Below are 114,623 nucleotides of genomic sequence, written 5' to 3' on the forward strand. Positions count from 1 at the left end.
TGGCGTCCGCTCGAAGGCTTCGTCTATGCGGTGTCGCCGTTCAACTTCACGGCCATCGGCGGCAATCTGACGACCGCGCCCGCGATCATGGGCAATACCGTGCTGTGGAAGCCGTCGGAGAAATCGGCACTGGCCAACTACATCTTTTTCGAAGCGCTGGAAGAGGCGGGTCTGCCGCCGGGCGTCATCAATTTCGTGCCGGGCGATGCCGAGTTGACCACGCGTGTCGCGCTGTCGTCGCCGGATCTGGCGGGCATTCACTTCACGGGTTCGTCGGCGGTGTTTCAGTCGCTGTGGAAAGGCGTCGCGTCGAAGGTCGATGCGTTCCGTACGATTCCGCGCCTGGTCGGCGAGACGGGCGGCAAGGACTTCGTGCTTGCGCATGCGTCGGCGAATGCGTCGGAAGTGGCGATCGCGCTGATTCGCGGCGCGTTCGAATACTGCGGGCAGAAGTGCAGCGCGGCGTCGCGGGCGTATATCCCGAAGAGCTTGTGGGGCGCGGTCAGTAAGGAAATCCGTGAGCGTCTGTCGCAACTGAAAGTCGGCGATGTGGCGAACCACGACACGTTCATGGGCGCGGTGATCTCGCAGGCTTCTCACCAGAAGCTTTCGCGCGTGCTGGCGGCGGCCAAGGACGACGCGGCGGTCAAGTTCGTCTCCGGCGGCAAGACCTGGTCCGATCCGGGCTATTTCGTCGAGCCGACCGTGCTCGAAGTCAGCGACCCGCATCACGCGCTGATGAAGGAAGAACTGTTCGGCCCCGTGCTCTCCGTGTTCGTCTACGAGGACGACGCGTGGAACGAAACGCTCGACCTCATCGACGCGACGAGCCCCTACGCGCTCACCGGCTCGATCTTCTGCACGGACCGCTTCGCGCTGCATCACGCGGAAAGCGTGCTCGTGAATGCGGCCGGCAATCTGTATCTGAACGACAAGCCCACGGGCGCGATGATCGGCCAGCAGCCCTTCGGCGGCGGCCGCGCGAGCGGCACGAACGACAAGGCGGGCTCGTATCTGAACCTGCTGCGCTGGGCGTCGCCGCGCGTGGTGAAGGAAACGTATCTGCCGCAGCGCGACTGGACCTTCGGCGCTTGAGTTCGACCCCGGCTTCTCCTGAGGACACATCATGTCAACCATTGTTTCTTTCAAGAACGTACAGAAGACCTACGACGGCGAAACTCTCGTCGTCAAGAATCTCAATCTCGACATCGAGGAAGGCGAGTTTCTGACGATGCTCGGGCCGTCCGGATCTGGAAAGACGACATGTCTGATGATGCTCGCGGGCTTCGAAACCGCCACGCATGGCGAGATTCTGCTTCAGGGGAAGCCGATCAACCGTATTCCGCCCGAGCGCCGCAACATCGGCATGGTCTTTCAAAGCTATGCGCTCTTTCCGCACAAGTCGGTTGCGGAGAACCTCGCGTTCCCGCTCAAGGTTCGCAAGATAGCGAAGGACGAGATCGCCCGTAAGGTCAAGCGCGCGCTCAACATGGTGAATATGGAAAAGTTCGCCAACCGCATGCCCGGCCAGCTTTCCGGCGGGCAGCAGCAGCGCATCGCGGTTGCGCGCGCGCTGGTGTTCGAACCGGCGCTCGTGCTCATGGACGAACCGCTTGGCGCGCTCGACAAGCAGCTTCGAGAGCAGATGCAGTACGAGATCAAGCAGATTCACGAGCAAAGCGGCCTGACCGTGGTCTATGTCACGCACGACCAGAGCGAGGCCATGACTATGTCGGACCGTATCGCCGTGTTCAACAACGGCATCATCCAGCAACTCGCGCCGCCGCCCGCGTTGTATGAACGCCCCGAGAACGCCTTCGTCGCGCGATTCATCGGCGAAAGCAACGAGCTCACGGGAACGGTCTCCGTGATGGACAAGGAGCGCTGCACCGTGAAGCTGGCGAGCGGACAGAGCATCAAGGCAAGCATCGGGCCGACCATTCGGGAAACCGGGTCCGCCAGCATTTCCCTGCGGCCCGAGCGCGTTGCCGTCGGCGATCTGGCCAAAAATTGCGACAACGTCTTTCAGGGCGGCGTGAAGGATCTCATTTATTACGGCGACCATCTTCGTGTCGTGATGCAGGTGTGCGGACAGAACGACTTCATCGTGAAGCTGCCGAACGACGGCGCCGCGCGTCAGTTGCGTGTCGGCGATTCGGTGCATATCGGCTGGATGGCGGAAGCGTGCCGCGCGTTGCAATGAGCGAGCGCGCCCTGCCGTAACCCGATCAGAACACGCAAGCGCGACAAGGTTGCTGCGCACATAGTTAGGCATACATAGCAATAGAATCGATCAGGAGGACGCGGCCCACGCCGCACGACCATGATGATGCTTCCCCACGATATTGCCGTTCCCGCGGATCAGCCAGCGGCACCGTTGACCCTCAAAGACTCGAAGAGTCTGAAAGCCAGGCTCCGCAACGCGGAACGCGCTGAACGAGTGAAGGCATTGCTGCTCGTCGCGCCCTTGCTGATCTTCCTCGTCGTCACCTTCCTCGTGCCCATTGGAAGTCTGTTGATGAAGAGCTTTCGCGACGCCACGCTGTCTCAGGAGCTTCCCCACGCCGCGGCATTGCTGAGGGAATGGGACCCTGCCCAAGGCAAGCTGCCGGGCGAAGCGGTATTCGACGCCTTCGCGCGCGACCTCATCGCCGCAAAGGGTGGCGAGGGCGTCAGTCGAGTCGCGTCCCGGCTCAACTATGACGAGGCGGGCATGCGCAGCCTCGTCATGAAAACGGCGCGCCGCCTGAGCGACGACGGCGCCGGCACATGGCACACGCGTCTTGCCGCCATCGATGAACGCTGGAACGACATCGGCGCATGGTCGACGCTGAAATACGCATCGTCGCCGTGGACGCTGGGCTATTACCTGAAGGCCTTCGATTTCAAACGAGACGACCACGGCGCGATCGTGCGCGAAGGACCGGGCGAGCGCCTGTATGTCGATGTATTCGTGCGCACCGCGTGGGTCAGTATCGCCGTGAGCGCGCTGTGCCTGCTGTTCGGTTATCCGGTCGCGTACTTTCTCGCGACCATTCCGGCTCGCTTCAGCAACCTGCTCATGATCATGGTGCTGCTGCCGTTCTGGACATCGATTCTCGTGCGCACGACGTCCTGGGTCGTCGTGTTGCAGCAGCATGGCGTATTGAACGATCTGCTCAAGACGCTCGGGCTCACGGAGCACGGCTTTCAGCTCATCTACAACCGCTTCGGCGTGCTGGTCGCGATGACGCATATCCTGCTGCCCTACGCGATCTTGTCGCTGTATTCCGTGATGAAGGGCGTTCCCAACATCTACATGAAGGCGGCGCGTTCTCTCGGCGCCGGACCAATCCGCTCGTTCTTTCAGGCGTATTTCCCGCAGACGCTGCCGGGCGTGGGCGCCGCGGGCATGCTCACGTTCATTCTCGCGGTCGGCTACTACATCACGCCGGCCATCGTGGGCGGCCCCGACGATCAGCTCGCCAGTTACTACATCGCCAATCACGTCAACAACACGCTGAACTGGGGATTGGCTTGTGCGCTCGCTTCGATCCTGCTGGCCGGCGTGCTGGCGATCTACGCGATCTTCGTTCGTATGACCGGCGGCGCCGGTGTCAAGCTGGGGTGAATCGAATGTTCAACTTTCCTGCCTATGTCACGGTCTGGGGACGGCTCGGACGCTGGTCGCACGTCGTTCTGTCGATGGCGGTTCTCGTATTCCTGATCTCGCCGATTCTCGTCGTGATGCCGCTGTCGTTCAATTCGCAGCCTTACTTCACGTATCCGCTGCCCGGCGTGAGCCTGCGCTGGTATCGGGACTTCATCGATAGCCCGGAATGGATGCTCGCGCTGAAGAACACGCTGATCGTAGGCTCCGCCTCGACGATTCTCGCGACGACGCTCGGCATCATGGCGTCGCTCGGGCTTACGCATCCGCGCTTGAAGGGCCGCGCGCTGATCACCGGCATTCTGGTCTCGCCGATGATCGTGCCTTTGATCATCACGGCGGTCGGCGTGTATTTCGCCTTCAGCCCGTTCGGCCTCGTGAATAGCCTCACCGGTCTGATTCTGGCGCATGCCGCGCTTGGCGTGCCGTTTGTCGTGGTGACGGTCACGGCCACGCTGGCGGGCTTCAACGAAACGCTCTCGAGAGCCGGCCGCAGCCTGGGCGCGTCGCCGTTGCGCGTGTTCCTGCAGGTGAAGCTGCCGATCATCGCGCCGGGCGTGATCTCCGGCGCGCTCTTTGCCTTCGCCACGTCCTTCGATGAAATCGTCGTCGCGCTGTTCCTGACCGGCACCGATCAGCGCACGGTGCCAAGGCAGATGTGGGCGGGCATTCGCGAGCAGCTCAGCCCCACGATTCTGGCCGTTGCGAGCGTGCTTGTCGTGATCTCGACCTTGCTGCTCGTCACGCTGGAACTTCTGCGTCGCAGGACCGAACGCTTGCGCGGTACGGCGAGCTTCTGATCATCCATTCAGGCCCAAGAGTCCATCAGGTATCCTCATCATGCTGTCGCCAATCCAATCGACGAATACCGCCGCAACCCATCTCGAGACGCTGCGCCAACGCATCCGCGACGCATCGTCCTTACCCGAAGACGTCGTCGTTCAAGCGCTGATGAAAGAGGCGCAGTTCGATGCCGCAACGTTGAAAAAGACGCAGGATCTCGCGGCGCGGCTCGCGCAGGGCGTGCGGGACGCGCGCATCGACGCGGGCGGCGTGGACCTGCTCACACAGGAATTTTCGCTCGACAGCCGTGAGGGCATCGCGCTGATGTGTCTCGCCGAAGCCATGCTGCGCATTCCCGACACCGAGACGCGCAATCAGCTGATTCGCGACAAGATCGTCGATGCGGACTGGCGCGCGCATCTCGGCAAGTCGCCGTCGCTGTTCGTCAATGCCACGGCGTGGGGCTTGCTCGTGACGGGCAAGCTCCTGAAGCAGCCCGACGAAAACGCGCTGGCCGAAGCGCTGACGCGCGTCGTGCGCAAAGGCGGGGAAGCGGTCGTGCGCGGCGGCGTGGCCTACGCCATGCGCATGCTCGGCAAGCAGTTCGTCACCGGCCAGACGATCGAAGAGGCGATCGGCGTGGCGAAGGGCCGCGAGTCGAACGGCTATCGCTACTCATACGACATGCTCGGCGAGGCCGCGCTGACCGACGAGGACGCGCAGGCTTATTTCGAGTCGTATCGGCACGCCATCGAAGCCATCGGCAAGGATGCGAAGGGTCAGGGGCCGATCGACGGGCCGGGCGTTTCGGTCAAGATCTCGGGCCTGCATCCGCGCTACGAGCTTGCTCAGCGCGAGCGGGTGCTGGCCGAAATGTATCCGCGCCTGCTGCAACTGGCGCAGATCGCGAAGCAGTATGGCATCGGCTTTCACCTCGATCAGGAAGAGTCGGCGCGTTTCGACCTGACGCTCGAAATGCTCGAACGGCTGTGCTCGGAGCCGACGCTCAGCGGCTGGAACGGTATCGGCATCTCGCTTCAGGCCTATCAGAAGCGCGGGCGCGCCGTGGCCGAGTGGATCATCGCGCTGGCGCGCGCGAATGGCCGCCGCATCAACATCCGTCTCGTGAAGGGCGCGTACTGGGACACGGAAATCAAGCTGGCGCAGGATGCCGGTGCGGCGGGTTATCCGGTTTTCACGCGCAAGGTGCATTCGGACGTGAGTTATATCGCCTGCGCGAAGGCCTTGCTCGACGCGCCGGACGCCATCTTCCCGCAGTTCGCCACGCACAATGCGTTCACGCTGGCCGCGGCGCATACGCTGGCCGGCGACAAGCCGTACGAGTTCCAGTGTCTGCACGGCATGGGCGAAACGGTGTACGACCAGGTCGTGAGCGCGTCGAAGCTCGGCAGGCCTTGCCGGATCTACGCGCCCGTGGGGCCGCACGCGACCTTGCTCGCGTATCTCGTTCGCCGCCTGCTGGAGAACGGGGCGAATTCGTCGTTCGTCAATCAGATCGTCGATCCGGCGGTGAGCATCGCCGATATCGTGCAGGACCCGGTGGCGAAAGCGGCGCGCACGGGCGGCAAGCCGCATGCGGGCATCGTGTCGCCGCGCGGATTGCTGCCGGGCCGGCTGAATGCCGCATCGATGGACTTCGCGGATTCGCAGGCGTTTGCGCAGGCCGTCGCGGCGATCCGGGCGAACCGGATCAACGCGAGGCCCATCGTCGCGACGGCGGCGGATGCGTCCGGCGATGCCACCGCGCTCGTGCACAGCGCCGGCAACCTCGCCGAAACGATCGGCAGCGTGACGACGAGCACGGTGAGCGCCGCGGCGGGCGCGGTGGCATCCGCAGCGCAGGCGTTGGCGGCGTGGGCGGGCACGCCGGTCCGCGAGCGTGCGGACGTGCTCGAACGCGCGGCTGCATCGCTGGAAAGCAAAGGCGCGCACTTCGGCGCCGTGCTGGCGCTCGAGAGTGGCGCAACGCTGTCCGAGGCGGCCGAAGAAGTCCGGCGGGCCGTCAACCTGTGCCGCCTCTACGCGCATCAGCTCGTGAGCGATCCGCGCCTCGGCGATGCGAAGCCGCTCGGCGTGGTGGCGAGCATCAGTCCGTCGGCGTCGCCGCTGTCGTGCTTCGTCGGCCAGGCGGCCGCGGCGCTCGCCTCGGGCAATGCGGTCGTGGCGAAGCCGTCATCGAATGCGTCGTTGACGGCGTTCGAAGCCACGCGCGTATTCATCGACGCTGGCTTGCCTGCCGGCGTCATGCAACTGATGCCGGGCCACGGCACGACGATCGGCCGCGCCCTGGTTTCCGACTCGCGCGTCGCCGCCGTCCTGTTCGGCGGATCGCGCGACGTGGCCGCATCGATTTCGGCACGGCTTGCGGAACGCGCGCAGCCCGCGCGGCTCATCGCGTCTCATGGCAGCGTGAACGCGATGATCGTGGATAGCTCGGCGCTGCCCGAGCAGGTTATCTCGGACGCGATCCAGTCCGCGTTCCACGGTGCGGGGCAATCGCTCGCATCGTTGCGCGTGCTCTGCCTTCAGGATTCGACGGCGGACAGAGTCTTGCGCATGCTCAACGGCATGCTCAGCGAGCGCAACACGGGTGATCCGCTCAGCGCCGCCACCGATATCGGGCCGCTCACGAACCGGGCGGCGAAGGACCGCGCGGAGACCTACCTCGCGCAGATGCGGCGGCAGGGATTCGCGGTCACGCGCGGCACGCTGTCGGCCGAGTGTGCGGACGGCAATTTCGTCGCGCCGGCCATCGTCGATCTGAAGGATGTGGCGTCGCTCGGCGTCATCGATCCGGGCGTCGTGGGGCCCATTCTTCATGTCGTCCGCTTCAGGACGGGCGCGATGGACGATCTGATCCGCCGCCTCGATGCGCTCGATTGCGCCGTGCTCGGTCTTCACACGCGCATCAACGAAGCGAGCGGCAAGCTGCTGTCGTTCTCGAAGGCGAACAGCGTGTGCATCAACCGGTCCATTCATCAGGCGTTCCCGGGCATGCAGCCGGCTGGCGGCTCTGGTGCGGCCGGCACCGGTCCGATGAGCGGCGGGCCGCTGACGCTCTTCAGCCTCACGCGCGGGGAACCGTCCTCGTATGAAGCGCCGCAAGGGCCGTTCGGCGGATCGAAGGCGGCCGTCAGCGAAAAGTTCTTCGAGTTTCCGGTCGAGAGCGCCGATGGGCGTCTGACCGCGCGCAACACCGCTCAGGCGCAGGCGCGCGCCGAGCGCCAGCAGATGCTGGATGCGCTGCTGCACGCGCCGGCATTGCGGCGCATGAACGCGTCGCAACGGACGTCGGCGGAAGCGTTCCGCTCGCGCCTCGGCCAGTTGATCGACGCGTCGAAGCCGTTCAGCCTGCCGGCGCTGACGGGCGAGGAAAACACGCTCGAACTGCTGCCTCGCGGACAGGTGCTCTGCACGGGAGAATCGGCCTTCGCGCTGGCCATGCAGGCGATGGCGGCGGTGGCCTTCGGCAATGACGCCGTGCTGACGAAGTCCGCTTTCGCGGATGAGATCGCCGCCGTGCTGGGCCGCGCATGCCGGGTGATCGATTCGTCGCAAGTGCAGCAGGCGCTGTCCGGTGAATTGCGCGCTGTGCGCGTGGAAGCCGTGCTGGCCGAGGCCGATCTCCCGGATCTCGGCAAGCTGCGCCGCGCGGCGGCCGCGCGCCTGACCAGTGTGATCGTCGCGGACGCTTCGGGTCGATACGACTGGACGCAACTCGTGCGCGAGCGCGTGACCACCGTGAACGCGAGCGCGGCGGGCGGGAACACGCAACTCATGGTCATGAGCGAGGATGCAATGTAAAGCAACGGCGACGCCTAGCGCGCGTGAGGCGTCGCCATGTTCATTTTCCAGATCCGATGAGTCGCATCGTCGATCATGCCGTGGAATATGCCGATCGCTTCATCGATGCTGATGGTCGCCGCGACCCGGTGTTCGATCCAAAGCCCGTGAACCAGCGCCATCGCCTGAATGGCGTGAATGCGGGACATCACCGGATCGCATCCGGCGCGGCGGAAGTCGAAAACGAAGTTGGAGCGCAGCCGCCTCGAAAACGCCGTGCAGAGCCGCCGCACGTCCTGTTCGTGCGCGGACGAGCTCCACATGTGCGGCCAGACGTTGGCCGCGCCCTGACTCATGACTTCGTCGTTGAAACACATGTCGGCGGTGAATTTCATCCGCACGATGGGATCGGCGATGTCCCGCCGCCCGTCGGTGAGCTGTTCCCGCACTCGCCGGATCAGATGTTCGAACGTCTTGTAGACGAGGCTTTGCTTGTTCTCGAAATGATGATGGACGAGACCCACCGATACCCCGGCGTGTTCGCTGACGCGCCTGATCGTCAGATTTTCAAGGCCGACTTCACCGACCACGGCCAGCGTGGCGTCGATGAGCTTGAGCCGCATCCCTTCATAGGGACCGGCTTCGTCCTTGCGGCCGGGTCCTGCAACGACGGCTGCCTTCACGATGATTTCCACTTGTGTGCTCTAGCGTGCCGGCCTCGGGGCGATCGTCTGGCCGGTCGGGTCTCGCTAGTTTATCCGAATGCCTGGGCGCGTCGACCGCTGAACAGATGTTCACGGAAATTACCTCTGGCATAGGGATAAACCGGATGCTACGGCGCTAAAAATCCCTTTTTCGGTCCGAAATTCACGTATATAGTGGCGGAAAGGATTGAAATGCTGAACGCATGTTCAGCGATGTGGATTCAGGCAAAAGGTAGCACTGAACGACAGTTCAACGTCTGAACTATCTAATTTCAAACGAGAGCGCGTAAGTCATATAAGTAGGAACCCTAACAATAACAAACCGAAGCACCGTGTTTTTTAACCGAGACGATTGGCATCGCGTTGCCCCACGTCGCTATGAAGGAACCCACAGCATGAAACTGAAGACCCGATACTCAGCCACGATTGCGATGCTGATTGCCACCTCCGTGGCGAGCGTCTCCGCCAGCGCAGCCGACATTGTCTTTGCCAGTTGGGGCGGCTCCTATCAGGACGCCCAGAACGCCACCGCGGTCAAGCCGTTCGCCGCGCAGACCGGAACGAACGTCAAGTCCGATGTGTACAACGGCGGCATTGCCCAGATCCGCAGCCAGGTCCAGACCAACAACGTGACATGGGACGTCGTCGACATACAGTACGCGGACGCCATCCGCGCCTGCGACGAAGGGCTGCTGGAAAAGATCAATCCGGCTGCGCTGCCGGCCGGAAAGTCGGGCGAGCCCGCGAAGTCGGATTTCATGTCGGGCGGCCTGTCCGAATGCATGGTCGGCAACGTCGCGTGGTCGACCGTGATCACCTACAACAAGGACGCGTTCAAGAGCGGCGAGCCGTCGAAAGTGGCCGACTTCTTCGATCTGAAGAAGTACCCCGGCAAGCGCGGACTGAGAAAGTCTCCCGAAGGCGCGCTCGAATGGGCGTTGCTGGCGGACGGCGTCAAGCCGGCCGATGTCTACAAGGTGCTCGGCACCAAGGAAGGCGTCGCGCGTGCGTTCAAGAAGCTGGACACGATCAAGTCGTCCATCGTGTGGTGGGAAGCGGGCGCTCAGCCGCCTCAGCTTCTGGCCGACCGCGAAGTCACGATGACGAGCGCCTACTGCAACCGCATCTGGACGGCGATCGCCCAGGACAAGAAGCCGTTCGGCTTCGTCTGGGACGGCGAAGTGAAGAACATCGAAGGACTGGCGATCGTCAAGGGCACGAAGAACCTGAAGGCCGCACAGGAGTTCCTGAAGTTCTCGACCGCGACGGAGCAGCTTGCGAAGCTGAGCTCTTCCACCGCGCTCGGCCCGATGCGCACGTCTTCGCTTTCGCTCGTCGATCCGGCGGTGAAGCCCTATCTGCCGACGCATCCGGATAACCAGAAGACCGCGGTCGATGTCGACGTTGCATTCTGGGCGGATCATTCCGACGACCTGAACCAGAAGTTCGCCGTCTGGCTCGGGGCGAAGTAAGGCAGAACCAGACCATACGAAGCCGACGCGCGAAGCGTATCTTAGAACCTGAATCGCGCGCGCAATCATGCAGCGACACCGCGCGCGATGCCGATGTCAACCAAGAGAACACCATGACTTTCAAGCGTACCTTTCATGCGGTCGAGACGCACTCGGGCGAGCCGATGCGGGTGATCACGGGAGGCGTGCCGCATATTCCGGGCAATACGGTCTATGAGCAGATGAAGTGGCTGGAAGAGCACGACGATCAGATCCGCATGCTCATGCTGCGCGAGCCGCGCGGTTATCCGCCGCTGTGCTGCAATCTGATCGTGCCGGCCAAGCATCCCGATGCGGCGGCGGGTTACATCATCATGGAGCAGGTGGAGTATCCGGTGATGAGCGGCGGCAACACGATCTCGGTCGCGACCGTGCTGCTGGAAACCGGCATGCTGCCGATGCAGGAGCCCGTCACGGAGTTCCAGCTCGAAGCGCCCGCGGGTCTCATCGGCATCCGCGCCGAGTGCAAGAACGGGAAAGTGACCTCGGTCACGTTCAAGAACGTGCCGGCGTTCGCGCCGTATCTCGAGAAGGTCATCGACGTGCCGCATCTCGGCAAGGTCACGGTAGATGTCGGCTGGGGCGGCATGTTCTATGTGATCGCCGATGTGCGCCAGTTCAAGGGGCTGGAACTGAAGCCTGAGCATGGCAAGGAAATCACGCGCGTGTCGGCGCTCATCCTCAAGGCGGCGCAGGAACAGTTGCCGGTCGCTCATCCTCACTATCCGGGGTATGGCATCACGATCGCGCAGTTGTCCGGGCCGACGGAGAATCCGAACGCGGACTGGAAAAACGCGGTCACGGTCGCGAGCGGCGCCATCGATTTCGATAATCCGGCGACATGGACCGGCGCGATCGATCGTTGTCCGTGCGGCACCGGCACGTCGGCCAAGATGGCCACGCTGCACGCCAAGGGCGAACTGGACCTGAACCAGCCGTTCCGGCACGAGGGCGTATTGGGTACGGTCTTTACGGGCAAACTCGTGGAGCAGGTCAGGATCGGCGATATTCCGGCGGTCGTGCCGACCATTTCCGGCCGCTCGTGGATTTACGGCTTCAACACCTACGTGCTCGATCCGGACGATCCCTTCACCCACGGTTACACGCTGGGAGACATCTGGGCATGATGCATCGAGGACGGTGACGAAACCATGCGATACGAGCGTGAAGAAGCAAAGCAGATCGCGTACGGCGCGATCAGGGCAGCCGGCGCGAACGACGCCGTCGCCCATTCCCTGACCGAAGCGGTCCTGTCCGCCGAACTCGCCGGCAGCAAGGCGGTGGGTTTCGCTCACTTGTCCGACTATCTCGATGGCTTCCTGAAGGGGCGAATAGCCGTCGATGCGGACCCGGCGATCGCTTTTCCCGCGCCTGCCGTCATCACGGTCGATGCGCGAAAGGGCATCGCGCAGCTCGGGTTCGATCAGGCCTTCGATGAGTTGACGACGCGGGCGGCGACCTACGGGATCGTCGCTTTGTCGATATCGAACAGCTTCACCGTCGGCGAACTCGGTTATTACACGAGACGCCTCGCGGAGCGTGGGCTCGTTTCGATCGCCACATGCAACGCGACGGCGCAGATGACCACGCTCGAAAGCGGCCGCGCGGTGTACGGAACCAATCCGGTTTCGTTCGCCGCGCCCGTGGCTGACGGACGGCCGCTCGTCATCGATCAGGCATCGAGCGCGACGGCTTTCGTCAACGTGCGCAACGCCGCCGAGCGCAACGAACCCATTCCTGAAGGCTGGGCCGTCGATCAGAACGGCAAGCCGACCACGGATGCCAGGGAAGCCGTGAAAGGCCTGCTCGTCGCATTCGGCGGCGCACGCGGCGCCAACATCGCGATGATGATGGAAGTTCTCGCGGCGGGCGTCACCGGAGCCAACTGGTCGATGGATGCGCCTTCGTTTGCGGAAGGCAGTGAAAGCCCGGGGGTCGGGCTCTTTCTCGTCGCGCTCAAACCCGAGATCTTCTCGCCCGGCTTCCCCGAGCGGCTTGCGGCGGAACTCGCCCGGCTGGCTGGCGCGGGCGTGCGTATTCCGGGCAGTCACATCCAGGTTCGGGAAATCGACGTGCCCGCGGAAACCATCGACCGGGTGCGTGGCTACGCGCAGCGTTCGCGGTCTTGAGCGCGGAGCAATCGAGCGGCGTCAGTCATCGAACCGGCTGACGCCTTGTCGTTGTCAGATGCCTTGTGCTTTCAGGCGCGCGTCGTACCAGCGGCAGAACTGGTCGAGCGGCGCTTCGGTGTAGGGCGAGTAAGGCCCCGGCACGTAAGCGGGATCCTGCGTTCCGCTATGCGTGTTCGCCACCAGATCGGCGTCTTGCTGATTGGTTGCGAGCCAGACTTCCGTCAGTGTCTTGAGATCGTAATCGACGCCCTCGACGGCGTCTTCGTGAACGAGCCACTTGGTCCGCACGAGCGTCTTGTCCGGTGCGATCGGAAGAATGAAGGCGACGATGGAATGATCGCTCATGACATGAGTCCACGAATTATGGCCCCACATATGCACGTCTCCGAGGTCGCGGCGTTGCAGATCGCCAAGCAGCTTCGTGCTCGCGACCTTCGTGCTCAGCGTCTGCGACTCGTTGCTGCCGGCGATGACCAGACGCTGCGTGCGGAAATTCGTGTGCACGCTTTCGTCGAGCGATTCGAACAGCGCGCAGATATACCCTTCGCTTTCCCAGTCCTCGCGGTTCTTCGCATTGCGGGCCAGGTAGGCGTCGTAGTTCTTCATCGCCTCTTCGCCGAGCCCGTCGGGACAGAAGCCGAAGTCTTCGGGCAAGAACGAGTTGGTCAGTTCCGGATGCGTGGCTTCGCAGTGATAGCACTCGCGATTGTTTTCCATCACGAGTTTCCAGTTGCCGTTCTCGATGAGTTCCGACTCGAAGGCGATCTTGGTGCGCTGCATGTGATGCGGCGCGAAGCGCGGCGTCATCACCTGTTCGAGCTTCGCGATGTCTTCCGGCGGATCGTCCGAGAGGCAGACGAAAATGTGCGCGCCGATCACTTTCGTGTGAACCGGAATCAGGCTTCGGCATGTCTTGTCGAAATCCTGTCCCATGTGCGTGGCGTGCTTCAGGCTGCCGTCGAGCTCATAGGTCCATTGATGATACGGGCAGACCAGCATGCCGACGCTGGCCTTGCCGGGCTGTTTCATGATTCTCGAACCGCGATGGCGGCAGACGTTGCGATACGTGCGGATGTTCTCGTCGTCGTCGCGCACGATCATGATCGACGCTTTCCCGACCTCGACGGTGGAGACGTCGCCCGGTTCCGGCACGTCGGCCGTCACGCCGGCGAGAATCCAGAGCTTGTTGAAGAAGACATCGACATCATTGTCGAAAACATCCGGACGACTGAATATTTCGCCGGGAAAACCGCAGCCGGGCGCGCGGCTGTCGATCAGTTCGCGATGCGTTTTGGGGGGCGTGGCAGACACGTTTTCGCTCCAGAAATAAGTGTTCTTGGCAGGCACGGTTCGAATCCGTACGCGCAGTATTGGAGTTCGGATTTTCAGCGTCAACGTCCTTTATTGTTCTGTCCGCATTACCCCAGGTTATGCGATACGGGCCCCACGAATTCATGACAGGAGATCTTTCCCGATGAAGGTGACGAGAGGCCCCAAGGGCTACAGGCGGATCATTCCGTCGATGACCGCGCTGGTCGAGTTCGAGGCGGTCGCCCGGCTCGGCAGTTTCACCAACGCCGCGAGCGAGCTGGGCGTCAGTCAGGCCGCCGTCAGCCGGCAGGTCAAATGTCTCGAAGAGACGCTGGGCGTGAAGCTGTTTCACCGCCTGCACCGGTCGATCTCGCTCACCGGCGAAGGCGAGTCGCTCTATCTGGTCGTGGCCGAATCGATGCAGAAAATCGCGGGCGTGTTCGACCGTCTGTCGTCGGGGTTCGAGCAGCAGGAACTCGTTCTGGCGTCCACTGCCGCGTTTTCGCAGCTTCGCCTCGTGCCGCGCCTCGCGAATCTGAAACGCTTGCAGCCGAAGCTCCGTCTGCGCCTGACCGATCCGATGTTCACGGCGGATTTGCGTCATAACGAAGTGGACGTCGCGGTGCGCTTCGGCGACGGATCGTGGGGCGACGGAACCTCGACCCTGCTGTTCGACGAAGAGGTGTTCCCCGTGTGTTCGCCGCGCTGGCTCCGCGAGAATGAAGCGCCCGATACGCTCGAAACGCTTGCGCGCATGCCCTTGATCGACTCCGACTCGACCTCGCAAGGATGGATGGCGTGGGATACGTGGTTCGCCTCCGTCGGGCATCGGCCCGCGCGACTGAATTACGCGCTCCGCTGCAGCATCTACACGGATGCGGTGCTGGCGGCGCGCTGCGGGCAGGGCGTGGCGCTGGGCTGGGGGCGTCTCGTCACGGACCTCCTGGCATCGGGTGAACTGGTGCGGCTGCATACGGCTTCATGCAAGCCGGTGGATGCTTACTACATCGTCGTGCCGCACGGGCGATCGATCACGTCGTCGATAACCGGGCTCGTCGAATGGCTGCATGGCGATCCCGCTCCGCTTTGAGCGGACAGGAATACAAGCGGACACAAAGCTCGACATCAGCTTCGTTGATCCAAGCGTCGTCACGACGTGGCGCCTGCAAAATGGAACGCAACAGTACAACCCTCTTGAGCCGTGTCGATATCATGAATAGCGCGAAACGCCCTGAGTCTGCGACGGACGCAGCGGGAAAATTTCCGACCTATCAGCAGGACTCGGGCTGGAACGCCATGCTGCCGCGGCGCGACGCGAGACCGGCCACGAACATTTCACGCTTCGGGACGATCGTCATCGGCGGCGGCTACACCGGTCTCGCAGCGGCGCGGCGGATCGCCGAGTTGCGGCCCGAAGAACAGGTGCTCGTGCTGGAAGCATCGGTGATCGGCGAAGGTTCGTCGGGGCGCAACTCCGGCTTCGTCATCAACCTGCCGCACAACACGAAGATGGGCGGCCATACGAGCCCGGTCGAAGTCGCGCGCAAGCAGATCCGCATGTACGACGCCGGTCTCAAGTGGCTGGCCGAACTGGTTCGCGCGCATGGCATCGACTGCAAGTGGAATCCGGTCGGCAAGTTTCACGCGGCGGCGAGCGAGGCGGGCGTTCAGAATCTGCGTGCGTCGCTGGCCCAGTATCGGGAATGGGGCGTGGACTACGAGGAATGTGATCGCGACGCCTTGCAGCACAAGCTCGGCACGCGCTACTACCAATACGGCTTCCATTCGTCCAATAACGTCTTCGTGCAACCCGCCGCGTTGATTCGCGGCCTGGCCGATTCGCTCCCGCCGAATGTCGTGGTGGTCGAGAACGAGGCTGTCCTGTCGCTCAGCGAATCGAGACCATTTCAGGTGACGACCAGCCGTGGCGCCTACACCTCGGATCGCGTCATTCTGGCGAACAACGGTTTTGCGAAAGCGTTGGGAATCCTGAATGATAGGCTGATTACGATTTTCACCTATGCCGCGCTTACGCCTCGCCTGCCGGAATCCGAGCTCGCAAAAATGGGCGACGCGCCGGAATGGGGCGTCATTCCAGCGAATCGTCTCGGCACGACGCTGCGGCGCGTGCAAGGCGGGCGCTTCATGGTTCGAAGCGCTTACTCGTATGAGCAGGAACAGTCGCCGGCCGACACGCTGGCGCAATTGACCGAGAGCTTCCGGCGGCGCTTTCCGGACCTGAAATCGCATCGCTTCGAGTATGTCTGGGGCGGCACGACGGCGTTGACGCGCAACGGAGCGACTTACTTCGGCGAGTTGCGGCCCGGACTCTTTGCATCCTTGGGCTGCAACGGCGCGGGCGTGCTCAAAGGATCGACGTATGGAAAGCTGCTAGGCGAGATGGCAATGGGCGCGCAGTCGGCCTGCCTCTCGGACGCCCTCTCGCTGGAAGGCCCTAGCTGGCTGCCGCCGGAGCCGTTCAGGCGCATCGGCGTGGTGTCGTCGATCAGATATCAGGCCGCGCGCGCAGGCCTTGAGCGTTGAGCTTTCTTCAATCAAACGTGGAGGATTCGAGGTGGCGGAAATCAAGCGGAGTCACGTGGGCAAGCGGCTGTCCGAAGTCGCTGTGCATCAGGGCACGATCTATCTCGCGGGACAGGTTCCCGGCGACATCACGCAAGACATGGCGGGGCAGACAAGGCAGGTGCTGGCGTCGATCGACGCGTTGCTGGCCGAGCACGGTTCCGACAAGTCGCGCATTCTGTCGTGTCAAATCTTTCTCTCGGACATGAAGCAGGCCGCCGCAATGAACGAGGTCTGGGACGCATGGGTCGCGCCCGGCCATACGCCGCCGCGCGCCACGGTCGGCGCGACGCTGGCGCAACCCGAGAAGCTGATCGAAGTCGTGATCGTGGCCGCCGCCTGAGAAACGCCACGACCGGGCGATCTTCTTTTCGTCGAAAGTCCCGAAAAGCCGGTGGTTTCCGAGTCTGATCGCCGGATCGCCGCTCACGCTCCTCCCTTACGCTGATGACATGGATGCCTGGCTTTTCGAAGCCGCATCCGGTATGTCACGCGCCGCTTGCCGCGGCGCTCCGTTCCTCATCAGCAAGGTTATCGTGAAGCCCATTTTTCTGACCGCCGCGGCGGGCGCGGCGTTTTCCGTATTTCTCTCCGCGTGCGGCGGATCGACGCCCTCCACGTCGGGCGGCGTGTATATGGGACCGGTTGCGAACGCATCGGTGGCCGCGCATGAAATCGCCGCGGACGGCACCGTGTCCGACAAACCTTCCGCCATCGCCACCACGGCCAGCGACGGCACGTTCAGGCTGCGCGGCGCGCTGCGCTATCCGCTGCTCGTGCGCGTGACGGGCGGCAGCTTCGAGGAGGAAGCGGACGGCGCGGCCGCGAATCTGTCGGGCGAACTGGACGCGGTCTATCTCAGCGCGCCTGCGCAGATGGTCGTCTCCGCGTATTCGAGCGCGATCGTCGCCGATGCGCGCGCCGCGGGCGGGCTCGTCGCGGGCAATATCGCGGCGGCGATGTCGCGCGTGAACGCCTTCGCCGGCGATATCGACGTGCAGCAGACCACGCCGGCCTTCGCCGCCGCGGGCACGGCATCGACGGTCACGGACGGCGCGAAGATGGCGCTCGCGCTCGGCGCGGAATCGGAGAGCCGCACGGCGGATGGCGGCAGCATCGGCGAGAGCACGCAGGATATCGTCGCGCAGGCGGCCAACGGCGACACGCTGACGTCATGTCACGCGGGCGCGGGCAATATCGCGGCGGACGGCACGCTCGGCGCGCCCACCGGGGGCAACTGTTCGATCACGGCGGGCGCTTCGGCTTACATGTCGAATCCGCGCAACCGCTCGGGCATCACGGCCGCCGCGCAAATCGAGCCGGCGATGCCCGGCGCGATCCAGACGGCGAAGGGCAGCGCGCTCGCGTGCGGCGACCGCATCGCGTTGCTGAACGACAATCTCGCGCTCTTCGACGGCCGCCGGAACGACGTGCAGGCCAAGCTCACCGGCAACATGACAAAGGCCAACTGGGCGACCTTCGTCACGACGAGCAGCTGGGGCCCGCTCGCCGGCCAGTACGGCGCGATCCAGCCGCCCGCCGGCTGCGCGGATATCGACACGTTCCGGCGCGAGCTCGTGATGGCCGTCGAAAACTACTGGGTCGATCAGAACATCAACTATTGCCATCACCATATTCCGGGCTGGCTGCCGATGGACGATTCGTCCTCGGCCGATCCGAAATACCGCAACTCGTCCAAGGGCAGCACGTCGGGCGAAAAGGGCAATTCCACGCAGCAGTACGGCATGACCTGCACCGCGCAGCGCAATGGCATCGACGGCTCGCAGATCGTCCAGCATCAGGGCGAGGCGAGCGCGCAGGCCTTGCCGTCCGCGCAGATTCAATGGCACGGCGTGGACTGCTCCGACTTCACCGCGTGGGTCTACAACTTCGCGGGGCTCACCACGGACAATCGCGAAGTCGAAACCGGCATCACCACGCAGGCGTGCATGACGCCCGCGGGCGCGGCGAGCACGCCGAAATGGGCAGGCCCGCAACAGGCGGGCGTGCTGCTCGACATCAATCACGGCAACTTCGACGATACCTCGAAGCACCTGCTGCCGGGCGACCTGCTCTATATCACCGTGGCGCCGCCGAAAGTCGGCAATGTGACGGCGCCGGAGACGGCCACCTCGACCATCGCGCTGTCGCATGTCGTGACGTGGACGGGCAAGAAGTGGTCCGAATTGCGTAACGGCCCGGACGGCTGGCGTTACGATCCGGCGCACATCGGCGAGCCGGGCTCGCGTCTGGGCGGCGATCTCGCCTACATCCTCAACGATAACGACGTGCTTCGCGCGCTGACGGCGCTCGATCCCTACATGATCGTGGACAGCCATTACGCGGGACCGGCCTACCGTCCGTTCTACGGCTGGTATCGCGGCAGCGTGTCGAACGCGCGGCGCATCATCGGCGCGGACGCCGCGCGCGCGAATCCGGAGCTTGCGGCGCTGATCATCGAGCAACAGCCGTCGATGGCCCGCCAGGCCGCGAAGGGCACGCTCGGGCAGATCGTGCTGGCGTCGAAGCACGGTCTCGCGAATGGCGGCTACCGGCTCGCCTACACGCAGGGCAGCAACGGCGCGCTCGCGAGCTGCGAACGCGTCGGCATCGCGAAGTAAGCCGATCGGCGCGGCAAAGCCACGAATAGTCGCCTCTTTGGCGTTCTGCTCGGGCTTTTGACCGCGCCGCGCATCGCTACACTCTCCGACGTATTCGAAGCGGCTCAAACAAAACAACAAGGAACGGCGATGGCCGACGCAGTGAACCATTACTTCGTGGGCTTGACGCAGCAGGCCTCGGCGGGCGGCCTCGCGCGCCTGCGCGGCCACGGCGCGCTCACGATTCCGGCTTCGCTCGTCTATCCGGTCGGCGCGCGGTTCAGGGACTTCGTGCAGCCGCTCGTCACGCTGCTGAACGGCGACGATCGCGTGCACGAAATCGTTTTGCGTCCCGTGCTCGGGCGTTATGGCGCGAGCCAGGAACTTTCCGTCGGCCTCGAAGTGAAAGCTGCAAGCGGCTTCGACGCCGCCGCGCTCGCCGCGCGCGTGTTCTCGCTCGCCCGCGCCGCCGCTCAGACCGACGCCTTCGTGGGCCGCGTGCTGCCGCCCGGCGAATGGACCGACAACGCGCGGCCCGGCCTGACGGTCATGTTCAAGGAGCCGACGCGCATGGCGGATACCGTGGATCTCGTGCGCCGCATCGTCGAATTTCCCGGCGAAGGCTGGGCCATCGACGGCTTCACGATGATTCCGTCGGCGCAAAGCCGCATCGGCATCGTGCAGGGGTTGCGCTATATCTTTCTGCCCGAGATCAGCATTCGCTGGGATCTCGACCTGCGCGAACGCCTCGGCGCGAACGACGACGAAATCGACGTGATCCTGCTCGATCAGGCTACGCGCATCGGCCGTCTGTGCAAGGAGCTTCAGCAGGACCCGACGATCGACGCCGCGTGGCTGAGCTGGTTCGACATCATGGTCGCGGGCATCGAGGATTATCGCGAGGTCATCGGCATTCTGGCGGCCGAACAGGGCGCGCGCGCCGCCGACCCCAGATCGATGACGCGCATGGCCTTCTCCGAAATTCTCCGGCTGACGAGTTCGGGCGTGCTGCAAAAACGCCTCGAACATCTCGGCGCGGCTGCCTCTTCATCGAGCGAAACAGCGTATGTCTGATCTGACGGCGGCCTTGTTCGCCCGCTACAACCGCGTCATGCGGATCGCGTTCGTCGGCGTGCTCGTCGTGGCGTGCGCGCTCGTGTTTCTGCAGTACCGGATGACGTTGCAGGCGCAAACATCGAGCGTCAGTCAGCGCATGCAGGAACAGGCCATCGCGCTCGACGCGCTCGTGCGCAGCAGCACCGACGCCGTCAACTCGATGCGCATTCAGGGCGAGACGTGGTTCCGTCTGCATCCGGAAGGCACGGCTCCTTCGCCGCTCTTCGCCGCGCTGCGCCCCGGCAAAGATCCCGGCAGCGTCCAGCTCGACGTGCTGCCGCCACCGTGGACCGCCGCCGACGCAGGCAATCTCACCGGCCTGATCGGCCCGCGCACGCCCGCGCTCGACCGCGAACTCGAAATGGCCTTGAACCTCAACGGCACGTTCAAGACGATCATGGCGAACCTGCCGGGCGCGACGTGGGTGTATTACACGTCGGCGCGGCGCTTCATCGATATTTATCCGTGGGTCGCCTCGCAAGACTTCTTCTACGCGGATTCGCTCAAGGAAAAGGACTTCTTCACGGGCGTGCAGAGCAAGGCCGATCCCGGCCGCAATGTGTTCTGGACGCCCGTTTATGTCGACGAAGCCGGCAAGGGCGTGATGGTCACGGCATCGGCGGGCGTGTTCGACGATGGCCAGTTTCGCGGCTCGGTATCGCTCGATCTGACGCTCGGCTGGCTCAACCAGTTCGTGCGGACGTGGCCGCCGGGACTGGGCCGCATGTTCATCGTCAACGATCGCGGTCAGTTGCTCGCCGATCCGCACCTCGTGCGCGAGGGCGCGCAACACGTGTTGTCCGCGGTCGATGCCTTTCCGCCGGAACTGCGCGGCGATGTGCAGGGCGTGCTCGAAGACGCCGCCGGCCGCCTCACGATACGCGGCGACTATTACGTCGAAGCGGTCGGCATCGAGCATGCGCCGTTTCGTCTCGTGCTGCTGCTGCCGCGCTGGAACCTGCAGCGCGTCGCGCTCGAAACGGGCGTGCCGAGCGTGCTGGTGCTCGTGCTGAGCCTCACGCTGATGCTCATGATCGCGAGCCGCATGACGTACAACGACGCCATCGTGCCCGCGCAAAAACTCGTGCGCTATATCCAGGACGAAGACCGCGGCTCGGTCAAATCGATTCCCGATATTCCGCAGGCATGGCGGCCGTGGTTCCTCACGATTCAGAACGTCTTCAACGCGCATACGAAGCTCGTGTCGATCCAGCAGGAACTCGACGTTGCGCGGCGCATGCAGCAATCCATCGTGCCGACGCGCTTTCCGTCGCGTTCCGACCTGCAGATGTTCGCGCGCATGATTCCGGCGCGCGAAGTCGGCGGCGACTTCTACGATTACTTCTGGCTGTCGGATCAGAAGATCGGCATGGTGATCGCCGATGTGTCGGGCAAGGGCGTGCCGGCCGCGCTGTTCATGGCGGTGGCCCGCACGCTGCTGCGCGCGATCGCGCCGAGCGCCGCGAGTCCCGGCGCGTGTCTCGCGCTCGCGAACGATCTGCTCGCGCAGGACAATGAAGCCACGATGTTCGTCACGCTGTTCTACGGCATTCTCGATACATCGACGGGCGAACTCGATTACGCTAACGGCGGGCATAATCCGCCGTATCTGATCGGTCCGGACGGCGAGGTATCGCAATTGCCGGGCACGGGCGGCATGGCGCTCGGCGTGCTGGAAGGCACGCCGTTCGCCGAAGGGCGCGCGCGGCTCGAAGCGGGTTCGACGCTCCTGCTTTATACCGATGGCGTCACCGAAGCGTTCAATCCCGCCGACGAGGAATACGGCGAAGCGCGTCTCGCGCGGCATCTCGCGAACGCGAAGGGCGCGGATGTCGAGACGCTGCTGAAGGGCATTTTCGACAGCGTCAATCAGTTCGCCGATGGCGCGCCGCAATCCGACGACATCACGTGCCTTGCGGTTCACTACGGCGCTTCCGGATCGACGAACGCATGAACGCCACCGACACTTTCGACATGCAACTGGACGCGCAGGCGCCGGATATCGGCGAACTGGTGAATCGCTTGCAAGTGTGTTTCGATGCGCGCGGCTTGCCGTCGAAGCTGTTTCAAAGCTTCGCGATGGCCTTCGACGAAGTGATCTCGAACATCGCCGCTTACGGTTCTGCGCACGATCCGATCCGCATTCGCGTGACGTTCGGCGCGGACGACGTGCGGGCCGAAGTGATCGACGACGGCGTCGCGTTCGATCCGCTCCAGTTGCCGGACCCCGATGTGACGAGCAGCGTCGATGAACGCGCGATCGGCGGTCTCGGCGTGTATCTCGTGCGCAAGATGATGGACGAGGTCGCCTATGAACGCCGCGAGCGCTTCAACTGTTTGATGTTTCGCAAGCGCATCGTCGCTGCGCCGGATCTACCGAGGACTTAAATGAATATCACCGAAAGCCGTGAAGGCGAAGTACTGGTCGTTGCTGTGAGCGGACGCATCGACAGCACGACATCGAAACAGCTCGAGGATCTATTGCCGGAACGCGTGCAGGTTACGCCGCGCGTGCTGCTCGACATGAGCGATGTGCAGTATGTGAGTTCAGCGGGATTGAGGGTGCTGTTGAAGGCGGCGAAGACAGCGCGCAGCACGGGGCATGGTTTTGTCCTGACGGGTTTGCTGCCGCAGGTGCATGAGGTGTTTCAGGTGATCGGGTTCGATGCGCTGTTTCGGATCGTCGCGGATCGGGGCGAGGCGATGGGCGCGTTGGCGGGGTAAGTTTGCTGACGTCGTTTCGAAAAGCGAATCGTTTCGGCTATACGGCCAGCGTCTTACGTCTTGACCGAGAACTTACAGATTTACGGCGCATCGTTACAATCGTCCTACCATAAGAACGTTAAGCTTCCGTCACTTTCAAACATCACAAAGAATGGTGCGACGATGGTGAGGAAATACTGGAAGATCCTGACGTTGGCTATGCCTGTCCTTCTCGCTGCATGCGGCGGTGGCGGGGGCGATAGTAGTCCGAGTACACCGAACGGCACGCTGCATGTGTCGATGACCGACGCACCGTCGTGCGGCTTCGAACACGTCTACGTCACCGTATCGCAGGTGCGTGTCAACGCCAATTCGCAGGCGGGCGACAGTGATGCCGGCTGGACCAGCATCGTCTTGCCCTCCCCGCAGAAAATCGATCTCCTTTCGTTGACGAACGGCGTGCTTGCCGACCTCGGTCAAACCGCGCTGCCAGCCGGTCAGTACCAGCAGGTGCGTCTGTTGCTCGCCTCGAACTCGGGCAACACGCTCGCCAATTCCGTGGTGCCCAACGGCGGCAAGGAAGTGCCCCTCGATACGCCCAGCGCCACGCAAAGCGGCTACAAGATCATTCAGCCCTTCACGGTGCAACCGAACACGCTCGTTGACCTCGTGCTCGATTTCAATGCCTGCAAGTCGGTCGTGACACGGGGCAACGGCTCTTATGCGCTGAAACCCGTCGTGACCGCCACACCCACGACGGTGAGCGGGCAAATCTCGGGGTATGTTGCGCGCGGGCAAGCTGGCGCGACGGTCTTTGCCGAACAGAACGGGAAGGTCGTCAAGGGTACGCTTGCCGACAGCACTGGCAAGTTCGTCCTTTCGCCGCTCATTCAAAGCACCACGCAAGGCAACTACGATGTCGTCATCGTTCAGAACAACGTCGCCTCGGGCGTCGTGCGTTCTGTTCCCGTCGTGGTCAACACGAACACCGCAGTGTCGACATCCGACGCACCCATTGCACTGCCCGCGTCGTCCATGAGCACGACGAGCGGCACCGTAACGGCGAACGCGGATGCTTCCGTGCGCGCGTTACAGACGATCGGTGCAAGCCCGTATGAAATCGCGTCCGTCAACGCGAATCTCGACACCGGCGCCTATCAGATGGCCTTACCTGCGGCCGCGCCGTTGGTCAGCACTTACACGGGCGCGCTGCCGCTTGGTTTCGCGGCGGTGCCTGCTGTAGCCGGCCAATACACACTGGAAGCGGACGCCGCATCGGGCGCGACGCGTTCGACGCCGGTCAATGCCGCGACGAGCCAGAGCAACGTCGACTTCGGCTTCTGAGAAGCGCAATCCTTTCCCTACTTATCGAGAACATCATGAAGAAGGCTGTGCTCCTCGTCATTCCGCTCCTCGTCGCCGCCATGACCAGTGGCTGCGCGGTCTACGTTCCCGATGCGCCGCCGGTTGTGGGTAAGCCGCAAGGCGGCCCGGGCAATGGGTTTTGTCCGCCGGGCCAGGGAAAGAAGGGTAATTGCTAGCCGGGGCTGCTGCCGGGGAGGAAACAGCCGCAATTTGCGGCTGATTTCCTCATGACGGCGTAAGCACAGGCTACGCCGCTTTCGCCAGCCACGCGCGCCATCCGCCCAACGCGGAGATGTCCTCTCCGGACTGCACGCCGTAGGGTTCGCACAGAAAGCCGGTGATCCACGAGCCGTCCCCGAGTTCGATCTTCCCCAACGCGAGCGGAGACGGCACGGTGGCGATGAACGAGCCGAATTCCGAGCTGGGCATCTCCCAGACCTCGATCGCGATCTCGGCGCCACCGGAATCGACACGCCACAGGCCGGGACGCCGCGTGCCGTCCGCCGATGCCGGCAAGGCGCACAGCCGATAGGACGGCGCGGTGCGCGTCGCCCGCACGAGACGCGCGTTCCGGCTGAGCAAATCGCGATTCAACGGCAAGCGTTCCATATGCGCGCCGCATACCGCCAGCTGCATGCGATCGTTGCTCGCGACGCCTCGCGCGCCCGCATCGATTGCGTTATCGCCGACGCATGCGATGCCGCTCGCGCGCTGAAGCACATCGGCGATGCCGAGCAGATATTGATCGGTGAAGGCGCGCCCGAAGACGGTCACGCCGCACGGCAGGCCGTTTTTCATGAAGCCGGTGGGCGCGGCGACCGCCGCATAGTCCAGCAGGTTCATGAAGTTGGTGTAGTAGCCGAGCAGCGAGTTCGGCCCGATCGGATCGCGTTCCAGTTCGGCGAGCGTCACGGGACGCGGGTAGGTCGGTGTCAGCACGAAGTCAAGCGTATCGAGCGCCGCATCGCAGACGGCCTTCAGCGCCTGGAGACGGTATTGCGCGCGAAACAGCTCGACCGCGGTGGCGCCCGGCGCTTTCGCGAGCACATCGCGGATTACGGGCAGCACGGCGTCGGGCTGCGTGGTGATGAGTTCCTCGGTCACGCTGTAGCGCTCCGCCACCCACGGTCCCTGATAGAGCAGGCGCGCCGCTTCGACGAAAGGCGCGAAATCGATCTCGACAGCCTCGCCGCCGGCGGCTTCCAGCATCGCGCGAGCCTTGGCGAAGAGCGTGGGGCTTTCGGTGCATCCGTCGAATTCGAGTTGCGCGGGCACGCCGAAGCGAAACGCGGCAGGCGCGCCGAATGCGCGCGCGCCGTTCCATTGCGGATTGCCGCGGCTGTACGGGTCGCGCGGATCGGCTTGCGCGGTGAGCGCGAGAAGCTCGCTCGCTTCCGTGGCCGTCGCCGTGAAGAACGTCACGCAATCGAGCGTGCGGCAGGCCGGCACGACGCCAGCGGTCGAGAGCACGCCCTTCGTCGGCTTCAATCCGACGAGATTGTTCAGCGCGGCAGGCACGCGGCCCGAACCGGCCGTGTCGGTGCCGAGCGCGAAGCTGGCGACGCCCAGCGCGACCGCAAGCGACGAACCGGCGCTCGATCCGCCCGACGGATAGTCGGGATGCACACTGTTGCGGCACTTGCCGTAAGGCGAGCGCGTGCCGTTGAGGCCGGTCGCGAACTGATCGAGATTGGTCTTGCCGAGCGGTATCGCGCCGAGCGCGATCAACCGTGCGACGAGCGTCGCCGATTCCGTCGGCGTGTACGCGAACGCGGGGCAGGCGGCGGTCGTCTCGATGCCCGCAAGGTCGATGTTGTCCTTGATCGCGAACGGAATGCCGTAGAGCGGCAGGCTCGCGACATCGTGTTCGTCGAGCCGGTTCAGGAAGGGCGCGACTTCCTCTTCCGTCAGAAGATGGACGAACAGATGAAACTCGGGATCGAGCGCGGCGGCTTTTTCACGCAAGCCGGCGATCAGTTCGCGCGGCGTGAGCGTTCCATCGAGATAGGCGCGGCGCAGCGTCGGAAGACGCAGATCGAATGACGACATAGCTTTTTATCCGATAGTTTATTGACGTTCGATGACCGCAACGCGCTGTCCCGCGCGCACCGACGACCCCGGCGCGACGTGGATGGCGCCGACGGTCCCGGCGCACGGCGCGCAAACGGAGATCTCCATCTTCATCGATTCGATGACGAGCAGCACGTCGCCCGCCGCGACCCTGTCGCCGGGGGCGGCTTTCACTTGCCACAGGCTGCCCGCAATCTCGCTATCGACCGCGATTTCGCCGTCTTTCAGCGACGCCAGTTCGATCTCCTCGGCGACGGTCACATCGATCGATTCCTCGGACGCGCCCGCTTCGCGCCAGCGCTCGCGTTCGGCCTGAAACGCCGACTGCTGACGCGCGCGGAACGCATCGATGCTCGACGATTCACGCGCCAGAAACGCCTGATAGTCCGGCAGCGACAACTCGGCATCGTCGATACGCAGCGGATAGCGCCCGAGCGGAAAGTCCGCGCGGATGCGCATGAGCTCATCGGCGGAGACTTCGAAGAAGCGGATCTGATCGAAGAAGCGCAGAAGGTAGGGCTGGCCGCCGAAATCCGCCACTTCGCGATAGCGATTCCACATCTGCAAGGTCCGGCCGATGAACTGGTATCCGCCCGGCCCTTCCATGCCGTACACGCACAGATACGCGCCGCCGATGCCCACCGAGTTCTCCGCGGTCCAGGTGCGCGCCGGGTTGTACTTCGTCGTTACGAGACGATGACGCGGATCGAGCGGCGTCGCGACCGGCGCGCCGAGATAGACATCGCCCAGACCCATCACGAGATAGCTCGCATCGAAAACGACGTTCCTGACGGCGTCGATGGAATCGAGATCGTTGATGCGGCGAATGAATTCCAGATTGCTCGGGCACCACGGCGCATCGCGGCGCACGGTGGTCATGTATTTCTCGATCGCGAGCCGGCAGGCCGGGTCGTCCCACGAAAGCGGCAGATGCACCACGCGCGACGGCACGCGCAGATCGTTTTGCAGCAGCACGTCCTGCCATGTTTCCGCGACGATCTCGAGCAGGCGCGCGAGCGGCAGATCGTCGGGCCGATAGTGCACCTGCAGCGAACGAATGCCGGGTGTCAGATCGATCACGCCAGCGAGCGCCCTGGCTTCGAGCGACTGCATCAGCGCATGACCACGAAACCGCGACACGAGATCGAGTTCCGCCGGACCGATTTCGAGCAGCAGATGCGTATCGCCCGACACGCGCGCGACGAGTCTTTCGTGATCCGCGCCGGTGTCGAGCACGATGGGCGAGGTGAGCGCCGCGCGGCGTTCGGCGATCGCGTGCGGCTCGATCTCGAGCGTGTCGATTTCACGATGACGCCTGCGCGCGGCTTCCCGCGCTTCATCGATCCGTACCGGCACGAAGCGGACCTTGTCGCCCGCCTTCAACTGGCCGATATGCCACAGGTCCGCCTCGATGATCGTCACCGGACACACGAAGCCGCCGAGGCTCGGTCCGTCGGGCCCGAGTATCACCGGCATGTCGCCCGTGAAGTCGATCGCGCCGACGGCGTACGGATTGTCGTGAATGTTCGACGGATGCAGGCCCGCTTCTCCGCCGTCCTCGCGCGCCCATTCCGGCTTCGGACCGATGAGCCGCACGCCGGTACGGCTCGAGTTGAAGTGAATCTCCCATTCCGTATCGAGAAAGCGCTCGATATACCGGTTGCTGAAATACTCGGGTGCGCCATGCGGACCGTAGACGACGCGAATCGTACGGACGTGTTCGAGCGTCGGCACGTTGTCGAGCGCCGCGCCGGCGCGTGCGTCGTCGAGCGGATACAGATGCAGGACATCGCCCGCGCGGATGGCGCGCCCGCCATGCCCGCCGAACTGGCCGAGCGTGAACGTGCTGCGGCTGCCGAGATAGCACGCGACATCGAGGCCGCCGCGCACGCAGAGATAGGCGCGCGCGCCCGCGCCGCGTATCGTGCCGAGCGCGAGCGTCGAACCGGCCGCAACGTGAAGGCTCGTGTGCATGGGCTGCGCGATGTCGTTGAGCAGGATCGGAATATCGGCGCCGGTGACGGCGATGACCGCATCGGTGTTGAAGCGCAGCGTGGGTCCGCTCATCGTCACTTCGAGCGCGGCGGCGTCGGCGGCGTTGCCGAGCAGGCGATTGCCGAGGCGCATCGCGCGATCGTCCATCGGTCCCGATGGCGGAATGCCGACGGCCCAGTACCCGAGTCGTCCCGGATAGTCCTGCACGGTCGTCTGCGTGCCGCCGCTCACGACCTCGACCGTGCTCGCGCGGTACTTCAGCCCTTCGAGACAGCGCGTCCACGGCTCGCCGGATGCGAACGGCGCGTCGGCGAGAATCTGTTTCAGATAATCGCGATTCGTCTCCACGCCATACAGGCGCGTGTTCGCGAGCGCGGCGTCGAGCGCATGGCGCGCTTCGTCGCGCGTCGGCGACCAGGCGATGATCTTCGCGAGCATCGGATCGAAGTAAGGCGGCACTTCGCAGCCGGCCTCGATCCACGTGTCGATGCGCAGCGCGTGGCCGTCCGCCTGCGGAAACGCGACGTCGGTCAGCAGGCCGGGGCTGGGCTTGAAGTCGCGGCCCGGATCTTCCGCATAGAGGCGCGCCTGGATCGCGTGGCCGCGCGGCGTGAGCCCGGCCGCGAGCGCCGGCAGCGGCGGCAGCGTTCCAGCGGCGAGTTCGATCATCCAGCGAACCAGATCGACGTTCCAGACCTGTTCCGTGACGCCGTGCTCGACCTGCAGGCGCGTGTTCACTTCGAGAAAATAGAAGCGTTGCGCCGCGCTGTCGTACACGAATTCGACGGTGCCCGCCGAGCGGTAATCGACGGCTTTCGCGAGCCGGATCGCCGCATCGCAGAGCGCCTGCGGGATACCTTCCGGCAGCGCGGGCGCAGGCGTTTCCTCCAGCACTTTCTGATTGCGCCGCTGCACCGAGCAGTCGCGCACGCCGAGCGCGATCGCGTCGCCTTGTCCGTCGCCGAATACCTGAACTTCCAGATGTCGCGCCCGTTCGATGTACTTCTCCAGAAAAACGCCCGCATCGCTGAAGTTGTTTTCGCCGAGCCGCCTGACGGCGTCGAAATGCGTGGCGAGTTCATCGGCGTTCCAGCACACGCGCATGCCGATGCCCCCGCCGCCCGCCGTGCTCTTGAGCATCACCGGATAGGTGATCGACTGCGCGGCGTCGAGCGCGGCCTGCACGCCGTCGAGCAGGCCGGTGCCTTCGAGCATCGGCACACCCTGTTGCGCTGCGATCTCGCGCGCGGTGTGCTTCAGGCCGAACGCACGCAATTGCGCGGGCGTCGGTCCGATGAACGCGATCCCCGCCGCTTCGCACGCTTCGCCGAACGCGGCGTTTTCCGACAGGAAGCCGTATCCCGGATGAATCGCCTGCACGCCTTCGCGGCGCGCGATATCGAGAATCTTCGCCGTGTCGAGATAGGTCGTCGATGCGGGGCCGTCGCCGAGCGCATGCGCGATCGATGCTTCGCTGACGTGACGGCTCGCGCGGTCGGCTTCGGCGTACACGGCGACGCCGGTGACGTCGAGCACGCGCAAGGTTCTGAGTATGCGGCACGCGATCGCGCCGCGATTGGCAATCAGGATCTTCTCGAACATGGCAGGATGGGTGATTCGGAGGCGGGCCGTCCCGCCGTGGGCATGGCGAGCCGCGGTCGTCCGCGGCTGCATTCGGATCAGCGATAGCTCTCGTTCAGGCGATCGCGCGTGAGCGTGCAGCAGCGTCCCGAGCGCACGAGCATCACGCGGTATATCCAGCGGCGCACGCGCGTCAGTTCCATATGATCAGCTCCGCCGGAGTCGGGTTGTACGCGTTGCACGGATTGTTCAGCTGCGGGCAGTTCGAAATCAGCACGATGACGTCCATCTCCGCGCGCAGCTCGACATACTTGCCCGGCGCGGAAATGCCGTCCTCGAACGTGAGACCGCCTGTGGCCGTCACCGGCACGTTCATGAAGAAGTTGACGTTCGCGCCGATGTCGCGCTTCGACAGCCGCCCGTCGTGCGCGCACGCGCGCAGGAAGTTGTCGCGGCAGCTATGCATATAGCGCTTCTCGAGCGCATAGCGCACGGTGTTGCTTTCCTGCGCACATGCGCCACCGAGCGTGTCGTGACGGCCGCACGTATCGGCGACGATGGTCAGCATCGGATTGCCGAGGTTCGAGTACAGCACCGAACCCGTCGTCAGATACAGGCTTTGCTGCCGGCGCAACGTGCGCTGCGGGTCGAAGCGTTCGCGCGGATCGTCGAGGCGGTAGAACAGCGTATCGACGGCCTGATTGCCTTCGAGATCGACGATGCGCAACGTTTGTCCGGCCTTCACTTCATGCAGCCACGGTTCGCCCGCGGCGAGCGTTTCGCGATGAATCGCGTTGTCGGGATGTTTCTCGCTGACGGTAAGCATGTTCGTCATGTCGGGTTTCGCTCAAAGAAAGAATCGTTCCGTGTTGATGAAACCGCGCACGTTTTCCTCGCATGCGGTGCGGCACATCTCGGCCACTTCGGAACCCGACTCGCGCAATTCGAGCTGGACGGGTTTCGGTGCGTATTCGGGGTTCGGGTCGAGCGGATGCTGGATCGCCGTGAGCACGACGAGCGTGTTCATCGGCGCATACAGCTCGACCGTGTCGCCGGCTTTCGAATTGCCGGGCACGAAGGCGAGCGCGCCTTCATCGGTCACATCGACACGGCTGAAGAGATTGAGCGTCATCATCAGATCGGAAACCGTGAGTCCCCACTTGCTCATTTCGACGAGCAGGTTGTCCGTGCCGTTGCGATAAAACGCGTTGCGCAGTTCCTGATAGCGGCCCGCGCCGTATCGTTCGAACACTTCCTGCGCGTTCGACACGCCACCGATGCTGTCATGCCAGCCGCAGGTATCCGCGACGATCGCGGCCAGCACGCGGCCCATGTCGGAATAGAGGCAATGGCCGGCGGTGAGCTTCGCGGTGTGCTGGCACTTCAGCGAATCCGGCAGGTTCAGACGTTCGCTTTTCTCGGCGGCGTTGACCATCATCACGCTGACATTCGCGCCGCCGCGCAAGTCGGTAATGCGCAGCGACTGCCCGCGTTTGACGATGAGCGACGTATGACCGCCGCCGGGAACGGCTTCTTCGAGTAGCAATGTCATGGGATTGAGCTTCCTTTCAGTCGGAGACCAGTTCGATGCTGGATGCGCCCTGCACGGCGGCCTGTGCCATATGCACCGCCGACGCGGACGCGCGCGACCGGTCGAGCGGAATGTCGTAGGTGATGCGTGCGCCGTATGCGCCCGGCGCCTGCGGATCGACGCGCACCTTGTCGAAGACGAGCACGCGGCTGCCCAGCGTGAAGCCTTCCTTGAGGTCGTGCGTGACCATGAAGATGGTGAGTTTCGATTCGCGCCACAGGTCCGACAGCAGCAGGTGCATGTCCTTGCGGATGCCGGGATCGAGCGCGCCGAACGGTTCGTCGAGCAGCAGCACGCGCGGCTTCATCATGAGTGCCTGCGCGATGGCGAGCCGTTGCTGCATGCCGCCCGAGAGTTGCTGCGGATACTTGTTCAACGAGGCGCCGAGGCCGACGCGTTCGAGCATCGCGGCGGCTTCGTCGCGTGCCGCGCGGCGTCGCGCGCCGAACAGGCGTCCGGTGAATTTCGCACGCGGCAATTCGAGACCGAGCATCACGTTGCGCAGCACGCTCAGATGATCGAACACGGAGTAGCGCTGAAACACGACGCCGCGATGCGCGTCCGGTTCGGCGGGAAGCGCCGCGCCGTCGAGCAGGATCTCGCCGCGCGTCGCGCGTTCCTGACCGAGCAGAAGACGCAGAAACGTCGACTTGCCGCAGCCGGAGGCGCCGACCATCGAACAGAATTCGCCTTCTTTCACCGAGAGATTCAGGCGTTCGAGCACGACCTGATCGCCGTACTGCTTCCACAGATTGCGCACTTCGATCATCGCGCGCCTCCGCCGTACCACGGAAAGCACCACTGCGTGATACGTCGCAGCAGTTCGTCGGTGAGCCACGCGAGCAGCGTGATCCATGCGACGTACGGAAGGATCAGATCCATCGACAGATAACGCCGCACGAGGAAGATGCGATAGCCGAGCCCGTCGGTCGATGCGATCGCTTCCGCCGCGATGAGAAAGAGCCAGGCCGCGCCGAGCGACAGACGCAGCGCGACGAGCAGGCGCGGCAGCAGTTGCGGCAGCACGAGACGCAGGATCAGCGTCCAGCTCGTCGCGCCGAGCGTTTGCGCTTTCACCCACAATTCGGCGGGAATCTCGCCGGCGCGGGCGTGCAGGTCGCGGATGATCATCGGCGTGATGCCGACCACGATAAGCACGACCTTCGACAGCTCGTCCAGGCCGAAGACGATGAACAGAATCGGCAGTACGGCGAGCGGCGGCACCATCGACATGACGGTGATGAAGGGCGACAGCGTCGCGCTCACGAGCGGCAACGATCCCGTGGCGATGGCGGCGACGAGCGCGATCGCCGCGCTCACGGCGAGCCCGATGCCGAGCCGCCGCAAGCTCGACACGGTATCGGCCCACAACAGATAGTCGCCGGTGCGCCGGTCTTCGGTGAACGCGGCCGAGCGCATCGCGTCGCTCATTTGCGCGGCGCTCGGCAGCAGCTTGTCGTCGGGGTTGAGCGCGAGCCGCATCGACGAGCCGGTGAAATAGACCGCGAGCAACACCACGAACGGCAGCAGAAGCAGCATCAGGCCGCCGGTCCTGCTCGGATGTCGATTGATGAGTCGCATGATGACCGCCTCGTATCTAGCGCGTGTGTTCTCGGATTCAGAGCTTGCCGGACGCCGCCATGTCGACGTAGGTCGGATCGAAGCGCAATTTCACGTTGCCCTTGTTGCCGATCACGACGCCCTTGTCGAACGCCATGCCGACGGCATCCGCGCTTTTCGCGTCCTGTCCGAGCAGGCCGTGATCGAACGAGAACTTCGCGACGCGCGTCATGATCTTCGGCATGTCCGGGCTGGTGACGAAATCGAGCGCGGCCTTCGGCGTGTAGAAGAGGGCGGTCGTCGAGAGCTGGCCCTTGAAGTTGGCGAGATCGGTGCCGGACGCCTTCGCCATCGACGTCAGTGCGCCCGTGGTTTGCGTCGAATCGCCGTGCATCAGCGCGACCATCTCGAACCACGCGCCGGTGAGGGCCTTGCCGAGCGCCGGGTTCTCCTTCAGCGTCTTCGTGTTGACGACCATCATGTCCATGATCTCGCCGGGAATCTTGCTGGAGTCGAAAACTTCGGTGACGTTCGGGCGCACCTTGAGATCGGCGAGCATCGGGTTCCATGTGACGGTGTTGTGCACCGCGGGCGTGGCGAATGCGCCGGAGATATCGGCATCGGACGTATTGACGACCTTGAGATCGCGCTCGCTCATGTGCGCGCTTTCGAGGGCGCGAACGAGCAGGTAATGCGAGACGGAGAACTGGACGAGATTGATTTGCTGGCCTTTCAGATCGGCGATCTGCTTGCCTTTGCCCTTCATCAGCACGCCGTCGTTGCCGTTCGAATAGTCGCTGACGATGAGCGCCGTCGAGTCCACGCCGCCCGATGCCGGAATGGTGAGCGCGTCCATGTTGGTCATGGCGCAGCCGTCGAACTTGCCTGCCGTGTATTGATTGATCGACTCGACGTAGTCGTTCAACTGCACGACATCGATATTGATGCCGTACTTCTTCGCCCACTTGGAAACGATGCCTTGCGTCTTCGCTTCGCCCCACGGCATCCAGCCTGCGTAAATGGTCCAGCAGACCTTGAAGTCGTTGCGAGGCGCGGCGGACGCGGCGCCGGAAGCGAAGGCGAGGAAGACGGCGGCGATGCCAAGACAGCGAGCGAGCTTGCGCATGAGGTTGACCTCGAAGGAGACGGTTGACGACGGCAGGGAGCAGCGCAAACATCGCGTTCTCTCCCGGGCTTTTATCCCGCCGTGTAACCTCGCCTGAGGTCGACAGCTCTCGGACCAGCATCTGCGGGAAGCAGATCGGAACCCTAGCCGTCCATTGCCAGATTGTTTGATGAACCGGATGATGCGCCGGCTCCGTGCAGACGTATCAAAGCGGGAAGCGTGCCAGCGATGGAATCAGCGTGTCCGCGCGCAATGTGGGGCGTTGCGTGCCCTGTGGCGGTGAACGCGTGCACTCCAAGCTTGCCGCGCTGCACCGCGTTCGAGCGTTTGCGCGCCGGTAGAATCCTGAGCTTTGGCGATGTCCACCCGTTGCGGCGGACGCGAGGTCATTCGAAGACTGTATGGAAACCGGCATGACATCATCGATCCCGGCCAGAAGCAGCACTGCACTTCAAGTTCTTGGGGTCTTTCTCAGGCTGGGATTGACGTGTTTCGGCGGCCCCATTGCCCACATCGGCTACTTTCGCCGGGAGTTCGTCGAGCGCCGCCGATGGCTCGACGACGAGACGTTCACGGACCTGGTCGGGCTGTGTCAGTTTCTTCCCGGACCCGCCAGCAGCCAGGTTGGATTCTCCATCGGCCTGCTCAGGGCCGGGTGGCTCGGCGGACTTGCCGCCTGGTGCGGGTTCACGCTGCCCTCTGTCTTGCTGTTGCTCGCTTTCGCGGCCATCGCACCGCGCCTTGGCGGACCCGCCGGCGCGGGCTTGATTCATGGCCTCAAACTCGTGGCCGTCGCGGTCGTGGCCCAAGCCGTGTGGGACATGGCGCGGCGCCTCTGCCCCGATCGCCGCCGCGCCTTCATCGCCCTTGCCGCGCTCGCTGTCCTCAGTCTCCTGACGACCGTGTACGCGCAACTCATCGTGATCGCCTTCGGCGCAGTGCTCGGCTTCGTTCTTTGCCGGACCACGGCATCGGCAGGCACGGCCGGCGTAAGTCGACACGCTCATGAATTTCGCGTTTCGCGCATAGCTGGAGCCATGGCGCTTCTGCTGTTCTGCGTACTGCTCGTCGGGCTTCCGGTGCTGGCGAACTCGGGCGCTCAGCATGCCGTCAGCGTTTTCGCGGGCTTCTATCGGGCCGGCGCACTGGTCTTCGGCGGCGGCCATGTCGTTCTGCCGCTCCTGCAACAGCAGACGGTCGCAACAGGCTGGGTCTCGTCGAATGACTTTCTCGCGGGTTACGGCGCCGCGCAGGCCGTTCCCGGCCCGCTGTTCACATTCGCCGCCTTTCTCGGCTGGATGATGGCGGACACGCCGCATCACTGGGCGGGGGCGCTTCTTGCCACCGTGGGCATCTTTCTGCCGGGGCTGCTGCTCGTTCTTGCGGCGCTACCGTACTGGCAAGCGCTGCGAGCACGGCCGTCGATGGTCGCCGTCCTTTCCGGCGTGAACGCAGCGGTTGTCGGACTGCTGGCGGCAGCGCTCTACTCGCCCGTGTGGACCAGCGCCGTCCGCACGGAGATCGACTTCGCCATCGCGACGATCGGTCTATTGTTGTTGACGCGCTGGAAGATGCCGCCACTCGTGGTCGTCATGATCTGCGCATTGGCGGGTGTCACGCAGGCCATCGTCACGAAAGCAGGCTAGCGATGGCCAGCACGAAGTACGTTCACCCCTACCACCGGTGCCTCAAACCAGCGACGGCGGAGACTTGCGTCTTCGTCGTCGATGGCGACAGCGTATAGATCTGCGCATACGGCGCGTCTTTCGCCGCATGCTGATAGATGCCGACGAGAAAGAGGTCCGTCCGCTTGCTGAGGAAGTAGTTCAGGCCCGCATTCACCTGATGCCACGCGGGCGACACGTCCTGCGGATGGTACTGGCCGGTCGTGTAGATATACGCCGCGCCCAGCAGCAGGTCGGGCAAGACATAGTCCGTCAGCGAGACTTCGAAGTTCTGCAGCGTCAGCCGCGATTCGTCGAGATAGTCGAAGCGCGCATTCGTGTACAGGAACGAGGCGCTCGCGCTGCCGAACGCATACGCGCCGCCTGCGCCGTACATCATCTGGCGGCGCACGCCCGAGCCCGTCGCCGGATTGGTGATGAAGGGCGACGTGAAGCCGTAGTCGCCGACTACCGCGCCGTTCTGATTGTTCGCGTCGTTCGGTTCGTTGACGAGCAGGAACGCCGCGCCGAGCGTCAGCGGGCCTCGTCGATACTGCGCCCCCGCGCTATAGGCATTGTTGTCGGAGAAGCCGCCCGCCTTGTTCGAGAAGCCGTACAGCGCTTCCGCCTGGAAGCCGTTGTAGTCGATCGTCTTGTACTGGACCGCATTGTTGATGCGGAAGGTGTCGAACACGTTGTCGCTGTCGCCGATATGCGCGCCGTACGCCGCGAACTGGCACGCCGATTCGAACACGCACAGCGTGACCGCCTCGTCGTACTGACGCCCGAACGTGATTGTGCCGAGCGTATTCGACGACAGCCCGACGAACGCCTGCCGACCGAACTCGCGTCCGCCCTGCGACAGCGTGCCGTTGCCGATGTTGTAGCCGCTTTCCAGCGTGAAGATGGCCTTCACGCCGCCGCCCAGATCCTCCGTGCCCTTCATGCCCCAGCGCGGCGTCTGCATCGGCCCGCTCGCGAATTGCCAGGTCGAATGGCCCTGTTTGTCCGCGCCGCGCTGGTTGTTCGCATAGACGATGCCCGTTGAAACCAGCCCATAGAGCGTCACGCTGCTCTGGGCGAACGCGCTCTGAACGCACAGCGCGCTTGCGGCGATGACCAACAAACGTCGTTTCATGGCTTTCCTGTTGTATGTGCTGGAAGGGAGAAGTCTGGATCGATAGGACGACGAATCAAGCGGCGTGGACGCCCACGCTCGCTGTCGATCGCATTCCGCCTGATGCCCGCATGCATCGGCGAAACAGCGATTCGCCCCGGATGCGACAGATTCTTGCGGAACAAAAAACGCGCCGGATAGCACCGAATTTGGCCACCAGCGAGCGAATTATTAGCGCGCATGCCAGCCGTGGCTGCACGCATTGCGTACGCTTTTCACCGCCGTCCGCGTCGCGGGTTTACCCACCCCGATCTAATTTCGGCATCACTCAGCGCAAAAAATGATGCTATGCGGGGACACTTTTGGCTGCTGACAATGGCCTCACTCGGCATCACCCGGCCGTCGAAAGACGGTTGAAAAGGGGAGCCCATGCAGGACACACCGGAGACGAAGATGGCAATGATCGAAGACGCAGGACGACGGCGCGCGCTGCGCACGCTGACTGCAGGCGCGCTCGCGGCGGGCGGCGGCCTGCTGTCGGTGCGCGCGTTCGCCGGCGGCCTCGCGACCGTGAACATGCAGCTCGGCTGGGTGCCGGGCGGCAATCAGGTCGGTGAAGTGGTGGCGAAGCGCCTCGGCTATTACGAAAAGGAAGGCATCGACTTTCACATCCAGCCGGGCGGCCCGAACATCGACGGCGTTGCGATCGTCGCGTCGGGGCGATTCCAGACCGGCGAGATTTCGTCGAGTCCGTCGATCATGCTGGCGGTGTCGGAAGGGCTGCCCATCAAGTGCATCGCGGTCGGGCTGCAACAGCATCCGTATACGTTCTTCTCGCTGAAGAAGGCGCCGATCCGCTCGCCGCAGGACATGATCGGCAAGCGCATCGGCATTCAGTCGACGGGCATGGTCCTGCTGCGCGCGCTGCTCGCGAAGCACAAGATTCCCGAGAATCAGGTGAAGATCGTGCCGATCGGCGCGGACATGATGCCACTCGTCGCCGGACAGGTCGATGCCGTCACCGGCTGGCAGACCAACACCACGGCGCTCAAGCCGCTCGGCGCGGACCGCGTCGATCTGCGCCTGTGGGACACCGGCGTGCGTCTCTACGCGCTGCCGTATTACGCGACCACGTCCATGCTGAAAGAGCATCCGGAAACGGTTCAGGGCTTCCTGCGCGCCACCGCGCGCGGCTGGATGTATGCCAACCAGAACCGCGATCAGGCCATCGACATGCTCGTGAAGGACTATCCGAACCTGAACCGCGCGGACGAGCGCGTCGCCATCGACTCGCTGATGCATTACGCATTCGACCAGACCACGCAGACGCAAGGCTGGGGCGCGATGGACGCGGCCGTCTGGGAAGAGCAGATCGCGATGTATGGCCAGCTCGGCCAGTTCCGCGCGGCGCAACCGAAAGTCGATGACGTCATGACGCTCGACGTGCTCAAGGCCACCCATTCCTCTCGCCTGAAGGTGTAACCCATGCATGCTGCCACTTTGAATCCGCCGCGCGCGGAGCGGGGAAGCTCGCACTTCGCGTTGCCGCAAGGCATCGATTGCGCGGTCAGTTGCCGCGATATCAACGTGCGCTTTTTCACGGACCGCCGCAGCGTCACCGCGATCGAAGGACTGAGCCTCGATATCGCGTCGGGCGAGTTCCTCACGCTGCTCGGGCCGTCGGGCTGCGGCAAGTCCACATTCCTGCGCGTGGTCGCCGATCTCGTCAAGCCGAGCCGCGGCAGCATCAACGTGCTCGGTTCCGCGCCGCAGGCCGCGCGCGAACGGCGCGATATCGGCTTCGTGTTTCAGGACGCGGCGCTGCTGCCGTGGCGCACCGCGATCGAGAACGTCGCGTTGCCGCTCGAAGTCGCGAACGGCAGGGCGCGCGCCGGACGCGCCACGCCGCGCGAACTGCTGGAGCTTGTCGGTCTGAAGGGCCGCGAGGACGCGTTTCCGCACGAGATGTCGGGCGGCATGCGCCAGCGCGTCGCGATTGCGCGCGCGCTCGTCTGCGATCCGAAAGTGCTGCTGATGGACGAGCCCTTCGGCGCGCTCGATGAAATCACGCGCGACCGGCTCAACGAAGAACTGCGCCGCGTCTGGAAGGAACTTGGCCTGACGACGCTCTTCGTCACCCACAGCATCTATGAAGCCGCGTTCCTCGGCCAGCGCGTGCTGATGCTCGCCGCCAATCCGGGGCGCGTGAAGGAGATCATCCCCGTGGACCTCCCGGAAGACCGCACGCTCGATATCCGCGAGACGCGCGAATTCGTCGAACTCACCGCGCGCCTGCGTCGCGTACTGGAGACCTGCTGATGGCTACCTCCGAAATGAACCTGAATGTGCCGGCCAGCATGCCGGACGAGGAATCGCTCGCGTGGCGCGCGCGCCGCCGCCAGCAGATGTGGCGTGCGCGCATGCTGCCCGCGCTGGGTGTCGCGAGCCTGATCTTCGCGTGGTGGGCGATCGTCGCGGGCTTTCATGTGAAGCCGTTCATCGCGCCATCGCCGGCGCTCGTGTTCGAGACGCTCTTCGCCAAGAGCGACGTGCTGCTGCAGAACCTCGTGCCGACCGCCATCGAAGCCTCGCTCGGCTTTCTGCTCGGCAATCTCGCGGCCATCGTGCTCGCGACGATCTTCGTGCACAACAAGACGCTGCAGGACATCTTCTACCCGGTCGCGGTGATGATCAACTCGATCCCGGTGGTCGCGAAAGCGCCGATTCTCGTGCTCATCATGGGCAACGGACTGGAGCCGAAGATCACCATCGCGGCGATTGTCTGCTTCTTCCCGACGCTCGTGAACATGGTGCGCGGCCTTGAAGCCGTCAACCCGCAGGCGATGGAACTGATGCACGTGCTCTCCGCGAGCAAGCGCGAAATCTTCTTCAAGCTGCGCCTCTATGCATCGCTGCCGTATCTGTTCTCCGCGCTGCGCATCGCGGCGTCGATGTCGGTGATCGGCGCGGTGGTGGGCGAGTGGATCGGTGCGACCGAAGGCATCGGCGCGATGATCATCCAGGCGACCTACGCCTTCGACTCGGCGCTGCTCTACACGGCGATCATCATGAGCGCCGTCCTCTCGGGCTTCTTTTTCCTCGTGATCGCGGCACTCGAGCGCTGGCTCGTCAAGTGGCAGCCGGAAGGCGTCCGCTGAATCCCGCGCGACACGAAACATCAACACTGGAGACGAAATGAACATGATCAGCGACTGGATTCAGGAACCCGCACGCGACGTGCGCGTGGCGGCGCAGGCGAACGTCGTCGTGGTGGGCGGCGGCCCGGCGGGATTGTCGGCGGCGCTCGCGGCGGCGCGCAACGGGGCGGAAGTGATTCTGCTCGAACGCTACAACCATCTGGGCGGTCTTGCATCGGGCGGCATGGTGCTCGTGCTCGACGACATGTGGGACAACCATCTGCAAGAGATTTCGGTGCGCGGCACTTGCATGACCTTCATCGAGCGCATGGCGGCGCGCAAGCTCGCCACCTTCCCGCGCTCGCACGAGTGGGGCGAAGACCCGGCGGCGTACCGGCAGTGGGGACGCTGGGGCACGTTCGATTTCCATAGCCAGAAGAACCCGCATCCGGTGTGCTTCGCGGCGGCCTTCGATCCCGATGCGATGAAGCGCGTCGCGCTCGAAATGGTCGAGTCGCTCGGCGTCAAGCTGCGGCTGCATTCGTGGTTCTCGCGCACGCTCGTGGAGGACGGCCGTGTCAAGGGCGTCATCTGCGAGACGAAGAACGGGCGCGAGGCGATTCTGGCCGATGTCGTTATCGATGCGACCGGCGATCTCGATGTCGCCGCATCGGCAGGCGTGCCGCATGTGGGCGGCAGCTACATCACGACGACGGTGTTCCGTCTCGGCGGCGTCGACACGGATGCGGCCGAACGCTTCGAAGAGCAGGAGCCGGAAGCGTTCGCGGCGCTCGATCGCCAGATCAAGCGGATTCTCGGCGGCTCGTGGGGCTACTGGTGGCTGAAGACGCCGCTGCCGGGCGTCGTGTGGTGCAACTGCCCGCACATGGCGGGTCTCGACGGTCTCAATCCCGAGGACCTCACGCGCGCCGAAATGCAGGGCCGCAAGCACATTCATGCGGTCGTCGAGTTCGCGCGCGAGAAATTGCCGGGCTTCGAGCAGTGCTATGTGATCGATGTCGCGCCGCAGACCGGCGTGCGCCAGACGCGCCTGCTGCAAGGCGAATACGTGATGACGAAGGAAGACCTCGCGCAACGCACGCGCTTCACCGACAGCATCGCGCGCGGCCGCGACTACTACATGCCGTATCGCGTACTGCTGCCGAAGGAGATCGACAACCTGCTCGTCGCGGGCCGTCACTACTCGGCGACCTCGCAGGCGCAGAAGATGTCGCGCGAGATTCCGCCCTGCATGGCGATGGGCGAAGCCGCGGGCGTCGCGGCGGCGCTCGCGCTGAACGCGGGCGTCACGGTACGCGACGTCGATGTGCCCGCGCTGCAGAAAACGCTGCGCGCGCAGGGCGCGGACCCCGGCGACCAGAGCGGACGCAATGCGGACATTCCGCCGCTTGCCGTGCATGTCGATGCGAGGGAAGCAGCATGAGCCATGTGGAGAACAACATGAAGAAGCAGCACGATCTTCCCCTCACGGGCGTGCGCGTGATCGACCTCACGCAGGTGATGATGGGCCCCGTCTGCACGCAGATGCTCGCCGACTACGGCGCCGATGTCGTCAAGGTCGAGCGCCACGGCGCGGGCGATCTGAGCCGCTCGACCTTCGAGCCGGTCGCGGGCGCGGACAACCCTATCTTCTGCAGCCTGAACCGCAACAAGCGCAGCGTCGCGCTGGATCTGCGCGATGCATCGCAGCTGGACGCGCTGAAGGCATTGATCGCGGACGCCGATGTCGTCGTGAACAATTTCCGCGCGGGTGTGATGGATCGTCTCGGCCTCGGCTATGAAGACTGCCGCGCGCTGAATCCGCGCATCATCTATGCGGTCGGCACGGGCTTCGGCGAGACGGGCCCCTATGCGCACAAGGGTGGCCAGGACGTGCTCGCGCAGGCGATGAGCGGCGTGATGGCGCGCCGCGCCGACGACTCGCTGCCCGTCTCCGTCTATCCGACGGCGCTCGCGGACTACTCGGCGGGCATGCACATGGTGCAGGGCATTTTGCTCGCGCTCCTGCACCGGGAGCGCACGGGCGAGGGGCAGAAGGTCAACGTGTCGCTCTACAACTCGATGCTCGCGATGCAGATGCAGGAAGCCGCGATGATCATGATGGCCGACTCCGAAGTCAACTGGGCCGCGATGCCGCTGTCCGGCGTGTTCGAGACGACGACGGGCCCGCTCGTGCTGGTCGGCGCGTTCAAGCCGAACCCGCTGCGTGACATCTGCGCGGCGCTGCAGATCGAAGACATGTCGATCGATCCGCGCTTTTGCAACCTGAACCAGCAGTTCGCGCACAAGGCCGAGTTGCAGCGCACATTCGTCGAGCGTTTCGCGAGCAACAGCCGCGAGTACTGGCTCGCGCGACTCGAAGAACAGGATTTGCTGTGCGCGCCGGTGCGCGATCTGCGCGAGGCGCTCGTCGATCCGCAGACGCTGCACAACCGGCTCGTCATCGAAGGCGACGGGGAAGGGCAGCCGGTGCGCCTGATCGGCAGCCCCATCGAGCTCTCGAACGCGCCGGTCACGCTGCGCCGCGCGCCGCCGCGGCTCGGTCAGCACACCGCGGAGATTCTCGGCGTCACGACGACGGAGGCCGTATGAGCGTGCGCCTCGTCATCGATCGACACGTCGCGACCGTGACGCTCGCGCGTCCCGAAGCGCTCAACGCCGTCGATCTGCAAACCGAAGCCGAGCTGCAACGCATCTGGACCGAGCTCGAACATAACCGCGACGTGCGCGTCGTCGTGCTGACGGGCGAAGGCGAGCGCGCGTTCTGCGTCGGCGCGGATCTCAAGAACCCCTCAATGAGCGGCCTCGAATACTGGGCCGCGCCGCGTCCCGGCGGCTTCGGCGGCATTGCGTTGCGCGAGACGCTGAACGTGCCGGTCATCGCCCGCGTGAACGGCTACGCGCTCGGCGGCGGCTTCGAAATGGTGCTCGGCTGCGATCTCGTGATCGCGTGCGAGGAAGCGAGCTTTGGCTTGCCCGAGGCGCTCGTCGGCCGCATGCCGCTCGACGGCGGCATGACGCTGCTGCAACGGCAGATTCCGTATCGCCAGGCGATGGCGATGCTGATGACGGGACGGCGCATCTCTGCGCGCGATGCGCTTTCGATGGGCCTCGTCAACGAAGTCGTGCCGCGCGCCGAACTGGACGCCGCCGTCGACCGATGGGTCGAAGCCGTGCTGGCCTGTGCGCCGCTCTCGGTGCAGGCGGTCAAGCAGGTCGTGCGCCGCACCTCGACGCTCTCCGCGAGCGAGGCGCAGGCGCTGAGGCTGCCCGCGCTCGTCAGCGCGCTGCAATCCGAGGATGCGCAAGAGGGCGTGCGCGCGTTCCAGGAAAAGCGCAAGCCGCAATGGAGGGGACGCTGATGGCTTACGTGATCGGGTCGCCGTGCATCGACGTGAAGGACGGCGCGTGCGTGCAGTGCTGTCCGGTCGACTGCATCTACGAAGGGGGGCGCACGCTCTACATCCATCCGGAGGAGTGCATCAACTGCGGCGTGTGCGTTTCCGTGTGTCCGACCGAGGCGATCTATCACGAGGAGGAGTTGCCACGGGCGGAAGCGGCGTTCGCGGCGGTGAACCGCGTGTTCTTCGACGCGAGCGTGAGCGCGCTCGGTTCGCCGGGTGGCGCTTCGGACGTCGGCAAGGTAGCCTTCGATCATCCCGTGGTCGCGTCGTGGCCGGTGCGGGTCATGGACTGAGGGCTGGCGATGCACGCGAACGTTCTGAGGTATTTCGTCGAGGTCGCGCGGTGCGGATCGATCCGCAAGGCCGCGCAGAATCTCTATGTGGCATCGAGCGCGGTGAACCGGCAAATACTCAAGCTCGAATCGGAGATGGGCACCGAGCTGTTCGACCGGCTGCCCAACGGCATTCGCCTCAACGCCGCCGGCGAGCGCGTGCTGCAGCACATTCGCGGCACGCTGAACGATTTCCACCTCATGCGCAGCGAGCTCGACGAACTGAAGGGCGAGCGCAAGGGTCACGTATCGGTGGTGGCGATGGATTCGCTATTCGTCGATTTCCTGCCGGCGACGGTCGAAGAGTTTTCGGACGCGTATCCGGCCGTCACGTATTCGATCGCCGCCGTGCCGCCGCACGATGTGCCGCCGCGCGTGCTGAGCGGCGAGTACGACGTCGGCATCACGTACATCACGAAGCTGCCCGCCGGACTCGATGTCGTGACCGAAGTGCCGTTGCCGCCGGGCGTCGTCATGGCGTCGTCGCATCCGCTCGCCAGGCGCGAGCGCGTCACGTTTGAAGAGTGCCGGCATCATGCATTCCTGCGTCTCGAAGGCCGCTCGCCCATTCAGGGTGTCATGAGCAACGACTTCCCCGCCTTCTGGGAATCGCTGCAGCCGAGCGTCACCTGCAACTCGACGACGCTGCTCAAGCGCCTGATCGCATCGGGGCGCGGCATATCGTTCTTCTCGAAGCTCGCGTTCCTCGACGAGCTTTCACGCGGCGATGTGGTGTGGCGCCCCATCGACGACGAGAACATCAACGAACTGACCGTCGGCATCATCGTGCCGAATCAGCGTGTGCTGCCGCATGTGACGGGCGAGTTCGTCGAGCGCATCGTGCGCAGACTGAAGCATGTCGAGCTGACGCTGCGGGAGTTTTGAGTGCCTGACCCGGCGTGAGCGGCGCACTTGCGTTGCCTCGAACGCGGGTCAGGCGCGTTCGCCGATGCCAACGAACCGCGACGCCGCGCTCGCGGTCGCCTGTTCAGCTCGATGTTCCACCCATATAGAAGTCGTCGCGGTTATTGCCGGTGGTGCGCACGCATATCGGCGAGCGGTACAACGGCTCCGCGTACTTCGTGCCGGGTAGCTGGTCACGAATCTTCATGAACAGCGGCGACAGACCGTTGTCGAGCCACGCGCCCCAGATGGCGTCGTGGTGGTCGGGCAAGTAGAGTTTCGGCTTGAACAGTTGCAGGTGCTGGAAGGTATAGCCCAACTGCGTCTCGGCGATCGGATGCGGCGTCCATGGAAAGATGCCGACATCCACGCCCGGCGCGACGATCTGCGCGAGTTGACTCTCTTCCGGACTCGGGTTGCTCACGCTGTCGAACCAGACGATGCGAAAGCCGTTGGGAAACGTGAACGTGAAGCCCATCGTGCCCTGCGTGATGATGTTCGGATCGTTCGAGCCGCGAGCGGCGACCGCGTCGTGCTGCTGCTGTTCGGCCGCCGTGAGGGGCGGTGCATCCAGTGCGTAGAGCGCGGCGAGCTGTGTCGTGAGTCCGGCCTCGATCGTGCTGTGGATGATATGCGTCGGACTGATCGTGATATCGCCATAGGTGAATTTCTCGGTATTGTCGCCTTTGACCGTCACCGTCTGCGATGCGGGTACGCCCAGCACCTGTGCCTCCTGCGTGGTGATCGCCGAGCCGATCACCTGTGCCTTCGTCTGAGCGGCCACCGCGGCCACGTCGCTGATGTGATCCGAGTGCGCGTGTCCGATCAGGATCACATTGGCGCGCGTCACCTGCGACACGGTGAAGCCCACGGACGGCGTGCGCGCCGGGCGATCGTAATAGGTGTCCATAATAATGACGACACCGTGATAAGCGAGCTCGTAGTTTGCCGTGCCGAGCCAGCGAAGAACGGCTGTATCTCCTTGCGGCAACGGTCCGCCCTGCGAAGCGGGCGTGAGGCTCTGACAGGCCGGGTCGTTGGCGAGCGGTGCGTCGGCGGCGTTCGCCGGCGTCATACCGGAGTCATCGCTGCTATGACACGCGGTGACGGTCAAGAGAACGCCGAAGGCAAGGGAGGTCGCGGCGAGCGTCCGTAAAAAACCCACTGTCTGCATGGTGTGACTCCGGTAAGGATTACTGACGAAAAAATCGAAGTGACGATGCAAGACAGCTTTGGGCGGATGTTAGGCGCGAGTTAATGAAGTGTCTATGTGCTTCGCACCATTGCCGCGGAAGATGACGGCCGTGTTGGCGACACGCCACCTGACTGTCATGTGCCGGTCGTGGAAGAATCGCGAATACGTCACAATCCCAATGTGCTTTCTACCGGACATGCCATGGAGCGTCGCGCACACCTTCCCCCGCTGAATCCGACCCGCGCGTTCGAGGCGACCGGGCGCCTTTTGAGCATCTCCAAGGCCGCCGACGAACTGGCCGTGACGCCCGCCGCCGTCAGCCGGCAGGTCCGCACGCTCGAAGCGTATCTGGGCGTCGATCTGTTCGAGCGCGTGAAAGGGCGGCTGGAACTGACATCGGCGGGCGCCCGGTATCTGGCGGAATTGATGCCGCTGTTCGCAGCGCTGCGCGAAGCGACCGACAGCCTGCGTTCGCCCGAACGCCGTGCGCGCGTGCTCAAGATCCGCTCGCCTGCGACGTTCGCGGTGCGCTGGCTGATTCCGCGTCTCGCGAGCTTTCATCGGCTGCACGAAAACATCGACGTGCAACTGACCACCTCCCCGGCACCGCTCAATTTCGCGCGCGAGGACATCGACGGCGGTATCCAGCTGGGCGACGGCAAGTGGCCCGGCCTGCGCGTCCAGCGTCTGATCGCCAACGAACTGGTGCCGGTCGCGGCCCCGTCCAGACAGGTCAAGGCCCGCTCGCAGTTGCAGGGTGAAACGCTCTTGCACACGCTCGCGCGCCCGGAAGACTGGACGTTGTGGCTCAAGGCAGCGGGCCTTCCGTTGAGCGGGCGGCGCCGCGAGATGCGCTACGAGACGTCGCTGCTCGCGTATCAGGCGGCCATCGAAGGGCACGGTGTGGCGATCGCGCAAAAGGCGCTGGTGCGCGGCGAACTGGAAAGCGGCGCCCTCGTCGCACCGTTTTCTTTCGAGCTCGATCGCGGACATCACACTTACTACTTCGCGTGGCCCACGGCGCGTCCGCAATCGGATGCGCTGAAAATTTTCCGCCGCTGGCTGCTCACGCTGCTCAACGAATAGCGTGCGCGAGCCGCCGACCTTTTAACAAAAAGTCAACGGTTCGTTTCTAAATAGTCGATTGTCCGGACGGCCTTCGAGTACGTAATCTCGTCGGCATGATTCGCTGCGGTGGCGAGTCAGGAGACAGGACAATCACAAATGCCAAGAGACAGCCTCAACGGCGTGCGGGTGATCGATTTCTCGCATGTCCTCGCCGGACCCGTCTGCTCGATGACGCTCGCCGATCTCGGCGCGCACGTCGTCAAAATAGAGCCGCCGGATGGTGAAATCGGCCGGCGTATCGGACCGCCGTGGATCAGCGGCGAAAGCCCGGCCTTCATCGGCGTCAACCGGAACAAATACAGCGTCGCGATCGATCTGAAAACCGACGCCGGGCGCGAGGCCGTTCGCCGCATGGTGCGCGAGGCGGACGTGCTCGTCGAGAACTTCCGTCCGGGCGTGATGGCGTCGATGGAACTCGACTTCGACGCATTGCGCGAACTGAATCCACGGCTCGTCTACTGCTCGATCTCCGCGTTCGGGCAGACCGGCGCGAATCGCAAGCGGCCTGGCGTCGATGGCGTGATACAGGCCGTGAGCGGCTTGATGAGCACGCTCGGCACGGCGAACGACGAGCCGCTGAAAGTGCCGACGCCTGTCGCCGACATGATGGGCGGCTATCTCGCGTCGATCGCGATTCTTGCCGCGCTGCATCAGGTCCGCGCGGGCGGGGCCGGGCAGCATCTCGACGTGAGCCTCTTCAACGCCACGCTGATGCTTCAGCAAATCGGCTTCGCCGCGTTCTTCGCGTCCGGACGCGAGCCGGACAAGACCGGCAGCGCCGCGCCCTATGCGTGTCCGAACGAAGCGTTCCCCACGGAAGACGGCTGGATGATGGTCGTTGCCTACCATCCCGAGCGGTGGCGCGCGCTATGTGAAGTGCTGGCAATGCCCGCGCTCGAAGCCGATCCGAGGTTCGCCACCAACGACGATCGCGTGCGCCATCGCGCGGCGCTGCATCATGTGCTCGCCGCGCGCTTCGTCGAACGGACGACCGCGGAATGGATGGAACGGCTCGCGGCGCGGGACATTCTGTGCGCGCCCGTCGCAAGTTATGGCGATGTCGTCGAATCGGCGGAGTACGCCGAGTGCGGACTGGCGCGGACGATCGATCATCCCGTCGCGGGCACGATGCGCACGCACGGCTTCGCGCTCGGGCCGTCCGACCGGCCGGCCGCGCCGGACCTGCCCGCACCGCTGACGGGCCAGCACACGCTGGCGATGCTGGAGCGATACGGCTTCACCGAAAGCGAGATCGCGGGCTTGCTGAATGCGGGCGTGATCCGCGTGGGCCGCGCGCCGCGCGAGACCCGCGACGACGACCGCAAGGTGATCGCATGAGCGCCGCGCTGATCCGAAGCGAGCGGCGCGGGCAGGTCGCGCTCGTTCGACTGGCATCGGATAACCCGCTCAATCCGCTGACCGACGCGTTGATGGACGCGCTGATCGATGAACTGCTGCGCAATGAAACCGACCCGCAGGTTCACGCGACGGTTGTGACGGGATCCGACAAGGCCTTCGCCGCCGGCGCGGACATTGTCGCGATGTCGAAGCTCGATTACGCGCGCGCCTTTTCCGATGACTACATCGGCCGTAGCTGGGACCGTATCCGCACGATTCGCAAGCCGCTGATCGCGGCCGTGGGCGGCTATGCGCTCGGCGGCGGCTGCGAGCTCGCGATGATGTGCGACATCGTCATCGCCGCCGACGACGCGCGCTTCGGCCAGCCCGAGATCAGGCTCGGCATCGTCCCGGGCGCGGGTGGCACGCAACGTCTGCCGCGCGCGGCCGGCAAATCGACCGCGATGCTCGCGTGTCTCACCGGCGAGCCGATGGGCGCAAGCGATGCATTGGCCTGCGGACTCGTGTCGATGGTCGTCGCCCGCGAGCGGTTGATCGACGAAGCGATGCGCGTCGGAGAACAGATCGCCCGTCATTCGCTGCCGGTGATCGTCGCGATCAAGGAAGCCGTCGATCGCGCGTTCGAGTCGTCGCTCACCGAAGGGCTTCTATTCGAACGAAGGCTATTTCACGCGGGCTTTTCACTCGCCGATCAGAAAGAAGGCATGGCCGCGTTTCTGGAACGCCGTCAGGCCGCGTTCCTCAACCGGTAGTGCCCGAGAACAACCAGGAGACTTTTTCGTGTCAGCTTATTCAAACGAGGCCAGTTCACGGGTCGAATCATCCGTCGATGACGGCGTGCTTACGCTCACGCTCAACAGCCCAAGCGATGGAAACGCGCTCGACGTCGCAATGACGGAGGCGTTGTCGGACGCACTGGAGCAGGTCAACGATCAGCGCGATGTGCTTTGCGTGCTGCTGCGTTCATCGTCGCGGCACTTCTGCACGGGCGGCAACGTGAAGGACATGCAAAGCGGCAGCGATCTCATGCGCGGCAGCGTCGAGGACGTGCGCGAGCGCCTGCTTCGCAGCCTGCACCGGATCACGCGCGCACTGAGCGGGCTCGATGTGCCGTCGGTGTGCGCGGTCAATGGTGCCGCGGTCGGCGCGGGCTGCGATCTCGCGCTGATGTGCGATATCCGTCTGGCCAGCACGAGCGCCGTGTTCGCGGAAAGCTTCCTGCGGCTCGGGCTGGTGTCGGGCATCGGCGGATCGTGGTTCCTCACGCGGATCGTGGGTTACGCGAAGGCGCTCGAACTGACGTTGACCAGCGAGTTCATCGATGCCGAAGCGGCGCTCGGTCTGGGCATCGTGGCGAAGGTGCTGCCGGATGCCACGCTCGACAGCGAGGCCCGCGCGCTCGCGAAGCGCATCGCGCAGAATCCGCCGACAGCGCTGCGCATGGCGAAGCGGCTCGTACGCGAAGCAGCCGATGTCTCGCTTTCGACGACGCTCGAGATGGCGGCAGGCATGCAGGCCATGCTCTTGTGCGGTCAGGAACACAAGGCGGCCGTCGGCCGGTTTCTCGATCGACAAGCGGCGAAAAAGCGCACAAGCGCGTGATGCGCCGATACGGCCACGGCGTCATCGCGCGTGGCTTTACAGCCTAAAACAGACTGAAACAGATGGAGACGACCATGTCCATGACGTCCGGAGACAGCCATCCGAAGCCCGGTATGCTGCGGATCATCGCTACATCGAGCCTCGGCACGATGCTCGAGTACTACGATTTCTTCGTCTATGTCGCGCTGACATCGACCTTGACGCACTTGTTTCTTCCATCGACCGACCGGACCGTCGCCGCCATGGCGGGCGTGGCCACGTTCGGCATCGCGTATGTCGCGCGGCCCCTGGGCACGATCATCTTCAGCCCGATGGCCGACCGGATCGGGCGCAAGAAGACCTTCGTCGTCACGCTCGTGATCATGGGTATCGCGACGGTGGGAATCGGCTGTCTGCCGACCTACGCGGCCGCGGGCGTGCTTGCGCCGGTCGGCCTCATTACGCTGCGCGTGTTGCAGGGCGTCGCGCTCGGCGGCGAATACGGCTCGGCGGTGGTCTACGTGATGGAGCATGCGCCCGCGGGCCGCAAAGGCATGGCGACCAGCGTGCTGCAAAGCACCGCGAGCGTCGGCCTGCTGCTTGCGCTGGCGATCGTGTCGGCGCTCAAGTTCGCGCTCGATGCATCCGCATTCGAAGCCTGGGGCTGGCGCGTCCCGTTCCTGATCTCGGCGCCGATCGTCGCGGTGGCGACGTGGATCCGGCTCGGCATGACGGAAACGCCCGTGTTCGCGGAGATGAAGCAGGCCGGCCGTCTGTCGAAATCGCCGTTGCAGGACACCTTGTCGAGCGCGACGTCGTGGAAGGCGATTCTTGTCGCGATGTTCGGCGCGCAGGGCGGAACCTCGGTGTCGCTCTATACGTCGATCGTCTACATGCTGTATTTCCTGCAGAACGTCTTGAAGGTCGATCCTTCGCGCGCGAATCTATGCCTCGGTGTCGCGATCGTCGTCGCCGCGCCGCTCTACCCGGTGTTCGGCCGCCTGTCCGATGCGATCGGCCGCGCACGCGTCATGCTCATCGGCATCGTGCTCTGGATTCTTGCAGCCTATCCGGCGTTCGCGGGTATCAGGACGCAAGCGCTCGCGGGCGGCTGGATCGCCGTCACGCTGCTCATCGCGTTGCTGGCCGTGTTGACCGCGATGATCATGGCGCCGCTGCCGGCATTTATCGCCGAATGTTTTCCGCCGCAAAGCCGGACGACAGGTTTCGGATTGTCGCAACAACTCGGCAATGTGCTGTTCGGCGGCTTCCTTCCGTTGATCAGTCTTTCGCTCGTCAACCTGACGGGCAATCCGCTGGCGGGCGTCGGCTATTCGATCGTGTCGCTGTTGCCGTGTCTCGCCGTCACGTACTTCTGGGGACTGCGGCAGGATCGGCTCACGCGGCAGAGCAATCACGACATTCGGCGCGCAAGCCCTGCCGACGCGGCGCAGTTGCCGGTGCGTTGATCCAGCGATGACACGAGACGCGGCATCTCGATGCCGCGTCTCGCGCCGTTCAGGCGAGACCGCCCATCAACGTGTACTTCACGTGCACATATTCCTCGATCCCATGATGACTGCCTTCGCGTCCGTATCCGGACTGCTTCACGCCGCCGAACGGCACCGAAGCCGTGCCGACCGAGCCGGAGTTCAGAATCACCATGCCGGCTTCGAGATCGCGCGAAAGGCGAAACGCGCGGCCCAGATCGCGCGTGAACGCATAGGCGACGAGGCCATATTCGGTGGCGTTGCTGCGCGAGATGACTTCGGCTTCCGTGGAGAAGCGATAGACCGGGAAGACGGGACCGAAGATTTCGGTGGAGGCGATCGGCATATCGTCCGCGACATCGACGAGAATCGTGGGCGCGTAGAAGAGCCCGCCTTTCGCGTGCGGATGTCCGCCGAGCATGACCGCGGCGCCGCGCTGGCGGGAATCGTCGACGAGTTCACCGACCTTGTCGATGGCCGCGCGGTTGATCAGCGGACCGACCACGAAGCGTTCCTGCAGCCCTTGATCGACCGGAATGGCCTCGACGAGCGCCTTGACGCGCTGAACGAATGCGTCGTGCACGCTCGCCTGCACATACACGCGGTTCGGCGAAATGCAGACTTGCCCGCTGTTGCGCAACTTCGCGGACACGAGCGCGCTGGCGGCTGCATCGAGATCGGCGTCTTCGAAGACGATGAACGGCGCGTTGCCGCCCAGTTCCATCGTCATCTTCTTGAGCGTGCCGGCGCACTGTGCGGCGAGCAGCTTGCCCACGGCGGTGGAACCGGTGAACGAGATCTTGCGGATGCGCGGGTCGCCGGTGATCAGCTTGCCGATCTGCACGGGGTCGCCCGTCACCATCTCGAACACGCCTTCCGGAATGCCGGCGCGACGCGCGTATTCGAGCAGCTTGTAGGCGGTCAGCGGGGTTTCCTCGGCCGGCTTCAGGAGGATCGTGCAACCCGCCGCGAGGGCGGTCGCCACCTTGCGCGTGATCATCATGAACGGGAAATTCCACGGCGTGATCGACGCGACCGGCCCGACCGCTTCTTTCGTGACGATCACCGCCGCGTCTTTCGCGTGCGTGGGGATGGTATCGCCATACACGCGCTTGGCTTCCTCCGCATACCATTCGATGAAGCCGAGTCCATAGTCAATTTCGCCGAGGGCTTCCGACAAGCACTTGCCGTTCTCGCGGCACATCAGCTCGGCGAATGCGGTCTTGTCGGCACTGACCAGATCGAACCACTTGCGCAACACTTCGCTGCGTTCGCGCGCCAGCGTGCGCGACCAGGCCGGAAAGGCCGCGCACGTGCGATCGATGGCCGCGCGCACCTGTGCTTCCGAATGCTGTTCGACCTGCCCGACGATGGTTCCGTCGGCGGGATTGAGTACATCGATCATGCTGTTCTCCAATGAGTGAATGAGACTGCTCAGCGCATCGACGCGTCGTGATGCACGCATGCGGATGCATGATCGAATGCTAAGACTGACGCGATCGTGCGAGAACGTCAGATCGTCTGCGAAGCTTGCCCGATCCTATGAACGTCATGAAAACCCACCACTTGCCCGAACTGCCGACACTGGAAACCGAAGCCATAGCACTGGCTCGCGTGCACGCTTCGATGGTGAGCCGCCTGCTGCAACTGGCGCCGAACGAAGGCTACAACGCGACGCCGATGCCGGACATTCGCCTGTTGCGCTCGAATCGCCCGCTCACGCGCACGCCGGTGCTGTATGAGCCGGGTATCGTCGTTATCGCGCAAGGTCGCAAGCGCGGCTACCTCGGCAGCAAGGTGTACATCTACGATGCGCAGCACTATCTGGCCGTCGCCTTGCCGCTGCCGTTCTCCATGGAGACCGACGCGAGCGCCGCTGAGCCGCTGCTCGCGGTGTACGTGCGCCTCGATGCGGCGCTTGCCGCCGACGTGCTGCTGCAGATCGACGAGCGCAACGGCGTGGTGCCGGGCGAGCCGGGCGGCATGGCGACGACGCGGCTCGATCTGGCGCTCGGCGAAACCGTGTTGCGCTTTCTCGCTGCGATGCGCGATCCGCTCGAAGCCGCGCTATTGGGGCCATCGCTCGTGCGGGAAATGTACTTTCGCGTTTTCATCGGAGAGCAGGGGGCTTCGATGCGCGCGGCGCTTTGCCTGAATGGAAGCTTCGGGCGCATTTCGAGAGTGTTGCGCATGATTCATTCGTGCTATGCCGAAGCGTTGACGATCGAAGCGCTCGCCAAGGAAGCGATGATGAGCGTGCCGTCGTTTCACACGCATTTCAAGGCGGCCACGAAGACGTCGCCGCTGCAGTACATCAAGTCGACACGGCTGCATCAGGCGCGGCTTCTGATGGCCAGACAAGGCATGACGGCCGCTGCGGCAAGCGCGCAGGTGGGTTATGAGAGCGCATCGCAATTCAGCCGCGAATTCAAGCGGCTCTTTGGCGGCACGCCTTCGGAAGAGTTGCGAAGAATGAAGCGAAATTTCGCGGTGCCGGAGGCGGGGCCGTCGATTTACGTTTCGTCGCATTGAGCGGAGCAGGGTTTACCGCTACTGAATCCGGCTTGACGCTCCCCTGCATGCCAGACGATACTTTGTCCGTACAAAGCAACGTTTGAGACAGGAGACGTGACAGATGCGTTCGGAAAAAGTGGGTGAGCAGCGATACCGGGCCAGCTACGGCCGTTATCTGGAAGATTTCACGGTAGGCGATATCTATGAACATCGTCCGGGCCGCACCATCACGGACGCGGACAACATCCAGTTCTCGCTGCTGACGATGAACTTTCACCCGATGCATTGCGACGCGCATCACGCATCGAAGAGCGAGTTCGGCAAGCTTCTCGTGAGCAGCGGCCTGACCGTTGCGATCGTGCTCGGCATGTCGGTGAACGACGTGAGCGGCAAGGCGATCGCCAACCTCGGCTGGAAGGAAATCCGCCTGACGGGCCCCGTTTTCGCGGGCGACACGCTCTATGCGGAGTCGGAAGTGCTCGAAGTGCGCGAATCGAAATCGCGTCCCACGCAGGGCATCGTGACGGTGCACACGCGTGCGTTCAATCAGGATGGCAAGCCCGTCATGGACTTCATCCGCACGGCGCTGATCGCCAAGCGCGGTCACGGCACCGCCGAAGACTGAAGGCTTCAATCCGCATACCGAAGATCAAGCCCATACCGCCGGCGCCATTCCCGCCGGCGTCCAGTTTCCGTTTCGCGCACAAGACCGTTTCGGCACATCGACACGCGGCAGCGCGACGGTTCATCGTCACAGTACTGGAGACAACTGTGAGTCATTACGTAAGCTCGGGCGCCCGGCTGGACCGGCTGCCGATGTCGCGTTTTCACTGGAAGATTCTAGGTCTCATCAGCGCGGGCGCGTGCCTCGACGCATTCGATGTCTATCTCGCGGGCGGCGTGTCCGCCGCGATGCTCAAGACGGGTTTCTCGACGCTGCAGCTCAACGCGCTGTTCGTATCGTCGGGCTTTCTCGGCATGGTGATCGGCGCGGGTTTGTCGGGTTATCTCGGCGACCGCTTCGGACGCCGCTCGTCGTATCAGTTCAATCTCGCGCTCTTCGGGCTGATGTCGTTCGTCGCCGCCTTCGCGCCGAACATTCAATGGCTGATCGGCGCGCGCTTCATCATGGGCATCGGGCTCGGCGCGGAATTGGTCGTGGCGGCGGGCACCTTGTGCGAATTCATTCCTCCCGCGTATCGCGGACGCTGGATCTCGCTGCTCGGCCTCATCGTCAATTCGGGTCTCGTGATCGCGACGAGCGTGGGCTATGTCGTCATTCCGCATCTCGGCTGGCGCTGGATGTTCGGCATCGCGGGCATTGGCGCGGTGATCGTGTGGGCGCTGCGTCATCGCATGCCGGAGTCGCCGCGCTGGCTCGAATCGGTCGGACGCACGCGGGAGGCGGAGGAAACCGTCAGCGCGATCGAAGCCGAAGTCGCCGCGCTCAAAGGACCGCTTTCCGACGTCCCGCGCACGCAGAATCTGGAAGTGCCGCGCGTGCCGTTGTCGTCGCTGTTTCGCCGCGGCATGATCGGGCGCACGCTCACGGCGGCATTGACGGCGATCGCGGTGAATGTCGCGGTGTACGGCTTCGTTGCGTGGCTGCCGACCTTCTTCGTGCATGAAGGGCGCGATGTCGTGACCTCGCTCGGCTTCACGACGCTGATGTCCTTCGGTGCGCCCTTCGGCGCGGTGCTCGGCTACCTGACCGCCGACCGTCTGGGCCGCGCGAAAGGACTCGTGTTCTATAGCGTCATCGCCATCGTGCTGGGCTTCGTCTATCCGCAGATGACGGCCAATGTGTCGATCGCCATCGTGGGCTTCACGCTCGTCAGCTGCATCTACGGCATCGTCACGCTGGGACTGTTCGGCTATGTGCCCGAGTTGTTCCCGACCGCGCTGCGCTTGCGCGGCACGGGCGTGGCGGGCGTATGCGGACGCGTCGCGTCGATGCTCACTTCGTATGCCGCCGTGATTCTGTTCGCGCAACTCGGTGTGTTCGGCGTGCTCGGCATGGTCGCGGGCATTCTCATTCTGCTCGTGATCGCGGTGCTGGCTCTGGGCGTCGATTCGAACCAGTTTTCACTGGAAGACGTCTCGCCCGACGAGGAAGTCACCGCCAACGATCTGCCGCTTCAACATCAGGGAGTCACGCGATGAACGCACGCAACGACATTCAGCAGCAGGCACAGACCGTTTCGCAACGGCTGGCTTCCTTCACGACGCATCTGCAACTGAGCGATGTGCCGCAAAGCGTGCGCGATCGCGCGAAGCATCTGATTCTCGACAGCATCGGCCTCGCTTATGCGACGCTGAATCTGCCTTACGCGACCTCGACGCTCGCCGCGATGCAGGAACTCGGCAACGGCGAGGCGACCGTGTTCGGGCACAAGCAGAAGCTCGCCCTGCGCGATGCGATGCTGCTCAACGGTCTGCTGATCCACAGCCTCGATTTCGACGATACGCATGCACGCGGCGTGATTCATTCGACCGCGAGCGCGTTGCCCGTCGCGTTCAATCTCGCGGAGCGCGAGCAGGCGAGCGGCGCGGATCTGCTCACCGCCTATCTCTGCGCGATGGAAGTATCGACGCGCGTGGGCTCCGCGGCTAAGAGCGGCTTTCACCACGCGGGCTTTCATCCGACGGGACTCGTCGGCGCATTCGGCTGCTCGCTGGGCGCGGCGCGGCTGCTTGGCCTTTCCGTCGAGCAGGCGCAACACGCGCAAGGCATTGTCCTGTCGATGGCGTCGGGCAATCTCGAGTTCCTGCAGGATGGCGCATGGACCAAGCGTCTGCATCCCGGCTGGGCGGCGGTTGCGGGCACGACATCGGCCACGCTCGCGAAGCACGGCTATATCGGTCCGGGCGCGGCGTATGAAGGCCGCTTCGGCCTCTATGCGCTCTACATGAATCAGTCGCTCGAAGCGGGCGATATCGACATCGCCACGGCGGGTCTGGGCGAAACCTGGGAGATCGACGGCGTCGCGCTCAAGCCGATTCCCGCCTGTCACTTCACGCATGCATCGTCGGATGCGGCTATCGCGCTGCATCGCGCGCATGGTTTGAAGGCAAGCGATATCGAACGCGTGATCGTGCGCGTGCCGGGTCCGACGATCCCGATCGTCTGCGAGCCGGTCGCGCCGAAGCAGAAGCCGTCGAACAGCTACGACGCGCAGTTCAGCATTCCGTACATCGTGGCGACCGGGCTGCTGCGCGGCCGCTTCGCGCTCGACGATCTCGAAGCCGATGCGCTCGCCGACGAAAGCGTGCGCGCCGTGGCGGCCCGCGTGACGCACGAGGCGGACCCGGACTCGACGTTCCCGCTTCACTACTCGGGCGAAGTGATCGTGCATACGCGCGATGGCCGCACGCTTTCGCATCGCGAGGCGATCAACCGCGGCTCGTCGGACAAGCCGCTCACGAACGGCGACATCGTCGCGAAGTTCTTCGACAACGCACAGCGCAACGTTTCGCGCGATGCCGCCGAGCGCATCTGCGAAGCCGTGCTCTCGCTCGACACGCAGCCCGCGCGCTCGCTCGCGCAAGCGCTCGCATAAGACGTACACACGCATACAGGAGAAGCAATGGCCACCATCGATGCCGATCAACAGCAGGACATGCGCGACATGAGCGACGATCAAGAGAACGAGACGCTCATTCTCGACATGCTCGACCGCTTCCTCAAGACCGAAGTGAAGCCCTACGTGCACGAGCTCGACGCGAAGGACGAATATCCGCATGCGATCGTCGAGAAGATGAAGGAGATGGGGCTCTTCGGCTGCCTGATCTCGACGGAGTACGGCGGTCTGGGTCTCTCGACCGCGACCTACGCGAAGATCGTCGATCGCATTTCGGCGGTGTGGATGTCGGTGAGCGGCATCATCAACTCGCACCTCATCATGGCGATGACGATCCAGCGCAACGGCACGGAAGCGCAAAAGCGCGAGTTTCTGCCGCGCATGGCGACCGGCGAGCTGCGTGGCGGCATTGCGCTGACCGAGCCGGATTGCGGCACGGACCTGCAGGCGATTCGCACCGTCGCGCGCCGCGAAGGCGACGAGTATGTCGTCAACGGCAGCAAGACGTGGATCACCAACAGCAAGTACGGCAACATCCTCGCGCTGCTCGTCAAGACCGATCCGGAAGCGCAGCCGCGTCACAAGGGCATGAGCCTCCTGATCGTCGAGAAGGGGCCGGGCTTCGAAGTGAGCCGTCAATTGCAGAAGCTCGGCTACAAGGGCATCGATACCTGCGAGCTCACGTTCAGCGATTTCCGCGTGCCGGTAGCGCGCGTGATCGGCGCGCAGGAAGGCCTGGGGCTCAAGCAGATTCTGAGCGGGCTGGAGCTGGGGCGCATCAACGTGGCGGCGCGCGGCGTCGGCGTCGCGCAGGCCGCGCTCGATGAGGCGGTCGCGTATTCGCAGCAGCGCAAGACCTTCGGCAAGCCGATCTGCGAGCATCAGGCGATCGCGCTCAAGCTCGGTGAAATGGCGACGCGCGTGCAGGCCGCGCGCCTGCTGACCGACTCCGCCGCGCGCGCCTACGACCGTGGCCAGCGTTGCGACATGGAAGCGGGCATGGCGAAGTACTTCGCGACCGAGGCCGCCGTCGAGAACAGCATGGAAGCGATGCGCATTCATGGCGCGTATGGCTATTCGAAGGAATACAACGTCGAGCGGCTGTATCGCGATGCGCCGCTTCTGACCATTGGCGAAGGCACGAACGAGATGCAGCGCCTGATCATCGCCAAGATGCTGATTGCGAGGAACCCCGCATGAGCCTGCCTCTTTCCGGCGTACGTATCGTCGCCATCGAACAATACGGCGCGGGTCCGTTCGCGACGCAACATCTCGCCGATCTCGGCGCCGAAGTCATCAAGATCGAGAACTTCCGCGAGGGCGGCGACGTGGGCCGCAACGTGGGACCGTATTTCTTCGGCGAGGGCGACAGCCATTTCTTCGAGGCGTTCAATCGCAACAAATGCAGCCTGACGCTCGATCTGAAGAAGCCCGAAGCACGCGAAGTGCTGCTCGATCTCGTCAAGTCGAGCGATGCGGTCTTCAACAATCTGCGCGGCGATCTGCCCGGCAAGCTGGGCCTCACCTACGACCAGTTGAAGGAGGCGAATCCGGCGATCGTCTGCGCGCATCTGTCGGCGTACGGACGTACGGGCAGCCGCGCGTCGTGGCCCGGCTACGACTATCTGATGCAGGCAGAAGCGGGCTATCTCTCGGTGACCGGCGAGCCTGACAGCCCGCCTGCGCGCTTCGGCCTCTCGATCATCGATCTGATGACAGGCACCACGGCCGCGATGGCGTTGCTCGCGGGTCTCGTGGAGGCGCGCGCGACGGGCATCGGCCGCGATATCGACACGAGCCTCTTCGATGTCGCGCTGCATAACCTCGCGTATGTCGGCACGTGGTATCTGAACGGCGGCACGGTGACCGGGCGCGACCGGCGCTCGGCGCATCCTTCGCTCACGCCGAGCCAGTTGTACAAGACGCAGGACGGCTGGATCTTCCTGATGTGCAACAAGGAGAAGTTCTGGGGCGTGCTGGCCGAGATCCTCGACAAGCCGTCGTGGATCACCGATGAGCGCTTCTGTAACTTCAAGGCGCGGCTCGCGAATCGCGCGCTCGTCGAGCAGGAACTGGATGCGGCGCTCTCGCGCGCGACGACCGCGCAATGGCTCGAACGCCTGGGCGGCCGCGTGCCCGCCGCGCCGGTCTACGACATCAAGCAGGCGCTCGACAATCCGTTCGTCGCGGAGCGTCAGGGCGTGACCGAAGCGGAGCATCCGCGCTTTGGCCGCGTGCGCAACGTGGCCGCGCCGGTTCGCGTGAACGAGACCCTGCCCGCGCGTTCGGCGCCCGAGCTCGGTCAGGACAATGCGAGGCTTCTGTCGGAACTCGGTTACGATGCTGATCGGATTGCCGAATTGCGCGAAAGCGGTGCGGTGCAATGATGACGCTTGCACCGGACGATGTCGCGCGAAAGGCGGTCCCGTCCGTCAATCCTTCATCGTGCGTGCAAAAGATGGTCAACGTGCTCGGTCAGCAGCCGCGCTATCTGCAACTGGCGCAGACGCTCATCAACGAAATCCAGAGCGGGCGTTTTCCGGTGGGGTCCACCATCCCCACCGAGTTCGAGCTTTGCGAACAGTTCGGCGCAAGCCGTTCGACCGTGCGCGAGGCGGTCAAGCAACTGGTGCAGCTCGGCATGGTGGTGCGGCAGGCCGGTATCGGCACGACCGTCAAGGCCTTGAATTCGGAAGGCAGCTATCGCCAGGTCATGCAGCAACTGAGCGACCTGCATCGCTATTCCGCCGATACCGCGCTTCAGGTCCTGAAGAAAGAGACCGTCGAAGTCAGCGATGCCGCGCTCTGTGCAATGTTGCAGGCCAAACCCGGCGAAACGTGGCTGCGTCTGGAGGGTATCCGGCGCTCGCCCGAAAGCGTCGATCCGATCTGTCATACCGAGGTCTATATCCAGCCCGCGTTCCGTTCGCTGACGGGCATCGAGGACGAACCGCACACGCCCATCTTCACGATGATCGAGCGCCAGTTCGGCGAGCAGATCGCGCAGGTGCAGCAGGAGATTCGCGCGGTGGCCTTACCCGTCAACATCGCGCGTCTGGTCAACGCCAAGGCGCGCTCGCCCGCGCTGTGGCTGTCGCGCCGCTATTTCAACAAGCGGGGCGAGATCGTCGAGGCGGCGGTCAGCATTCATCCCGCCGACCGCTTCAGCTATTCGGAGACGTTCCAGCGCGGCTGGAGCGGCGCCTGAGGCATTCGAGGAATTCCGCATGATTGAACGCAGTTTTCTGTTCGTTCCCGGCGATCGTCCGGAACGATTCGGCAAGGCATTGGCGACCGAGGCGCACCGCGTGGTCATCGATCTGGAAGATGCCGTCGCCATCGACGTGAAAGCGCAGGCACGCGCGCAAATCGCGGAGTGGTTGCGAGCGCAGGGCGATGTGCGCGAGCGCATCGTGATACGCGTGAACGGGTATGGCACGCCGTGGCATGAGGAAGACGTGGTGATGGTGCGCGCCGCGAACGTGCGCGCCGTGATGGCGCCAAAGGCCGAAGACGCGGCACAACTCGCCGATATCGCCGCGCGTTGCGCCGAGGGCGTCGAATTGATCGCGCTGGTGGAAAGCGTCGCGGGTGTGGTGCGCATGCGTGAGATCGCGCAGTGCGGGCGCGTGGCGCGGCTCGCGTTCGGTTCGTTCGATTTCGGCGTGGACGCGGGCATCGACGGCACCGGGCGCGAACTGGACTCTGTGCGTTCGCAGTTCGTCCTGGAGTCGCGTTTTGCGGGCTTGCCGCCGCCGATCGACGGCGTGACGCTCGCCACGAATGATATCGACGCGATCGACGCCGATGTGCTCGATGCGCGCCGTTTCGGTTTCGGCGGCAAGCTGTGCATCCATCCGAAGCAGGTGGATGCGGTGAACAGGGGCTTCGCGCCGAGCGCGGCCGAACGCGAATGGGCCGCTCGGGTCTTGGCCGCGCTGGAAGCTAACCCGCGCGGTGCGATTTCGGTGGATGGAAAGCTGGTCGACAAGCCGATCGTCGATCGTGCGCGAAGAATTCAGGCCGCTTGAAGCGGATATGGGGAGAGGACAAGGATGAAGGTTCTGGTGCCGGTGAAGCGCGTGGTCGACTACAACGTGAAGGTCCGGGTGAAGTCGGATAACACGGGCGTCGATATCGCCAACGTGAAGATGTCGATGAACCCGTTCGACGAGATCGCCGTGGAAGAGGCGGTGCGTCTGAGGGAAGCGGGTGTTGCTACGGAAGTGATCGCCGTGTCGTGCGGCGTGACGCAGTGTCAGGAGACGTTGCGCACGGCGCTGGCGATTGGTGCGGATCGCGCTGTGTTGATCGAAAGCGATGCAGAGTTGCAGCCTTTGGCGGTGGCGAAATTGTTGAAGGCGCTGGTCGATCAGGAAAAGCCCGAGCTCGTGATCCTGGGCAAGCAGGCGATCGACGACGATTCGAATCAGACGGGCCAGATGCTTGCTGCATTGGCAGGTTTGCCGCAAGCGACGTTCGCATCGAAAGTCGTGATCGCCGATGGCAAAGCCACGGTGTCGCGTGAAGTCGATGGCGGCGCGGAAACGCTGTCGCTGAAGCTGCCCGCTGTTGTCACGACCGATTTGCGCCTGAACGAGCCGCGTTATGTGACGCTGCCGAACATCATGAAGGCGAAGAAGAAGCCGTTGACGACGGTGAAGCCTGCTGATCTGGGCGTCGATGTCGCGCCGCGTCTCAAGACGCTGAAGGTCACAGAGCCGCCCAAGCGCAGCGCCGGCATCACGGTGCCGGACGTGAAGACGCTGGTCGAAAAACTGAAAACCGAAGCGAAGGTGATCTGAGCATGACGATTCTCGTAGTTGCGGAACACGACCATGCGTCGATCAAGGCAGCGACGCTGAACACGGTTGCGGCTGCCGCGAAGATCGGCGGCGATATTCATGTGCTGGTTGCGGGCTCGAACGCGCAAGGCGCGGCGGACGCTGCGGCGAAAATCGCGGGCGTGGCGAAAGTGCTGCTGGCCGACGCGCCTCAACTCGCCGATGGCCTCGCCGAAAACGTCGAAGGCACGGTGCTGAACATCGCGAAGAATTATTCGCACATTCTGGTTCCGGCCACGGCGTACGGTAAGAACATCGCGCCGCGTATCGCCGCGCATCTGGATGTCGCGCAGATCAGCGACATCACCGCCGTCGATAGCCCCGACACCTTCGAGCGCCCGATTTACGCAGGCAATGCGATCGCGATCGTACAGTCGATCGATCCGATCAAGGTCATTACGGTGCGTGCGACGGGCTTCGATCCCGTGGCGGCGGAAGGCGGCAGCGCGGCGGTCGAGAAGATCGAAGCCGCGGCGGATGCCGGCATCTCGCAGTTCGTCAGCCGTGAAGTCACGAAGCTCGATCGTCCGGAATTGACGAGCGCGCACATCATCGTGTCGGGCGGCCGTGGCTTGGGCAGTGGCGAGAACTACACGAAGACGCTGGAGCCGCTGGCGGACAAACTCGGTGCGGCGCTGGGCGCATCGCGCGCAGCGGTCGATGCGGGCTATGTGCCGAACGACTTCCAGGTCGGTCAAACGGGCAAGATCGTCGCGCCGCAACTGTATGTGGCAGTCGGCATCTCGGGCGCGATTCAACACTTGGCCGGCATGAAAGACAGCAAGGTCATCGTCGCGATCAACAAAGACCCTGAAGCGCCGATCTTCAGCGTCGCCGATTACGGTCTCGTCGGCGATCTGTTCGCGGTCGTGCCGGAACTCGTGGGCACGTTGTGACGACGGAACGCGTTCCGCTGCATACGCGGCATATCACGCTGCAAGGCTTCAGGCGCGCCGACAACCTCTACGACATCGAAGGCCGCTTGCGCGACACGAAGTCGTACGATCGCGCGTCGCACGGCGTGGTCGTCAAGGCGGGCGATCCGGTGCACGAGATGATGCTGCGCATCACCATCGGCATCGACTTCGTGATACGCGACGCGCATGCCGAATCGATCACCGTGCCATACGTCGGCCATTGTGAAACGATCACACCCGAGTATCGCAAGCTGAAGGGCATGAAGCTCGCGCCGGGTTTCATGCGCGACATCAGAAGCCTGTTCGGCGGCACTCAGGGCTGCACGCATCTGACCGAACTGATCGGCGCGGTGGCGACGGCCGCATTCCAGACCATGAGCGAGGAAATCAACGCGAGCGGCGCCACGCGGCCGTTCCAGCTCGACGGTTGCCATGCGCTGCGAACCGATGGTCCGCTCGTCGCGGCGTTTCATCCCCGATGGTACAAGGCGCCGCCGCGCGCCTGATCATGGCAGGCGAATCTTCGCTGTCCTCGCTCATCGCGCTTCAGATAAAAATCAACAACGCAGCGCCATACACGATCGCACCGACGGCGAACGTCATGACCGTGAAGCCGAGCACGCGCTGCACGCCCACGCCCGCCATCGCGACCACGGGCGCGGCCCAGAACGGCTGCAGCATGTTCGAGACCTGCTCGCCCATCGCGACGGCCATCGTCGTCGCGGGCACGGAAGCGTGCAGCGCGACCGCGGCGGGCACGACGAACGGCCCTTGCACGGCCCAGTGTCCGCCGCCGCTCGGAATGAAGAAGGTGACGATGAGCGAGCACACGTAGCTCCAGAACGGCAGCGTATGCGCGTTGGAAATCGCGATGAAAAAGTGCGAGATGACATCGGGCAGGCCGGTCGCATCCATCATGCCCATGATGCCGCCGTAGAGCGGGTACTGAAGCATCATCGATCCGGTCTGCTTCGCCGCGTTCTTGATCGCGTCCGCATACGCGAGCGGATAGCCGTGCAGGATCACGCCGGCGATGAACATCACGAAGATCACCGCATTCACGCCCGAGAACGCGACATGCTGAAACTGCGTGAGTACGATCAACGCAATGCCGACCGCGCCGATGAACGCGCTGCCGATCCACGAATGCTCGATCCACCGCGCGAAGCTCAAAGGGCCTTCGGGCTTTCTGCGAAGCGGCGCGTCCGGATGCTTTTCGGTGTCGAGCACGACGGCGTCTTCATCGCGCGGCTTGAGCCAGGCGAGCACGAAGGGCATGGCGAAGAGCATCACGAGCGTCGGCACGAGATTGAAGCGCGTGAACACGGTTTCGCCGAAGGGCAGCACGGCGCCGGTGAGTTTCTGCACGACGTTCATCGAGCTTCCCGGCGTCGATTGCGCAAGTGCGATGGAACTCGAAATGCCGCTCGCCCATACGACCCAGCCCGAGAAGCCCGCCGCGACGATCCACGCGAAATCCACGCGGATGCGTTTCGCCACTTCGCGCGCAAGCAGTGCGGCCACGACGAGCCCCATGCCCCAGTTGAAGAACGATGTCACCGCGACGAGCACGAACGTGAGCGTGGCCGCCTGCGCGGGCGTGCGCGCGATCGAGACGAGCGCCTTGAACATCCGCTGCACGGGCGGCGCGTGCGCGAACGCGTGTCCGGTGACGAGCACGAGCGTGATCTGGAACGCGAACGTGAAGATGTCGAAGAAGCCCTTGTACCAGCCGCCGATCATCTTCGGCACGGAAGCATGCGGTGCGAAGATCAGCGACAGCGCCGCGACGATGGCGGTGATCAGGATCGCGAGCACGAAGGGGTCGGGAATGGTGCGCTCGAAGAGCCGGATGGTCGTTTCGGTGAAGCGTGTCTTGCGAACGGGTGTTGGCGCGGCGGCGGATTTCATGCGGTGTCTCCGTTAGTCTTTGTTCTTTTAGATGGCGAAGCCGTAGAGCACGGCGGGATTCGTGACGAGGATCTGTTCGCGCGTCGCATCGTCCTCGGTCCATTCGGCGAGCAGGTCGAGCAGGAACGCGTCGTCGGGCTTGTGCGTCTCCGTCGCATGCGGCCAGTCGCTGCCCCACACGAGGCGCTCGGGCACGGCTTGCACCCATGCGCGGGCCATCGGCGTGATATCGGCGTAGCGGTTCTCGAGTCCGGCTGTCGAGTCGAGATAAGGACCGGAGAGCTTGATCCACGCGCGGCCCGCATCGGCGAGACCGCGCACGATGCCGAACGCCGCGTGATGCGCGCCGTCCTTCAACGGCAAGCGCGCACGATGATCGAAGACGATCTTCGCGGGCAGGCGATGCAGCAGCGCTTCGTGCTCGACGATCTGCTCCGCCGTCCAGTGCAGTTGCACATGCCAGCCGAGCTCCGCGATACGCGCGGCGAGGGGCTCGACCATGTCGAAGCCGACCGCCGCGTTCTTCGCCGTGTAGAGCGTGAAGCGTATGCCACGTATGCCGCCATCGTTCAGCGCGGCGAGTTCGTCGTCGGTGACGCCGGGATTGAGCACCGCGACGCCGCGCGCATTGTCGATGCCGAGCTGTCGAATGGCATCGACCGTGACGGCGTTGTCCGTGCCGTACACGCGCGGCGTGACGATCACCACGCGCTGCGTGCCGATTGTCGCCTGCACCCTGCGATAGGCGGCGACATCGGCGTTCTCGACGAAGACCTGGGACTCGCCAGCCTTCACGAACGCGCGGTCATAGATATGGATGTGGGAATCGCATTTCATCGGAAAGGGTCTCCGTTCAAAGGACCGCACGCCTGGCACGCAGCGCTTCGATGGCTTCGTCGCTCAAGCCGGCTTCGTGCAGCAGCGCATCGCTGTGCTGGCCGAAGGCGGGCGCGGCGAACGGTTCAGGCAGGGGCGTCGCGGTAAAGCGCACGGGATGCTTGAATCCGCGATACGCGCCCACGCCCGGATAGTCGAAACGCGCGACCATGTCCTCGGCGAGCACTTGCGGATCGTCGAACATGTCTTCGACGCTGCGCGCGGCCGCGCATGGAACGTCATCGCCGAAAAGCGCTTCCCATTCGAGGGCCGTGCGCCGTGCGAGCGCGGCGTGCAGCTTCGGCACGATCTCATCGCGATGCACCGCGCGCTTGCGCACGGTGTCGTAACGTTCGTCGGCGGCGAGCGCGTCGAGTCCGGTCAGCGCGCATAGCGACGTCCAGAAATGCGGCGTGTTCGCGGAGAGATAGAGATACCCTTCGCGCGTCGGATGAATCCCGGTGATGCCGCCCGAGCGCATGTCGCGGCCGACGTCTTTCGGTTCGCTGTCGGCCCAGATCATGCGCGCCGATTGCATCGTGAGCGCGCTGCGCAAGAGCGACACGCCAACATACTGCCCTTCGCCGGTTTTCTCGCGCGCGAACAGCGCCGACGACACGCCCGAGGCGACGAGCGCCGCCGCGTAGTAATCGACGACGGACCCGTAAAGCACTTCGGGCGGACCGCCCGCCGGGCCTTGCAGCGTGCACATGCCGGTCATCGTCTGCAGCACCTGGTCGTAGCCTGCCTTGTCCTTGTTCGGGCCGGTTTCGCCATAGCCCGTCACCGCGCAATAGATCAGACGCGGATTGATCTCGCGCAACTGCTCGTACGCAATGCCGAGCCGCGCCGGCACGTTCGGGCGAAAGTTATGCACGAGCACGTCGGCCTCTTTCACGAGCGCGATCAGCACGTCGAGCGCTTCCGCCTGCTTCAGGTCGAGCACGAGCCCGCGCTTGCCGCGATTCACGCCGAGAAACGCGCGGCTTTCCGCTTCGAGCGTCGACGGATATTTGCGCAGGTTATCGCCCGAGGGCGGTTCGATCTTGATGACTTCCGCGCCCTGATCCGCGAGCAGCGTGCAGCCGTAAGGACCGGCGATATAGGCGCTCAGATCGAGCACGCGCACGCCCGAAAGCGGCCCGCCGCGTCCGACATTCTGTTCCATGAATCTTTCTCCTCTCACATTCCGGCGAGGGCGCGCTGCTCGTCCGAGAGCAGGCCCAGCCGCGCCGCGTCCGTGACGAGCACGCGTGCGCGCCCGACGAACGGCGGATCGATCATCTTTCCATCGACGACATAGGCGCCGATGCCTTTCGCATCCGCATCGCGCGCCGCCACGACGACGCGCACCGCATGCGCGATGTCCTCGTCGGACGGACGGAACACGTCGTTCGCAATCGCGATCTGGCTCGGATGAATGCAGCTCTTGCCGATGAAACCGAACGCGCGCGCCATCTGCGCCTCGGCGCGAAAGCCGTCGGCGTCCCTGACGTTGGCGAACGCGGTGTCGTAGGCGAAGACGTTGGCCTCGCCCGCCGCGATGCGCAGCGCGAACATCGCCTGCTGGATTGCAGCCGTTTCGCGACGCGCGATGGAGAGCGGCTCGAACAGGTCGCCGAGGCCGAGCTGCAAGCCCGCGACGCGCGGATGCGCGAGCGCCAGTTCGGCGGCGCAGCGCAGCGCGCGCGGCGACTCGACGTTGAGCAGCAGGCCGATCGGCGCGGTGACGCCGTTCGCGCGCTCGGCGGCCTCCAGCGCGGCGGCGGCCGCGCGCACGTCGTCGGGATGCTCGGGCTTCGGCAGATTGATCAGGGACACGCCGTTGCGCGCGACGGCGTCGAGATCGGCGGCGAAATGAGGCGTGGATAACCCGTTGACGCGCACGATGAGCGTCTTGTCGCTCGCGAGGGCGTCGCCGGTGGCGAGCAGCGCGCGCAGTTCGGCGCGCGCCTGCGGTTTGCGCTCCGGCGAAACGGCATCCTCCAGGTCGAAGGAAAGGGCGTCGGCGGCGCTCGCGAGCGCCTTGCCGAAGAGTTCCGGACGCGAAGCCGGCACGAAGAGCTTGCTTCTCATGTGTCTCCCTGGCTCTTGAATATGCCGACCAGTCTACGGATGCCCACGCTTTAGATAAACTATCCGCGTCTATCTTCAAACACGAGAAAATCTATCCGATGGATACGGCATTTCTCTCCAATCTGCTGCTCGTCGTGGATACGGGTTCGATGGCGGAGGCCGCGCGCCGCGTCGGCGTGACGCCCGCGGCGATCGCGCAGCAGATGTCGGCGCTGGAGCGCGAGCTGGGCATCACGCTCTTCGTGCGCGCCGGCCGCACGGTGATTCCGACCGAGGCGGGGCATCGCGTGATCGAGCGGGCGCGCGGTCTGGTCGCCGATTTCGCCGATCTGAAGGCGCACGCGCTCGAAGGCGAAGCGGCCGGCGAACTGCGCATCGGCACGATCACGACGGCGCTGTTGAGCCTGCTGCCCGATGTGCTGGCCAATTTCGCCCGCGAGTTTCCGCGCGCGAAGCTGCTGATTCGCGCGGGCACGTCGATGGAGCTTTACGACACGCTGCAACGCGGCGATCTCGATGTCGCCATATGCCTGCATCCCGCGTTCGCGCTGCCGAAGGCCTACGACTGGCATCTGCTTCGCGAGGAGCCGCTCGTCGTGCTCGCGCCCGCGCGGCTTGCGAACGACGACCCGCACGAACTGCTGCGGCGCGAGCCGTTCATCCGCTATGACCGCACGCTCGGCGGCGGCAAGCAGGCGGATCAGTACTTGCGTGCCGCGCGCATCGTGCCGCATGAGCTTTTCGAGCTTAACGCGCTGATGGCGATCGCGATGATGGTCGATCGTGGCCTCGGTGTGTCGCTCGTGCCGGATATCGTCTCGCCGATGACCTCGGCGCTTTCCGTCGCGCGGCTCGCGCTGCCGATTCAGACGGAACCGCGCCGTTTCGGCATGGTGTGGCAGCGTGCCTCGCCGCGGGCGCGCCTGATTCAGGGCTTGCGGCAGTGCGCGGATGAGGCGGTGGCGGCGAACCTGGCGCGGGGAGAGTAGCCGGGCTGCATGCACAACCCGCGCAGGCGCCTGTTCGTGCCGTCAGTGATGGTGTTCGATCTTCAAGCGCAGATCGATCTCGAAGCACCCGCGCAAGATGTGCTCGCGCATCAGATGCTCCGCGCGGCTGCTGTCGCGTGAGGCCACCGCTTCGAAGATGCGCACGTGCTCCTCGTGATACCGGCGCATCGAGGCGGTGTCCATCAGCGGTTCGGTGAAAGGCTTGTGCGGCGTGCGATGCACCATCTCGTGACTGCGCCTGAAGAGCGCGTTGGTCCACGCGTCGTTGATTTGCGCGTGGAACCAGTCGCTGCGCTCGCGCATCGCCTGCACTTCCTCCTGGTCGAGCGTGCGTTCGCCGACGAGCATCCGGCCCGTCTCCGCGAGATAGGCGCGCATCGCTTCGACCTGTTCGTCGCTGAAGCCGCGTTGCGCCGCGAGCGCGCTCGCATAGCCTTCGAGCACCGCGCGCAGTTCGTATGAATCGCGCAGGTCGCGCAGGCTGAACGAGCGCACGCTGAAGCCGCGATTGCGCTCGTAGACGACCATGCCGCGCGTCTCCAGCGCGACCAGCGCCTCGCGCACCGGCGTGCGCGATACGTTGAACAGCTCGCCGAGTTCGGCTTCCCGCAGCTTCGCGCCGGGCTTGAGCGTGCCGCTCAGGATCATCGCCTGCAAGCCGTTGACGACGGCTTCGGCCTGTGAGTTTTCGCTGCTGTCTGCGATGTCCATGGAAGTGCCGTGCGGATCGTGCTTCGAACGGGCGAAGTATATCGAATGTGCGCCTTCAGGCCGCCGCCGCGGCACGGGGGTAATGGCACGCGACCAAGGTGCCGTCGCCGCGATCGGCGAGCGCCGGATCGTCGTGCACACAGGCATGGGGCAGCCGGCCGTGGCGCGTGTCGACCGAGCGGATCGGAATCGTCGTCCGGTTCGCGATGCCCGGTTGCGCGACGAGCTCGCGCGCGCGCACGCAGCGCGGATGAAAGCGGCATCCGCCAGGCAGATTCGCCGCCGAGCCGATCTCGCCGAGCACGCGCACGCGCGGTTTCGCGCGCGCGGCGGCCGGGTCGCAGACGGGCACCGCCGCGAGCAGCGACTCGGTGTAGGGATGCGCGGGCGACGCATAGAGCGTGTCGCGCGCGGCGAGCTCGACGATGCGTCCGAGATACATCACCGCGACGCGATGGCTCACATGCCGCACGACCGCCAAATCATGCGCGATGAACAGATACGCGAGCCGGCGCTCCCTTTGCAGCTTGCCGAGCAGATTGATGATCTGCGCCTGAATGGAGACATCGAGCGCGGACACGGGCTCGTCGAGCACGAGCACTTTAGGATTCAGCGCGAGCGCCCGCGCAATGCCGATGCGCTGACGCTGCCCGCCCGAAAACTCGTGCGGATAGCGCGTCGCATGATCGGGATTGAGGCCCACGGTGCGCATCAGCTCGCGCACTTTCGCGGGGCCGTCCGCGTGCCACGCGCCATGCTCCTTCATCGGCTCGGCGATGGCCGCGCCCACCGCGCGCCGCGGATCGAGCGAGCCGTACGGGTCCTGAAACACCATCTGCACCTGCGCGCGCATCGCGCGGAGAGGGCGCCCGCCGAGCGCGCCGATATCGACGCCCTCGAGAAAGATGCGGCCCGCGCTCGGTTCGAGCAGGCGCACGGCGAGCCGCCCGAGCGTGCTCTTGCCACTGCCGCTTTCGCCGACGAGACCGAGCGTTTCGCCGGCATCGAGATGCAGCGACACGCCGTCGACCGCCTGCACCACCGGCGTCCTGCGTTGCAGCAACGAATGCTTCGCGCCGAAGCTGCGGCTCACTGCATCGATCTGAAACAGCATCATGCGTTCTCCGTCGTAGCCAGCGAGCGCCAGTGGAAGCACGCGCTGACATGCGCGGCGTCGTCGGTTTCGACGAGCGGCGGGCGCGTCGAGCAACAGTTCTCGCGGCCGCGCCCCATCGCGCAACGCGGCTCGAACGCGCAGCCCGCGGGCAGGGCGGCGACATCGGGCGGACTGCCTTCGATCGCATGCAGCGCGCAGCCCGGCTCGCCTTCGAGATCGGGAATGCTGCGAAACAGCGCCTGCGTATAAGGGTGCCGCGTCGCGCCGAACACGCGCGCGAGCGAACCGAGCTCGACGACGCGCCCCGCGTACATCACCGCGACGTCCTGCGCATAGCGCGCCACCAGCCCGAGATCGTGTGTGATGAGCACCATCGCCATGTTCGTTTCCTGCTGCAGGTCCGCGAGCAGGTCGAGAATCTGCGCCTGCACGGTGACGTCGAGCGCGGTCGTGGGTTCATCGGCGATCACGACTTTGGGGCGCAGCGCCACGGCCATCGCGATCAGCACGCGCTGGCGCATTCCGCCCGACAACTCGTGCGGATAGGCGTCGAGCCGGGCGCGCGCCTCGGGAATCCGCACGCGTTCCAGCAGCGCGGCCGCTCGCGCCCGCGCCGCTGGCTTGCTCACGCGCTCGTGCGCGCGCAGCAGCGTCGTCATCTGCTCGCCGATGGTGAAGACCGGGTTGAGCGCGGTCATCGGATCCTGAAAGATCATCGAGATCGACGCGCCGCGCACGCGCCGCAATGCCTCGCCGGAGAGCCGGGCGATATCGACGCCATCGAGCAGCACGCGTCCGTGCGTCACGCGCCCCGGCGGCGCGACGAGCCCGAGCGCGGAAAGAAACGTCATCGACTTGCCCGAGCCGGACTCGCCGACCACGGCGAGCGTGCGCCCCGGCCGCACGCTCAGCGATACGTCGTCCACCACGACCGCGCCCGGGAACACCGTGCGCAAGCCGTCGAGTTCGAGCACCGCTTGTGGATCGATGCGCGTCTCGTCCGTGCGGACGCCGTTCGCTGCATCGGCGGCGTCGGCGGGCGCGCTGCGCCGCGGGATCTTGAAGACGGCCGGGAGGGTGCTGTTCATAACGTCCTCGCGTCGGCGCGGCGGCGCATCTGCGGATCGAGCGTGTCGCGCAGTCCGTCGCCGAGCAGGTTGAAGGCGATGACGAGCAGCGCGATGCACGCGCCCGCCGAGAGCGAAATCGCCGGATGCGAAGCCAGAAAACCCTGGCCGTCGGCAATCACGTTGCCCCACGTCGGCGCGGGCGGCTGCACGCCGAGCCCGAGATAGCTCAGGCCCGCCTCGCCGAGCACCGCGCTCGCGGCGCCGACCGTCGCGACCACGATCACCGGCGGCAGGCTGTTCGGAATCACGTGCACGAGCAGGATCTTCCAGCGCGCCATGCCGATCGAGGTCGACGCCTCGATGAACACGCGTGGCCTGATCGTCAGTACGACCGCGCGCATGACGGCGGCGACGCGCGGCGCGAACGCGATGGCGATCGCCCAGATCACCGAGCTCAGCGACGAGCCGCGCGCGGCCACCAGCGCGAGCGCCAGCAGAAAGCCCGGAAACGCGAGCAGGATATCGATGAGCGCGACCAGCACGCGTGCGAGCCAGCCGTCGAAGAACGCGGCGGCCGAGCCGAGCGCGACGCCGAGCACGATGGAAATGACCATCACCGAGAACGCGACCTGCAGCGAAATGCCCGTGCCCCAGACGAGGCGCGAGAGCACGTCGCGCCCGTATTGGTCCGTGCCGAACCAGTGCGCGGCGGAGGGCGCGGCGAGCGTGTTGGCCATGTCGGCGGCGACGGGCGAGTAGGGCGCGATCCACTGCGCGCCGAACGCGATGACGACCATCGCGGCAAGAATCACAAGCCCCGTCATGAAGCCCGGATGACGCGCATAGCGGCGCCACGAAGCGTTGGCGTTGCGGCGCGCGGGTTTGAGGGAAGCGGCAGGCGAGCTCATCGGCGGGTCCTCGTTGAATCAGCGCGTGCGCAGACGCGGATCGACCGCCGCGTAGAGCAGATCGAGCGCGGTGTTGACGAGCACGACGATCACCGCGAGCACCAGCACGCCCGCCTGCACGAGCTGGTAATCGCGCGCGCTGACCGCCTTGAGAATGGTCGTGCCGACGCCCGGCCGGCTGAACACGACTTCGATCAGGATCGCGCTGCCGAGCGAATAGGCGAAGGTCACGCCGATGATCGACAGCACCGGCACCAGCGCGTTCTTGAACGCGAGCCGCCAGACGATGGTGCTTTCGCGCACGCCCATCGCGCGGGCCACGCGGATGTAGTCCTGACCGATGACTTCGAGCATCGCCGAGCGCGTGAGTCGCGCGACATACGCCGCCACCGACACGCCCAGCACGGTGGCGGGCAGCACCAGATGCCGGGTCGCCTCGATGAAGCCGCCGCCGGAACTCGCGCCGAGCGCGGGCAGCCATTTGAGGTGCTGCGCGAACACGAGGATGCCCGCGAGCCCGAGCCAGAACACCGGGAACGAAATGCCCGCGAGGGCGACGAGCATCACGCCGATATCGATGAAACTGCCTTGCCGCACCGCGGTGACGATGCCGAGCGGCACGCCGACGAGCACGGCGATCGTCATGCCGGCGACAGCGAGAATCGCCGAGTCGGGCAGGCTCTGCGCGATCTCCAGCAGCGCGGGCCGGCCCGTGACCACCGAGGTGCCGAGATCGCCGTGCAGCACGTGCCCGATGAACAGCCCGTACTGCACGAGCAGCGAGTGATTCAGCCCGAGCTGCTCGCGCAGCGCGGCCAAGGCTTCGTCGGTGGCGTAATCGCCCAGCATGTATTGCGCGGGATCGCCCGGAATCATGCGCACGAGAAAGAACGTCACGGTGAGAATGCCGGCGAGCGTGATGACGAGGTGCAGCGCCTGGCGAGCCAGATAGCGTTCCATCGCGGGCGTCCTCTCAGGCGAGCGAGACCGGATACGAGTTCATCGTGAAGAGCGAGTTCTGCACGAAGCCCTGAACCTTGTTCGAATGCGCGATGAACAGCCGGTCGGCATACAGCGGGATCAGCGGCAGGTCCGTCATGCTCTTGTGCAGGATCTTCTGGTACGCCACCTTGCGCGCCGCTTCGTCCTGGGCGGCCGCGGCCTGCGCGATCAGGTCGTCGACGCCCGTGTAATGCGACGTGTTGAGGCCCGGCGGAAACGATGACTTCGCGAGCATCGAGATGATCGGGCTGTCGGGATCGGGCGCGCCGACCACGCCGGTGATCGCGTTCGGGATCTTGCCGCCCGAGCGCACCTGCAGGTACGCGCCGCGTTCGAGCACCTGGATGCGCGGCTTGATGCCGATGGCGGACAGGTCGCTCGCGATCGGCACGACGATCTTGTCGTAAGGACTGAAGCCCACGCCGATGACATCCATCGAAAAGCCCGGCTGCCCGGCCGCGGCGAGCAGCGCGCGCGCCTTGGCGGGATCGTAGGGATATTTCGGCACGTCCTCGGTGTATTCGAGGAAGGCGGGCGTGAGCACGCTGTACGCCGTGCCTTTCGTGCCCTTGAACAGGCCGGCGATGATCGCGTCGCGGTTGATGCCGTACATGATCGCCTGACGCACGCGCAGGTCGTCGAGCGGTTTGTGCGTCATGTTGAGCACGAGGTTGATGGTGTGATCGGCGGGACGGTCGTGCAGCTTCACGTTCGGGTCGTCCTTCAGGCGCGCGATCACCGCGGGCTCCTGCAGCGCGAAAAAGATGTCGATCTCGCCGTTGCTGAGCGCGGTGGCCGCCGCGTTTTCATCGCGGATCACGCGGAACAGCACGCCATCGACTTTCGGCGCGCCGCCGAAATACGCCTTGTTGGCGGAGACACGCACTTCCTGCCCCGGCGTCCAGCTTTCGAAGACGAACGGCCCCGTGCCGACGGGATTCAGCGCGTGCTTGCGATCGCCCATCTCGGTGACGGCCTTGCGGCTCACGATCCAGCCTTGATTCAGGTTGGTGACCTTGTGCATGAAGCCCGAGTTCGGCGCCTTGAGCGTGATGACGACCGTGCTTGCATCCGGCGTATCGATCTTCGCGATGGCGGCGAGCTGCCCGAGATAGTTGCTGCCGGTTTTCGGATCGAGCACGCGCTCGAAGGAAAACCGCACGTCGTCGGAGGAGAACGCGCCGAAGTTCTTGTGCCACTGCACGTTCTTGCGCAGATGGAACGTGTAGACCGTGCCGTTTTGCGTGACGTCCCAGCTCGAGGCCAGATCGGGGACGATCTTGTTGGTGGCCTCGTCATAGCGCGCGAGCCCGCTGTAGATGTGCGTCGCGACCGTCTGGTTCTCCACCTGAAAGATGCGCGCCGGATCGAGATTGGCGATGTCCGCGCCGAGCCGCACGCGCAGGAGTTTCGGCTGCCCCTGCGCCCGGGCGAGCGGCGCCACGAGATTCAGCGCGGCGGCGCCTGCAACGCCAAGCGTGAAATGACGACGGGAAAGGCTGCGGCACGAGGCTTTTGTAGTCATGGCGTAGGCACCGGTCGGAGGCGATCGAATCGATCGGGAGAGCGCCAGGGCAGAATCGCATACAAAAATTTATGGGGCAAGGCCTCCAAACTACCAATTTCACACGCCGATCACCGGGAATCATTGTAATTTGTTCGCTCACCCAACTGATCGGATGGTATTTCCCTGACGCTTATTTCAATTTCGAGCGTGTTTACCCGAATGGTCAGCCCGATTGGACGAGTTCAGCATTCATTTCAGAGTTGACACCCCGATTTTTTGCATGCAATTTCCCGTGAACGGCCATGCGCCGTTCCCGCTCGCTGCCGCAACTCCCACTCTCTCTCGCCGAGGTCGACATGTCGGATACGGATATCTTCGTCAAACAGAAGTTCGGGCAACCGCTCGGTTTCGGCCGCAGGACGGCTGTGCTGGTGATCGATTTCCAGGAAGGCTTCACGCGCGAGGACGGGTTCGGCGGCTACAACATCAACGACGCCATCGCGCAGACGGCGAAGCTGCTCGCCTACGCGCGCGAGCATGCGATGCCGGTGTCGCACGTGTACTTCGCCGCGCAGAAAGGCGGCTTCGATATCGGCACGTTCGGCGAGAAGGTGCCGCGCCTGCGCGAGCTCACCGAGGACGCGCCGGACACGCAGATCGTGCCGTCGTGCAGGCCTGTCGACGGCGAGTACGTATCGAGAAAGCGCCATTCGTCGGCGTTCTTCGGAACCAACTACGCGTCGTGGCTGATGGCCGAGGGCATCGACACGCTGCTCGTCACCGGTTGCACGACGAGCGGCTGCGTGCGCGCGAGCGTCGTCGATGCATCGGCGCACGGGCTGCGTCCTGTCGTCGTGACCGACTGCGTGGGCGACCGCGCGCAGGCGCCGCACGAGCAGAGCCTCTTCGACATGGGCCAGAAGTACGCCGACCTCATGACGAGCGCCGACGTGATGGCCGCGCTCGCGAAGGACAGGCACGCGGCGCTCGCCTGAACTTTCGCTTCCACCGTTCGGGCCGCGAGCGTGCGGGACGAGCGCACGAAGGCCCGAAGCCAAGTCTTTGCAATGGAGGGGATTCATGTCTGATATCGCGACTGGCGCGCGCATCAAGGTCTTCTGGCAGCCCGGCTGCTCGTCGTGCCTGCGCACCAAGGAATTTCTGACGCAACAGGGCGTCGAGTACGAATCGCGCGACGTGCACAACGATCCGCAGGCGCAGGCCGAGCTGTTCGAACTGGGCGTGCGCAGCGTGCCCGTGGTGTCGATCGGCAAGCACTACACGCTCGCGCAATCGCTCAAGGATGTCGTGAAGTTTCTCGACCTGCGCACGACGCTCGCCGATCCGTTGCCGGCCGCCACGCTGGTGCAGCGTCTCGACCGCGTGATGAGTGCCGTTTCGCGCTACGTGCATCAGTTCACGCCCGAGCAGTTGCACGAGCCGTTCCGCAACCGGCGGCGCACGCCGGGGCAGCTTTGCTACCACGTGTATCGCATCGCCGAGATGGGGATGGAAGCGTCGCAGGGCATCACGCTGCGCTTCGAGAGCTTCGACGAGGTGCCGCCCGAAACATGGACGGCGGACGACATCGCGCGCTGGGGCGACGACGTACACCGCCGCTTCGATGCGTGGTGGGCCGCGGAGAAAGACCCGGACGTGAACTACACGGTCTCGACGTATTACGGCACGCGGCCGTTCCACGAGGTGCTGGAGCGCACCGCATGGCACGCGACGCAGCACACACGCCAGATCATGCTGATGCTGGAGAGCCACGGCGTTGCGCCTGACGGCCCGCTCACCGACGCGGATCTCGCAGGCCTGCCGCTGCCCGACGAAGTATGGGGATGACGCCGCACTCTTTCGAGGAGACCGGATGGAACCGTGCATGATGACCGCGGCCGAGGCCGCTCGCGCCATCGACGAAGGCGCGCTCGGCGCGGAAACGCTGATGCGTTCGTGCCTTGAACGCATCGACGCGCGCGATGCGGTGGTGAAGGCGTGGCTCGCGATCGACCGCGAGCGCGCGATTCAGGCGGCGCGCGAGGAAGACAAGCGGCGTCTGTATGGCGCGCCCGGCCTGCTGAGCGGCCTGCCGTTCGGCGTGAAGGACATGATCGACACGGTCGATCTCCCGACGACGCACAACTCGCTCGTCTATCAGGATCACCGGCCCGCGCGCGACGCCGCGTGCGTCGCGCGCGTGAAGCACGCGGGCGCGGTGCTGCTCGGCAAGACCGACACGGTCGAGTTCGCGTCGTTCGGGCGCGTGGCGGCAACCACGCATCCGATGAACCCGGCGCACACGCCCGGCGGATCGTCGTCGGGATCGGCGGCGGCCGTGGCGGATCATCAGGTTCCCTTTGCATTCGGCACGCAGACGGGCGGCTCGCTGATCCGTCCGGCATCGTTCAACGGCATCTATGCATTGAAGCCGACGTGGGGCCGCGTGAGTCCCGAGGGCATGAAGCTGCTCGCGGTCAGTCTCGACACCATCGGCTGGTACGGACGCAGCGTGGCGGATCTCACGCTCGTCGCGCGTGCGTTCCGTCTCACGTCCGGCCATGACGAGGCCATCTCTCTGAGCGACATTCGCGTCGGGATCTGCCGGCCGCCGCAATGGAGCGCGATCGAACCGGCGGGCGTGGCCGCGCTCGAAACGGCTGCGGCGCGCCTGCGTGCGGCGGGCGCGAACGTGTCGGACGTGACGCTGCCCGCGTCGTTCGACGCCATGTCGGACGCGCAGGAAACGGTGATGGAAACCGAAGGCGCCGTCGCGTTCCTCGATCTCGTCGAGCATGACGGGCATCGCATCAACGCGACGATACGGGAGCGCGTCGCCCCGGCGAAGCTCGATTCACCCGCCACGCTGCTGCACGCCTACCGGACGGCCGAGCGGTGCCGCGCCGAGCTCGATGCGGTGTTCGGCGACTTCGATGTGATCGTCACGCCCGCGTCGCGCGGGGAAGCGCCGGAAGGCCTCATGAGCACGGGCGACGCCATTTTCAATTCGATGTGGACCCTGCTGCATGTGCCGTGTGTGGCGATACCGTGCACGCACGGGCCGAAGGGATTGCCTGTCGGGGTTCAGCTCGTCGGTCCGCAGATGGGCGATGCGCGCTTATTGCGGATCGCGAGCCGGGTTGCGCGGATTATCGACGTGGAGGGGTGAGCGGGCGGCGGCCCAAGCGCGCCGCCGCTTCGGCTTACCGCACGCCGCCTTTCGTGCGGCTGGCGGCGAACCGCATCAGTTGTTCATCGCGCCAGTCGCGCCGCGTGGCGAGTTCGTCAGCGGAGAGATGCCGCCGCCGGTCCTCTTCGACCTGTGCGATGAGGGCGGCGTCCCACGGACCGTCTTCGGTGCGCGAGCGGGCGATCGAGTAATACAGCGGCCCGAGCCGGTTCGCATAGTCGGCGACGCCGCCCGGCGCGTTCAGATCGATCGTCTCGAACGGTCCCATGAAAGACCAGCGCCAGCCGAGCCCGTCGCGCACGGTCTTGTCGATGTCCTCGCAGCTCGCGATGCCGTCGCGCTGCAGCGCCCATGCTTCGCGCAGCAGCGCCGCCTGCAGACGGTTCAGGACGAAGCCCTCGATCTCCTTGCGCACATGGACGACGCTCTGGCCGATGCCGCGCATGAGCGCGTCGGCGAACGCGATCGTCTGCGGCGATGTCTGCGTCGACGGCACGAGCTCCACGACCGGCACGAGATACGGCGGATTGACCGGATGCGCGATCAGCACGCGCGGCGAGATGGCGAGATCGTTGGCGAAGTCGGACGCCTTGATGCCTGAGCTCGAACTGCCGATGATCACGCTGTCATCCGCGACTTGTTCCAGATCCAGCATCAGTTGCCGCTTGACGTCGACGCGCTCCAGCACCGACTCCTGCACATACGCCGCGCCGTCGATGGCTTGCGCGAGCGAGTCGGCGAGCGTGAGCCGCGCGGCGACCGTTTCGGGCGCTTCGTCGAGCAGTCCATGCCGGTGCAGCGCCGCGAGCTGATGTGCGGCCCACGGCAGCGCCTTCTCCGCCGTGTGCGGGTTGGCGTCGTAAATGCGCACCGGCAGGCCCGCGCGCGCGAACGCGATCGCCCATCCCGCGCCCACCAGTCCCGCGCCGATCACCGCGACCGGCTTGTTCAGATCCATCTTCGATACGTTCATCGTTCGTCTCGCCTTGAAATGAGTGTTGTGTGCGTCACGCCGCGGTCCAGCCGCCGATTGGGGATACGCAGCCGACGCTGCCCGATGCGCCACCGCCGCCGGACAAGGGCGGAGGGTGTGGCGGGTTCGTGCAGATCATCGCGATTGTTGTGGCGGTGGTGGCGACGATTTATACGGCGGGTGCGGCGGCGATGGCGATGGGTGCTGCGATGGGTACCGCTGGCGCGGGTGCCGGCGCGGCGGGTCTGAGCGCGCTGGGCGGCGGCATTGCTGTCGGAGGCGTGACGATGACAACGGGTACGGCAATCGGAGCTGCGGCAATAGGTGGAGCGGTTGGCGCGGCCGCCTCACAGGGCGTGATGATCGCAGGAGGGCAGCAGAGCGGGTTCAAGTGGGAAAGCGTGGCGATGGGCGGGATCGGCGCGGGCGTGACAGCGGGTCTGGGTTCGATGGCGGGTGCGGCGATTCGACTTGATGCGACGGTACAGCGCGGTGAGAACAAAGAGCACGAGTAGGTACATGGCTTCTTCACATTGGTTTGCGCTTCAGACAGGCCTAATTTTGAGATACGTGCGGCGGTGCTTCCATCGGATTCATCTCAAATTAGGGTCAGCCGCGCCCTGACATGGATCAGGGCAACGCGTTGGCCACGCCCGACGCGGTGACCGATCTCGGCTTTCGCGGCGAGCAGCGCGTGGCCTCGTAGCCGGTCGAGCAGGGCTTGTTCGCCTCGCACAACCAGGTCGCGCAGCCGCAGGAACTGACACTGCGTCTGGCCTGCGGCAGACGCAACAAGAGCCGCGACGTGTTCCTGCTCGAACTGTATATCTGCTGACGCCGCCCAACACCTATGCGGGGCCGCAGAATGCCGCGATCATGTCGGCGCGACGGCGAACGCGCAGTCGATCGTGCCAATGGCCTCGGGCACATGGCAGTTGATGCGTTTGAGCCACGAGCTCTCCACACTCTCGCCCATAGGGTATCTCGGCGTCAGCCCGAACTGAAACATCTGCACTAGCCGCCGCAGCGGTCGCAAGCGTCCGTCCGTGGTCGTTCGCGGTCGAGTACGAACGGAGCGCAGCGTGGTCGAGCAGATGCTGGCCCGCGTGCGTACCGCGTATCTCGGCCGGGTCGTCGCGGCCCGCCAAAACGGATGGTTCAAGGCACGCGCAATGTCATCGCGCATGGCGTAATTCACGGCGTGCCGTATCTGCGGCTGGCGGGTGGCGCAAACGCGGTGATTCTCGATCCGCAAGCGGACGATATAGGAATTATCTTGGTGTGTGATCGCGACAATTCACCGATCATTCCGAACAAGGAGCCCGCAGGGGCCGGGCAGCCCGCGCAAGCACGACGTCCGATTCCGTATGGCGCGATTGCGCAGGGCGAGGGTCCGATGGGTGGCGCAGCGAAGATGGCTAGGCCGTCGACTATCCAGCAGGACGTGACGGCCAGCGGCACGAGCGTGCATGGGCGCGCGCATCGCGATTCGGCGAGAGGCATCACGCGCTCGCCCTATAAGTTCACCTAGGCGTTCGAATAGGGAGAGAACCGCCAACCGCGGTCATTCCCTGCCGACGTCGTGCACCCACTGACGCGGCCGCTCCTTGCGCAATGGTAGCCCCTGACGTTTATCCGTTTTGGTGCCATTTAACTTATAAAAGCAAAATATCGATGCTCACTGGCACGCTACGTAATCAAGTCGATTCCATCTGGAATGCATTCTGGTCGGGCGGAATTTCGAATCCGCTCGAGGTCATGGAGCAAATCACCTACTTGTTGTTCCTCCGTCGCCTGGACGACATTCATACACTCGAAGAGCGCAAAGCCACTGCCACAAAAAAGCCGCTGGCGCGGCGCATCTTCCCCGAGGGCGCCGACCCCGGTGGACGGCCCTACGATGACATGCGCTGGTCGCGCTTCAAGCACTTCGCCGTGCCAGACATGTTCGCGCTGATCGACAAGCATGTGTTTCCCTTTCTGCGCACGATGAATGCGGACGGTTCCACCTACGCGCATCACATGCGCGACGCGCGCTTCACGATTCCGACGCCGAGCTTGCTGGCCAAAGTCGTGGACATGCTCGACCACGTGCCGATGGAAGATCGCGACACGAAGGGCGATCTCTACGAATACATGCTAGGCAAGATTGCCAGCGCCGGGCAAAACGGTCAGTTCCGCACGCCGAGGCACATCATTCAGTTGATGGTCGAACTTACGGCACCAGCGCCGGCGGACGTGATCTGCGATCCGGCGAGCGGCACGTGCGGGTTTCTGGTGGCAGCGGGCGAGTATCTGCGTGACAAGCATCCTTCGATGCTGCGCGATGCGGCCAAGCGTGAGCACTTCCACCACGGCATGTTCCACGGCTACGACTTCGACAACACGATGTTGCGAATCGGCAGCATGAACATGGCGCTGCATGGCGTCGACAATCCGGACGTGCGGTACAAGGATTCGCTCGCGCAAGGCCATGCGGAGGACGACGAAAAGTATTCGCTGATTCTCGCGAATCCGCCGTTTGCGGGTTCGCTGGATTATGAGAATACGGCGAAGGATTTGCTGAGCATCGTCAAGACGAAGAAGACGGAACTGCTGTTTCTCGCGCTGTTCCTGCGGCTGCTGAAGCCGGGCGGCCGAGCGGCGGTTATCGTGCCGGACGGCGTGCTGTTCGGATCGAGCAAGGCGCACAAGGAATTGCGCCGGATGATCGTCGAAGATCAGAAGCTTGATGCAATCGTTTCATTGCCCTCAGGCGTGTTCAAGCCTTACGCGGGCGTGTCCACTGCGATCGTGCTTTTCACGAAGACGAATTCGGGCGGCACGGATCGCGTGTGGTTCTACGACATGGAGGCCGATGGCCGCAGTCTCGATGACAAGCGTCAGCCGTTGTTGAGTGAGGACAAGCTAGGCGTTACGCCTGCGACCGCCTTGACCGAAGCGGAGCACGGCAAGAACAACCTGCCGGACGTGCTTGCGCGGTGGAATCTGCGCGATGGTACGGAGCGTAAGCGCGCGCGTACGGAGCAGAGCTTCTGCGTGCCGAAGGCGGATATCGCGGCGCAGGGTTATGACCTGTCGATCAATCGGTATAAGGAAGTGGTGCATGAAGCGGTCGAGCATTTGCCGCCGCTGGACATTGTGGCGAAGTTGAAGGCGCTGGAAGCGGAGATTCAGGCGGGGATGAGGGAGCTTGAGGGGATGTTGCAGTGAGTTTGCCGACAGCCAAATTGGGTGATGTTGCGAAGTTCATTCGAGGCATCACCTTCAAGCCGGATGATGTAATTGCCCTGCACGATGAGGAGGCGGTTGCCTGTATGCGCACGAAAAACGTTCAGAAAATACTGGACTGCTCAGATCTTCTGGCTGTCCCTAGTAGTTTTGTGCGTCGAAAGGATCAACGCCTTCAGACCGGGGATATTTTGGTATCAAGCGCGAACAGTTGGAACTTGGTAGGGAAATGCTGTTGGGTTCCTCATCTCTCTTGGCCAGCAACCTTTGGTGGTTTCATATCAGCGCTTAGGGCTGGTTCGGACAAGGTTGACCAGCGATATCTATACTGGTGGTTCTCCTCAAGTTACGTGCAAGCTCTTGTTCGCAGCTATGGGCAAAAGACCACAAACATCTCGAATCTGAATATTGAAAGGTGCCTCAAGCTTGAACTGCCGCTTCCTTCGATGACAGAACAACGCCGCATCGCCGCGATTCTTGATAAGGCCGACGCGCTGTGCGCTAAGCGACGCGAGGCTTTGGCTGCTCTGGAAGATTTAGGACAATCGCTCTTTTTGGATACATTCGGTAATCCCGCTACAAATCCGAAAGGATGGCCCATGCGCACCGTCGGCGATCTGCTTTGCTCCGCTTCGTATGGCACGAACGAAAAAGCCTCGGAAGACGGACAATTTCCGGTACTCCGCATGAACAATATCACGAAGAAAGGCGCGATAGATCTAGCCGATCTGAAGTATATGAATCTAGAAGCGAAGTCAAAAGATCGCTATCTCGTTCAAGCAGGTGATGTCCTTTTCAATCGCACAAACAGTGCAGATTTGGTTGGAAAAACGGCGCTCTTTAGAGAGCGCACTCCCATGGCCTATGCCGGATACCTTATTCGGCTTCGAACAAACTCGAACAATGATCCGGAATACCTATCTGCATTCCTGAATTCAGCGTACTCGAAAAAGGTTCTCAGGGGTATGTGTAAAAGCATTATTGGCATGGCCAACATCAACGCGACCGAACTTCAAGCGATTATCATTGGGCAGCCGCCCCTGTCATTGCAGAGAGAGTTTGCGAAACACATTGGCAAATTGATCATGTGCCAAGAAGTTCATAAGAGGACTTTGTTAGCTCTAGACAACCTCTTCTCCTCCCTCCAACACCGCGCCTTCACCGGCACCCTATAAAAACGGATAAAAAAATGACCAACTTCGCCTTCCTCTCCCCCGAATGGTCCATCCTCTTCGACGCGGCGAGCAAGGCGGAGTCATCCGCGAATACCGACCCGCGCGCGTCCTGCTTCTACGCCCGCCGCGCGCTGGAAATCGCGGTCGCATGGCTCTACACGCACGACAAGGCATTCAAGCTCCCGTACCAGGACAACCTCAGCGCACTGATCCACGAACCGACGTTCCGTCAAAACGTCGGCGAAGCGCGGTTCACCAAAGCGCGCTTCATCAAGGACCTCGGTAATCTCGCGGTGCATGGCGTCAAGAAAATCGCCGTCTCCGATGCGGAAAACGCCACGCGCGAGCTGTTCCATCTCTGCTACTGGCTCGCCCGCACTTACGGCCGCACGTCTCGTCCCGCGCCCAGCCTGACGTTCTCGCTCGATCTGATTCCGAAGCCCGCCACCACAGCCCCGCCCGCGAAGACGCTCGAACAGATCCAGCGCCTCAACGACGAACTTCACGCGAAAGACAATCGCCTCTCCGACCTGCTCGCGGTTAAAGCCACGCTCGACGAAGAACTTCAGAAACTGCGCGAGGAAGTTGCCGCGGCAAAGAAGGCCAACAGCGCGCAGCCGGACACGCACGACTACTCGGAAGCCGAAACGCGTCGCGCCTTCATCGATCTGATGCTCAAGGAGGCCGGCTGGACGCTCGATCCGGCGAAGGATCATGAAGTCGTTGTCACCGGTATGCCCAACAAGGAGGGCATCGGCAAAGTCGACTACGTGCTAAGGGCCGACGACGGCAGACCGCTTGCGCTGATCGAAGCCAAGCGCACGACGAAAAGCGCGCTTGCGGGCGAGCAGCAGGCCAAACTCTACGCCGATTGCTTAGAGAAGGAACACGAGCAGCGTCCGGTCATCTTCTTGTCGAACGGTTACGAGAACTGGATCTGGGATGACCAGTCCTATCCGCGCCGCGCGCTGCAAGGCTTTTACAAGAAGGCAGAACTCGAACTCGTCATCCAGCGCCGCTCGAGCCGCAAGAAGCTGGCGGAAGCGGTCATCGATACCAGGATCGTCGAGCGTTTCTATCAGACGCGAGCCATTCGTCGCATCGGGGAAACGTTCGAAGTCGACAACCAGCGCAAGGCTTTGCTCGTGATGGCGACAGGCACGGGCAAGACGCGCACAGTTATTGCGCTCGCCGATGTGCTGATGCGCTGCAACTGGGCCAAGCGCATTCTGTTCCTCGCGGATCGCGTGGCGCTCGTCAATCAGGCGGTCGGCGCGTTCAAGACGCATCTGCCCGATGCATCGCCGGTCAATCTCGTCACGGACAAATACACAGAGGGCCGAGTGTTCGTGTCCACTTACCCGACGATGATGGGCCTAATCGACCAAGCGCACAACGGCGTGCGGCGCTTCGGCGTCGGACATTTCGATCTTATCGTCATCGACGAAGCTCATCGCTCGGTGTACCGGAAATATCGCGCCATCTTCGACTATTTCGACTCGATGCTTGTTGGCCTGACCGCCACGCCGAAGGACGAAGTCGATAAAGATACCTATAGCCTGTTCGACCTCGAAAAGGGCGTGCCCACCGACGCCTACGGGCTCGACGAGGCCGTGGCGAACTCGCATCTCGTGCCGCCCGAGCCGATTTCCGTCCCGCTCAAGTTTCAGCGCGAAGGCATTCGTTACGACGACCTCTCCGAAGAAGAAAAAGAGCGATGGGATGCGGTCGAATGGAACGAAGACGGCACGATGCCGACTGAAGTCGATACGGAAGCCATGAACAAGTGGCTTTTCAACATCGATACCGTCGACAAGGCGCTCGAGGTTCTGATGACCAAGGGGCAGAAAGTAGCAGGCGGCGATTTGCTCGGCAAGACCATCATCTTCGCCAAGAACAACGATCACGCCGAGTTCATCGCCCGACGGTTCGACGCCAACTATCCGCAGTACAACGGACACTTCGCGCGGATGGTGACGTACAAGACCACATACGTTCAATCGCTCATCGACGATTTCGCGAAGCCGGAGAAGATGCCGCATGTCGCGGTGTCTGTCGATATGCTCGATACCGGCATCGACGTGCCGGAGATCGTCAATCTCGTCTTCTTCAAGGCGGTGCGCTCCAAGACGAAATTCTGGCAGATGGTCGGACGCGGCACGCGCCTATGCGTCGATCTGTTTGGTCCGGGTCACGACAAGAAGAAGTTCTTTATATTCGATTATTGCCAGAACCTGGAGTTCTTCGGCGCAAGCCAGAACTTCGCCGAAGGCTCGACCACGGAACCACTCGGGACGAGACTCTTCAAGGCGCGACTGGAAATGATCGGCGCGCTGGATCAGCGCTCGAAAGACGACATGAATCAGCCTGAACCTCAGCCTTACGGCGGTCATCTCTCGGAGGGCCAGTTGCGCACGGAAACCGCCGCACTGCTGCATTCGCAGGTTGCGGCAATGAACGTCGACAACTTCGTGGTCCGTCCGCGACGCCAGTTCGTCGACAAGTTCAGTCAGGCCGACGCATGGCAGTCCTTGTCTAAGGAAGACTTCCATGAACTGTCGGAGCATGTGGCCGACCTGCCAACCACACTTCTGGATAGCGATGAAGAGGCGAAGCGCTTCGATATGCTGGTTTTGCGCGCGCAACTCACCATTCTGCAGGCGGGTACCGGGTTCAACGGATTACGCGAGAAAATTCAGCGAATCGCCGGCGACCTCGAGGAGCAGATTGCCATTCCTGCGATCAGGGCACAGATCGCGCTCGTCAGCGCGGTCGCCAGTGACGATTGGTGGGAAGACGTCACCGTGCCGATGCTGGAAACCGCGCGTCGTCGGCTTCGCGAGCTCATCAAGCTGATTCCGAAGGTCAAGAAGAAGATCGTCTATACCGACTTCGAGGATGAACTCGGGGAAATGACCGAAGTCACGCTGCCGCAGGTGACGGCTGGCCTCAACATGGCCAAGTTCAAGGAAAAGGCGCGCACCTTTCTGCGAGCGCATGAGAACCATCTGGCCTTGCAGCGGCTCCGTCGTAATCAAGCGTTAACAGGCGCCGATCTCGAGGAGCTCGAACGGATGCTGGTCGAAGCAGGCGGCTCTCCAGAACTCATCAAAGCCGCGACCGAGCAGAGTGAGGGTTTGGGCATCTTCATCCGGTCGCTAGTGGGCCTGGAACGCGAAGCCGCGATGCAGGCGTTCAGTGAGTTCGTCAGTGCAACGACCGCCACGCCGGATCAGATCGAATTCATCAACCTCGTTGTCGAAGAACTGATCCAGAACGGGGTCATGGACGCATCGCGTCTCTATGAGACTCCGTTCGTGGATAGGTGTCCTTCCGGGCCCGAGGCGATCTTTCTCGCAGATCAGGTCGATCAGTTGGTCACGGTGCTGGATTTGATCCGTGCCAGAGCCGCCGCTTAGAACTCCTTGAGACGAGCACGACCTACACGCGCATGGCGGACGGCACGTTGCTGGAGATTGAACTTCCCCTCTCGCTGCTGTCGATGAACGTTCGCAACTTCATCCTGGCACATCGATGCCGACTCACGGCTTCGAGACGTGGGGAGTCCCTTCCATTCTCCAGACACCATGAGCCATCGCATCAATCCAACTGATAAGACAACGTCGCATTGATCCGCGGACTACGCGACGCGCTTTCCACCGGCGCATCGCCCACGGCTTTCGCCACCGACAGATCGATGCTGTAGTGCTTCGTATCCGATACGCGAAAGCCGATGCCCACCGATGACAGCCGCCGCGGATTCGCCGTGCCGCCGTGCAAAAACACGCGCGCGGCGTCCACTGCCACATACGGCGTGAACGCCTTCAGATACGTCATGCCGATGTCGACGGGCCGGTTCACCTCGAAAGACGCACCCCATCCCGAGTCGCCCGACGCCTCGCCCGGCTGGTAACCGAGCGCGAAACGCTGCGCGCCGAAGGAGATCTGCTCGGACGTCGGCAGCGTATCGGGCGAATACTGGCCGGTCATCGAAACGACCGTGCCGATCTTCCACGGCCATTCGTCGCTCTGCGTATAGGTTGCGCCGGTGCGCACGAAAGTCAGCGACACGGGATTGACCGGCGCATAACCCGCAATGTTCGTCTGCGCGCTCTTCGATGCACCGAGTACGTCGAACGCCTTCGCCACATTGAAGCTCGCGCGCCGCACGACGCCCGTGCCGAGGCCGACATAGTCGAGCTGTGCCTGCGCGACGCGCACCTGCGAGCGCTGCGCCAGATACGGATTGCCCGCGACGACCGTGTTCTTCAGCCGGTCCTCGTCGTGCGATGCATACATCATCGCTGTGCCAACGAGACTGCGCGTATTGCTCAGCATGAAGGGATACACGGCGGAGAACGCGAGCTTGTCGTTGACGACCGTGCGCTCGATCGTCGACGGCAGCCCCGGATTGTCGACGGGATGGCCATGGTAATGCGAGGCATCGACCTTGGCGGTAAAGCCGTCGGCGCCAATCGGCAAGGTGCCGTTCAGCGCGTAGTAGGTCTGGTCGTCGCGGCCCTTTGGCAGCAGCGCGGAGGCCGTCAGCGATTCGCCGAATCCCAGCATGCCGTTCTCCGTCGCGCTCAGAATGCCCTGCACGCCCGGATGATTGAAGTCGATACCCGTGCTTACATTGAACGGCTTGCGTTCGACATCGAGTTCGAGCGTCGTCGCGCCATCGGTGTTCTGTGGCGGCGCGACGGTGGCCTTCGCCTTCACGCCCGGAATCATGCCGAGCACGTTGATGTAGCGTTCGAAATTCGCCTGCGTGAGCGGCCGGTCCTTCTGCATCTGCGCGGCCACGGCGCGAATGCGCTTCTCCGCTGCGCCCGCGTTGCCCTTTACGACAACTTTGTCGATATAGCCCTCGACGACGGTCACGCGCACGACGCCATCCTGAAACGTCTGCGCCGGAATGAACGCGAACGAGAGGGCATAGCCGCGTTCCTTGTAGAGCGCGCTGACGCCATTCGCGGCATCGATCAACTGGCCGATGGTCACGTCCTTGCCGACGAGCGGCTTGAACCGCTCAGCGATCTGATCGAAGGGCAGCGCTTTCACGCCTTCGATCTCGATCTTGCCCGGCGTGAGATGGCGTGCGAGCAGCGTATCGAGCGCGGGCGCGGGCGGCGCGATATTCACGGAGACGGGCGGCTTGGGCGGCGCGTTCACCTGTGGCAGGGCGTCGAGCGGATTGCCGCCGAGATTCGCGCGCGGCGCGGGCGCGGGCGCGGTTTGCGCGTGGACGGAATGCGATGGAACGGCCGCCGCAAACGCGGCGAGCATGAGCGCCCGTGTCCAGTCACGGATCTTCATTGTGTTGCCCTCGTAGGATTGCGAGAGCGTCGTGCGGTGCGGGTCCGCCGCGCTCTTCGTCGTATATCGTTATGGCTGTCGATAGCTGTGAGGAGGGCAGGGAAGCGGACCGCTTCCCCGTACGAACAAGCGTTATCGCCGCGTGCCTCCCAGCACGCCGCCTACGAGCGAGCCGACCGCGCCCAGTACGCCGCCGTTGTTCGTGCCGCTGGCCGTGTTCGCGCTGTTGCTGGCCGTGGTCGTCGAGATGCCCGCGCCGGCACCCGCGCCCGCCGCTGCCGAATTCGGCGAGGTGGCGACGGTCACGCCGACCGCGCCCGTGATCGATGTCACCGTGCCGAGCACCGAACCGGCACCGCCCGGTGAACCCGTCGTGCCTCCCGGCGCGCCGGTCAGTCCGCCAACAAGTCCTGTTACGGGCGCAAGCACGCCGCCGGTAGCCGGTCCGCTTCCGCCGGTCAGTGCGCCAGCAAGTCCGGTCGCGGGCGCAAGCGCGCCGCCGGTAGCCGAAGCGTTTCCACCGGTCAGCCCGCCAACAACGCCTGCCACGGGCGCGAGCACGCCGCCGGTAGCCGGAGCGCTTCCGCCGGTCAGTGCGCCGACCAGACTCGTCACGGGCGCATGCACGCCGCCCGAGCCCGTTCCGCCCGTCGCGCCTGTCAGTCCGCCTACTACGCCCGTCAACGGCGCGAGTGGACTTGCGCCCGGCTTGCCATTGACGAGCCCGCCCGCCGTGGCGACCGTCTGTCCTGTCGTCGATACGAGATTGCCGACGCCCGCCGTCACCGGATTGCCGCCCGTGCCGACGATGCTCTTGCCCGCGTTGTCGAGCGTGCCGCCGAGCGTGGTCAGCAGGTTATTGACGGGCCTGCCGAGTCCCGTCGCCGCGCCGACCGTCTGCGTCGTCGAGCCGACGAGTGCGGTGATCGGCGTGATCGCTTGGCTCGCGGTCCGCGTGAGTTGTGAGACGGGCGCGCTGGTGAGCGTGTCGCCGAGCACGCCGCCCGTCTGCGTGACGGCATTGCCCGCGATGCCGACGATCGCGCCGACGGGCGTCGTCACCGGCGCGAGCGGCGACAGTGTGCCGCTGCCAAGACTCGACACGAGCGTGCCCGCACTCGACACGGCCGCACCCGTGTTCTCGACGACACCGCCGAGACTACCCACCGTCGTGCCAACCGGATTCGTGCTGGCGCCGATGGAGCCGAGACCGGCCGCGACGCCATCGCCGAGCGTGGACACGGCCGCGCCCGTGTTCGATACGACATCGCCGGCGGCCTTCGCGGTGTCCGCGCTGACACCGGGCGCGGTCGTCGAGCTGATCGCCGTGCCCGTGCCGTTGACCGTGTCGCCAACCGCGGACACCACATTGCCCGCTTTCCCCACAACTGCGGCGACTGGTTGAGTCGTGGCGGCCGGTGTTCGTCCCTGAACCGCCGCCCGATCCGCCGCCACTTCCACTTCCACCGCTTCCGCTTCCACCATTGCTGCCGGTGTTCGTCCCTGAGCCGCCACCCGATCCCGAACCGCCACCCGAACCGCCACCCGAACCGCCACCCGAACCGCCACCCGAACCGCCACCCGAACCGCCGCTCCCCGAAGCGCTGCCGTCGCCGGTGGAGATCGTTTCCGAACCTGAGCCGCTGGCGCCGGCCGACTTGCTCATCGTTCCGGATCCGCCGCAGGCGCTCAGCGCAAGCAGGCTCGCGACCGCCGCCGCGGCGATGGATGTGCGCAGGACGTCATGTCCGATGTTGCTCGTATGCATTTAGCCCTCGATCTCTTGTATTGAACAAACCGCGAGCCATTAATTGCATTAGGTGTGCCATCGCACTGACGGCGGCACGCGACGATGCCTTGCCGTTCCCGCTTTCTTCAGACGGGACAAGCCTTTGAGCTGGATTCAGGCAATTTCGACAACGTCGTTATTTGTTCACCGCGATCGCTCTCGTAACGTTACGTTCCGCAAATCGCGTTACGCCGCGCCGGGTTACGCATGGGGTTATCGGCTGCTAAAAAGCAGGTAGATACTTCACGCTGCGTAGGCAAAATGAAGTCGTTGACTGATATTTCATATTCCATTGCCGCAACGCAGTTATTCGATTGCTGCCGAGGAAACATTAGATCAGACGATAATTGATTTCGAGATAGCCTTGCGTTATAAACGTCATACAGCAAATGTTCACGATGCGCCGCTGACAGGCGCACGGGCAACTATAAAACCGAGAGTTGAAATGCCGGTCGCGTATCGTACCGGGCCGGGCTGCCGTATAGGCCTTGTCCGGCGGGGAATGCGGCTGGACGATGCGGCCAGAAGTAGAACCATCCGAGGGCTACAAAAATGAGAGCAAGCATTCTTCATTTCATCCGCGATCGCCGCGGGATTACTGCCATTGAATACGGGTTGATTGCCGGTGTGCTGGCACTGGGCATCATGACGGCGGTAGGCGATGTCGCGACTCAACTTAAGAGCACGTTCCAGGCAATCAAGGCGGAACTCGCGAAAACCGCCACATAAGTGCCTATCCGCATGCGCCGATATTCGGCGTAACCGCCTGATCGATTAATTCCAACGTGCAATGCGCCGGCTCGTTCCGGTGCGGGGATGTTATTGCCGATCGGTTTAATCGATTAAAAAACATCCGGAATAACCGGATGGCGGATTGCTTTTGCCTGAAATTCGGCTCGATATGTTTTCAATTGAATCCGCGTTATTTATCGCCTGGGCGCTCGCCATCGTGTTATTCGACTGGCGGCGCAGGCTGATTCCGAATGCGCTCGTCGTGCTGGGCGCCATGTGCGCGCTTGCATTCGCGGCGGCGCGCATCTCGCCTTTCGATACGACGCTCGGCTTCGCGCTGCTCGGGCTTGCGGCCGGCTTTGTCGCGCTGATACCGTTTTACGTGCTCGGCATGATGGGCGCCGCCGACGTCAAGGCGTTCGCCGCGCTCGGCGCATGGTGCGGTCCGCGCGCGCTCGTCGGCATCTGGGTCGCAGCGAGTCTCGCGGCCGGCATCCACGCGCTCGTACTGCTCGCGCGCCGCCGCACCGCCTACGCGTTGCGCGATCTGCCCGAATCGGCGTCGCTCGCCGAACGCCGGCGCAACAGCACTCCGTACGGCGCGTTGCTGGCGCTCGCCGCGCTCGGACATCTTTCGTTGCACACGCTCGGAGCGCATCCATGACGCGCCGAACGGTCAGGAAGACACAGCGCGGCAACATGGCGATCGAGTTCTCGATCGTGTTTCCGCTCTTCTTCGTCGTGTTCTACGCGATCGTCACGTACAGCATCATCTTCGTCGCGCAGCAGTCGCTGACGCTCGCGGCCGAGGAGGGCGCGCGCGCCGCGCTGCGTTTCCAGGCCAACGCCCAGACCGTCGACGACGCCCTTGCGCGCCGCGCCACCGCCGCCTGCGAAACGGCGAAAAACCTGACCAACTGGCTCGCAAGCGCCGCGCAATGCAGCGCCGCGCCCGCGCCCTGCACCTACGACGCGTCGCTGCGCTGCATTCAGGTGACGCTCAATTACGGCTACGCGCAACGGCCGCTCGTGCCGACGCTGCCGCTCTTCGGACTCGCGCTGCCCGGTTCGCTCATCGCCCGGGCGATGGTTCAGCTCGATCCGGACAACGTGCTATGAGCGCGTGCCTTCGCATCCCTCACCTCTGACGCCATGGCCAATTTCACCCGTACGCTCGCTGTCCTGCTGTTTCTGCTCGCGCTCATGCTCGGCCTGTTCGCGGTGATGCTCGTGCGCGAGCCCGTCCCGGATGACGCACCCGCGCCCGCACCGGCGCTGGCGACATCCGCGCGTCTCACGCCGGTCGTGGTCGCCGCGCGCGAACTGCCCGCGGGCAAAGCGCTCGACGTCAATGCGCTGACTGTGCGCATGCAGGCCGAACCCGCGCCGGGCGTCTTCGCTGAGCCGGCCGCGCTCGTCGGCCGCGTGCCGCTCGCCGCCATTCCGCAGGGCACGCCGCTGACCGCCGAGGCGCTCACCGACGGTCTCGCCGATCTCGTCGCGCCCGGCGAGCGCGCGGTGGCCGTGCATATCGACGAGACCAACGCGGTCGGCAATCACGTGCGTCCGGGCGATTACGTCGACGTGTTCTTCACGCTCAAGCGCGAGGGCGGCGCGGCGAACGGCACGGCCGAGATCGCGGCGACGCAGGTGCGTCTGCTGTTGTCGAAAGTGCGCGTGCTGAGCATGGGCGATGCGTCGATCGGTTCGAAGGCGAGCGCGGACAAAAACGTGAATCAGGGCAGCCCGCGCACGGCGGTGCTCGCGATCCGCACTGCCGATGTCGATGCGCTCACGCTTGCGGAAAGCGCGGGCCGTGTCGTGCTCGCGCTGCGCAACGCCGCCGACGACGACATGCCGCCGCCGCACGCCTTCGCGCCGCTCCACGCAGCGGCGACATCCGACAGCGGCGCCGCGCGGGCAGCGGCCGGTCTGTCGCTCGGCACGCTGGCGGGCGCGCGCATGGCGGCGCGTCCCGTCGATAAGCCGCGCGCCGCGCCCGCAGTGAAAGGCGACGACATCGAAGTGCATCGTCCTTTCCGCTCAACTCCTTGCTGACCCTCTGATATTCGGTCTCCATGGATTGTGCAAGCGAGTCAAGGGCCAGTGTTTTATCCAGCCGCATTTTCATTGCGATCTTTCGTCCGACATATGAAACGTTGTCGGACTTTTTCCGGCCTTGCAACTGTACGTCGACGACAATCGGCGGTTCGTCGGACGTCAGGTTGATTTTGTGAACGATGAGATTAGCGAGAGAATCGAGGCCGGTGCCCATTGACCCGGACAGGATGATCATCAGCGGCAAATTTCTCGGCAGCGTTCGAGTCGTGGGAAAGATGCGAAGCACCTCGCGTTCACAAAGATCGCGCACAAGATCACTAGCGGTCCAGTCGTAAATATCGTAGTAGTAACTGACCGCTCTTTTGTCGATGAGCGGATTGAGGCTGCGGTCAATCGCTTTCTTCTGGAGCGTCTGTCCGTTCGCATCGACCTCGGGATAAAACGGATCCGTGCGCAGCTTCCAGATATTCTCAAGGACCTGTTGTTTCATCGCTGTTTCTCGCTCAATGAGAGGATGATTCGATCTCTTTGCGGTACTCGGGGAACGCTGCTGCCAGTTTCTTGTCCACTTTTTCCCTCTCTCCCTTGCGAAGGAAACCGAGCAACTGTTCCCGCGAATCGCTGGGCAAGAATGAGAAGATGTTCAGATTGGCAAGTTCACGCTCCATCATTCTGCGATAGTCATCAGCGTCTTCCGTAAGCCGGATATTTTTGTAGAGGCCTCCTCCAAAGAATTTTTTTAGCTCACCTGCTCTCTCATTCTTGAATTTCTGAAAATCTCCCTTTTCTGTAATGCTAACGTCGCCACGCTTCTGGATTCGATACACGAGCAAACCAATTACCGCCGTGAGAAGTACCGGTAAGAAAATGCCGATAAACCAAAGAAGTGCCTTGACCCGTGAACTGTAGCTTTCGCGTTGCAAGACAACCGAGAATTCCTTCGCCGGATTGTCGTCGGCAAGCCAGATCAACTTACCCTTCGAGCCCGACGAAGTGTCGGGGAACGCTTCCTTTGGAATAATGAGTTCGATTACACGTCCCGAATCTTTTACGTCGCTAAACGTCAGGGTATCCAGCGCGCGGGACAGGTCTGTATTACTGCAGCCGCCTTTCTTTTCGATTGCGCTCAACTCCGCGAGGCGCGCGCCGCCTATGCCGGATGTCGTTAGGCGAAGACGTTTTACGGTCCCGGTAAAACTTCGAATGACGAACCGTGCGCAAAAAAGTGCGGAATCTTCCAGCAACGATTGCGGATACTCGAGCACGGACGACAGCCCGATAAGTATGACGTTTGTACCAGTCGAGGGTTTGGATGCGGTTACCGCCGTTTCGGACGCGGCGTGCGATTCAAGAGCGAATGGTCGATTGGCAATCCCGATGCATCCCGCGACAGCAATGCATGCAAGAACTGAGCGGGATCGGGTCAGCGTGCTCACGATGTCAATCTGGAAAAGGTTCGACTAAGTGACCGTGCACAACTGCTTACTTGCGATGCTGCCTGAATTATCGTACTCACCTATGACTTGCGTGTCCATTCCCGACAGCGCGGCGGTACGATGTCGGGAAGCACGCGAAAGGATTTCGACAGCAGATCGTTCGTGCGATTAAGCCAAGCTCGCCCGTGCGGACATCGTCAGCCAGCCTTCGTGATCGTGCGACCAAAGTTCGACCGTTTTTCCGTCTTCGGACGGCTGAGCACGCAGATTGAGCGTATTGCCAGCGAAACTCGGACGAAGTGCCTTGAAGGAGAATTCAAGCACATGCGCGTCGGGTTGCTCGCGCCGCAACAGGTCCATCAGCAACGTGGCGATGAGCGGGCCATGAACGACGAGATTCGGATAGCCCTCGACCCCGGTCGTGTACGGCTTGTCGTAGTGGATGCGATGGGCGAAGAAGATAAGCGCGGAATATCGGAAGAGGAGCGGTTCGTCCGGAACGATCGTTCGGTGCCACAGCGAGGTCGTCGAGGCTGCGGCAGGGGCCGGCGAGGGCGTACCGGGTTGTGCCGGTTCTCGAAAGACGATGTCCTGCTCCTCTTCGATTGCGACCACGCCGCCCGACGTAACGCGGTGACTGACCGTTACGAACCCGAGCTTGCCGGATCTGCCGCGCTTCTCTTCGACTCTGACGATGCGTGACTGGCGTTCGATCGCGCCGCCGATTCGCACGGCAGACGGAAAGCGCAGACGTCCACCGGCCCACATGCGGCGCGGCAGCCCGAGGTCCGGCAAGAAGTTACCTTTGAGAGGATGCCCGTCCTCGCCGAGCAATGATTGCCTGGCAGTCGGCCGGAAGAAGATCCAGTGCCACAAGAGCGGAAGCGTGCCCTTTCCCGGTGGCGTGTCGTAGTCCAGCGTTGCTGCGAGGGCGGCCACCGAACTCGGCGCAACAATATCGTTGGCGATTTCGGTTCGATCGTTTGCCGTGGCGTGCGGAGTGGTCATGTGTCGTGGCAGCCGTTCAATAGGCATCGACCTGCGTGCGATACCAGTCCGCGATCTGCCCGCCCGTCATGAACGTCACTTCGGGCGTCGCCATCAACAAGTCGAGGATTTTCTCCAGCGAACCGAAGCGGTGCGGCACGCCCATCAAATGCGGATGCAGCGCAATGGTCAGGACGCGCGGCTGCTTCTGCGCCTCGCGGCGAAACAGTTCGAGCGTGCGCTGGGTGCGCATCAGGAACTCGTCCGACTGATGCTTCTCGACCGCGTAGATGATCGAGTCGTTCAGTTCGAGGTTGTAGGGCATCGACAGCAGCGGGCCATGTTCGGTGCGCAGCCACGTCGGCAGATCGTCGATGACCCAGTCGAACACGTATTCGATGCCCGCGGCCTTCAGCAGCTCCGGCGTCTCGACGGTCTCGCGCAAGCCCGGACTCAGCCAGCCGCGTGGCCGCGCGCCGGTGAACGCGCCGATCTTCGCGAGCGTCTGCTCGATGACCTCGGCTTCCGATCCGCCGTGGTTCAGCGACTTCTGATGCAGCCCGTGGCCGATGAATTCCCAGCCTGCATCGCGCATCGCTTCGGCCGCGCGCGGATACGCGTCGATCACGCCCGCGTTGAAGCTCGTCGATGCCGGCAGGCCGCGTTCGACCAGCGCGCCGATCATGCGCGGCAGACCCGCGCGCATGCCGTAGTCGGCCCAACTGAAGTTCGGTACGTCTGGCACGGTTTCCTTGCCGTGCGGCGGCGTGATGATGGTGCGCGGCATCGGCTGCTCGAACTGCCAGTGTTCGACGTTGACGACCACGTGCGCGATGATCGGACCGCCCGGCGGCGGCGTCAGCGGCGGGCGTTCGGTGGAGAAGAAATAGGGCGTGCGGGGATTGGCCATGTCTTCAGTGTCGGATTTGATGAAGAATGCTGCGCTTGAGCGCGTTGAACTCTGCCGAGGTCGTGTCCTCGAGCGTGCGCGGCCGTGCGAGCGGCACCTCGATGCGGCTCGCGATGCTGCCCGGGCGCGCCGACATCACGTAGATGGTATCGGCGAGAAACACGGCTTCGTCGATGTCGTGCGTGACGAAAATGACCGTCGTGCGCAGGCGCTGCCACACCGAGAGCAGCAGCTCCTGCATGGTCAGCCGCGTCTGCGCGTCGAGCGCGCCGAAGGGCTCGTCCATCAGCAGCACTTTCGAGCCCATCGTCAGCACGCGCGCGATGCCCACGCGCTGGCGCATGCCGCCCGAAAGCTGCACCGGCAGATGATGCGTGAAGTCGGCGAGGCCGGTCAGCTCGATCATCTCCTTCGCGCGCGGCTCGTATTCGGCGCGCGGCACGCCTTGCGTCTTCGGGCCGAAGACGACGTTTTCCCACACCGAGAGCCACGGAAACAGCGCCGCGTCCTGAAACACCACGCCGCGGTCGGGCCCCGGCCGCGCGACGGGCGTACCGGCCACGCGAAGGTCGCCGTCGCTGACCGGCTCGAACCCGGCGATCAGATTGAGCAGCGTCGATTTTCCGCAGCCGGACGGCCCGAGCAGCGCGACGAACTCGCCTTCGCGCACTTCGAGATTGATATCGACCAGCGCCTTGACCGGCGTCTTGCCCGCGTAGACCTTGCCGACGCGGCGCGCGTCGATGGTCGGCATTGCAACGGCATTCATCATGGTTGCGTCCTCAATGACTTTGCAGTGCGCGCCACACCAGCACGCGATTCGCGATCAGCACCAGGATGCGGTCGCTCAGATAACCGAGCGCGCCGATGCTCGCCATGTCGGCCAGCACGATATCCATCCGGCCGACGTAATACGCGTCCCAGAGCACATAGCCGAGGCCGGACTTCACCGCGACCATCTCCGAGACGATCACCGCCGTCCACGCGATCCCGAGGCCGATGCGCAGACCCGTGAAGATCGACGGCATCGCGGCGGGCAGCACCACGCGGCGCAGCAGTTGCGCCGGGCGCGCGCCCATCATCAGCGCGGCGCGCACGAGATTGCGGTCGACTTCCCGCGCACCCTGCGTCGTGTTGACGACGATTGCATAGAAGCCGCCGAGAAAGATCAGAAAAATGGATCCCATGTCGCGGATACCGAATACCGCGATCGAAAACGGCAGCCATGCGGTGATCGGAATCGGCCGCAATCCCTGGATGAGCGGATCGACCATGCGCGCGGCCAGCCGGCTCCAGCCGATCATCAGGCCGAGCGGAATGCCGAACAGCACGGCGAGCAGAAAGCCTTCGCCGACGCGCGTCGCCGAATATGCGAGGTTCGAGAGCCACGTGCCCGCATAGGCGTTCATGCCGAGCGGATCGCTGCCGGCGATCCACACGCGCCACGCGTCGAGCACCTGCAGCGGCGCGGGCAGCAGACCCGCGAGCGCGCTCGAATAACTCGCGGCGCATTGCCAGACGAGCAGCACGCAGAGCGGCACGAGCGCGCCGAGCGCCGCGTGCAGCAACCGCCGCGCGACCGGCCGGCCGTTCGCGCCGGGCGTGGCGGGTGGCTTCGGCGGGTTCATCGAAAGGGCATTGGTTTTCATGTTCACGTGCCTCCGCGTTGCAGCGACTTGACGAGCGAGTCGTCGTAATACTTGCCCACTTCGCCGCTGACGTCTTTCGGAATCACGCCCAGCTTGTGGAATTCGGTGGCCTGCGCCTTGATCTGCGCCGCGTCGAGCACGCCGCCGAGCTGGATCAGCTTGACCGATGGGCGCGTCACATCCAGCGGCAGTCCGACATAACGCGAATACGCCTGTGCGAAGGCCTCGGGATCCTTCGCGAGCGTGTCCTGCGCGTTCAGATAGGCCCACAGGAAGCGCTGGATCGCTTCGCGTTTCGTGCTCATCGCGGTGCTCGTGGCGGCGAGCATGCCGAGCTCGGCGCCCACGGCCTTCGAATGGCCGTATTCGATCTGCTTGGCGAAGTAGCCGTCGCCCGAACTCACGACTTGCGACTCGAACGGCTCCCAGCACAGGAATGCGTCGATGTCGCCGCGCTTGAGCGCCTGCACGAACGCCGTGCCGCCGCCCTGGATATTGACGGCCGTGAACGACTTGTACGGAATGCCTTTTTCGGTCAGGGTCGCGGCCCACTGGAACCACACGGCCGAGCCCGGCGCGATGCCGATGCGCTTACCTTCGATGTCCTTCCAGTCGTTGATCTGTACGCCTTTGCGCACGACCAGATACTTCGACGACGCCGCCACGCCGGTCAGGCCGACGAGGTTCGTATTGCCTTGCGCGAGCACGATCGGCAGATCGCCCGGACCGACCGCGCCGATATCGACGCTGCCTGAGAGCAACGCGGTGCGGGCATCGGCGTAACGGACGAACTCGACCGGCTTGACGATCACGTTGAGTTTCTTGAGCGTGTCGGCGACGCTCAGCATCGGCGCAAGATGTCCGACTTTCACGTAGCCGATCGTCAGCGTCACGGGTTGCGGCAGTGGCGCGGGCTCGGGCGCGAGCGCGAACGCCGGATGCGACGCGCACAGGGCCAGCAGTCCGGTACAGATGAAGCGCAGCAGGGATTTCACGGGTGTCTCCTTGTTCGCAAGCAATTTCATGACGGCGCGACTCGCGCGGCCGTCCAGTCAATGTCCGGTGAAGCGCGGCGGCCGTTTCTCGGCGAAGGCGGCGCGGCCCTCGCGATAATCGTTGCTGTCGAAGCAGGCGCGCACCGCGCGATCGACGGCCGCTTCATCGCGCTCATCGGGCGGGCGCTGCGCTTCGCGGATCGCGAGTTTCGCCGCATGAAGCGTGAGCGGCGCGTTCCCGGCGATATCGGCGAGATAGCGGGCGCATTCGTCATCGAAGCGGTCGGGCGCGTACGCACGGTGCACGAGGCCCATGCGCAGCGCCTCGGCGCCGTCGAAAGTGCGCGCGAGATAGAACAGCTCGGTCGCGGCGGCCGCGCCGATCTGGCCGACCACGCGCTCCATGCCGGCGAGCGCGTAGCCGAGCCCGAGCCGCGCGGCCGGCATACGAAAGCGCGTGTCGGCGGCGGCGATGCGCAGGTCGCAGGCCAGCGCCAGTCCGATGCCGCCGCCCATGCAGACGCCGCGAATGCAGGCGAGCGTCGGCTTCGGCGTATCGGCGAGCGTGCGCTGGGCCCGCGCGACCGCTTCGTCGTAAAGCGCGACGCCGCGCGGGTCGTTGCGCTGCTCGCCGAATTCGGAGATATCGGCGCCCGAGACGAACGCGCGCTCGCCGTCGCCGCGCAGCGCGATCACGCGGACGGCGGCGTCGGCGCCGAGCGTGTCGAGCGCATCGGCGAGGCCGCGCCACATCGCGAGCGACATCGCGTTGTAGCGCGCCGGGTTCGAAAGCACCACATGCGCGATGGCGCCATCGCGTTCGATGCGCACCGTGCCGGGTTCGGACCTATCGCGGTGCGTGCTCATACGACGCCCTTTTCGTGCAGCCGCGCAATGGCGTCTTGGTCGTAACCGGCTTCCACGAGCAGTTCGTCGGTGTGCTCGCCCCAGCCCGGCGCGGATCGCGCCAGCGTGCCGGGCGTGCGGGCGAGCCGCACCGGCTGCGTGATGTAGTGACGTTCGATGCCATCGGGCGTCCGCATGGTGTCTGCCACCTTCAGATGGCGGATCTGCACATCGTCGAACATCTGCGGCACCGTGTATACCGGTCCGCACGGCACACCGGCCGCGTTCAGCATCTCCACCCAGTACGCGACGGGACGCTCGGCGAAACGCTGCTGGATCTCGCGATTCAGCCGGTCGCGATTTTTCACGCGCAGTTTCTCGGTCGCGAACTCAGGATCGCCGGACCATTGCGGCATGTCGAGTGCGTCGCAGAAGCGTTTCCAGTTGCCTTCGCCCGACGCGCCTAGATTCACGTGACCGTCGGAGGTTTCGAAAAGGCCCATCGGCGAGCTGGTCGGATGATCGTTGCCGGCCTGCACGGGCACGTCGCCTTCGTTGAGGAAGCGGGCGGCCTGAAAGTCCATCATCGCGATCTGCGTGTGCAGCAGCGACGCATGCAGCCACTGGCCGCGTCCCGATTCCTCGCGTTCGAGCAGCGCGGTCAGAATGCCGATCGCGGTGTACAGGCCGGTGCTCGAATCGGCGACGGCGAGTCCGGCGCGCACCGGGCCCTGTCCCGGAAGTCCCGTCACCGACATGAGTCCGCCCATGCCCTGCACGATCTGGTCGAAGCCCGGGCGCGACGCGTACGGTCCGTCCTGCCCGAAGCCCGAGATGCTCGCGAGGATGATGCGCGGATTGATGGCGGCGAGCGTGTCGTAGTCGATGCCCAGACGCTGCTTGACATCGGGACGCCAGTTCTCGACCACCACATCCGCCTCGGCGACGAGCCGTTTGAACACCTCCAGGCCTTCGGGCGTTTTCAGGTTCAGCGTCAGCGAGCGCTTGTTGCGGTTCAGGTTCTGGAAATCGCCCGAAAGCCGGTCGGCCGCGAACATCGCTTCGTTCGGATCGATGCCCGGAGGTGGCTCGATGCGGATCACATCCGCGCCGAAATCGGCGAGCATGCGCACGCAGGTCGGGCCCGCGCGCACACGCGACAGATCGAGAACACGGAAACGCGACAACGGGGCAGCAGCGCAAATCTTGGGCATGACTAATCCTGAAGACGAGGAGCAGGCCGCTCGCGCGGCGCAACGAACGATGATGAAACCGGCGCACAGGCGCCGGCAGTAACGCCTGAAGCGGCGCGCGCGGGCCAGAGTGACGACGAGGCGATGCCCGCGGCTTCGAGTCGCCCCAGGAGCGCGAGCAACTGCAATTCGCGAAACGGCCGGCCGATCAGCTGCGCGCTGACGGGACGCCCGCGGCGATCGGCGCCGATGGGAAAAACGATCGCCGGCAAGCCGACATAGTTGACCCACGCGGTATGGCGATGCAGCGCGAGCAGCGCATGCACGGAGAAACGCGGGCCGTCCGTATGCACGACGTCGCGGTCCGGCAGCGCGACAGGCAGCGCGGGGCAGAGCAGCGCGTCGGCGTCGCCGAAACATTCGCGCAGCACGTCCGCGAGCGCGGGTGCGCGTGCGCGGTGCGCGGCGGCGACCCACGCGCCGGGCAGCGCGATGCCGGGCAGCACGACGCCCTGCATCGGCGCGGGCAGCGCATCGATGCCGCGTTCGCGCAGACGGGGCGCGTGAACGCGAGCCGCCTGCGCATGCAGGATCGTCTGCGCGCTTCGGGACCAGCGCTCGCGCCGATCCGCGTCGATGCGCGCCGATTCAGCCGCGCGCTGCAGCGTGACGCCCGGCGCGAGACCACGCGCAAGCGCGGCTTCGAATGCTTCGAGCGCGTCGCCGATGTCGGTGTCGAGCGCGTCGTCTTCATACGCGCTCACGATGCGCATCGGCGCGCCCGCATCCGCTGTGTCAACCGTTTCGTCGAGGGATGCCGCGGCCGCGAACACGCGCCGCGCGTCGGCCGAATTGCGCGCGAGCACGCCGACGCTGTCGAGCGACGCCGCGAGCGGCATGACCCCCGCCGCGGGCAGCGCGCCGGCCGTGGTTTTTAGTCCGACGAGGCCGCAACTCGCGGCCGGAATGCGCACGGACCCGGCGGTGTCGGTGCCGAGCGATGCATAGCAGAGATCGCCGGCCACCGCGACCGCGCTGCCGCTCGACGAGCCGCCGACCATCGCATCGGCGTCGAGCGGATTCACGGGGCAGGCGTGCGCCGGATTCTCGGCGGTCGCGCCGCACGCGTATTGGGCGAGCGTCAGCGCGCCGCCATACGCCGCGCCCGCCGCGGCCAGCGCTCGAAGCACCGGCGCGGTAACGGACGCCGTATCGCGAGCGGCGTGCGCGTCGGGCAATGCGCCGCAGCCGGGGCGGCGTCCGGCAACGTCGAACACATCCTTGTGCAGCAGGAACGCGCCGGCGAGCGGCCGCAATGCGGTCGGATCCGCGCGCGCATCGATGCCGCCGCCCACATCGCGCAACGTGCCCGGCACGCAGGCGTGCCAGCGAAGATCGTTCTCCGCGCAGCGCCGATGCTGCTCCGCGAGCGCTTCGGCGACGCTGAATTCGCCGCGCGTCAACGCGGCGTGCAGGCCGGCGAGCGTCGGCGGCAGATCGAGGCGCGTGCTCATCGCGCGTCCCGCAGCGCGGCCTCGAACAAACGGTCGAACCATGCGTCGCGCGCATCGATAGACGCTTCCGCGACGCCCGATGCGGGCGCCAGCCGACGCATCGCGCGCACCAGCGACGCCGCGCGCGCATCCGGCAAGTCGACGCCCCATGCCGCGAACGCCGCCGCGACGGCCTGCGCATCCGGCACATCGGCCGGCAAGTCGCGCATCGATTCGTCTCCGTTTGCGTTCATATCGTGATGACGTCTATAAATATATTTACGATGTTCTATCGTATATCAAAAAGGGATGCGACAATTCAGCCAACACATCTTTTTTTTGCACGGGGCACCGATTTGAAGGTCAGCGAACAAATCCGCCAGGAAATCGAACAACTGGTGCGCGATGGCCGACTGCTGCCTGGCGATCCGGTCGACGAAGTCGAATGGGCGAACCGTTACGACGTGTCGCGCACGCCGGTCCGCGAGGCCTTGCTGCAACTGCAGGCGCAAGGGCTGCTCGGCGCGTTGCCGCGCGGCGGCATGGTGGTCGCCAAGATGGACCTGCAGCAGTTGCTGGCCATGTGGGAGTTGCTGGCGGAGCTCGAAGGCTTTTGCGCGCGCCTCGCGTGCGAACGGATGACCGACGCCGAACGCGGCGAGCTCGTGCTGCACCATGAAGCGCTCAAGTCCGTGGTCGATGCCGACGACGCGGAAGGCTGGCAGACCGGCAATCTGGCGTTTCACGAGAAGCTGTATCACGGCTCGCGCAACCCGTATCTGCGTCAGGACATTCTGCGCATGCGCGCACGCACCGGCGCGTATCGCCGGCACGCGTTCGGCGCGGTGAACCGCGTGCAGGCGTCCTATCTGCAGCATCAGGAGATCGTCGATGCCTTCGTCGCGCGCGACTCGCAGCGTGCCGCGCTCGCGATGCAGCAGCATCTGAGCCCCGATCACGGCGCGCGCAGCGTGGCCGACCTGATCGCCAACCTGCCGCGCGAACTGCTTGGCTGAAGGCGGCATCGTCAGAAGCGCACGCGCAGGCCGGCGCGCACGGCCGTCTGCGTGTCCGAACTCGACGCCGTCAGCCCGATGATCGACGCGCTCGCCGCCTTGCCGGTCGAATCGGTGCCGCCCGCGCGCTGATAGACGACGCCCAGATACACGCTGGTCCGCTTGGAGAACTGATAGGCGCTCATCAGCGATACCTGGTGATAGTGCGCGCCGATGTCCGCCCGCGGGCCGTCGCTCCAGGTGTAGTTGTAGGCCGCGCCGAAGCTGAGCGAGGGCGTCGCGAGGTAGCGCACGTTCAACTCGGCGCTGTCGAAGCGCGCATCGCCGTGATAGTTGTAGAGATTGAGCTTGCCCGTGTTCAGCGTGCCGATATCCTCGAAGCGCGTGTTCGTATAGACCGCGCCGAGCGTCACGGGGCCGATCTGATACGCGCTGCCGAGCGCGATCACCTGATACGCGTTCGCCGACGCATAGCCCGAATAGACCGGCGAAACGAAGAAGCCGCCGGTGGCCGGCGACTTCGAGCCGCTGTCGCCCACGCTGCCCCAGACCGAGTAGTTCGGGTCCTTCGCGCGCAGATAGGCGACCGCGGCGCTGAACGGGCCGCGCACATAGCTTCCGGCCGCGCCGATCACGCTGTTCTGCGAAAAGGAACCGGCCACGCCGCCGAGGCTGTACATCGCGCCGAAGCGAAAGCCGCGCAGGTCGGGCGTCTCGTAGCGAAGCACGTTGTTGATGCGGTTCGTGTGATTGATGTCATCGACGCCGCCGGGGTGGCCCATCGTGTAGACGCCGAACACCGAGAGCGCGGCGAAGGGCGCCACGTAATCCTCGACGAGATCGTATTGACGGCCCAGCATCGCCGTGCCGTACGGGCTCGACATGCCGACATACGCGGTGCGGCCGAACATCAGCCCGCCCTGGCCGAGCGTGCCGTTGTTCAGTTCGAAGCCGCTTTCCAGCTTGAAAATCGCCTTGTAGCCGCCGCCCAGATCTTCGGCGCCGGTCACGCCCCAGCCGCTGACGACCGCGCTGGTCATGTTGTAGAGCCGATGGCCGCCCGAGTTGCTGATGGCGTTGAACCCTTCGTCGATCACGCCATACAGCGTGACGCTCGACTGCGCGTGGGCCGTGGTGGCGCCAAAGGCCAGCAGCGCGGCTGCCAGCGGAATATTCTTCTTCATAGTCTCGGCTCGATAGGCGTGGGAACTCGCGAGCAAGCCACCGACGCGGCTTGTTCGGGATACTGATCAAATCTGTTTGGGAACGCGCCGATGAAGATGGTCCGGCGCGATATGGTCTATTTGGTGGCGGGCAGCATGCCGCTGGGCCTGCGCGTCGTGTTGTAATGGACGACCAGCACCGCGAGCGCGGCGATCAGGCAGGGCAGCGCGGCGGCCAGGAAAATCGTCTCGCTCGGCACGCCCATCTCATGCAATCGTTGTCCGAACAGCGGGCCGAAGACGGAGCCGAGCCGGCCTGCCGCGTAGGCCGCGCCGAACGCGGTTGCGCGGATCGCGACCGGATAGGTGCGGCCGACGATCGAGGAACCGCCCGGCAGGCACGGCACCAGCAGAAAGCCGGTAATGAAGAGCATCGCGCTGATGACCGGCAGCGTGCCGTGCAGCGTGAACGACGTGACGACGATCGAGAGACACGCGGCCAGCAGCATCGCGGTGAACAGCCGCGTGATGTCCTTGCCCGCCGCGAAGAACGCGATCAGGATCATGCCGACGAAGCCGCCCGTCTGGAACAGGCTCGACGTGTGGATGGCCGTGCGGATCGGCATGCCGTTCTCGACGAGCACCGTGGTGATCCAGCTCGACATGAAGAACATCTCGAACATCACCATGAAGTAGATGACCATGATCGCGAGCGTGTTGATCACGTTGCGCGGCTCGCGCATGTAGCGCGTGAGGAACGTCCGGTAGTCGACGCCTTGCTCGCCTTCCGCGATCAGCCGCACGCCGCCGAGCGGCCCGCCGATGTTCGCGGCGAGGCGCGCGACGAGTTCGGGCGCGCGCTTGCGCACGATCAGCCACGACAGCGACTCCTGCAGGTAGAAGCAGAGGAACACCGCGAGCACGAGCGGCGCGATGCCGCCGAAATAGAACATCGCGCGCCAGCCCCACTGCGGCAGCAGCACGCTCGCCAGCAGCGCGCCCAGCGTCGCGCCGGCGGCGTTCGCGGCGGCGACCAGCATGATGACGGTCGCTCGCCGTTTGGCCGGGCAGTAGTCGGCCACGAGCGCCATGATGTTCGGAATCGCGGCGCCGAGTCCGAGACCGGTGATGAAGCGCCACATCACGAGTTCGCCGATCGTCGACGAGAACGCTGAGATCAACGTGAACAGGCCGAAGCTCGCCACCGAGAGGATGATGACGCGCTTGCGGCCGAACTTGTCCGCGAACGGACCGATCGCGAGCGAGCCGATCAGCAGCCCGATCAGGCCCGACGAGAACAGTTCGCCGAGCACGGCGCGCGGGGCATGAAACGCATCCAGCAGGGCCGGCGCGATATAGCCGATGATCTGCGTGTCGAGACCGTCGAGCCCGAACGCGAGCGCGCCGAGGAAGTAGATCGCGTACTGCATGCGCGAGATGCGCGAGCGGTCGATCAGCGCGTTGACGTTCAGGGTAGTGTCGGGCGTCATGTCGGGCAGTGGGCAAGAGGAAAAAGCGGTTCGCGAACCGGTCGTCAGAATTCGCGCATCAGCCGGCCGGCGCGATCGTTGCGGTCTTCGTGGCCGAGCGTGCGCAGCGCATGCCAGTAGGAGGTCGGATTGATGGCGAGCACGGGCTTGCCGAGCATCAGTTCGGCCGCGATCGCGACCGGCGCCATGGCGAGCGCGGTGCCCACCTGAACGATCGCGTCGACGTCGTCGCCATTCAGTTCGTTGACCGAGGCGGCGAGCGTCGCGCGCGGCACGCGGGCGATATCCGTGGGCTTTGCGCATTTGAGGCCGAGCAGGCGTGCGACCTCGAAGCCGGCTTCCTCGAAATAGGTCTGCACGATCGCATCGCCTTCGGGCTGATGCGGCGTCAGCACCGCGATCCGCCGCGCGCCGAACTTGCGCAGCGCGGCGACCAGCGCTTCCGAGCCGAAAGTCACGCGGACTTTCGCCTGCGCTTCGAGCTGCTCGCGAAAGCGCGCCGCGCCTTCGTAGCCGCCCTGGAACGTCTCGATCGCGACACCCATGATCAGATGGTCGATCGGCGCGGTCATCAGTTGATCGATCGCGCCGCCGATGCCCTGACGCATCAGCTCGACGTGCGCGCGATACGCCGCCGGATCCGCGATGCTGCCGGTCTTCACCGTGACGCGGCCGATGTGATTGGTGATGCCGTAAGGACGCAGGTCGTCGCATTCGGGCTGCACGGTCGTATTCGACGACGGCACGATGACGCCGATGTTGGCGCGGTATCCGGTGGTGTCAGACACGCTAGTATTCCTCTTTAATGGGTTTGAATCAGGCCGATGATGGGTGGAACCTGCCTAGCGGGTCGCTCCGCCGTCGACGGTGAGTTGCGTGCCGACGAGATTGGGCGCTGCGCCGCTGCATAGAAACAGCACCGTCGCCGCGATCTCGTCGGGCGTCGCGAAACGGCGCGAGGGTGTCTTCGCCAGGAGACGCGCTTCGATCGCCGCCGGCTCGATTTGTTCGCGCGCTGCCGCCGCGGCGATGATGCCGCGCAGGCGGCCGGTCATCGTCGGGCCGGGGTTGACGCAGTTGAGCCGTACGCCGTCGGCCGAATGGGCATCGCCGAGCGCCTTCGTCAGCGCGATCAGCGTCGCGTTCGCCATCACGCTCGGCAGCATGGTCGCGTCGGGCCCGAGCGCGCTGTTGCCGGCAATCGACACGATGTGCCCCGCCTGCCGGGCGATCATGCCCGGCAGGACCGCGCGCACGAGACGCACGGTCGCCATGATCTTGAGCGCGAAGCTGTCGTGCCATGCCTGATCGGGCAGCGTCAGGAACGGGCCGGCAGCCGAACTGCCTGCGCTATTGACGAGCACGTCGACGGTTTCGCCGCGCTGCGCAAGCTCGGCGAGCACCGCTTCGGCGGCGTCCGGTGCGCTGAGATCGTGCGCGAGGCCGAATGCGCGCGCGCCGCCGATCGCTTCGACGGCGGCGTCGAGCGCGGCGCGATCCCGGCCGATGAGCGCGACGCGCGCGCCGGCCGCGACGAACGCGTGCGCGCACGCGAGCCCGATGCCTTTGCTGCCGCCGCTGATCAGGACGAACCGGTTCGCGCAGGCGTCGGCGCGAAACACGGGAGAGGGCGTGTGGCTCATTGGATCCTCAGCGAGTCGTTAAGCATGGTCCACAGCGATGCGCGGCGCAGATAGTTCAGATGCGCATCGCGGTCGGCAACGGTCGCGCGCATCGCGCGCTGATTGGCCGCGCGTGCTTCGGGCGAACGTTCTTCCATGACCCTCTTGTTCTGGATCGACTGCGCCTGCACGTACTGGATCGCCGGGCCGCGACGCTGGCGTTCGTACAGGTCGAGCAGACTGTCGGACGCGCCTTTCAGCACGGCATCGAGCTTGCCGGCGAGATTGACCGCGTCGTGGATGCCACTGTTCAGGCCCAGTCCGCCGAGCGGGTTGTTGACGTGCGCGGCGTCGCCGGCGAGCATCGCGCGGCCTTGCCGGAAGCGCGCCGCGACGCGCTGATGCACGTTGTACGTGTTGATCTGCGTGACGTCCGCGCCCACCGCGCTCGGCAGATAGCGCTCATAGACGCGCGTGACATCGGCAAGCGCCGCGTCGCGGTCGGCCGGCAGATCCTGCTGCAGGGGATAAGTCGTGCGCCACACGCCTTCCGGGCTGTCGCCGGGTACCTTGAAGATGCCGAACCAGCAGTCGACGTCGGACAGATAATTGCGCACGCGAAAGCCCATCGACGCGGCGAAGTCGTGCTTCACCGTCACCACGCCGAACTTTTCCGGGAACGTGTGGCCCTCGAATTCGATGCCGAGCGACTTGCGCACCAGACTGCGCGCGCCGTCGCAGCCGATCACGTAGCGCGCCTCGCATTGCAGCGGACCGTCTTCGTTGCGCGCGTCCAGCACGACGCGATCGTCCTGTTCGACGAAGCGCTCGACGGTCATCGCGCCGAAATAGCCGACCCTGGGCTCGCTCTCGAGCCGCGGGCGGATCAGATTGACGAGCTTGTGCTGTTCGAGTTGCACCGCGAACGGGAACGCGCATTCGTCGCGCAGCAGGCCGAAATCGTATTCGGCGACCACTTCGCCGGACACGAAATCGCGCCACTGGAACAGATCGGCGCGCAGGCCCTGCGCGAGCACATCCTCGACGAGGCCGGCTTCGTCCAGCAGCGACAACGTCGACGAATGAATCGTGGCGGCGCGATTCTCGGTCGGCACCTGACGATAGGATTCGAACAGGGCGACGCGCCATCCGCGGCGCGCGAGCGCCAACGTGGTGAACATCCCGACCGGCCCGGCGCCGATCACCGCAACATCCCACATAGGTGATTTCCTGAAGCTGAGTTCGTCAATCGGTGGCGGCGTGCGCGAGCGTTTCGTCGCGCTGCTGCGATCGTCCGTAAGATACTGAAGAAAATATATTTATACCAGTCGTCAATATAAATATATTTAGCGCTCTGGTTCGCATGCGAACTGAGAGGCGATTAGGGTAAATACGGAGGTCGTGCGAGGGGGCGGGTGGTCAGGGGTGCAGGGAGGGGATCAGGTGGCTTTACTAGATTAGTAATCCGAAGAAAGCGAAGCGAAAATCGGAATGTCCGATTTCGGCTCCGCATCGCAAACGCGACTCGAAGGCATCGTCGCGATCAACACATCCAATCGCAACGTGCTTTTCTCGGGCTGAGCCGCGGCAGCGGAGACGTGATGCCCATCGCGCGGCGACGGGCATCACATGCACTCGCGCCTTTTCCTCAAACGCGGTCGCGCTCGGGCACCCTCGACAGAAGCGGTCCAAGCCCTTCGGCGACAGTCAGATGAGAGATCACGGCGTCGCGGAGCTTCTGGTAGGGGAGTTCCGCGATCATCGCGGTCTGCATCGCCGCCATGACTTCGCCCGCTTCCGAGCCGATCATGGTGAAGCCCAGTATGCGATCATCGCTTGCGCCGACGAGCACCTTCATGAAGCCCTGCGTCTCGTCGGTCGCTTCAGTCCGCAGCACGTTGTTCATCGGCAGTGTCGCGACACGGACGGCCACGTTCTGACGTTGCGCATCGCTTTCGTTCAGCCCAACGCGCGCGAGCGGCGGATCGGTGAACAGCGTGTAGGGAATCAGACGATCACCCGTGCTGCGACTGCCGCCTGCGAGGTTGTCGCGGACGATCCTGAAGTCATCGACCGATACGTGCGTGAATTGCGGACTGCCGGCCACCTCGCCGATTGCCCACACATCGGGCGCGGAGGTCTGCAGCCGATCATTCACGCGAATGTAGCCGCGCTCGTCGAGCTCGATGCCTGCGTGCTCCAGACCGATATCGGCCGTGTTGGGAACCCGGCCGGCGGCGACCAGAATATCGCTGCCGTCCAGCGTACGGTCGCCCGAGGGCGTTTGCAGGATCACGCGCACATGCTCGCCCGAGCGTCCCTCGACGCTGACTGTCCGCGCGTCCAGCACGACATCGATCTCTTCCGCGCGAAGCAGGCGCAGCATCTCGGCACTGACGTCGTCGTCTTCGCGCGCCATCAGCCGTGCGCCGCGCTCGACGATCGCCACGCGACTGCCGAAGCGCCGGTAAGCCTGCGCCATTTCGACGCCGATATAGCCGCCGCCCAGCACGATCAGGTGCGACGGCGCACGGTCGAGCTCCAGCGCGCCGATGTGCGTCAGCGGTTCGGCCGCCGCCAGTCCCGGCACGTCGGGAATCGCGGCGTGCGTCCCGACATTCACTACGACCTGATTTCCGCTGATCGTGCGCGTGCCGCCATCGTTCAGATGCACTTCGATGGTCTTCGGCCCGACAAACCGGCCGACGCCCATGATCAGTTCCGCGCCGCTCGCCGCATACGCCTGCACATGAAACGCGGCTTCGCGTTCGACCATGCTGCGCTTGCGCTCGCGGACCTTCGCCATGTCGATCGTGATGGGGCCGGTCATCGCGCCGAAGTCAGCGGCATGCCGGGCCAGATGGGCCACGCGAGCGCTCCAGATTTCGTTCTTGCTGGGCAGACAGGCGACCGCCGGGCATGAGCCGCCCACCCATTGCCGCTCGATCACGGCCACGCGCTGGCCCGATCGGCCCAGATGCCACGCCAGCAGCTTGCCGCCCTGGCCGCTACCGAGAATCAACGTATCGACATGTTCGACTTGAGTCATGACTTTCTCCAATCCGGGAAGAGTGCGAGACGGATCGCGGCGGATCCGTCGCATGAGACCTGCGGGTGCGAGGCGTGCGTCAATTGACCGGCGGAAAATCGACGTCGGTGTCGTTGATGCGGTTGAACGTGTTGGTGAAAATCGTCATGGCGATCGCCAGCGAGATCTCGGCGAGCTGCGTGTCGCTGTAGCCCGCGGCGCGAATCGCCGCAAGCGCGCTTTCATCGATCGTGCCGCGTGTCGTCTGCAGGTTCAGCACGAAGCCGATGAGCGCGTCCCGCCGCGCATCGCCGGTCGGCTGGCCCGCGCGGATATGCCTGAGCGTGTCGGGCGTTAGGCCGGTCATCTTGCCCAGCATCACGTGCGCGGCGACGCAGTAGTCGCAACCCGTTTGCTCGCTCACGAGCAGCTTGATGGTTTCCAGATCCTGCTTGCTCAGACTGCTCGATGCCAGCGCGGCTTCGGCGTCCAGTGCGGCGTTCAATGTCGCGGGCGCGAGATGGCCGAGCGCCGCGAACAGATTCGGCACGCTGCCGCCGGCGATGGCGCGAACCCGTGCGTAGACGTCGGCGGTGTCGCCCGTGGCGTTCCGGGTGGCGGGGATGGCGATGCGGCTCATGTTGGACCTCGTTCAGTGGTGGTTAGGAGCCTCCACTTTAGGGTCGTAGAATGAGCTTGTTGAGTCGCTCAATTATCAATATCATGCTCGAAAGTATCAAACGAGGTCGTGATGTCACTTTCGCAAGACTGGCTCAGCCGTTTGCTCGCCATGATGACGGTACGCGGACAACTCGAGCTGCGCTGCTCGTATGGCGCGCCCTGGCAAGTGATCTATGGAGATTCGGAGCCGGGCGAGATGCCGTATCACATCGTGCTCGGCGGGTCGGCCATTCTGGAGACGCCGGGTTCCGGCAAGCCCGAGCATCTCTGCGCGGGCGACATCGTGATGCTCGCGCACGGCTCCGCGCATCGACTCCATGATGGCGGCGGCGCGCGGCCGAAGCGGGCGAGCGAGCGCGCCGCTTTGAACCTGACCATCAGCGAAAACAAGGGCACCGGTCCGCGTCTCGACATGCTCTGCGGGCGAATCATTCTGGCGCCGCCGCACGACCGGTTGATCCGCGCCTATCTGCCTGCGCGGCTCGTCACGCGCACGTCGCGGGCGATGGGTAGTGATGGCGAGGAAGGGCAGGGCGTGGCCCAGGCGCAGTTGAACGATCTCGTGGCGCTCATGCGCAAGGAGGCCAGTGCGGACAATCTGGGCGGATACGCAATGATGAACGCGCTATCGGCGGCGCTGTTCGCGCTGACGATGCGCGTGGCCAGCGGGTCCGGCGATGCACCTGTCGGACTGCTTGCCCTCGCGGGCAATCCGCGTCTCTCGCCCGCGCTCACGGCGATCATCGGCGACCCGGCGCGGCCATGGACGCTTCCCGAGCTGGCGAACCTCTGCAGCATGTCGCGCGCAACGTTGATCCGTCACTTCCAGGACAAGCTGGGCCGTTCGCCGAACGACCTTCTGACCGACATCCGGATGGCGCTCGCGGCCAACGAACTGAAAAGACCGGGCAGCTCGACTGAGGTCGTGGCCGAGGCGGTCGGCTATCAGTCCGTAGCCGCTTTCCGGCGCGCCTTCAGCCAGCGTCTGGGCATGACGCCAGCGGACTGGCGTCGCTCGCAACAGGGGAAACAGCGTGCGGAGCTTGCAGGCTGAAGGCAGGCGCCGCGCTTACGCGGCCGCTTGCATCGCGAGTTCTTCGGGCTTGATGCTCGCAATCGGTTGAAGGATCGAACTGTCGAACGCCCGCGGTTCGCGCTGGTTTTCGAGGAGCTTCGGCAGGTCGGGATTCGCCAGCGCGCCGCGTCCGACCGTCACCAGATCCGCCCCGGCGGCCAGTGCGAGGTCGATGCGTTGAGCCGTGTGCAAGCCGCCGTTCGCGATGATCGTCACGTTGGGCGCATGGCGGCGTGCCAGTGTCACGAGGCTGTCGCGCGTGCCTTCGAATGCCGGCTGCCAGGCCTCGAACTCCGTGACGTGAAGGAAGTCGATGCCCGCATCGGCCAGCGTGCCGAAGATCGTTTCGGCATCCGCCTCGCCGCCCGGCCATTTCGACGCGAAATCGTTGACCTTGCCTTGTGAAATCCGGATGCCCACGGGCACGGCAGCGCCAAGGTCGCGCCTGACTGCTTTCACGACATCGGCGAGCAGGCGCACGCGAGCCTGTGTGTCGCCGCCCCAACGGTCGGTCCGCTGGTTGGTGCTCGCCGTCAGGAACTGGTCGAGGAGATACCCGTTGGCGCCGTGAATCTCCACACCCCGGAAGCCGGCGATGTTCACCGCGCGCCGGGCCGCATCGACGAAACCCTGAAGGGCGTCGTCGATTTCAGCGGCCGTCATCTCTTTCGGCTCGGCATAGGGGCCTTCACCGAAGTAGAACTTCATCTGTTCACCCTTGGGGCGGATGGCCGACGGTCCCACGGTATGGCTTCGATAAACGTTGCCCTGACTCAATGCCCCGGCATGCATGAGTTGCGCGAACACGGGCGTTCCGTGCGCCTGCATCTCGCGATTGAAGTTCGACCATGCCCTGGCCTGTTCGTCATCGGCCAGGCCCGGCTGAAACCGGTATCCTTGCGAGAACGCCTTGTCGGTGTAGATGCCTTCAGTCGTCACCAGCCCGAATCCGCCCTTCGCGAAGCGCTTGTAGTAGTCGAACATGGTCTGGGTCGGCTGGCCGTATTCCG

Annotated in this window: 100 protein-coding genes, 1 pseudogene and 1 riboswitch (1 of these 102 running past the window's edge); of the genes and pseudogenes, 58 read left to right on the forward strand and 43 right to left on the reverse strand. The window is 64.3% G+C overall.

Annotation, left to right across the window (positions count from 1 at the left end; translation table 11 throughout):
* The 5 genes from AWB70_RS16395 to putA all read left to right on the forward strand — a co-directional run.
* On the forward strand, nucleotides 1-1,095 hold a 1,095-nt coding region (locus tag AWB70_RS16395; RefSeq protein WP_060854104.1), incomplete at its 5' end, for an aldehyde dehydrogenase family protein.
* Between the two features lie 31 nt (nucleotides 1,096-1,126).
* Nucleotides 1,127-2,203 carry an ABC transporter ATP-binding protein gene (locus AWB70_RS16400; protein WP_053570639.1) on the forward strand — a complete coding sequence of 359 codons (1,077 nt, stop codon included), beginning with the start codon at nucleotides 1,127-1,129 and terminating at the stop codon, nucleotides 2,201-2,203.
* Between the two features lie 237 nt (nucleotides 2,204-2,440).
* The gene (locus AWB70_RS16405; protein ID WP_235024272.1) at nucleotides 2,441-3,610 is read left to right on the forward strand and encodes an ABC transporter permease; all 1,170 of its coding nucleotides are present in this window, start codon (nucleotides 2,441-2,443) and stop codon (nucleotides 3,608-3,610) included.
* 5 nt (nucleotides 3,611-3,615) lie between these two features.
* Entirely contained in the window at nucleotides 3,616-4,449 is an 834-nt protein-coding gene (locus AWB70_RS16410) for an ABC transporter permease (RefSeq protein ID WP_053570637.1), read from the forward strand.
* A 40-nt stretch (nucleotides 4,450-4,489) separates the two neighbouring features.
* Entirely contained in the window at nucleotides 4,490-8,257 is a 3,768-nt protein-coding gene (gene putA / locus AWB70_RS16415; RefSeq protein ID WP_053570636.1) for a bifunctional proline dehydrogenase/L-glutamate gamma-semialdehyde dehydrogenase PutA, read from the forward strand.
* Nucleotides 8,258-8,271: 14 nt separating this feature from the next.
* Here putA and betI read toward each other — a convergent pair whose 3' ends face one another.
* On the reverse strand, nucleotides 8,272-8,919 hold the full coding sequence (betI, locus tag AWB70_RS16420) for a transcriptional regulator BetI (protein WP_041733024.1): 648 nt from the start codon (nucleotides 8,917-8,919) through the stop codon (nucleotides 8,272-8,274).
* Nucleotides 8,920-9,335: 416 nt separating this feature from the next.
* Between betI and AWB70_RS16425 the strand changes: the two genes are divergently transcribed.
* The 3 genes from AWB70_RS16425 (at nucleotide 9,336) to AWB70_RS16435 (ending at nucleotide 12,580) form a co-directional block, all read left to right on the forward strand.
* On the forward strand, nucleotides 9,336-10,412 hold the full coding sequence (locus AWB70_RS16425; RefSeq protein WP_053570635.1) for a polyamine ABC transporter substrate-binding protein: 1,077 nt from the start codon (nucleotides 9,336-9,338) through the stop codon (nucleotides 10,410-10,412).
* Between the two features lie 113 nt (nucleotides 10,413-10,525).
* On the forward strand, nucleotides 10,526-11,578 hold the full coding sequence (locus AWB70_RS16430) for a proline racemase family protein (RefSeq protein WP_053570634.1): 1,053 nt from the start codon (nucleotides 10,526-10,528) through the stop codon (nucleotides 11,576-11,578).
* Between the two features lie 24 nt (nucleotides 11,579-11,602).
* Complete coding sequence (locus AWB70_RS16435; protein ID WP_053570633.1) at nucleotides 11,603-12,580, forward strand: Ldh family oxidoreductase; 978 nt, start codon at nucleotides 11,603-11,605, stop codon at nucleotides 12,578-12,580.
* Between the two features lie 54 nt (nucleotides 12,581-12,634).
* Here the strand turns inward: AWB70_RS16435 and AWB70_RS16440 are convergent, their stop codons facing one another.
* Nucleotides 12,635-13,894, reverse strand: coding sequence for an aromatic ring-hydroxylating oxygenase subunit alpha (locus tag AWB70_RS16440; protein ID WP_053570773.1), 1,260 nt, complete (start codon nucleotides 13,892-13,894; stop codon nucleotides 12,635-12,637).
* Between the two features lie 163 nt (nucleotides 13,895-14,057).
* On the opposite strand from AWB70_RS16440, the gene AWB70_RS16445 reads away from it, so the two are divergent.
* The 10 genes from AWB70_RS16445 (at nucleotide 14,058) to AWB70_RS39045 (ending at nucleotide 24,437) form a co-directional block, all read left to right on the forward strand.
* A complete protein-coding gene (locus tag AWB70_RS16445) occupies nucleotides 14,058-14,984 on the forward strand; it encodes a LysR substrate-binding domain-containing protein (protein WP_175582539.1) in 927 nt (308 codons plus the stop codon).
* Between the two features lie 122 nt (nucleotides 14,985-15,106).
* Complete coding sequence (locus tag AWB70_RS16450; protein ID WP_053570632.1) at nucleotides 15,107-16,438, forward strand: NAD(P)/FAD-dependent oxidoreductase; 1,332 nt, start codon at nucleotides 15,107-15,109, stop codon at nucleotides 16,436-16,438.
* A 31-nt stretch (nucleotides 16,439-16,469) separates the two neighbouring features.
* On the forward strand, nucleotides 16,470-16,820 hold the full coding sequence (locus tag AWB70_RS16455) for a RidA family protein (RefSeq protein ID WP_045456517.1): 351 nt from the start codon (nucleotides 16,470-16,472) through the stop codon (nucleotides 16,818-16,820).
* Nucleotides 16,821-16,962: 142 nt separating this feature from the next.
* Nucleotides 16,963-19,098 (forward strand): hypothetical protein, encoded by a 2,136-nt coding sequence (locus tag AWB70_RS16460; RefSeq protein WP_374730243.1) that lies wholly within the window; start codon nucleotides 16,963-16,965, stop codon nucleotides 19,096-19,098.
* Nucleotides 19,099-19,227: 129 nt separating this feature from the next.
* The gene (locus AWB70_RS16465; RefSeq protein WP_053570631.1) at nucleotides 19,228-20,151 is read left to right on the forward strand and encodes a hypothetical protein; all 924 of its coding nucleotides are present in this window, start codon (nucleotides 19,228-19,230) and stop codon (nucleotides 20,149-20,151) included.
* Nucleotides 20,144-22,147, forward strand: coding sequence for a SpoIIE family protein phosphatase (locus AWB70_RS16470; RefSeq protein ID WP_053570630.1), 2,004 nt, complete (start codon nucleotides 20,144-20,146; stop codon nucleotides 22,145-22,147). Before AWB70_RS16465 ends, AWB70_RS16470 begins: the two co-directional genes overlap by 8 nt.
* Nucleotides 22,144-22,581 carry an ATP-binding protein gene (locus AWB70_RS16475; protein ID WP_053570629.1) on the forward strand — a complete coding sequence of 146 codons (438 nt, stop codon included), beginning with the start codon at nucleotides 22,144-22,146 and terminating at the stop codon, nucleotides 22,579-22,581. Before AWB70_RS16470 ends, AWB70_RS16475 begins: the two co-directional genes overlap by 4 nt.
* On the forward strand, nucleotides 22,582-22,917 hold the full coding sequence (locus tag AWB70_RS16480) for an STAS domain-containing protein (protein WP_053570628.1): 336 nt from the start codon (nucleotides 22,582-22,584) through the stop codon (nucleotides 22,915-22,917).
* A 165-nt stretch (nucleotides 22,918-23,082) separates the two neighbouring features.
* The gene (locus AWB70_RS16485) at nucleotides 23,083-24,240 is read left to right on the forward strand and encodes a DUF4382 domain-containing protein (RefSeq protein WP_200826425.1); all 1,158 of its coding nucleotides are present in this window, start codon (nucleotides 23,083-23,085) and stop codon (nucleotides 24,238-24,240) included.
* 35 nt (nucleotides 24,241-24,275) lie between these two features.
* Complete coding sequence (locus AWB70_RS39045; protein ID WP_087086285.1) at nucleotides 24,276-24,437, forward strand: hypothetical protein; 162 nt, start codon at nucleotides 24,276-24,278, stop codon at nucleotides 24,435-24,437.
* A gap of 70 nt (nucleotides 24,438-24,507) precedes the next feature.
* Here AWB70_RS39045 and atzF read toward each other — a convergent pair whose 3' ends face one another.
* The 7 genes from atzF to AWB70_RS16525 form a co-directional block, all read right to left on the reverse strand.
* Entirely contained in the window at nucleotides 24,508-26,310 is a 1,803-nt protein-coding gene (gene atzF, locus AWB70_RS16495; protein ID WP_053570626.1) for an allophanate hydrolase, read from the reverse strand.
* A gap of 18 nt (nucleotides 26,311-26,328) precedes the next feature.
* Nucleotides 26,329-29,928: an urea carboxylase gene (gene uca, locus AWB70_RS16500; protein WP_053570625.1), complete on the reverse strand. Its 3,600-nt coding sequence runs from the start codon at nucleotides 29,926-29,928 to the stop codon at nucleotides 26,329-26,331.
* 172 nt (nucleotides 29,929-30,100) lie between these two features.
* On the reverse strand, nucleotides 30,101-30,742 hold the full coding sequence (locus tag AWB70_RS16505) for an urea amidolyase associated protein UAAP2 (RefSeq protein ID WP_053570624.1): 642 nt from the start codon (nucleotides 30,740-30,742) through the stop codon (nucleotides 30,101-30,103).
* A 12-nt stretch (nucleotides 30,743-30,754) separates the two neighbouring features.
* Complete coding sequence (locus AWB70_RS16510) at nucleotides 30,755-31,459, reverse strand: urea amidolyase associated protein UAAP1 (protein ID WP_053570623.1); 705 nt, start codon at nucleotides 31,457-31,459, stop codon at nucleotides 30,755-30,757.
* A 16-nt stretch (nucleotides 31,460-31,475) separates the two neighbouring features.
* Nucleotides 31,476-32,267, reverse strand: a complete 792-nt coding sequence (locus tag AWB70_RS16515) for an ABC transporter ATP-binding protein (protein WP_053570622.1) — start codon at nucleotides 32,265-32,267, stop codon at nucleotides 31,476-31,478.
* Nucleotides 32,264-33,079, reverse strand: a complete 816-nt coding sequence (locus AWB70_RS16520; RefSeq protein WP_053570621.1) for an ABC transporter permease — start codon at nucleotides 33,077-33,079, stop codon at nucleotides 32,264-32,266. The genes AWB70_RS16515 and AWB70_RS16520 overlap by 4 nt, the downstream gene beginning before the upstream one ends.
* A 37-nt stretch (nucleotides 33,080-33,116) precedes the next feature.
* Entirely contained in the window at nucleotides 33,117-34,184 is a 1,068-nt protein-coding gene (locus AWB70_RS16525) for a putative urea ABC transporter substrate-binding protein (RefSeq protein ID WP_053570620.1), read from the reverse strand.
* Nucleotides 34,185-34,242: 58 nt separating this feature from the next.
* Nucleotides 34,243-34,342, reverse strand: a riboswitch (guanidine-I (ykkC/yxkD leader).
* A 243-nt stretch (nucleotides 34,343-34,585) separates the two neighbouring features.
* Here AWB70_RS16525 and chrA point away from each other — a divergent pair.
* Nucleotides 34,586-35,830 (forward strand): chromate efflux transporter, encoded by a 1,245-nt coding sequence (gene chrA / locus AWB70_RS16530; protein WP_053570619.1) that lies wholly within the window; start codon nucleotides 34,586-34,588, stop codon nucleotides 35,828-35,830.
* 28 nt (nucleotides 35,831-35,858) lie between these two features.
* Here chrA and AWB70_RS16535 read toward each other — a convergent pair whose 3' ends face one another.
* Nucleotides 35,859-36,986 (reverse strand): porin, encoded by a 1,128-nt coding sequence (locus AWB70_RS16535; RefSeq protein ID WP_053570618.1) that lies wholly within the window; start codon nucleotides 36,984-36,986, stop codon nucleotides 35,859-35,861.
* Nucleotides 36,987-37,418: 432 nt separating this feature from the next.
* Here AWB70_RS16535 and AWB70_RS16540 point away from each other — a divergent pair, with 432 nt between their 5' ends.
* From AWB70_RS16540 to AWB70_RS16575, 8 genes are read left to right on the forward strand one after another with little or no spacing between them, the layout of a single operon-like run.
* On the forward strand, nucleotides 37,419-38,447 hold the full coding sequence (locus AWB70_RS16540; protein ID WP_053570771.1) for an ABC transporter substrate-binding protein: 1,029 nt from the start codon (nucleotides 37,419-37,421) through the stop codon (nucleotides 38,445-38,447).
* A gap of 3 nt (nucleotides 38,448-38,450) precedes the next feature.
* Nucleotides 38,451-39,284, forward strand: coding sequence for an ABC transporter ATP-binding protein (locus AWB70_RS16545; RefSeq protein ID WP_053570617.1), 834 nt, complete (start codon nucleotides 38,451-38,453; stop codon nucleotides 39,282-39,284).
* Nucleotides 39,284-40,123 carry an ABC transporter permease gene (locus AWB70_RS16550; RefSeq protein WP_045456542.1) on the forward strand — a complete coding sequence of 280 codons (840 nt, stop codon included), beginning with the start codon at nucleotides 39,284-39,286 and terminating at the stop codon, nucleotides 40,121-40,123. The genes AWB70_RS16545 and AWB70_RS16550 overlap by 1 nt, the downstream gene beginning before the upstream one ends.
* A gap of 37 nt (nucleotides 40,124-40,160) precedes the next feature.
* Nucleotides 40,161-41,546: an FAD-dependent oxidoreductase gene (locus AWB70_RS16555; RefSeq protein ID WP_053570616.1), complete on the forward strand. Its 1,386-nt coding sequence runs from the start codon at nucleotides 40,161-40,163 to the stop codon at nucleotides 41,544-41,546.
* Nucleotides 41,547-41,563: 17 nt separating this feature from the next.
* Complete coding sequence (locus tag AWB70_RS16560) at nucleotides 41,564-42,715, forward strand: CaiB/BaiF CoA transferase family protein (RefSeq protein ID WP_053570615.1); 1,152 nt, start codon at nucleotides 41,564-41,566, stop codon at nucleotides 42,713-42,715.
* Nucleotides 42,712-43,485 carry an enoyl-CoA hydratase-related protein gene (locus AWB70_RS16565; protein WP_053570614.1) on the forward strand — a complete coding sequence of 258 codons (774 nt, stop codon included), beginning with the start codon at nucleotides 42,712-42,714 and terminating at the stop codon, nucleotides 43,483-43,485. The genes AWB70_RS16560 and AWB70_RS16565 overlap by 4 nt, the downstream gene beginning before the upstream one ends.
* Complete coding sequence (fdxA, locus tag AWB70_RS16570; RefSeq protein ID WP_053570613.1) at nucleotides 43,485-43,820, forward strand: ferredoxin; 336 nt, start codon at nucleotides 43,485-43,487, stop codon at nucleotides 43,818-43,820. The genes AWB70_RS16565 and fdxA overlap by 1 nt, the downstream gene beginning before the upstream one ends.
* Nucleotides 43,821-43,829: 9 nt before the next feature.
* The gene (locus AWB70_RS16575; RefSeq protein ID WP_045456545.1) at nucleotides 43,830-44,744 is read left to right on the forward strand and encodes a LysR family transcriptional regulator; all 915 of its coding nucleotides are present in this window, start codon (nucleotides 43,830-43,832) and stop codon (nucleotides 44,742-44,744) included.
* Nucleotides 44,745-44,847: 103 nt separating this feature from the next.
* Here AWB70_RS16575 and AWB70_RS16580 read toward each other — a convergent pair whose 3' ends face one another.
* A complete protein-coding gene (locus AWB70_RS16580; RefSeq protein WP_231927905.1) occupies nucleotides 44,848-45,936 on the reverse strand; it encodes an MBL fold metallo-hydrolase in 1,089 nt (362 codons plus the stop codon).
* A 222-nt stretch (nucleotides 45,937-46,158) separates the two neighbouring features.
* On the opposite strand from AWB70_RS16580, the gene AWB70_RS16585 reads away from it, so the two are divergent.
* The 5 genes from AWB70_RS16585 (at nucleotide 46,159) to AWB70_RS16605 (ending at nucleotide 51,494) form a co-directional block, all read left to right on the forward strand.
* The gene (locus AWB70_RS16585; RefSeq protein WP_053570612.1) at nucleotides 46,159-47,043 is read left to right on the forward strand and encodes a LysR substrate-binding domain-containing protein; all 885 of its coding nucleotides are present in this window, start codon (nucleotides 46,159-46,161) and stop codon (nucleotides 47,041-47,043) included.
* Between the two features lie 138 nt (nucleotides 47,044-47,181).
* The gene (locus AWB70_RS16590) at nucleotides 47,182-48,423 is read left to right on the forward strand and encodes a CaiB/BaiF CoA transferase family protein (RefSeq protein ID WP_053570611.1); all 1,242 of its coding nucleotides are present in this window, start codon (nucleotides 47,182-47,184) and stop codon (nucleotides 48,421-48,423) included.
* Nucleotides 48,420-49,196, forward strand: coding sequence for an enoyl-CoA hydratase-related protein (locus AWB70_RS16595; RefSeq protein ID WP_053570610.1), 777 nt, complete (start codon nucleotides 48,420-48,422; stop codon nucleotides 49,194-49,196). The genes AWB70_RS16590 and AWB70_RS16595 overlap by 4 nt, the downstream gene beginning before the upstream one ends.
* A 28-nt stretch (nucleotides 49,197-49,224) precedes the next feature.
* Nucleotides 49,225-50,046 carry an enoyl-CoA hydratase-related protein gene (locus AWB70_RS16600; protein ID WP_053570609.1) on the forward strand — a complete coding sequence of 274 codons (822 nt, stop codon included), beginning with the start codon at nucleotides 49,225-49,227 and terminating at the stop codon, nucleotides 50,044-50,046.
* A gap of 74 nt (nucleotides 50,047-50,120) precedes the next feature.
* Nucleotides 50,121-51,494 (forward strand): MFS transporter, encoded by a 1,374-nt coding sequence (locus tag AWB70_RS16605; RefSeq protein WP_053570608.1) that lies wholly within the window; start codon nucleotides 50,121-50,123, stop codon nucleotides 51,492-51,494.
* A 49-nt stretch (nucleotides 51,495-51,543) separates the two neighbouring features.
* Here AWB70_RS16605 and AWB70_RS16610 read toward each other — a convergent pair whose 3' ends face one another.
* Nucleotides 51,544-52,920, reverse strand: a complete 1,377-nt coding sequence (locus AWB70_RS16610) for an NAD-dependent succinate-semialdehyde dehydrogenase (RefSeq protein WP_053570607.1) — start codon at nucleotides 52,918-52,920, stop codon at nucleotides 51,544-51,546.
* A 146-nt stretch (nucleotides 52,921-53,066) separates the two neighbouring features.
* Between AWB70_RS16610 and AWB70_RS16615 the strand changes: the two genes are divergently transcribed.
* From AWB70_RS16615 to AWB70_RS16665, 11 genes are all read left to right on the forward strand, one after another.
* On the forward strand, nucleotides 53,067-54,047 hold the full coding sequence (locus AWB70_RS16615; protein WP_082378163.1) for an AraC family transcriptional regulator: 981 nt from the start codon (nucleotides 53,067-53,069) through the stop codon (nucleotides 54,045-54,047).
* Nucleotides 54,048-54,150: 103 nt separating this feature from the next.
* A complete protein-coding gene (locus tag AWB70_RS16620; protein WP_014193590.1) occupies nucleotides 54,151-54,654 on the forward strand; it encodes a MaoC family dehydratase in 504 nt (167 codons plus the stop codon).
* A 191-nt stretch (nucleotides 54,655-54,845) separates the two neighbouring features.
* Nucleotides 54,846-56,192, forward strand: a complete 1,347-nt coding sequence (locus AWB70_RS16625; RefSeq protein ID WP_053570769.1) for an MFS transporter — start codon at nucleotides 54,846-54,848, stop codon at nucleotides 56,190-56,192.
* Complete coding sequence (locus tag AWB70_RS16630) at nucleotides 56,189-57,589, forward strand: MmgE/PrpD family protein (protein ID WP_053570606.1); 1,401 nt, start codon at nucleotides 56,189-56,191, stop codon at nucleotides 57,587-57,589. The genes AWB70_RS16625 and AWB70_RS16630 overlap by 4 nt, the downstream gene beginning before the upstream one ends.
* A 27-nt stretch (nucleotides 57,590-57,616) precedes the next feature.
* Entirely contained in the window at nucleotides 57,617-58,810 is a 1,194-nt protein-coding gene (locus AWB70_RS16635) for an acyl-CoA dehydrogenase family protein (RefSeq protein WP_235024273.1), read from the forward strand.
* The gene (locus tag AWB70_RS16640; RefSeq protein ID WP_053570605.1) at nucleotides 58,807-59,997 is read left to right on the forward strand and encodes a CaiB/BaiF CoA transferase family protein; all 1,191 of its coding nucleotides are present in this window, start codon (nucleotides 58,807-58,809) and stop codon (nucleotides 59,995-59,997) included. The genes AWB70_RS16635 and AWB70_RS16640 overlap by 4 nt, the downstream gene beginning before the upstream one ends.
* A 71-nt stretch (nucleotides 59,998-60,068) precedes the next feature.
* Nucleotides 60,069-60,818: a GntR family transcriptional regulator gene (locus AWB70_RS16645; RefSeq protein WP_053570767.1), complete on the forward strand. Its 750-nt coding sequence runs from the start codon at nucleotides 60,069-60,071 to the stop codon at nucleotides 60,816-60,818.
* A 19-nt stretch (nucleotides 60,819-60,837) separates the two neighbouring features.
* Entirely contained in the window at nucleotides 60,838-61,641 is an 804-nt protein-coding gene (locus AWB70_RS16650) for an HpcH/HpaI aldolase/citrate lyase family protein (protein WP_053570604.1), read from the forward strand.
* Between the two features lie 24 nt (nucleotides 61,642-61,665).
* Nucleotides 61,666-62,415, forward strand: a complete 750-nt coding sequence (locus AWB70_RS16655) for an electron transfer flavoprotein subunit beta/FixA family protein (RefSeq protein ID WP_060854105.1) — start codon at nucleotides 61,666-61,668, stop codon at nucleotides 62,413-62,415.
* A gap of 2 nt (nucleotides 62,416-62,417) precedes the next feature.
* Nucleotides 62,418-63,350, forward strand: a complete 933-nt coding sequence (locus AWB70_RS16660) for an electron transfer flavoprotein subunit alpha/FixB family protein (protein ID WP_053570603.1) — start codon at nucleotides 62,418-62,420, stop codon at nucleotides 63,348-63,350.
* Nucleotides 63,347-63,877, forward strand: a complete 531-nt coding sequence (locus tag AWB70_RS16665) for a DUF2889 domain-containing protein (protein ID WP_053570602.1) — start codon at nucleotides 63,347-63,349, stop codon at nucleotides 63,875-63,877. Before AWB70_RS16660 ends, AWB70_RS16665 begins: the two co-directional genes overlap by 4 nt.
* A 40-nt stretch (nucleotides 63,878-63,917) precedes the next feature.
* On the opposite strand, the gene AWB70_RS16670 is transcribed toward AWB70_RS16665, so the two are convergent.
* The 4 genes from AWB70_RS16670 to AWB70_RS16685 are packed head-to-tail and all read right to left on the reverse strand — an operon-like array spanning nucleotide 63,918 to nucleotide 68,234.
* The gene (locus tag AWB70_RS16670) at nucleotides 63,918-65,282 is read right to left on the reverse strand and encodes a short-chain fatty acid transporter (protein WP_014193580.1); all 1,365 of its coding nucleotides are present in this window, start codon (nucleotides 65,280-65,282) and stop codon (nucleotides 63,918-63,920) included.
* Nucleotides 65,283-65,309: 27 nt separating this feature from the next.
* A complete protein-coding gene (locus AWB70_RS16675; RefSeq protein ID WP_053570601.1) occupies nucleotides 65,310-66,119 on the reverse strand; it encodes an amidohydrolase family protein in 810 nt (269 codons plus the stop codon).
* 16 nt (nucleotides 66,120-66,135) lie between these two features.
* On the reverse strand, nucleotides 66,136-67,326 hold the full coding sequence (locus AWB70_RS16680) for a CaiB/BaiF CoA transferase family protein (protein WP_053570600.1): 1,191 nt from the start codon (nucleotides 67,324-67,326) through the stop codon (nucleotides 66,136-66,138).
* Nucleotides 67,327-67,340: 14 nt separating this feature from the next.
* Entirely contained in the window at nucleotides 67,341-68,234 is an 894-nt protein-coding gene (locus tag AWB70_RS16685) for an HpcH/HpaI aldolase/citrate lyase family protein (RefSeq protein WP_053570599.1), read from the reverse strand.
* A 98-nt stretch (nucleotides 68,235-68,332) separates the two neighbouring features.
* On the opposite strand from AWB70_RS16685, the gene AWB70_RS16690 reads away from it, so the two are divergent.
* Nucleotides 68,333-69,223: a LysR family transcriptional regulator gene (locus tag AWB70_RS16690; RefSeq protein WP_053570598.1), complete on the forward strand. Its 891-nt coding sequence runs from the start codon at nucleotides 68,333-68,335 to the stop codon at nucleotides 69,221-69,223.
* Between the two features lie 42 nt (nucleotides 69,224-69,265).
* Here the strand turns inward: AWB70_RS16690 and AWB70_RS16695 are convergent, their stop codons facing one another.
* Genes AWB70_RS16695 through AWB70_RS16720 form a run of 6 tightly spaced genes read right to left on the reverse strand, consistent with a single transcriptional unit; the run spans nucleotide 69,266 to nucleotide 75,577 of the window.
* Nucleotides 69,266-69,955: a GntR family transcriptional regulator gene (locus AWB70_RS16695; RefSeq protein WP_053570766.1), complete on the reverse strand. Its 690-nt coding sequence runs from the start codon at nucleotides 69,953-69,955 to the stop codon at nucleotides 69,266-69,268.
* 55 nt (nucleotides 69,956-70,010) lie between these two features.
* Nucleotides 70,011-71,072, reverse strand: a complete 1,062-nt coding sequence (locus AWB70_RS16700; protein ID WP_053570597.1) for an ABC transporter ATP-binding protein — start codon at nucleotides 71,070-71,072, stop codon at nucleotides 70,011-70,013.
* Nucleotides 71,069-72,160 carry an ABC transporter ATP-binding protein gene (locus tag AWB70_RS16705; protein ID WP_082378153.1) on the reverse strand — a complete coding sequence of 364 codons (1,092 nt, stop codon included), beginning with the start codon at nucleotides 72,158-72,160 and terminating at the stop codon, nucleotides 71,069-71,071. The genes AWB70_RS16700 and AWB70_RS16705 overlap by 4 nt, the downstream gene beginning before the upstream one ends.
* Entirely contained in the window at nucleotides 72,157-73,050 is an 894-nt protein-coding gene (locus AWB70_RS16710; protein ID WP_045456566.1) for an ABC transporter permease, read from the reverse strand. The genes AWB70_RS16705 and AWB70_RS16710 overlap by 4 nt, the downstream gene beginning before the upstream one ends.
* Before the next feature lie 18 nt (nucleotides 73,051-73,068).
* A complete protein-coding gene (locus AWB70_RS16715; RefSeq protein WP_014193571.1) occupies nucleotides 73,069-74,010 on the reverse strand; it encodes an ABC transporter permease in 942 nt (313 codons plus the stop codon).
* Between the two features lie 13 nt (nucleotides 74,011-74,023).
* Complete coding sequence (locus AWB70_RS16720; protein WP_053570596.1) at nucleotides 74,024-75,577, reverse strand: ABC transporter substrate-binding protein; 1,554 nt, start codon at nucleotides 75,575-75,577, stop codon at nucleotides 74,024-74,026.
* Between the two features lie 338 nt (nucleotides 75,578-75,915).
* On the opposite strand from AWB70_RS16720, the gene AWB70_RS16725 reads away from it, so the two are divergent.
* The 3 genes from AWB70_RS16725 (at nucleotide 75,916) to AWB70_RS16735 (ending at nucleotide 78,728) form a co-directional block, all read left to right on the forward strand.
* Nucleotides 75,916-76,554, forward strand: coding sequence for an isochorismatase family protein (locus AWB70_RS16725; protein WP_053570595.1), 639 nt, complete (start codon nucleotides 75,916-75,918; stop codon nucleotides 76,552-76,554).
* 85 nt (nucleotides 76,555-76,639) lie between these two features.
* Nucleotides 76,640-77,407: a glutaredoxin domain-containing protein gene (locus tag AWB70_RS16730; protein WP_014193568.1), complete on the forward strand. Its 768-nt coding sequence runs from the start codon at nucleotides 76,640-76,642 to the stop codon at nucleotides 77,405-77,407.
* A gap of 25 nt (nucleotides 77,408-77,432) precedes the next feature.
* Nucleotides 77,433-78,728, forward strand: coding sequence for an amidase (locus AWB70_RS16735; RefSeq protein ID WP_053570594.1), 1,296 nt, complete (start codon nucleotides 77,433-77,435; stop codon nucleotides 78,726-78,728).
* Nucleotides 78,729-78,762: 34 nt separating this feature from the next.
* Here the strand turns inward: AWB70_RS16735 and AWB70_RS16740 are convergent, their stop codons facing one another.
* Complete coding sequence (locus AWB70_RS16740; protein ID WP_082378152.1) at nucleotides 78,763-79,722, reverse strand: 3-hydroxyacyl-CoA dehydrogenase; 960 nt, start codon at nucleotides 79,720-79,722, stop codon at nucleotides 78,763-78,765.
* A gap of 128 nt (nucleotides 79,723-79,850) precedes the next feature.
* Between AWB70_RS16740 and AWB70_RS16745 the strand changes: the two genes are divergently transcribed.
* The 5 genes from AWB70_RS16745 to AWB70_RS16765 all read left to right on the forward strand — a co-directional run bounded on the left by AWB70_RS16745 (nucleotide 79,851) and on the right by AWB70_RS16765 (nucleotide 87,547).
* The gene (locus AWB70_RS16745; RefSeq protein ID WP_014193565.1) at nucleotides 79,851-80,237 is read left to right on the forward strand and encodes a hypothetical protein; all 387 of its coding nucleotides are present in this window, start codon (nucleotides 79,851-79,853) and stop codon (nucleotides 80,235-80,237) included.
* A gap of 638 nt (nucleotides 80,238-80,875) precedes the next feature.
* Nucleotides 80,876-81,253, forward strand: a complete 378-nt coding sequence (locus tag AWB70_RS16750; RefSeq protein WP_053570593.1) for a hypothetical protein — start codon at nucleotides 80,876-80,878, stop codon at nucleotides 81,251-81,253.
* Nucleotides 81,254-81,396: 143 nt separating this feature from the next.
* Complete coding sequence (locus AWB70_RS16755; protein ID WP_053570592.1) at nucleotides 81,397-82,935, forward strand: type I restriction-modification system subunit M; 1,539 nt, start codon at nucleotides 81,397-81,399, stop codon at nucleotides 82,933-82,935.
* On the forward strand, nucleotides 82,932-84,128 hold the full coding sequence (locus tag AWB70_RS16760) for a restriction endonuclease subunit S (RefSeq protein ID WP_063786729.1): 1,197 nt from the start codon (nucleotides 82,932-82,934) through the stop codon (nucleotides 84,126-84,128). The genes AWB70_RS16755 and AWB70_RS16760 overlap by 4 nt, the downstream gene beginning before the upstream one ends.
* A 14-nt stretch (nucleotides 84,129-84,142) precedes the next feature.
* Entirely contained in the window at nucleotides 84,143-87,547 is a 3,405-nt protein-coding gene (locus AWB70_RS16765; protein ID WP_053570591.1) for a DEAD/DEAH box helicase family protein, read from the forward strand.
* A 181-nt stretch (nucleotides 87,548-87,728) separates the two neighbouring features.
* On the opposite strand, the gene AWB70_RS16770 is transcribed toward AWB70_RS16765, so the two are convergent.
* Both AWB70_RS16770 and AWB70_RS16775 read right to left on the reverse strand, forming a co-directional pair.
* A complete protein-coding gene (locus AWB70_RS16770; RefSeq protein ID WP_053570590.1) occupies nucleotides 87,729-89,447 on the reverse strand; it encodes a ShlB/FhaC/HecB family hemolysin secretion/activation protein in 1,719 nt (572 codons plus the stop codon).
* A gap of 132 nt (nucleotides 89,448-89,579) precedes the next feature.
* Nucleotides 89,580-91,215: pseudogene (locus tag AWB70_RS16775) on the reverse strand (collagen-like triple helix repeat-containing protein).
* Nucleotides 91,216-91,788: 573 nt separating this feature from the next.
* Between AWB70_RS16775 and AWB70_RS16780 the strand changes: the two are divergent.
* From AWB70_RS16780 to cpaB, 4 genes are all read left to right on the forward strand, one after another.
* Nucleotides 91,789-91,965 (forward strand): Flp family type IVb pilin, encoded by a 177-nt coding sequence (locus AWB70_RS16780; protein WP_045456609.1) that lies wholly within the window; start codon nucleotides 91,789-91,791, stop codon nucleotides 91,963-91,965.
* Nucleotides 91,966-92,137: 172 nt separating this feature from the next.
* Nucleotides 92,138-92,632 (forward strand): A24 family peptidase, encoded by a 495-nt coding sequence (locus AWB70_RS16785; RefSeq protein ID WP_053570588.1) that lies wholly within the window; start codon nucleotides 92,138-92,140, stop codon nucleotides 92,630-92,632.
* The gene (locus AWB70_RS16790) at nucleotides 92,629-93,087 is read left to right on the forward strand and encodes a TadE/TadG family type IV pilus assembly protein (protein WP_053570587.1); all 459 of its coding nucleotides are present in this window, start codon (nucleotides 92,629-92,631) and stop codon (nucleotides 93,085-93,087) included. Before AWB70_RS16785 ends, AWB70_RS16790 begins: the two co-directional genes overlap by 4 nt.
* A 33-nt stretch (nucleotides 93,088-93,120) precedes the next feature.
* Nucleotides 93,121-94,026, forward strand: a complete 906-nt coding sequence (gene cpaB / locus AWB70_RS16795; RefSeq protein WP_053570586.1) for a Flp pilus assembly protein CpaB — start codon at nucleotides 93,121-93,123, stop codon at nucleotides 94,024-94,026.
* Nucleotides 94,027-94,532: 506 nt separating this feature from the next.
* On the opposite strand, the gene AWB70_RS16800 is transcribed toward cpaB, so the two are convergent.
* The 10 genes from AWB70_RS16800 to AWB70_RS16845 form a co-directional block, all read right to left on the reverse strand.
* The gene (locus AWB70_RS16800) at nucleotides 94,533-95,465 is read right to left on the reverse strand and encodes a hypothetical protein (protein WP_143281650.1); all 933 of its coding nucleotides are present in this window, start codon (nucleotides 95,463-95,465) and stop codon (nucleotides 94,533-94,535) included.
* A gap of 168 nt (nucleotides 95,466-95,633) precedes the next feature.
* Nucleotides 95,634-96,473, reverse strand: a complete 840-nt coding sequence (locus AWB70_RS16805; RefSeq protein WP_053570584.1) for an HTD2 family dehydratase — start codon at nucleotides 96,471-96,473, stop codon at nucleotides 95,634-95,636.
* Between the two features lie 16 nt (nucleotides 96,474-96,489).
* Nucleotides 96,490-97,362: a polysaccharide deacetylase family protein gene (locus AWB70_RS16810; protein ID WP_053570583.1), complete on the reverse strand. Its 873-nt coding sequence runs from the start codon at nucleotides 97,360-97,362 to the stop codon at nucleotides 96,490-96,492.
* 4 nt (nucleotides 97,363-97,366) lie between these two features.
* The gene (locus AWB70_RS16815) at nucleotides 97,367-98,116 is read right to left on the reverse strand and encodes an ABC transporter ATP-binding protein (RefSeq protein WP_014193545.1); all 750 of its coding nucleotides are present in this window, start codon (nucleotides 98,114-98,116) and stop codon (nucleotides 97,367-97,369) included.
* Nucleotides 98,117-98,144: 28 nt separating this feature from the next.
* Nucleotides 98,145-99,011 (reverse strand): ABC transporter permease, encoded by an 867-nt coding sequence (locus tag AWB70_RS16820; protein ID WP_082378151.1) that lies wholly within the window; start codon nucleotides 99,009-99,011, stop codon nucleotides 98,145-98,147.
* Nucleotides 99,012-99,013: 2 nt separating this feature from the next.
* Nucleotides 99,014-100,006, reverse strand: a complete 993-nt coding sequence (locus tag AWB70_RS16825) for an ABC transporter substrate-binding protein (RefSeq protein WP_087086291.1) — start codon at nucleotides 100,004-100,006, stop codon at nucleotides 99,014-99,016.
* A 57-nt stretch (nucleotides 100,007-100,063) separates the two neighbouring features.
* A complete protein-coding gene (locus AWB70_RS16830; protein ID WP_053570581.1) occupies nucleotides 100,064-100,873 on the reverse strand; it encodes an enoyl-CoA hydratase in 810 nt (269 codons plus the stop codon).
* On the reverse strand, nucleotides 100,870-102,066 hold the full coding sequence (locus AWB70_RS16835) for a CaiB/BaiF CoA transferase family protein (RefSeq protein ID WP_053570580.1): 1,197 nt from the start codon (nucleotides 102,064-102,066) through the stop codon (nucleotides 100,870-100,872). Before AWB70_RS16835 ends, AWB70_RS16830 begins: the two co-directional genes overlap by 4 nt.
* Before the next feature lie 2 nt (nucleotides 102,067-102,068).
* On the reverse strand, nucleotides 102,069-103,559 hold the full coding sequence (locus AWB70_RS16840; protein ID WP_053570579.1) for an amidase: 1,491 nt from the start codon (nucleotides 103,557-103,559) through the stop codon (nucleotides 102,069-102,071).
* Nucleotides 103,556-103,768 (reverse strand): hypothetical protein, encoded by a 213-nt coding sequence (locus AWB70_RS16845; protein ID WP_053570578.1) that lies wholly within the window; start codon nucleotides 103,766-103,768, stop codon nucleotides 103,556-103,558. The genes AWB70_RS16840 and AWB70_RS16845 overlap by 4 nt, the downstream gene beginning before the upstream one ends.
* A 126-nt stretch (nucleotides 103,769-103,894) precedes the next feature.
* On the opposite strand from AWB70_RS16845, the gene AWB70_RS16850 reads away from it, so the two are divergent.
* Nucleotides 103,895-104,554 (forward strand): GntR family transcriptional regulator, encoded by a 660-nt coding sequence (locus AWB70_RS16850; protein ID WP_014193539.1) that lies wholly within the window; start codon nucleotides 103,895-103,897, stop codon nucleotides 104,552-104,554.
* An 11-nt stretch (nucleotides 104,555-104,565) separates the two neighbouring features.
* On the opposite strand, the gene AWB70_RS16855 is transcribed toward AWB70_RS16850, so the two are convergent.
* From AWB70_RS16855 to AWB70_RS16885, 7 genes are all read right to left on the reverse strand, one after another.
* On the reverse strand, nucleotides 104,566-105,738 hold the full coding sequence (locus tag AWB70_RS16855) for a porin (protein WP_053570577.1): 1,173 nt from the start codon (nucleotides 105,736-105,738) through the stop codon (nucleotides 104,566-104,568).
* Between the two features lie 116 nt (nucleotides 105,739-105,854).
* Nucleotides 105,855-107,207, reverse strand: a complete 1,353-nt coding sequence (locus tag AWB70_RS16860; RefSeq protein WP_041732624.1) for an MFS transporter — start codon at nucleotides 107,205-107,207, stop codon at nucleotides 105,855-105,857.
* Nucleotides 107,208-107,251: 44 nt separating this feature from the next.
* The gene (locus AWB70_RS16865; protein WP_053570576.1) at nucleotides 107,252-107,995 is read right to left on the reverse strand and encodes a maleate cis-trans isomerase family protein; all 744 of its coding nucleotides are present in this window, start codon (nucleotides 107,993-107,995) and stop codon (nucleotides 107,252-107,254) included.
* 54 nt (nucleotides 107,996-108,049) lie between these two features.
* The gene (locus AWB70_RS16870) at nucleotides 108,050-108,850 is read right to left on the reverse strand and encodes an SDR family oxidoreductase (RefSeq protein WP_060854108.1); all 801 of its coding nucleotides are present in this window, start codon (nucleotides 108,848-108,850) and stop codon (nucleotides 108,050-108,052) included.
* Nucleotides 108,847-110,049: an FAD-dependent oxidoreductase gene (locus AWB70_RS16875; protein WP_053570574.1), complete on the reverse strand. Its 1,203-nt coding sequence runs from the start codon at nucleotides 110,047-110,049 to the stop codon at nucleotides 108,847-108,849. Before AWB70_RS16875 ends, AWB70_RS16870 begins: the two co-directional genes overlap by 4 nt.
* Before the next feature lie 428 nt (nucleotides 110,050-110,477).
* Complete coding sequence (locus AWB70_RS16880) at nucleotides 110,478-111,878, reverse strand: FAD-dependent oxidoreductase (protein WP_053570573.1); 1,401 nt, start codon at nucleotides 111,876-111,878, stop codon at nucleotides 110,478-110,480.
* A gap of 79 nt (nucleotides 111,879-111,957) precedes the next feature.
* Nucleotides 111,958-112,497, reverse strand: a complete 540-nt coding sequence (locus AWB70_RS16885; protein ID WP_053570572.1) for a carboxymuconolactone decarboxylase family protein — start codon at nucleotides 112,495-112,497, stop codon at nucleotides 111,958-111,960.
* A 111-nt stretch (nucleotides 112,498-112,608) separates the two neighbouring features.
* Here AWB70_RS16885 and AWB70_RS16890 point away from each other — a divergent pair, with 111 nt between their 5' ends.
* Nucleotides 112,609-113,592, forward strand: a complete 984-nt coding sequence (locus tag AWB70_RS16890) for a cupin domain-containing protein (RefSeq protein WP_053570571.1) — start codon at nucleotides 112,609-112,611, stop codon at nucleotides 113,590-113,592.
* Nucleotides 113,593-113,607: 15 nt separating this feature from the next.
* Here the strand turns inward: AWB70_RS16890 and AWB70_RS16895 are convergent, their stop codons facing one another.
* On the reverse strand, nucleotides 113,608-114,623 hold the 3' portion of the coding sequence (locus AWB70_RS16895) for an NADH:flavin oxidoreductase (RefSeq protein WP_053570570.1). 100 nt of this gene lie beyond the right edge of the window; only the last 1,016 of its 1,116 coding nucleotides appear in the window; its start codon lies beyond the right edge, outside the window — the gene reads right to left on this strand; it ends in the stop codon at nucleotides 113,608-113,610.

The organism is Caballeronia cordobensis, assembly GCF_001544575.2.
Lineage (GTDB): Bacteria > Pseudomonadota > Gammaproteobacteria > Burkholderiales > Burkholderiaceae > Caballeronia > Caballeronia cordobensis.

Excerpts from the sequence above, each read along its gene's own strand:
- AWB70_RS16400 (WP_053570639.1), top strand. The coding sequence starts at position 1,127 with ATGTCAACCATTGTTTCTTTCAAGAACGTACAGAAGACCTACGACGGC.
- AWB70_RS16410 (WP_053570637.1), top strand. The coding sequence starts at position 3,616 with ATGTTCAACTTTCCTGCCTATGTCACGGTCTGGGGACGGCTCGGACGC.
- putA (WP_053570636.1), top strand. The coding sequence starts at position 4,490 with ATGCTGTCGCCAATCCAATCGACGAATACCGCCGCAACCCATCTCGAG.
- AWB70_RS16425 (WP_053570635.1), top strand. The coding sequence starts at position 9,336 with ATGAAACTGAAGACCCGATACTCAGCCACGATTGCGATGCTGATTGCC.
- AWB70_RS16430 (WP_053570634.1), top strand. The coding sequence starts at position 10,526 with ATGACTTTCAAGCGTACCTTTCATGCGGTCGAGACGCACTCGGGCGAG.
- AWB70_RS16435 (WP_053570633.1), top strand. The coding sequence starts at position 11,603 with ATGCGATACGAGCGTGAAGAAGCAAAGCAGATCGCGTACGGCGCGATC.
- AWB70_RS16445 (WP_175582539.1), top strand. The coding sequence starts at position 14,058 with ATGAAGGTGACGAGAGGCCCCAAGGGCTACAGGCGGATCATTCCGTCG.
- AWB70_RS16450 (WP_053570632.1), top strand. The coding sequence starts at position 15,107 with ATGAATAGCGCGAAACGCCCTGAGTCTGCGACGGACGCAGCGGGAAAA.
- AWB70_RS16460 (WP_374730243.1), top strand. The coding sequence starts at position 16,963 with ATGTCACGCGCCGCTTGCCGCGGCGCTCCGTTCCTCATCAGCAAGGTT.
- AWB70_RS16465 (WP_053570631.1), top strand. The coding sequence starts at position 19,228 with ATGGCCGACGCAGTGAACCATTACTTCGTGGGCTTGACGCAGCAGGCC.
- AWB70_RS16470 (WP_053570630.1), top strand. The coding sequence starts at position 20,144 with ATGTCTGATCTGACGGCGGCCTTGTTCGCCCGCTACAACCGCGTCATG.
- AWB70_RS16475 (WP_053570629.1), top strand. The coding sequence starts at position 22,144 with ATGAACGCCACCGACACTTTCGACATGCAACTGGACGCGCAGGCGCCG.
- AWB70_RS16480 (WP_053570628.1), top strand. The coding sequence starts at position 22,582 with ATGAATATCACCGAAAGCCGTGAAGGCGAAGTACTGGTCGTTGCTGTG.
- AWB70_RS39045 (WP_087086285.1), top strand. The coding sequence starts at position 24,276 with ATGAAGAAGGCTGTGCTCCTCGTCATTCCGCTCCTCGTCGCCGCCATG.
- atzF (WP_053570626.1), bottom strand. The coding sequence starts at position 26,310 with ATGTCGTCATTCGATCTGCGTCTTCCGACGCTGCGCCGCGCCTATCTC.
- uca (WP_053570625.1), bottom strand. The coding sequence starts at position 29,928 with ATGTTCGAGAAGATCCTGATTGCCAATCGCGGCGCGATCGCGTGCCGC.
- AWB70_RS16505 (WP_053570624.1), bottom strand. The coding sequence starts at position 30,742 with ATGACGAACATGCTTACCGTCAGCGAGAAACATCCCGACAACGCGATT.
- AWB70_RS16510 (WP_053570623.1), bottom strand. The coding sequence starts at position 31,459 with ATGACATTGCTACTCGAAGAAGCCGTTCCCGGCGGCGGTCATACGTCG.
- AWB70_RS16515 (WP_053570622.1), bottom strand. The coding sequence starts at position 32,267 with ATGATCGAAGTGCGCAATCTGTGGAAGCAGTACGGCGATCAGGTCGTG.
- AWB70_RS16520 (WP_053570621.1), bottom strand. The coding sequence starts at position 33,079 with ATGCGACTCATCAATCGACATCCGAGCAGGACCGGCGGCCTGATGCTG.
- AWB70_RS16525 (WP_053570620.1), bottom strand. The coding sequence starts at position 34,184 with ATGCGCAAGCTCGCTCGCTGTCTTGGCATCGCCGCCGTCTTCCTCGCC.
- chrA (WP_053570619.1), top strand. The coding sequence starts at position 34,586 with ATGGAAACCGGCATGACATCATCGATCCCGGCCAGAAGCAGCACTGCA.
- AWB70_RS16535 (WP_053570618.1), bottom strand. The coding sequence starts at position 36,986 with ATGAAACGACGTTTGTTGGTCATCGCCGCAAGCGCGCTGTGCGTTCAG.
- AWB70_RS16540 (WP_053570771.1), top strand. The coding sequence starts at position 37,419 with ATGGCAATGATCGAAGACGCAGGACGACGGCGCGCGCTGCGCACGCTG.
- AWB70_RS16545 (WP_053570617.1), top strand. The coding sequence starts at position 38,451 with ATGCATGCTGCCACTTTGAATCCGCCGCGCGCGGAGCGGGGAAGCTCG.
- AWB70_RS16550 (WP_045456542.1), top strand. The coding sequence starts at position 39,284 with ATGGCTACCTCCGAAATGAACCTGAATGTGCCGGCCAGCATGCCGGAC.
- AWB70_RS16555 (WP_053570616.1), top strand. The coding sequence starts at position 40,161 with ATGAACATGATCAGCGACTGGATTCAGGAACCCGCACGCGACGTGCGC.
- AWB70_RS16560 (WP_053570615.1), top strand. The coding sequence starts at position 41,564 with ATGAAGAAGCAGCACGATCTTCCCCTCACGGGCGTGCGCGTGATCGAC.
- AWB70_RS16565 (WP_053570614.1), top strand. The coding sequence starts at position 42,712 with ATGAGCGTGCGCCTCGTCATCGATCGACACGTCGCGACCGTGACGCTC.
- fdxA (WP_053570613.1), top strand. The coding sequence starts at position 43,485 with ATGGCTTACGTGATCGGGTCGCCGTGCATCGACGTGAAGGACGGCGCG.
- AWB70_RS16575 (WP_045456545.1), top strand. The coding sequence starts at position 43,830 with ATGCACGCGAACGTTCTGAGGTATTTCGTCGAGGTCGCGCGGTGCGGA.
- AWB70_RS16580 (WP_231927905.1), bottom strand. The coding sequence starts at position 45,936 with ATGCAGACAGTGGGTTTTTTACGGACGCTCGCCGCGACCTCCCTTGCC.
- AWB70_RS16585 (WP_053570612.1), top strand. The coding sequence starts at position 46,159 with ATGGAGCGTCGCGCACACCTTCCCCCGCTGAATCCGACCCGCGCGTTC.
- AWB70_RS16590 (WP_053570611.1), top strand. The coding sequence starts at position 47,182 with ATGCCAAGAGACAGCCTCAACGGCGTGCGGGTGATCGATTTCTCGCAT.
- AWB70_RS16595 (WP_053570610.1), top strand. The coding sequence starts at position 48,420 with ATGAGCGCCGCGCTGATCCGAAGCGAGCGGCGCGGGCAGGTCGCGCTC.
- AWB70_RS16605 (WP_053570608.1), top strand. The coding sequence starts at position 50,121 with ATGTCCATGACGTCCGGAGACAGCCATCCGAAGCCCGGTATGCTGCGG.
- AWB70_RS16610 (WP_053570607.1), bottom strand. The coding sequence starts at position 52,920 with ATGATCGATGTACTCAATCCCGCCGACGGAACCATCGTCGGGCAGGTC.
- AWB70_RS16615 (WP_082378163.1), top strand. The coding sequence starts at position 53,067 with ATGAAAACCCACCACTTGCCCGAACTGCCGACACTGGAAACCGAAGCC.
- AWB70_RS16620 (WP_014193590.1), top strand. The coding sequence starts at position 54,151 with ATGCGTTCGGAAAAAGTGGGTGAGCAGCGATACCGGGCCAGCTACGGC.
- AWB70_RS16625 (WP_053570769.1), top strand. The coding sequence starts at position 54,846 with ATGTCGCGTTTTCACTGGAAGATTCTAGGTCTCATCAGCGCGGGCGCG.
- AWB70_RS16630 (WP_053570606.1), top strand. The coding sequence starts at position 56,189 with ATGAACGCACGCAACGACATTCAGCAGCAGGCACAGACCGTTTCGCAA.
- AWB70_RS16635 (WP_235024273.1), top strand. The coding sequence starts at position 57,617 with ATGGCCACCATCGATGCCGATCAACAGCAGGACATGCGCGACATGAGC.
- AWB70_RS16640 (WP_053570605.1), top strand. The coding sequence starts at position 58,807 with ATGAGCCTGCCTCTTTCCGGCGTACGTATCGTCGCCATCGAACAATAC.
- AWB70_RS16645 (WP_053570767.1), top strand. The coding sequence starts at position 60,069 with ATGGTCAACGTGCTCGGTCAGCAGCCGCGCTATCTGCAACTGGCGCAG.
- AWB70_RS16650 (WP_053570604.1), top strand. The coding sequence starts at position 60,838 with ATGATTGAACGCAGTTTTCTGTTCGTTCCCGGCGATCGTCCGGAACGA.
- AWB70_RS16655 (WP_060854105.1), top strand. The coding sequence starts at position 61,666 with ATGAAGGTTCTGGTGCCGGTGAAGCGCGTGGTCGACTACAACGTGAAG.
- AWB70_RS16660 (WP_053570603.1), top strand. The coding sequence starts at position 62,418 with ATGACGATTCTCGTAGTTGCGGAACACGACCATGCGTCGATCAAGGCA.
- AWB70_RS16670 (WP_014193580.1), bottom strand. The coding sequence starts at position 65,282 with ATGAAATCCGCCGCCGCGCCAACACCCGTTCGCAAGACACGCTTCACC.
- AWB70_RS16675 (WP_053570601.1), bottom strand. The coding sequence starts at position 66,119 with ATGAAATGCGATTCCCACATCCATATCTATGACCGCGCGTTCGTGAAG.
- AWB70_RS16680 (WP_053570600.1), bottom strand. The coding sequence starts at position 67,326 with ATGGAACAGAATGTCGGACGCGGCGGGCCGCTTTCGGGCGTGCGCGTG.
- AWB70_RS16685 (WP_053570599.1), bottom strand. The coding sequence starts at position 68,234 with ATGAGAAGCAAGCTCTTCGTGCCGGCTTCGCGTCCGGAACTCTTCGGC.
- AWB70_RS16690 (WP_053570598.1), top strand. The coding sequence starts at position 68,333 with ATGGATACGGCATTTCTCTCCAATCTGCTGCTCGTCGTGGATACGGGT.
- AWB70_RS16695 (WP_053570766.1), bottom strand. The coding sequence starts at position 69,955 with ATGGACATCGCAGACAGCAGCGAAAACTCACAGGCCGAAGCCGTCGTC.
- AWB70_RS16700 (WP_053570597.1), bottom strand. The coding sequence starts at position 71,072 with ATGATGCTGTTTCAGATCGATGCAGTGAGCCGCAGCTTCGGCGCGAAG.
- AWB70_RS16705 (WP_082378153.1), bottom strand. The coding sequence starts at position 72,160 with ATGAACAGCACCCTCCCGGCCGTCTTCAAGATCCCGCGGCGCAGCGCG.
- AWB70_RS16710 (WP_045456566.1), bottom strand. The coding sequence starts at position 73,050 with ATGAGCTCGCCTGCCGCTTCCCTCAAACCCGCGCGCCGCAACGCCAAC.
- AWB70_RS16715 (WP_014193571.1), bottom strand. The coding sequence starts at position 74,010 with ATGGAACGCTATCTGGCTCGCCAGGCGCTGCACCTCGTCATCACGCTC.
- AWB70_RS16720 (WP_053570596.1), bottom strand. The coding sequence starts at position 75,577 with ATGACTACAAAAGCCTCGTGCCGCAGCCTTTCCCGTCGTCATTTCACG.
- AWB70_RS16725 (WP_053570595.1), top strand. The coding sequence starts at position 75,916 with ATGTCGGATACGGATATCTTCGTCAAACAGAAGTTCGGGCAACCGCTC.
- AWB70_RS16730 (WP_014193568.1), top strand. The coding sequence starts at position 76,640 with ATGTCTGATATCGCGACTGGCGCGCGCATCAAGGTCTTCTGGCAGCCC.
- AWB70_RS16735 (WP_053570594.1), top strand. The coding sequence starts at position 77,433 with ATGGAACCGTGCATGATGACCGCGGCCGAGGCCGCTCGCGCCATCGAC.
- AWB70_RS16740 (WP_082378152.1), bottom strand. The coding sequence starts at position 79,722 with ATGAACGTATCGAAGATGGATCTGAACAAGCCGGTCGCGGTGATCGGC.
- AWB70_RS16750 (WP_053570593.1), top strand. The coding sequence starts at position 80,876 with ATGGTTCAAGGCACGCGCAATGTCATCGCGCATGGCGTAATTCACGGC.
- AWB70_RS16755 (WP_053570592.1), top strand. The coding sequence starts at position 81,397 with ATGCTCACTGGCACGCTACGTAATCAAGTCGATTCCATCTGGAATGCA.
- AWB70_RS16765 (WP_053570591.1), top strand. The coding sequence starts at position 84,143 with ATGACCAACTTCGCCTTCCTCTCCCCCGAATGGTCCATCCTCTTCGAC.
- AWB70_RS16770 (WP_053570590.1), bottom strand. The coding sequence starts at position 89,447 with ATGAAGATCCGTGACTGGACACGGGCGCTCATGCTCGCCGCGTTTGCG.
- AWB70_RS16780 (WP_045456609.1), top strand. The coding sequence starts at position 91,789 with ATGAGAGCAAGCATTCTTCATTTCATCCGCGATCGCCGCGGGATTACT.
- AWB70_RS16785 (WP_053570588.1), top strand. The coding sequence starts at position 92,138 with ATGTTTTCAATTGAATCCGCGTTATTTATCGCCTGGGCGCTCGCCATC.
- AWB70_RS16790 (WP_053570587.1), top strand. The coding sequence starts at position 92,629 with ATGACGCGCCGAACGGTCAGGAAGACACAGCGCGGCAACATGGCGATC.
- cpaB (WP_053570586.1), top strand. The coding sequence starts at position 93,121 with ATGGCCAATTTCACCCGTACGCTCGCTGTCCTGCTGTTTCTGCTCGCG.
- AWB70_RS16805 (WP_053570584.1), bottom strand. The coding sequence starts at position 96,473 with ATGACCACTCCGCACGCCACGGCAAACGATCGAACCGAAATCGCCAAC.
- AWB70_RS16810 (WP_053570583.1), bottom strand. The coding sequence starts at position 97,362 with ATGGCCAATCCCCGCACGCCCTATTTCTTCTCCACCGAACGCCCGCCG.
- AWB70_RS16815 (WP_014193545.1), bottom strand. The coding sequence starts at position 98,116 with ATGCCGACCATCGACGCGCGCCGCGTCGGCAAGGTCTACGCGGGCAAG.
- AWB70_RS16820 (WP_082378151.1), bottom strand. The coding sequence starts at position 99,011 with ATGAAAACCAATGCCCTTTCGATGAACCCGCCGAAGCCACCCGCCACG.
- AWB70_RS16830 (WP_053570581.1), bottom strand. The coding sequence starts at position 100,873 with ATGAGCACGCACCGCGATAGGTCCGAACCCGGCACGGTGCGCATCGAA.
- AWB70_RS16835 (WP_053570580.1), bottom strand. The coding sequence starts at position 102,066 with ATGCCCAAGATTTGCGCTGCTGCCCCGTTGTCGCGTTTCCGTGTTCTC.
- AWB70_RS16840 (WP_053570579.1), bottom strand. The coding sequence starts at position 103,559 with ATGAGCACGCGCCTCGATCTGCCGCCGACGCTCGCCGGCCTGCACGCC.
- AWB70_RS16845 (WP_053570578.1), bottom strand. The coding sequence starts at position 103,768 with ATGCGCGACTTGCCGGCCGATGTGCCGGATGCGCAGGCCGTCGCGGCG.
- AWB70_RS16855 (WP_053570577.1), bottom strand. The coding sequence starts at position 105,738 with ATGAAGAAGAATATTCCGCTGGCAGCCGCGCTGCTGGCCTTTGGCGCC.
- AWB70_RS16860 (WP_041732624.1), bottom strand. The coding sequence starts at position 107,207 with ATGACGCCCGACACTACCCTGAACGTCAACGCGCTGATCGACCGCTCG.
- AWB70_RS16870 (WP_060854108.1), bottom strand. The coding sequence starts at position 108,850 with ATGAGCCACACGCCCTCTCCCGTGTTTCGCGCCGACGCCTGCGCGAAC.
- AWB70_RS16875 (WP_053570574.1), bottom strand. The coding sequence starts at position 110,049 with ATGTGGGATGTTGCGGTGATCGGCGCCGGGCCGGTCGGGATGTTCACC.
- AWB70_RS16880 (WP_053570573.1), bottom strand. The coding sequence starts at position 111,878 with ATGACTCAAGTCGAACATGTCGATACGTTGATTCTCGGTAGCGGCCAG.
- AWB70_RS16885 (WP_053570572.1), bottom strand. The coding sequence starts at position 112,497 with ATGAGCCGCATCGCCATCCCCGCCACCCGGAACGCCACGGGCGACACC.
- AWB70_RS16890 (WP_053570571.1), top strand. The coding sequence starts at position 112,609 with ATGTCACTTTCGCAAGACTGGCTCAGCCGTTTGCTCGCCATGATGACG.